Annotated in this window: 111 protein-coding genes, 1 tRNA gene and 1 other RNA gene (2 of these 113 running past the window's edge); 70 read left to right on the top strand and 43 right to left on the bottom strand. The window is 69.2% G+C overall.

Features of this window, described 5'->3' with window-relative positions; translation table 11 throughout:
- The 3 genes in view from M9917_RS11290 to M9917_RS11280 are tightly spaced (each overlapping or abutting the next) and all read left to right on the top strand, a layout consistent with a single transcriptional unit that may run on beyond the window.
- Positions 1-260, top strand: the 3' portion of a protein-coding gene (locus M9917_RS11290) for a 6-pyruvoyl trahydropterin synthase family protein (RefSeq protein ID WP_297253698.1). The gene continues 142 nt to the left of window position 1, outside the view; 260 of the gene's 402 nt are visible here — the last part of the coding sequence; its start codon lies beyond the left edge, outside the window; the stop codon is at positions 258-260.
- Complete coding sequence (locus M9917_RS11285; protein WP_297253696.1) at positions 257-1,318, top strand: glycosyltransferase family 4 protein; 1,062 nt, start codon at positions 257-259, stop codon at positions 1,316-1,318. The genes M9917_RS11290 and M9917_RS11285 overlap by 4 nt, the downstream gene beginning before the upstream one ends.
- A complete protein-coding gene (locus M9917_RS11280; protein WP_297253694.1) occupies positions 1,318-2,157 on the top strand; it encodes a small ribosomal subunit Rsm22 family protein in 840 nt (279 codons plus the stop codon). Before M9917_RS11285 ends, M9917_RS11280 begins: the two co-directional genes overlap by 1 nt.
- An 8-nt stretch (positions 2,158-2,165) precedes the next feature.
- On the opposite strand, the gene M9917_RS11275 is transcribed toward M9917_RS11280, so the two are convergent.
- Positions 2,166-2,729: a cytochrome b gene (locus M9917_RS11275; RefSeq protein WP_297253692.1), complete on the bottom strand. Its 564-nt coding sequence runs from the start codon at positions 2,727-2,729 to the stop codon at positions 2,166-2,168.
- 253 nt (positions 2,730-2,982) lie between these two features.
- On the opposite strand from M9917_RS11275, the gene ribA reads away from it, so the two are divergent.
- Entirely contained in the window at positions 2,983-4,110 is a 1,128-nt protein-coding gene (ribA, locus tag M9917_RS11270) for a GTP cyclohydrolase II RibA (protein WP_297253690.1), read from the top strand.
- A 4-nt stretch (positions 4,111-4,114) separates the two neighbouring features.
- Here the strand turns inward: ribA and M9917_RS11265 are convergent, their stop codons facing one another.
- The 4 genes from M9917_RS11265 to M9917_RS11250 all read right to left on the bottom strand — a co-directional run bounded on the left by M9917_RS11265 (position 4,115) and on the right by M9917_RS11250 (position 7,923).
- Positions 4,115-4,975 (bottom strand): TIGR01459 family HAD-type hydrolase, encoded by an 861-nt coding sequence (locus M9917_RS11265; protein ID WP_297253688.1) that lies wholly within the window; start codon positions 4,973-4,975, stop codon positions 4,115-4,117.
- On the bottom strand, positions 4,972-5,913 hold the full coding sequence (locus M9917_RS11260) for a sugar kinase (RefSeq protein ID WP_297253686.1): 942 nt from the start codon (positions 5,911-5,913) through the stop codon (positions 4,972-4,974). The genes M9917_RS11265 and M9917_RS11260 overlap by 4 nt, the downstream gene beginning before the upstream one ends.
- Positions 5,914-6,017: 104 nt before the next feature.
- The gene (locus M9917_RS11255) at positions 6,018-7,262 is read right to left on the bottom strand and encodes a coiled-coil domain-containing protein (RefSeq protein WP_297253684.1); all 1,245 of its coding nucleotides are present in this window, start codon (positions 7,260-7,262) and stop codon (positions 6,018-6,020) included.
- A 64-nt stretch (positions 7,263-7,326) separates the two neighbouring features.
- Positions 7,327-7,923: a DUF1134 domain-containing protein gene (locus tag M9917_RS11250; RefSeq protein ID WP_297253683.1), complete on the bottom strand. Its 597-nt coding sequence runs from the start codon at positions 7,921-7,923 to the stop codon at positions 7,327-7,329.
- Between the two features lie 287 nt (positions 7,924-8,210).
- On the opposite strand from M9917_RS11250, the gene M9917_RS11245 reads away from it, so the two are divergent.
- Positions 8,211-8,765 (top strand): YHS domain-containing (seleno)protein, encoded by a 555-nt coding sequence (locus M9917_RS11245; RefSeq protein ID WP_297253681.1) that lies wholly within the window; start codon positions 8,211-8,213, stop codon positions 8,763-8,765.
- Here M9917_RS11245 and M9917_RS11240 read toward each other — a convergent pair.
- Positions 8,762-9,598, bottom strand: a complete 837-nt coding sequence (locus tag M9917_RS11240; protein ID WP_297253680.1) for a 3'(2'),5'-bisphosphate nucleotidase CysQ family protein — start codon at positions 9,596-9,598, stop codon at positions 8,762-8,764. The two genes, M9917_RS11245 and M9917_RS11240, sit on opposite strands and share 4 nt — an antisense overlap.
- A 128-nt stretch (positions 9,599-9,726) precedes the next feature.
- Here M9917_RS11240 and chpT point away from each other — a divergent pair, with 128 nt between their 5' ends.
- The 6 genes from chpT to M9917_RS11210 all read left to right on the top strand — a co-directional run bounded on the left by chpT (position 9,727) and on the right by M9917_RS11210 (position 15,989).
- Positions 9,727-10,368 carry a histidine phosphotransferase ChpT gene (gene chpT, locus M9917_RS11235; protein WP_297253679.1) on the top strand — a complete coding sequence of 214 codons (642 nt, stop codon included), beginning with the start codon at positions 9,727-9,729 and terminating at the stop codon, positions 10,366-10,368.
- Positions 10,369-10,455: 87 nt separating this feature from the next.
- Complete coding sequence (locus M9917_RS11230) at positions 10,456-13,089, top strand: chemotaxis protein CheW (RefSeq protein ID WP_297253677.1); 2,634 nt, start codon at positions 10,456-10,458, stop codon at positions 13,087-13,089.
- A complete protein-coding gene (locus M9917_RS11225; RefSeq protein WP_297253676.1) occupies positions 13,086-13,580 on the top strand; it encodes a chemotaxis protein CheW in 495 nt (164 codons plus the stop codon). The genes M9917_RS11230 and M9917_RS11225 overlap by 4 nt, the downstream gene beginning before the upstream one ends.
- Before the next feature lie 30 nt (positions 13,581-13,610).
- Positions 13,611-13,976: a response regulator gene (locus M9917_RS11220; RefSeq protein ID WP_038359309.1), complete on the top strand. Its 366-nt coding sequence runs from the start codon at positions 13,611-13,613 to the stop codon at positions 13,974-13,976.
- 34 nt (positions 13,977-14,010) lie between these two features.
- Positions 14,011-15,126, top strand: a complete 1,116-nt coding sequence (cheB, locus tag M9917_RS11215) for a chemotaxis-specific protein-glutamate methyltransferase CheB (RefSeq protein ID WP_297253673.1) — start codon at positions 14,011-14,013, stop codon at positions 15,124-15,126.
- Positions 15,123-15,989 carry a CheR family methyltransferase gene (locus M9917_RS11210; RefSeq protein WP_297253671.1) on the top strand — a complete coding sequence of 289 codons (867 nt, stop codon included), beginning with the start codon at positions 15,123-15,125 and terminating at the stop codon, positions 15,987-15,989. Before cheB ends, M9917_RS11210 begins: the two co-directional genes overlap by 4 nt.
- 125 nt (positions 15,990-16,114) lie before the next feature.
- Here M9917_RS11210 and ctrA read toward each other — a convergent pair whose 3' ends face one another.
- On the bottom strand, positions 16,115-16,816 hold the full coding sequence (gene ctrA / locus M9917_RS11205; RefSeq protein ID WP_089174306.1) for a response regulator transcription factor CtrA: 702 nt from the start codon (positions 16,814-16,816) through the stop codon (positions 16,115-16,117).
- Positions 16,817-17,207: 391 nt separating this feature from the next.
- On the opposite strand from ctrA, the gene fliI reads away from it, so the two are divergent.
- On the top strand, positions 17,208-18,551 hold the full coding sequence (gene fliI, locus M9917_RS11200) for a flagellar protein export ATPase FliI (RefSeq protein WP_297253668.1): 1,344 nt from the start codon (positions 17,208-17,210) through the stop codon (positions 18,549-18,551).
- A 96-nt stretch (positions 18,552-18,647) separates the two neighbouring features.
- Here the strand turns inward: fliI and M9917_RS11195 are convergent, their stop codons facing one another.
- Positions 18,648-19,853 carry an MFS transporter gene (locus M9917_RS11195; RefSeq protein ID WP_297253666.1) on the bottom strand — a complete coding sequence of 402 codons (1,206 nt, stop codon included), beginning with the start codon at positions 19,851-19,853 and terminating at the stop codon, positions 18,648-18,650.
- Between the two features lie 236 nt (positions 19,854-20,089).
- On the opposite strand from M9917_RS11195, the gene fliJ reads away from it, so the two are divergent.
- Positions 20,090-20,494: a flagellar export protein FliJ gene (gene fliJ / locus M9917_RS11190; protein ID WP_297253663.1), complete on the top strand. Its 405-nt coding sequence runs from the start codon at positions 20,090-20,092 to the stop codon at positions 20,492-20,494.
- Positions 20,495-20,650: 156 nt separating this feature from the next.
- Complete coding sequence (locus M9917_RS11185; RefSeq protein ID WP_297253662.1) at positions 20,651-21,688, top strand: lysylphosphatidylglycerol synthase transmembrane domain-containing protein; 1,038 nt, start codon at positions 20,651-20,653, stop codon at positions 21,686-21,688.
- Between the two features lie 119 nt (positions 21,689-21,807).
- On the opposite strand, the gene M9917_RS11180 is transcribed toward M9917_RS11185, so the two are convergent.
- A complete protein-coding gene (locus tag M9917_RS11180) occupies positions 21,808-22,695 on the bottom strand; it encodes a DMT family transporter (protein ID WP_297253659.1) in 888 nt (295 codons plus the stop codon).
- Between the two features lie 186 nt (positions 22,696-22,881).
- The gene (gene flhA, locus M9917_RS11175) at positions 22,882-24,951 is read right to left on the bottom strand and encodes a flagellar biosynthesis protein FlhA (RefSeq protein ID WP_465246376.1); all 2,070 of its coding nucleotides are present in this window, start codon (positions 24,949-24,951) and stop codon (positions 22,882-22,884) included.
- A 328-nt stretch (positions 24,952-25,279) separates the two neighbouring features.
- Between flhA and M9917_RS11170 the strand changes: the two genes are divergently transcribed.
- A complete protein-coding gene (locus tag M9917_RS11170; protein WP_297253656.1) occupies positions 25,280-25,603 on the top strand; it encodes a hypothetical protein in 324 nt (107 codons plus the stop codon).
- 12 nt (positions 25,604-25,615) lie between these two features.
- Here M9917_RS11170 and flbD read toward each other — a convergent pair whose 3' ends face one another.
- The 8 genes from flbD to M9917_RS11130 form a co-directional block, all read right to left on the bottom strand.
- The gene (gene flbD, locus M9917_RS11165) at positions 25,616-26,980 is read right to left on the bottom strand and encodes a sigma-54-dependent transcriptional regulator FlbD (RefSeq protein WP_297253654.1); all 1,365 of its coding nucleotides are present in this window, start codon (positions 26,978-26,980) and stop codon (positions 25,616-25,618) included.
- A gap of 44 nt (positions 26,981-27,024) precedes the next feature.
- Positions 27,025-27,375: a flagellar motor switch protein FliN gene (gene fliN / locus M9917_RS11160; RefSeq protein ID WP_297253652.1), complete on the bottom strand. Its 351-nt coding sequence runs from the start codon at positions 27,373-27,375 to the stop codon at positions 27,025-27,027.
- Positions 27,372-27,974 carry a FliH/SctL family protein gene (locus M9917_RS11155; protein ID WP_297253650.1) on the bottom strand — a complete coding sequence of 201 codons (603 nt, stop codon included), beginning with the start codon at positions 27,972-27,974 and terminating at the stop codon, positions 27,372-27,374. Before M9917_RS11155 ends, fliN begins: the two co-directional genes overlap by 4 nt.
- A 1-nt stretch (position 27,975) precedes the next feature.
- Positions 27,976-29,055 (bottom strand): flagellar motor switch protein FliG, encoded by a 1,080-nt coding sequence (gene fliG, locus M9917_RS11150; RefSeq protein ID WP_297253648.1) that lies wholly within the window; start codon positions 29,053-29,055, stop codon positions 27,976-27,978.
- Positions 29,056-29,069: 14 nt separating this feature from the next.
- Entirely contained in the window at positions 29,070-30,761 is a 1,692-nt protein-coding gene (gene fliF / locus M9917_RS11145; protein ID WP_297253647.1) for a flagellar basal-body MS-ring/collar protein FliF, read from the bottom strand.
- 203 nt (positions 30,762-30,964) lie between these two features.
- On the bottom strand, positions 30,965-31,240 hold the full coding sequence (gene sciP, locus M9917_RS11140) for a CtrA inhibitor SciP (RefSeq protein ID WP_038359348.1): 276 nt from the start codon (positions 31,238-31,240) through the stop codon (positions 30,965-30,967).
- 107 nt (positions 31,241-31,347) lie between these two features.
- Positions 31,348-32,013 (bottom strand): flagellar hook assembly protein FlgD, encoded by a 666-nt coding sequence (locus M9917_RS11135; protein WP_297253640.1) that lies wholly within the window; start codon positions 32,011-32,013, stop codon positions 31,348-31,350.
- A gap of 15 nt (positions 32,014-32,028) precedes the next feature.
- Positions 32,029-33,255, bottom strand: a complete 1,227-nt coding sequence (locus tag M9917_RS11130) for a flagellar hook-length control protein FliK (RefSeq protein WP_297253638.1) — start codon at positions 33,253-33,255, stop codon at positions 32,029-32,031.
- A 250-nt stretch (positions 33,256-33,505) separates the two neighbouring features.
- Between M9917_RS11130 and mnmA the strand changes: the two genes are divergently transcribed.
- The 4 genes from mnmA (at position 33,506) to M9917_RS11110 (ending at position 36,390) form a co-directional block, all read left to right on the top strand.
- Positions 33,506-34,678 carry a tRNA 2-thiouridine(34) synthase MnmA gene (gene mnmA, locus M9917_RS11125; protein WP_297254830.1) on the top strand — a complete coding sequence of 391 codons (1,173 nt, stop codon included), beginning with the start codon at positions 33,506-33,508 and terminating at the stop codon, positions 34,676-34,678.
- A gap of 38 nt (positions 34,679-34,716) precedes the next feature.
- The gene (locus tag M9917_RS11120) at positions 34,717-35,361 is read left to right on the top strand and encodes a class I SAM-dependent methyltransferase (RefSeq protein WP_297253636.1); all 645 of its coding nucleotides are present in this window, start codon (positions 34,717-34,719) and stop codon (positions 35,359-35,361) included.
- A gap of 183 nt (positions 35,362-35,544) precedes the next feature.
- Positions 35,545-35,621, top strand: a tRNA-Met gene (locus tag M9917_RS11115).
- Between the two features lie 388 nt (positions 35,622-36,009).
- Positions 36,010-36,390 carry a hypothetical protein gene (locus tag M9917_RS11110; RefSeq protein WP_297253634.1) on the top strand — a complete coding sequence of 127 codons (381 nt, stop codon included), beginning with the start codon at positions 36,010-36,012 and terminating at the stop codon, positions 36,388-36,390.
- Positions 36,391-36,530: 140 nt separating this feature from the next.
- Here the strand turns inward: M9917_RS11110 and M9917_RS11105 are convergent, their stop codons facing one another.
- Entirely contained in the window at positions 36,531-37,193 is a 663-nt protein-coding gene (locus M9917_RS11105) for a 3-oxoacid CoA-transferase subunit B (RefSeq protein ID WP_297253633.1), read from the bottom strand.
- Positions 37,193-37,903 carry a CoA transferase subunit A gene (locus M9917_RS11100; RefSeq protein ID WP_297253631.1) on the bottom strand — a complete coding sequence of 237 codons (711 nt, stop codon included), beginning with the start codon at positions 37,901-37,903 and terminating at the stop codon, positions 37,193-37,195. Before M9917_RS11100 ends, M9917_RS11105 begins: the two co-directional genes overlap by 1 nt.
- 199 nt (positions 37,904-38,102) lie before the next feature.
- Here M9917_RS11100 and M9917_RS11095 point away from each other — a divergent pair, with 199 nt between their 5' ends.
- A complete protein-coding gene (locus tag M9917_RS11095) occupies positions 38,103-39,191 on the top strand; it encodes a DUF2793 domain-containing protein (RefSeq protein ID WP_297253629.1) in 1,089 nt (362 codons plus the stop codon).
- An 18-nt stretch (positions 39,192-39,209) separates the two neighbouring features.
- On the opposite strand, the gene M9917_RS11090 is transcribed toward M9917_RS11095, so the two are convergent.
- The 6 genes from M9917_RS11090 to M9917_RS11065 all read right to left on the bottom strand — a co-directional run bounded on the left by M9917_RS11090 (position 39,210) and on the right by M9917_RS11065 (position 46,311).
- Positions 39,210-40,166 (bottom strand): carbohydrate kinase family protein, encoded by a 957-nt coding sequence (locus M9917_RS11090; RefSeq protein WP_297253627.1) that lies wholly within the window; start codon positions 40,164-40,166, stop codon positions 39,210-39,212.
- A gap of 136 nt (positions 40,167-40,302) precedes the next feature.
- Complete coding sequence (locus M9917_RS11085; RefSeq protein ID WP_297253625.1) at positions 40,303-41,502, bottom strand: NnrS family protein; 1,200 nt, start codon at positions 41,500-41,502, stop codon at positions 40,303-40,305.
- A gap of 1 nt (position 41,503) precedes the next feature.
- Positions 41,504-42,238: an ABC transporter ATP-binding protein gene (locus M9917_RS11080; protein WP_297253624.1), complete on the bottom strand. Its 735-nt coding sequence runs from the start codon at positions 42,236-42,238 to the stop codon at positions 41,504-41,506.
- A complete protein-coding gene (locus tag M9917_RS11075) occupies positions 42,235-43,044 on the bottom strand; it encodes an ABC transporter permease (protein ID WP_297253623.1) in 810 nt (269 codons plus the stop codon). The genes M9917_RS11080 and M9917_RS11075 overlap by 4 nt, the downstream gene beginning before the upstream one ends.
- Positions 43,045-43,048: 4 nt before the next feature.
- On the bottom strand, positions 43,049-44,014 hold the full coding sequence (locus M9917_RS11070; RefSeq protein WP_297253621.1) for an ABC transporter substrate-binding protein: 966 nt from the start codon (positions 44,012-44,014) through the stop codon (positions 43,049-43,051).
- A gap of 23 nt (positions 44,015-44,037) precedes the next feature.
- Positions 44,038-46,311 carry a TonB-dependent receptor family protein gene (locus M9917_RS11065; protein ID WP_297253619.1) on the bottom strand — a complete coding sequence of 758 codons (2,274 nt, stop codon included), beginning with the start codon at positions 46,309-46,311 and terminating at the stop codon, positions 44,038-44,040.
- A 247-nt stretch (positions 46,312-46,558) separates the two neighbouring features.
- Here M9917_RS11065 and M9917_RS11060 point away from each other — a divergent pair, with 247 nt between their 5' ends.
- Positions 46,559-46,990: an RrF2 family transcriptional regulator gene (locus tag M9917_RS11060; RefSeq protein ID WP_297253617.1), complete on the top strand. Its 432-nt coding sequence runs from the start codon at positions 46,559-46,561 to the stop codon at positions 46,988-46,990.
- Positions 46,991-47,159: 169 nt separating this feature from the next.
- Here M9917_RS11060 and pgm read toward each other — a convergent pair whose 3' ends face one another.
- Positions 47,160-48,818, bottom strand: coding sequence for a phosphoglucomutase (alpha-D-glucose-1,6-bisphosphate-dependent) (gene pgm / locus M9917_RS11055; protein WP_297253615.1), 1,659 nt, complete (start codon positions 48,816-48,818; stop codon positions 47,160-47,162).
- A gap of 180 nt (positions 48,819-48,998) precedes the next feature.
- Between pgm and ygfZ the strand changes: the two genes are divergently transcribed.
- The 3 genes from ygfZ to M9917_RS11040 are packed head-to-tail and all read left to right on the top strand — an operon-like array spanning position 48,999 to position 51,180.
- Complete coding sequence (gene ygfZ, locus M9917_RS11050; protein ID WP_297253614.1) at positions 48,999-49,886, top strand: CAF17-like 4Fe-4S cluster assembly/insertion protein YgfZ; 888 nt, start codon at positions 48,999-49,001, stop codon at positions 49,884-49,886.
- A 35-nt stretch (positions 49,887-49,921) separates the two neighbouring features.
- Complete coding sequence (locus M9917_RS11045; protein WP_465246375.1) at positions 49,922-50,542, top strand: DNA-3-methyladenine glycosylase I; 621 nt, start codon at positions 49,922-49,924, stop codon at positions 50,540-50,542.
- 17 nt (positions 50,543-50,559) lie between these two features.
- Entirely contained in the window at positions 50,560-51,180 is a 621-nt protein-coding gene (locus M9917_RS11040; protein ID WP_297253611.1) for a YfbR-like 5'-deoxynucleotidase, read from the top strand.
- On the opposite strand, the gene M9917_RS11035 is transcribed toward M9917_RS11040, so the two are convergent.
- Positions 51,164-52,522, bottom strand: coding sequence for a TadE/TadG family type IV pilus assembly protein (locus tag M9917_RS11035; protein ID WP_297253609.1), 1,359 nt, complete (start codon positions 52,520-52,522; stop codon positions 51,164-51,166). The two genes, M9917_RS11040 and M9917_RS11035, sit on opposite strands and share 17 nt — an antisense overlap.
- A gap of 301 nt (positions 52,523-52,823) precedes the next feature.
- Between M9917_RS11035 and aceB the strand changes: the two genes are divergently transcribed.
- The 6 genes from aceB to M9917_RS11005 all read left to right on the top strand — a co-directional run bounded on the left by aceB (position 52,824) and on the right by M9917_RS11005 (position 58,460).
- Positions 52,824-54,431, top strand: a complete 1,608-nt coding sequence (gene aceB, locus M9917_RS11030; RefSeq protein ID WP_297253607.1) for a malate synthase A — start codon at positions 52,824-52,826, stop codon at positions 54,429-54,431.
- A 142-nt stretch (positions 54,432-54,573) separates the two neighbouring features.
- Complete coding sequence (locus M9917_RS11025; protein WP_297253605.1) at positions 54,574-54,843, top strand: metal-sensing transcriptional repressor; 270 nt, start codon at positions 54,574-54,576, stop codon at positions 54,841-54,843.
- A 27-nt stretch (positions 54,844-54,870) separates the two neighbouring features.
- Positions 54,871-55,983, top strand: a complete 1,113-nt coding sequence (locus M9917_RS11020) for an S-(hydroxymethyl)glutathione dehydrogenase/class III alcohol dehydrogenase (protein ID WP_297253603.1) — start codon at positions 54,871-54,873, stop codon at positions 55,981-55,983.
- Between the two features lie 115 nt (positions 55,984-56,098).
- Positions 56,099-56,935 (top strand): S-formylglutathione hydrolase, encoded by an 837-nt coding sequence (gene fghA, locus M9917_RS11015; RefSeq protein ID WP_297253601.1) that lies wholly within the window; start codon positions 56,099-56,101, stop codon positions 56,933-56,935.
- 80 nt (positions 56,936-57,015) lie between these two features.
- The gene (locus M9917_RS11010) at positions 57,016-57,444 is read left to right on the top strand and encodes a low affinity iron permease family protein (protein ID WP_297253599.1); all 429 of its coding nucleotides are present in this window, start codon (positions 57,016-57,018) and stop codon (positions 57,442-57,444) included.
- A gap of 152 nt (positions 57,445-57,596) precedes the next feature.
- On the top strand, positions 57,597-58,460 hold the full coding sequence (locus tag M9917_RS11005; RefSeq protein WP_297253598.1) for an outer membrane protein: 864 nt from the start codon (positions 57,597-57,599) through the stop codon (positions 58,458-58,460).
- A 59-nt stretch (positions 58,461-58,519) separates the two neighbouring features.
- Here M9917_RS11005 and gpmI read toward each other — a convergent pair whose 3' ends face one another.
- Complete coding sequence (gene gpmI, locus M9917_RS11000; RefSeq protein ID WP_297253597.1) at positions 58,520-60,034, bottom strand: 2,3-bisphosphoglycerate-independent phosphoglycerate mutase; 1,515 nt, start codon at positions 60,032-60,034, stop codon at positions 58,520-58,522.
- A 167-nt stretch (positions 60,035-60,201) separates the two neighbouring features.
- Between gpmI and M9917_RS10995 the strand changes: the two genes are divergently transcribed.
- A complete protein-coding gene (locus M9917_RS10995) occupies positions 60,202-61,875 on the top strand; it encodes a formate--tetrahydrofolate ligase (RefSeq protein WP_297253596.1) in 1,674 nt (557 codons plus the stop codon).
- A 122-nt stretch (positions 61,876-61,997) separates the two neighbouring features.
- The gene (locus M9917_RS10990) at positions 61,998-63,746 is read left to right on the top strand and encodes a sensor domain-containing diguanylate cyclase (protein ID WP_297253595.1); all 1,749 of its coding nucleotides are present in this window, start codon (positions 61,998-62,000) and stop codon (positions 63,744-63,746) included.
- A 12-nt stretch (positions 63,747-63,758) separates the two neighbouring features.
- Here the strand turns inward: M9917_RS10990 and glmM are convergent, their stop codons facing one another.
- The 4 genes from glmM to ybgF all read right to left on the bottom strand — a co-directional run bounded on the left by glmM (position 63,759) and on the right by ybgF (position 69,254).
- Positions 63,759-65,102 (bottom strand): phosphoglucosamine mutase, encoded by a 1,344-nt coding sequence (gene glmM / locus M9917_RS10985; RefSeq protein ID WP_297253594.1) that lies wholly within the window; start codon positions 65,100-65,102, stop codon positions 63,759-63,761.
- 173 nt (positions 65,103-65,275) lie between these two features.
- Positions 65,276-67,201, bottom strand: a complete 1,926-nt coding sequence (gene ftsH / locus M9917_RS10980) for an ATP-dependent zinc metalloprotease FtsH (RefSeq protein ID WP_297253593.1) — start codon at positions 67,199-67,201, stop codon at positions 65,276-65,278.
- Between the two features lie 110 nt (positions 67,202-67,311).
- The gene (gene tilS / locus M9917_RS10975) at positions 67,312-68,340 is read right to left on the bottom strand and encodes a tRNA lysidine(34) synthetase TilS (RefSeq protein WP_297253592.1); all 1,029 of its coding nucleotides are present in this window, start codon (positions 68,338-68,340) and stop codon (positions 67,312-67,314) included.
- Entirely contained in the window at positions 68,337-69,254 is a 918-nt protein-coding gene (gene ybgF, locus M9917_RS10970; RefSeq protein ID WP_297253591.1) for a tol-pal system protein YbgF, read from the bottom strand. The genes tilS and ybgF overlap by 4 nt, the downstream gene beginning before the upstream one ends.
- 140 nt (positions 69,255-69,394) lie before the next feature.
- Between ybgF and ssrS the strand changes: the two genes are divergently transcribed.
- From ssrS to M9917_RS10950, 4 genes are all read left to right on the top strand, one after another.
- Positions 69,395-69,552: non-coding RNA, 6S RNA (gene ssrS / locus M9917_RS10965), on the top strand.
- A 6-nt stretch (positions 69,553-69,558) separates the two neighbouring features.
- Positions 69,559-70,122, top strand: coding sequence for a 5-formyltetrahydrofolate cyclo-ligase (locus M9917_RS10960; RefSeq protein ID WP_297253590.1), 564 nt, complete (start codon positions 69,559-69,561; stop codon positions 70,120-70,122).
- Between the two features lie 54 nt (positions 70,123-70,176).
- Positions 70,177-71,001, top strand: a complete 825-nt coding sequence (locus tag M9917_RS10955; RefSeq protein WP_297253589.1) for a TIGR00282 family metallophosphoesterase — start codon at positions 70,177-70,179, stop codon at positions 70,999-71,001.
- Positions 71,002-71,096: 95 nt separating this feature from the next.
- Positions 71,097-71,843, top strand: coding sequence for a YebC/PmpR family DNA-binding transcriptional regulator (locus M9917_RS10950; protein WP_297253588.1), 747 nt, complete (start codon positions 71,097-71,099; stop codon positions 71,841-71,843).
- 6 nt (positions 71,844-71,849) lie between these two features.
- Here M9917_RS10950 and M9917_RS10945 read toward each other — a convergent pair whose 3' ends face one another.
- Entirely contained in the window at positions 71,850-72,629 is a 780-nt protein-coding gene (locus M9917_RS10945; protein WP_297253587.1) for a sulfite exporter TauE/SafE family protein, read from the bottom strand.
- Positions 72,630-72,780: 151 nt separating this feature from the next.
- Between M9917_RS10945 and ruvC the strand changes: the two genes are divergently transcribed.
- From ruvC to M9917_RS10910, 7 genes are all read left to right on the top strand, one after another.
- Positions 72,781-73,296 carry a crossover junction endodeoxyribonuclease RuvC gene (gene ruvC, locus M9917_RS10940; protein WP_297253586.1) on the top strand — a complete coding sequence of 172 codons (516 nt, stop codon included), beginning with the start codon at positions 72,781-72,783 and terminating at the stop codon, positions 73,294-73,296.
- 25 nt (positions 73,297-73,321) lie between these two features.
- Positions 73,322-73,939, top strand: coding sequence for a Holliday junction branch migration protein RuvA (ruvA, locus tag M9917_RS10935; RefSeq protein WP_297253585.1), 618 nt, complete (start codon positions 73,322-73,324; stop codon positions 73,937-73,939).
- A complete protein-coding gene (locus M9917_RS10930; RefSeq protein WP_297253584.1) occupies positions 73,936-74,427 on the top strand; it encodes a GNAT family N-acetyltransferase in 492 nt (163 codons plus the stop codon). The genes ruvA and M9917_RS10930 overlap by 4 nt, the downstream gene beginning before the upstream one ends.
- A gap of 23 nt (positions 74,428-74,450) precedes the next feature.
- On the top strand, positions 74,451-75,473 hold the full coding sequence (gene ruvB / locus M9917_RS10925) for a Holliday junction branch migration DNA helicase RuvB (RefSeq protein ID WP_297254828.1): 1,023 nt from the start codon (positions 74,451-74,453) through the stop codon (positions 75,471-75,473).
- A gap of 83 nt (positions 75,474-75,556) precedes the next feature.
- The gene (gene ybgC, locus M9917_RS10920) at positions 75,557-75,958 is read left to right on the top strand and encodes a tol-pal system-associated acyl-CoA thioesterase (protein ID WP_297253583.1); all 402 of its coding nucleotides are present in this window, start codon (positions 75,557-75,559) and stop codon (positions 75,956-75,958) included.
- A 55-nt stretch (positions 75,959-76,013) separates the two neighbouring features.
- Entirely contained in the window at positions 76,014-76,673 is a 660-nt protein-coding gene (locus tag M9917_RS10915) for a TetR/AcrR family transcriptional regulator (protein WP_297253582.1), read from the top strand.
- A 96-nt stretch (positions 76,674-76,769) separates the two neighbouring features.
- A complete protein-coding gene (locus M9917_RS10910; RefSeq protein ID WP_297253581.1) occupies positions 76,770-77,207 on the top strand; it encodes a DUF2852 domain-containing protein in 438 nt (145 codons plus the stop codon).
- Between the two features lie 77 nt (positions 77,208-77,284).
- Here M9917_RS10910 and M9917_RS10905 read toward each other — a convergent pair whose 3' ends face one another.
- The gene (locus M9917_RS10905; protein WP_297253580.1) at positions 77,285-77,530 is read right to left on the bottom strand and encodes a hypothetical protein; all 246 of its coding nucleotides are present in this window, start codon (positions 77,528-77,530) and stop codon (positions 77,285-77,287) included.
- Positions 77,531-78,100: 570 nt separating this feature from the next.
- Here M9917_RS10905 and tolQ point away from each other — a divergent pair.
- From tolQ to tolB, 4 genes are read left to right on the top strand one after another with little or no spacing between them, the layout of a single operon-like run.
- Positions 78,101-78,811, top strand: a complete 711-nt coding sequence (tolQ, locus tag M9917_RS10900) for a protein TolQ (protein WP_297253579.1) — start codon at positions 78,101-78,103, stop codon at positions 78,809-78,811.
- Positions 78,812-78,823: 12 nt separating this feature from the next.
- Positions 78,824-79,273, top strand: a complete 450-nt coding sequence (locus M9917_RS10895; RefSeq protein ID WP_297253578.1) for an ExbD/TolR family protein — start codon at positions 78,824-78,826, stop codon at positions 79,271-79,273.
- Between the two features lie 29 nt (positions 79,274-79,302).
- Entirely contained in the window at positions 79,303-80,508 is a 1,206-nt protein-coding gene (gene tolA / locus M9917_RS10890) for a cell envelope integrity protein TolA (protein ID WP_297253577.1), read from the top strand.
- A 5-nt stretch (positions 80,509-80,513) separates the two neighbouring features.
- Positions 80,514-81,851, top strand: coding sequence for a Tol-Pal system beta propeller repeat protein TolB (gene tolB, locus M9917_RS10885; protein WP_465246350.1), 1,338 nt, complete (start codon positions 80,514-80,516; stop codon positions 81,849-81,851).
- 46 nt (positions 81,852-81,897) lie between these two features.
- Here the strand turns inward: tolB and M9917_RS10880 are convergent, their stop codons facing one another.
- Positions 81,898-82,383 carry a hypothetical protein gene (locus tag M9917_RS10880; protein ID WP_297253576.1) on the bottom strand — a complete coding sequence of 162 codons (486 nt, stop codon included), beginning with the start codon at positions 82,381-82,383 and terminating at the stop codon, positions 81,898-81,900.
- Between the two features lie 137 nt (positions 82,384-82,520).
- On the opposite strand from M9917_RS10880, the gene pal reads away from it, so the two are divergent.
- Positions 82,521-83,030: a peptidoglycan-associated lipoprotein Pal gene (gene pal, locus M9917_RS10875; protein WP_297253575.1), complete on the top strand. Its 510-nt coding sequence runs from the start codon at positions 82,521-82,523 to the stop codon at positions 83,028-83,030.
- A gap of 80 nt (positions 83,031-83,110) precedes the next feature.
- Here the strand turns inward: pal and M9917_RS10870 are convergent, their stop codons facing one another.
- Both M9917_RS10870 and M9917_RS10865 read right to left on the bottom strand, forming a co-directional pair.
- A complete protein-coding gene (locus tag M9917_RS10870) occupies positions 83,111-83,479 on the bottom strand; it encodes a cell division protein ZapA (RefSeq protein ID WP_297253574.1) in 369 nt (122 codons plus the stop codon).
- A 20-nt stretch (positions 83,480-83,499) separates the two neighbouring features.
- Positions 83,500-83,802 (bottom strand): DUF4164 family protein, encoded by a 303-nt coding sequence (locus M9917_RS10865; RefSeq protein WP_367273918.1) that lies wholly within the window; start codon positions 83,800-83,802, stop codon positions 83,500-83,502.
- A 227-nt stretch (positions 83,803-84,029) separates the two neighbouring features.
- Between M9917_RS10865 and tkt the strand changes: the two genes are divergently transcribed.
- The 13 genes from tkt (at position 84,030) to M9917_RS10800 (ending at position 96,642) form a co-directional block, all read left to right on the top strand.
- On the top strand, positions 84,030-86,027 hold the full coding sequence (gene tkt, locus M9917_RS10860) for a transketolase (RefSeq protein WP_297253572.1): 1,998 nt from the start codon (positions 84,030-84,032) through the stop codon (positions 86,025-86,027).
- Positions 86,028-86,119: 92 nt separating this feature from the next.
- On the top strand, positions 86,120-87,130 hold the full coding sequence (gene gap, locus M9917_RS10855) for a type I glyceraldehyde-3-phosphate dehydrogenase (protein ID WP_297253570.1): 1,011 nt from the start codon (positions 86,120-86,122) through the stop codon (positions 87,128-87,130).
- Between the two features lie 71 nt (positions 87,131-87,201).
- Complete coding sequence (locus tag M9917_RS10850) at positions 87,202-87,636, top strand: hypothetical protein (protein WP_297253567.1); 435 nt, start codon at positions 87,202-87,204, stop codon at positions 87,634-87,636.
- Positions 87,633-88,826, top strand: coding sequence for a phosphoglycerate kinase (locus tag M9917_RS10845; protein ID WP_297253565.1), 1,194 nt, complete (start codon positions 87,633-87,635; stop codon positions 88,824-88,826). The genes M9917_RS10850 and M9917_RS10845 overlap by 4 nt, the downstream gene beginning before the upstream one ends.
- Positions 88,827-88,884: 58 nt before the next feature.
- Positions 88,885-89,148 carry a hypothetical protein gene (locus M9917_RS10840; RefSeq protein WP_297253564.1) on the top strand — a complete coding sequence of 88 codons (264 nt, stop codon included), beginning with the start codon at positions 88,885-88,887 and terminating at the stop codon, positions 89,146-89,148.
- An 84-nt stretch (positions 89,149-89,232) separates the two neighbouring features.
- A complete protein-coding gene (gene fba, locus M9917_RS10835) occupies positions 89,233-90,315 on the top strand; it encodes a class II fructose-bisphosphate aldolase (RefSeq protein WP_297253562.1) in 1,083 nt (360 codons plus the stop codon).
- Positions 90,316-90,582: 267 nt separating this feature from the next.
- On the top strand, positions 90,583-91,737 hold the full coding sequence (locus tag M9917_RS10830) for a benzoate/H(+) symporter BenE family transporter (protein ID WP_297253561.1): 1,155 nt from the start codon (positions 90,583-90,585) through the stop codon (positions 91,735-91,737).
- Positions 91,734-92,387 (top strand): thiamine phosphate synthase, encoded by a 654-nt coding sequence (locus M9917_RS10825; protein WP_297253559.1) that lies wholly within the window; start codon positions 91,734-91,736, stop codon positions 92,385-92,387. The genes M9917_RS10830 and M9917_RS10825 overlap by 4 nt, the downstream gene beginning before the upstream one ends.
- Positions 92,384-93,304 carry a tetratricopeptide repeat protein gene (locus tag M9917_RS10820; protein ID WP_297253557.1) on the top strand — a complete coding sequence of 307 codons (921 nt, stop codon included), beginning with the start codon at positions 92,384-92,386 and terminating at the stop codon, positions 93,302-93,304. Before M9917_RS10825 ends, M9917_RS10820 begins: the two co-directional genes overlap by 4 nt.
- Before the next feature lie 91 nt (positions 93,305-93,395).
- Positions 93,396-94,187, top strand: coding sequence for an inositol monophosphatase family protein (locus M9917_RS10815; RefSeq protein WP_297253555.1), 792 nt, complete (start codon positions 93,396-93,398; stop codon positions 94,185-94,187).
- 88 nt (positions 94,188-94,275) lie between these two features.
- Complete coding sequence (locus tag M9917_RS10810) at positions 94,276-95,286, top strand: flagellar motor protein MotA (protein WP_297253553.1); 1,011 nt, start codon at positions 94,276-94,278, stop codon at positions 95,284-95,286.
- A 29-nt stretch (positions 95,287-95,315) separates the two neighbouring features.
- On the top strand, positions 95,316-96,335 hold the full coding sequence (locus M9917_RS10805) for a peptidoglycan -binding protein (RefSeq protein ID WP_297253551.1): 1,020 nt from the start codon (positions 95,316-95,318) through the stop codon (positions 96,333-96,335).
- Positions 96,336-96,339: 4 nt separating this feature from the next.
- Complete coding sequence (locus tag M9917_RS10800; RefSeq protein ID WP_297253549.1) at positions 96,340-96,642, top strand: c-type cytochrome; 303 nt, start codon at positions 96,340-96,342, stop codon at positions 96,640-96,642.
- A 9-nt stretch (positions 96,643-96,651) separates the two neighbouring features.
- On the opposite strand, the gene M9917_RS10795 is transcribed toward M9917_RS10800, so the two are convergent.
- Positions 96,652-98,448: an ABC transporter transmembrane domain-containing protein gene (locus M9917_RS10795; protein ID WP_465246374.1), complete on the bottom strand. Its 1,797-nt coding sequence runs from the start codon at positions 98,446-98,448 to the stop codon at positions 96,652-96,654.
- Between the two features lie 221 nt (positions 98,449-98,669).
- On the opposite strand from M9917_RS10795, the gene rpmE reads away from it, so the two are divergent.
- Positions 98,670-98,906, top strand: coding sequence for a 50S ribosomal protein L31 (gene rpmE / locus M9917_RS10790; RefSeq protein ID WP_297253547.1), 237 nt, complete (start codon positions 98,670-98,672; stop codon positions 98,904-98,906).
- A 92-nt stretch (positions 98,907-98,998) separates the two neighbouring features.
- Here the strand turns inward: rpmE and rcdA are convergent, their stop codons facing one another.
- Together rcdA and M9917_RS10780 are read right to left on the bottom strand one after the other, a co-directional pair.
- A complete protein-coding gene (gene rcdA, locus M9917_RS10785) occupies positions 98,999-99,517 on the bottom strand; it encodes a protease adaptor protein RcdA (protein ID WP_297253545.1) in 519 nt (172 codons plus the stop codon).
- Between the two features lie 316 nt (positions 99,518-99,833).
- On the bottom strand, positions 99,834-100,034 hold the full coding sequence (locus tag M9917_RS10780; protein ID WP_297253543.1) for a DUF1192 domain-containing protein: 201 nt from the start codon (positions 100,032-100,034) through the stop codon (positions 99,834-99,836).
- Between the two features lie 96 nt (positions 100,035-100,130).
- On the opposite strand from M9917_RS10780, the gene M9917_RS10775 reads away from it, so the two are divergent.
- Both M9917_RS10775 and M9917_RS10770 read left to right on the top strand, forming a co-directional pair.
- Positions 100,131-101,129, top strand: coding sequence for an NAD(P)H-quinone oxidoreductase (locus M9917_RS10775; protein ID WP_297253541.1), 999 nt, complete (start codon positions 100,131-100,133; stop codon positions 101,127-101,129).
- 195 nt (positions 101,130-101,324) lie between these two features.
- A complete protein-coding gene (locus M9917_RS10770; protein WP_297253539.1) occupies positions 101,325-102,056 on the top strand; it encodes a DUF1013 domain-containing protein in 732 nt (243 codons plus the stop codon).
- 43 nt (positions 102,057-102,099) lie between these two features.
- On the opposite strand, the gene M9917_RS10765 is transcribed toward M9917_RS10770, so the two are convergent.
- Positions 102,100-104,034: a propionyl-CoA synthetase gene (locus M9917_RS10765; RefSeq protein WP_297253537.1), complete on the bottom strand. Its 1,935-nt coding sequence runs from the start codon at positions 104,032-104,034 to the stop codon at positions 102,100-102,102.
- A 175-nt stretch (positions 104,035-104,209) separates the two neighbouring features.
- On the opposite strand from M9917_RS10765, the gene M9917_RS10760 reads away from it, so the two are divergent.
- Both M9917_RS10760 and M9917_RS10755 read left to right on the top strand, forming a co-directional pair.
- Positions 104,210-104,974, top strand: coding sequence for a sulfite exporter TauE/SafE family protein (locus M9917_RS10760; RefSeq protein WP_297253535.1), 765 nt, complete (start codon positions 104,210-104,212; stop codon positions 104,972-104,974).
- Positions 104,975-105,078: 104 nt separating this feature from the next.
- Positions 105,079-106,707, top strand: a complete 1,629-nt coding sequence (locus M9917_RS10755; protein ID WP_297253533.1) for an acyl-CoA synthetase — start codon at positions 105,079-105,081, stop codon at positions 106,705-106,707.
- Between the two features lie 83 nt (positions 106,708-106,790).
- Here the strand turns inward: M9917_RS10755 and M9917_RS10750 are convergent, their stop codons facing one another.
- Entirely contained in the window at positions 106,791-106,979 is a 189-nt protein-coding gene (locus M9917_RS10750) for a YdcH family protein (RefSeq protein ID WP_297253531.1), read from the bottom strand.
- A 230-nt stretch (positions 106,980-107,209) separates the two neighbouring features.
- On the opposite strand from M9917_RS10750, the gene M9917_RS10745 reads away from it, so the two are divergent.
- From M9917_RS10745 to rpsU, 4 genes are all read left to right on the top strand, one after another.
- Positions 107,210-107,428: a YdcH family protein gene (locus M9917_RS10745; protein WP_297253529.1), complete on the top strand. Its 219-nt coding sequence runs from the start codon at positions 107,210-107,212 to the stop codon at positions 107,426-107,428.
- Between the two features lie 102 nt (positions 107,429-107,530).
- Positions 107,531-108,031: a 5-(carboxyamino)imidazole ribonucleotide mutase gene (gene purE, locus M9917_RS10740; RefSeq protein WP_297253527.1), complete on the top strand. Its 501-nt coding sequence runs from the start codon at positions 107,531-107,533 to the stop codon at positions 108,029-108,031.
- Complete coding sequence (locus tag M9917_RS10735) at positions 108,028-109,134, top strand: 5-(carboxyamino)imidazole ribonucleotide synthase (protein ID WP_297253525.1); 1,107 nt, start codon at positions 108,028-108,030, stop codon at positions 109,132-109,134. The genes purE and M9917_RS10735 overlap by 4 nt, the downstream gene beginning before the upstream one ends.
- A 239-nt stretch (positions 109,135-109,373) precedes the next feature.
- Positions 109,374-109,422, top strand: partial view of a 30S ribosomal protein S21 gene (rpsU, locus tag M9917_RS10730; protein WP_038359685.1) — the 5' end (the start) only. Its footprint extends 185 nt past the window's final position; 49 of the gene's 234 nt are visible here — the first part of the coding sequence; its start codon is at positions 109,374-109,376; its stop codon lies beyond the right edge, outside the window.

Below are 109,422 nucleotides of genomic sequence, written 5' to 3'. Positions count from 1 at the left end.
TCGTCGTCGACATCGGCGCCGCGCTCGACATTCTCGGCCGGACGCTGAAGCCGCTAAACTATCAGGACCTCGATGCCCTGCCGCAATTCGCCGGCGTGCTGACCACCACCGAATTCCTCTGCAAGCACATCTTCGACGCGATGGCGGCAGCTGCGAAATCCGGCGCGCTCGGCGCCGACGGCGCAAGCCTCGCCCGCATCCGCGTCACCCTCCACGAGACCGATCTCGCCCGTGCCAGCTACGAGGGCGCCCCGGCGTGAGCGGCATCGTCTTCGCCATCCCCGGCGATATCGACGCGCCGACCGGCGGCTATGCCTACGACCGGCACCTGCTGCGCGAATGGCGCAAGGCCGGTGTCGCGGCCCGGCATCTCGCCTTGCCCGGCTCCTTCCCCGCCCCGACGCCGCAGGACCTGGCGAGGACGCAGCAGCTTCTCGCCGGGATCGCCGGGGACGAGATGCTGCTGGTCGACGGCCTCGCCTTCGGCGCCTTCCCCGAAGCGCTCGCCGTGCGGTTCTCCGCACGCCTCGTCGCGCTCGTCCACCATCCGCTGGCGCTGGAGACCGGGCTCGGCCCCGACCAGGCCGCCCTCCTGCGCCGGACCGAGAGGCTGGCGCTGAAGCATGCGCGCGCCGTTATCGTCACCGGTCCGGCCACGCGCGACGTTCTCGTGGCGGAGTATGGCGTCGCGTCGGGCGCCGTCATCGTGGCCGTTCCCGGCACCGAGCCGGCGAGCCGCGCGACGCCGGCCGGCGACGGCCCTGCGCGCCTGCTCGCCGTCGGCGCGCTCATTCCCCGCAAGGGCTACGACATCCTCGTCACGGCGCTTTCCGCCATCCGGGACCGGCCATGGACCCTGACCATCGCCGGTTCGCCCGATCATGATCCACAGGCGGCCGGGGACCTCGATCGCCGGATCGCCGCTGCCGGGCTGGCCGAGCGCATCCGGCTCGCCGGCAGCGTCGGCGCCGATACGCTCCGGCGTTTTTATGCCGAGGCCGATGTTTTCGTGATGCCCTCGCTCTATGAAGGCTACGGCATGGTGCTGACGGAGGCGCTGGCGCGCGGCCTGCCGGTCGTCACGACGCTGAGCGGGGCCGGCGCAGAAGCCCTGCCCGATGCCGCCGCCCTCAAGGTTCCGCCCGGTGACGCAGCGGCACTTGCCAAGGCGCTCGCAAGCCTGATTGATGCGCCGGCTGAGCGTCGGCAGCGTGCCGATGCCGCATGGGCCGCGGCCGGCGCTCTGCCGCGCTGGGACGAGACCGCGCGCATCGTCGCCGCGGCCTGTCTGTGCGACGGCGGCCGAAAGGTAGGATGATGGCTGGTTTCTCTCCGGAATGGCTCGCCTTGCGCGAGCCGGCCGACCACGCGGCGCGCAACCCGCAGGTCCTCGCCGCCGTCGGCGGCTATTTCGCGGGCAGTGCCTCGCTCTCGGTGCTGGATCTCGGCTGCGGCGCCGGCTCCAACCTGCGCGCGGCCTGCGCCGCCCTGCCCGACCGCCAGCACTGGACGCTGGTCGACCACGATGCCGGGCTCCTGGCTCTCGCCCGCACGCGTCTTGAGGCCTGGGCCGACGAGGCGCGCGAGCAGGGCGAGGAACTGGTGCTCGCCAAGGGCGACAAGACGATCACGGTCGACACCCGCAAGGTCGATCTGGACAAGGATCTCGACTGGGTGCTGGGCTGGCGGCCCGATCTGGTCACGGCCGCCGCCCTCTTCGATCTCGCCTCGAAGCGCTGGATCGAGCGCTTCGTCGCGGCGCTGACGAGCCAGTGCCTGCCGCTCTACGCCGCGCTCACCTATGACGGCCGCGAGAGCTGGCAGCCGGAGCATTCGGCCGATGCCGGCATCCATGCCGCCTTCGACGACCATCAGCACGGCGACAAGGGTTTTGGCCCCGCCGCCGGCCCGGAGGCTCACGAGATCATGGCGGAAGCCTTCCGCAAATCCGGCTTCGCCGTCTCGAGCGGCGACAGCGCCTGGCTGCTCGATGCCTTTCGCCGGCCCCTGCTGGAGGCGCTGGCGCAAGGCATCGCCGCGGCGGCCGGCGAAACCGGGCGCCTCGACGCGGACACGGTCTCAGGCTGGCTCGCCGCGCGCCGCAAGGCGCAATCGGCACTGATCGGCCATCAGGATCTCTGGGCGCGGCCGGTCTGAGCGAGTGCCTATTTCGATCCGGGCCACATCCGCCGCATCACCCCGTCCCTGAGGACGAGGCGATGATGCAGCGCGGCGGCGATATGCAGCAGAGTGAGCGCGCCCAGCGCCAGCGCGAGCTTGCCATGCCGGCCGAGCACGCGTTTGGCGGCCTCCTCATCGGGCTTCGCCAGCGCCGGCAGGTCGAACAGATCGAAGACCGTCAGCGCCGGAAACAGCGAAACCCCGATCCAGCCCGACAGCGGCACGACGATGAGCAGCCCGTAGAGCAGCCAGTGCACCAGATGCGCGGCCGCCTTCTGCCACCAGGGCAGCGTCGGCTCGTCCGGCGGCGCGCCGTGCAGCAGGCGATAGACGAGCCGCCCGGCCGTCAGCCACAGCAGCAGGAAGCCGAGGAGCTTGTGCAGGCTGTAGAGCCCGTTCGTCAGCCCGTCCCAGATATCCAGCACATTGCCGCGATAGCTCATGGTGAGCCCGGCCGGGATCATCACGAAGACCGCGACGACCGTGATCCAGTGCAGCGCGCGGGCGAGCGGGCTGTAGACACGGGTTGCAGTGGTCCCCTGTTCCACCGGAAAGCCTCCTGGTCCCGTCGCTGGAGCGGTATTCATCTCACGTTCAAGCATCCGCGCCCATAGGGCTTGCGTCACGCTTCGCGGCTTTTCTCCCCGCGCCCCGCCGGCCGCTGCGTCCTGACGTGGTTTTGATCATGGAACCTGCGCCATGCCGGCCACGTTGCTGGCAGAGCGGGCCGCAAGGCTCTATATCCATAAGCGGTGGTGCCCTGAATGCCCCGGCCACCAGCCCAATCTGACGGACCTTTCAATGCCTGAGTCGCGTACGCTCTTCGGCGCTTCCCTCCAGACGGATCTCGTGAAGGTCGAGCGGGCGATCGCCGAGTTTCGGGCCGGTCGGCCGGTTCTGCTGCGCGATGGGGAGCGGCTCGCGCTCGCGCTCTCCGCCGAGCTCGCCGGGGACGATCTCGGTAGGCGCTTCGATGCTCTGGCCAAGGGCCGGGGGCATCTGGTGCTCAGCGCCGCGCGCCTGCGCCGTCTCGGCGCCAAAGGACGCCTGGAAACCGGCGTCTTCGCGCTTCCCGCAATCGACCCCGCCCGCATCGAGGCGCTCGCCTTCAAGCTCGACGGCCGCATGGACGCACCCGTCGCGCCGGCCCGCCCCCTCGACGAGGCGGCGCTCGAGCTGGCGCGGCTGTCGCTCGTGCTGCCGGCCGTGATCCTCGTGCCGGTGAGCGCTGAGGCCGTCGCCGCCGAGCCTCTCGTCGAGGTCGGGATCGCGGCCATCGGCGGCTACCGCGCCGAGCAGGCCGCGACGCTGAAGATCGTCGGCCGCGCGCCGGTGCCGCTGGACGGCGCGCCCGAGACCGAATTCGTCGTCTTCCGCGGCGGCGAGGGCTTGCGCGACCAGGTCGCGATCGTCGTCGGCAAGCCCGATCTGACGGCGCCGGTACCGGTGCGCCTGCACTCGGCCTGCCTGACCGGGGACCTCTTCGGCTCGCTGAAATGCGATTGCGGCGACCAGCTGCGCGAGACCGTGCGCTGGATGGCGGAGAACGGCGGCGGCATCCTGCTCTATCTCGACCAGGAAGGCCGCGGCAACGGCATCTCCAACAAGATGCGCGCCTACAGGCTGCAGAGCCAGGGCTGGGACACCTATGACGCCGACGAGGTGCTGGGCTTCGACCTCGACCAGCGCCATTTCGATTTCGCCGCGACCATGCTGAAGGAGCTCGGCGTGTCGCGCGTCGTGGCGCTGACCAACAACCCGCAGAAGATCGGCGCGATCGAGGCGGCCGGGCTCGAGGTGGCGGCGAGCCGGCGCGTGCTCGGCCGTCCGACCGCCCATAATATCCGCTATCTCGCCGCCAAACGCGACCGCGCCGGCCATTTCATCGACATGGACGCGCTGATGGCGCGCGCCGCGCCGACGGATTGACCCGTCAGGCCAGCGCGGCCATCGCCGCGACCGGCTGCACCGGCAGGCCGTCCAGCACGCGCCGGAGGCCGGCCGGGTCGACCTTGCCGCCCCGCATCGTCTCGTCGCGATGGATGCCGCCGGCGACGAACAGGCTGTCGAAGCCCATCAGCCGCGCCCCGGCGAGGTCGGTGCGCACGGCGTCCCCGATCACCAGCACCCTGGCCGCCTCGGCCGGCCGGCCGCCGCGGACTTCCGCCGCCGCCGCGAGCGCGAGATCATAGGCCGGCCGATAGGGTTTCCCGGCCCAGGCGACGGCGCCGCCGAGCTCCTCGTAGATCGCGGCCAGCGCCCCGGCACAGGGCAGAAGATCCTCGCCGACATGCACGACGAGATCGGGATTGCCGCAGATGAAGGGCAGGCCGCGCCGGGCGAAGCGTGTCAGCAGCGGCCGGTACTGCTCGGGCGTCTCGGTGCGGTAGTCGTTGAGCTCGGTCGCGACGACGATCTCGGCCCGCTCCTCGTCGACGAGCGCGACGTTAAGCCCGGCGAAGACCTCCCGGTCGCTCGGCCGGCCGATATGATAGGCATCGCCGTGATGGCTCTGCGCGATCAGCGCGCGGGTGACGTCGCCGGAGGTGACGAGCCGGTCCCAGGCCCGGCGCGGCACGCGCTTGGCGTCGAGGAGCTCGGCGACCTGCTGCGACGGCCCCGGCGCGTTCGAGAGCAGCACGACCGCGCCGCCACCCTCCCGGAAGGCCGTCAGCGCCTCGCAGGCCGGCTCCAGCGCCCAGAGCCCGTCATGCACCACGCCCCAGACGTCGCTGATCAGCACATCGTAGCGGGCGAGGAGATCGCCCGCCCGCTCCAGAACCGCAACGCTCATCGCGCGCGCGCCTCGGCGGCGATGCGGGCCTCGACATCGGCACGGCGCGGCAGCGGCGCCACCGCGCCGTAGCCTTGCGTCGATAGCGCCGCCGCGACATTGGCATAGGCCCCGGCGGCGAAGGCGTCGCCCCCGCGCAGATATTCCGCGAGGAAGGCGCCGTCATAGCAATCGCCCGCGCCGGTGGCGTCGATCGCATCGACCTTGACCGGCCGGAAGCGCTCGCGCCGGTCGGGCGTCGCGACCAGCGAGCCGGCGCTGCCCAGCGTCAGCGCGACGACCCGCGCGCCAAACCCGAGATAGAAATCCGCGATGGCGTCGGGGTCGCCGAGCCCGGTGAGCTTAGCGGCGTCGTCGAGCCCCGGCAGGATGATGTCGGCGAGGGCGCAGGCGGCGTGGATGATCGCCCTGGCGCGGGTCAGCGGCCACAGCTTCAGGCGCAGGTTCGTGTCGTAGGCGGTCAGCACCCCGGCGCCACGGGCGGTCTCCAGCGCCTCGAACACGGCATCGCACGCGCTCGCCGAGATCGCCTGGCTGATGCCGGACGCCTGCACGATCCGGGCGGAGCGGATCAGGCCGTGCGGCAGGTCGCGCGGGCCGTAGAGGCTCGCGGCGGAGCCGGCGCGCAGATAGGAGAAGACATGGCCGGACGGCCCGTGATCGACGAAATAGAGGCCGGTCGGCGCGCTCGGATGGGTCGCGACATGGCTGTCGTCGATGCCCTCGCGCTGCCACAGGGCCCGGATCGAGCGGCCGGCGCTGTCGTCGCCGAGCGCGCCGAGATAGCCGACCGACAGGCCCTGGCGCGCCGCAGCGACCGCGCAGTTCGAGGTGTCGCCGCCATGGCCGAACAGGAAGGCCCCGCTCTCGGCGCGGGTGGCGTTGAACTCGCCGAGCGGTTCGCCGAGGCAGAGGAGATCGAAACGGCTGTCGGTCACACTTCAAAACCACGCAGATGGCGCCGGAACGCCGGAAAAGCCCTGCCTTCCTAGAGCATCGAACGACAAAGTGAAATCCGGTGCCGGCAAGAATGCGGCGGCGCCTATTCCGCCGCCTCGCGTTTCGGCGTAAGCGTCATCAGCCGGTCCGCCAGCGCGACGATCTCCTGGCGCAGCGCCGCGTTCTGCCCGCCCTCGCCGGCCGCCTTGCGCAGCGCCGCGTTCTCCTCCTTGAGCCGGCCGCGCTCGGCCCGCGCCTGGCTCAGCGCGCCCTGGAGCGTCTGCAGCTCGGCCCGCAGCATCTCGATGCGGCTTTCGCGCTCGCGCGCGGCCTCCTGCGAGGCAAGGATCTCCTCCCGGTCTTTCCGCATGGCTGCCTCCCGCTCCTCGGCCGCAGCGGCCAGCGCCCGCTCCAGCGCTTCCCGTTCCGCCTGCATCTCGGCGCGCTTCACCTCGTCCTGCCGAAGCCGCGCCTCGAGCGCCTGCGCCGCCACGCCGGCGGCCCCGGCACGGGCATCGGCCGCGGCGAGCCCGGCCTCGGCCTCGGCGGCGCGCGCGCTGAACGCATCGGCCCTGACCCGCTCGCCGTCACGCTCGACCGTCATCGCGGCAAACGCCGCCTCGCTGCCGGCGAGGCGCTCCTCGGTCGCGGCGAGCCTTTGGGCGAGCTCGTCGCTCTTGCCTTGCAGCACCATGATGCGGGTGCCGTCCTCGACCTGCGCCACGCGCAGCTTCTCGCCGGCGCTGCGGCTCTCGGCCAATTCCTCCTCCCGCCCGGCCAGCAGCGCCTCGATCCGCCGGAGGCTCTCGCGCTCCCTGGCCAGCTCCTCGTTGCGGGCCTTCAGGTCCGCGCCGGTGCCGGTCAGCGCCGTGCGAACCTCCGCCAGATCACGTTCGAGGCTCGCCAGATCCGCGATCCGCTTCTCCAGCGTCGCCGCGGTCTCGCCATGGGCGGCTCGCTCGCCCGCAAGCGCGGCCTGCGTATCGGCAAGCTCACCGCGGGTCCTGGCCAGATCGTCCTCGAGCCCGCCGATCCGGATGTCGCGCCCGGCAAGCTCGCGCTCCAGCCGCCCGATCGTCATGTCGCGCCGGCCGAGCTCGCGCATCGCCTCGGCCTTGGCCGCGAAGCCCCGCTCCGCCTCCTGCTCGGCACCGCGCATCTTGACCGCGAGCCCGGCGCGCAGATGGTCGCGATCGGCGGCGATCTCGGCAAGCGACAGCGGGAACGCGGCTTCGGCCCGCTTGCGCGCCAGCCTGTCGGCGCGGCGCGCCAGCGCCGGCACGGCTGCGAGCGCCATGAGGGCAGCGCAGAGGAAGCCGAGCGCGAACAGCATGGCGGCTTCGATCACGTCTCGATGGCTCCCGGATGAGGCTTGAGGAGCAAGCCTGCCATGGCAGGCGCGTCATGGCCAGCTAGAACGGATTCCACGTCGCCTGCGGCGTGAACTTGAGATAGCCGAGATTGACGCCGAGCCGCCAGCCGACGCCGGTGCGGATCGGAACGATCGTGATCCCCTCCGCCGTCAGCGCGGTGAAGCCGAAGCCGCCGATGAAATAGGCCGAGCCGTCGACACCCGCGAAGCGCTGGTAGAGCGCGTCGACCGCCGGCAGGTTGTAGACCAGCATCATCGTGCGCGCGCCCTCGCCGCCGAAATCGAAGCCGATCGAGGGCCCCTGCCAGAACACCCGGCGGTCGCCGGCGTTGCGGGTATAGAGCTGGCCCTCGCCGTAGCGCAGCCCGCCGACGAAGGCGCCCGACGCTTCCTGGCCGAGCACGTAGCCGTTCGGCTCGCCCCAGCGGCGCACCGCTTCCTCGATGGTCAGCGCGAGCCCGCGCGAGACGTTTCCGAAGAACTTGTGCCCGGACGAGACGAGCTCGTTCTGGCTGAAGGAGCGCTGCCCGTCATAATTCTGGGCGAGCGCGGGAAGCGCCAGCCCGCTCAGGCTGGCACCGGCCACGGAAAGACCGCCCGTGATCAGATTGCGGCGGGTCTGGGTCATGATCGACATCTCCAGGCAGGGCGCCAGGCAAGGCTGGAGCGCCGGGGCGGTTTGATCGCCCGTCCGCCCGGCTCCGGCGGCGGCGCTGCGGCAGCCGGCTCGGGATGGATGCGAAACGGGCCGGAGGGCGGGCCGATCCTGGGCTGTCCGCCGCCCGACCGGACGACGACAGGCGACGTCCGGCGAATGCGAATCGATTTCGTAACGGATTTGATACGCCGCAAATCTATCCAAGGCGTGAAGATTCCGCAGAGCCGCTCGGCCCGGGACAGGACGTGTGCTGAGGATTTGACGCGATGAAGGCCGCAACAAGGCAATGCCGGATCCGGTTCGCCGCCGGCCTCGTCGCCTTCGCCATCGGCCTGCCGGCTGCGCTCGCCAGCACGCCGGCGCCGCAGACGGCAGCGCCCGCCGGGGCTCTGCGGACCCTGCCCGCCGGCCTGCCGGCCCTGCCCTCGCTCGGCGAGGTGATGCAGCGCGACCTGAACACCGGCCTCGCCATCAACGGCTTCGACCCGGTCTCCTACCGCCTAGGCGAGAAGCCCGTGGCCGGGCGGCCCGAATATGAGCTGATCCGGGAGGGAAGCGTCTGGCGCTTCGCCTCTCAGGCCAATCTGGAAGCCTTCCGCGACGCGCCGGAGATCTACATGCCCGCCTTCGGCGGCTTCGATCCGACCGGTGTCGCCAAGGGCGCCGCCGTCGACAGCGATCCGGGCCAGTTCGCGCTCGTCGGATCGCGCCTGTTCCTGTTCCGCACCGCCGAGAACCGCCGGCGCTTCCTCCGCAATGCCGGGCTGCTGGCCGAGGCCGAAAGCCGCTGGGACACCGTGCTCAGCGGCGTCGCGCGTTAGCGGCGCCTCGGGTCCGCGGCGATCGCCCGCCGCGCCAACGCCTCGCTCGATGCCGCCACGAAGGGCGGGTTGCGGAACCCGCGCCCCGCGCGGCCGTAGACCGGCCGGGTTCCCTCCAGCGTCAGGACGATCCCGCCCGCCGCCGAGAGGATGGCGTCCCCGGCCGCGATGTCCCACTCCATCGTCTGGCCGCAGCGCACATTGAGGTCGGCCTCGCCCGAGGCGATCATCGCGAATTTCACCGCCGACGACACCGGGATCTCCCGGCTGGAAGACAGCGCCGCCACGATGCTCTCGCTGCGGCCATCGCCGTGGAACCGGCTGACGAGCGCGACCGGCCCCTCCTTCGGCACGGCCCGGACCGAAATCCGCCGCGCCGCGCCCGGAAGGCTCCCGTCGGCGGCGAGATCCTGCATATGGGCCTGCGTGCCGGAAAACCAGAGCCGCCCCGTCGCCGGCTGGGCGATCGCACCCGCGACCGGCCTGCCCCCGCTCACCAGCGCGATCGCGACGCAGTAACTGTCGCCGCCGGCGAGGAACTCGCGCGTGCCGTCGAGCGGATCGAGCAGGATGAAGACCTCGCCGGGCGCCGCGTCCCCGGCCGTCTCCTCGCTGACCACCGGGAAACCGGGCAAAAGCCGCGCCAGCGCCTCCTTGGCGGCCCGGTCGGCCGCCAGATCGGCGGAACACACCGGCGAGCCGTCGCGCTTGAGCGTGACGTCGCGCGCCGTCCGCTGCGCCAGGAGGGCGGCAGCGCTCGCTCCAGCGGCTTCTGCGAGCTTGCGCGCGAGCCCGTCGGGGTCGCTGAGACGGGGGTCGTCACGGCCGATCATCGCGGCTCGTCCTTCCAGACCTCGCTCTGGCGAGGGCGATTAACCACATGAAAACCAAGATAGCAGCATATCAGATGACGACGGCGCCCCGCTTCCGGCGCATTTCCCGCTTCCAGGATCCCGCTCCCATGACCGCCATCTCGCTCGATCCGCTCGATCTGGCCGCGCTTCTGTGCAGCCGCGTCTGCCATGACGTGATCAGCCCGGTCGGCGCGATTGTCAACGCTCTCGAAGTGCTGGAAGAGGACGATCCCTCGATGCGCGATTTCGCGCTCGAGCTGATCAAGAAGAGCGCGCGCGCCGCCTCCGCCCGGCTGCAGTTCGCCCGCCTCGCCTTCGGCGCGGCCGGTTCCGCCGGCGCGATGATCGACCTCGGCGATGCCGGCAACGTCGCCAACGGCTTCCTCAACGACGAGAAACTCTCGCTCGACTGGGAGGCGCCGCGCGCGCTTTTGCCGAAGAATCAGGTCAAGCTCCTGCTCAACCTTCTGATGATCGCGACCCAGGCCGTGCCGCGCGGCGGCAAGCTCGTCTCGCGCGCCAGCGTCGAGGGCGAGCAGGGCACGTTCGAGATCACCGCGACCGGCTCGCATGCCCGCATTCCCGCCCATGTCGAGGAACTCCTGGCCGGGCGTTCCGAAAGCGGCACGATCGACGCCCACGCTGTCCAGCCGCTCTATGCCGGCATGGTCGCCCGCTCGGCCGGGATGGCGATTACCTTCGCCATCGACGGCGACACGGTGACGATTAGGGCCGCCAAGGCGCCCTGAGGCGAAACGCCGGCACGATCTCAACCGATCTTAAACCGTTCTGCCGCTTTAGTTCGAGCAGCGTTCCGCGTCGAGTGAAGTTCCCGCATGGACGAGCTGCTGCAAGAATTCCTGACGGAGACCGGCGAGAATCTCGACACGGTCGACCGGGAACTCGTGCGCTTCGAGCAGGATCCTAACGACCGCGACATCCTGCGCAACATCTTCAGGCTGGTCCACACGGTCAAGGGCACCTGCGGCTTCATCGGCCTGCCGCGGCTGGAGGCGCTGACGCACGCCGCCGAATCGGTGATGGGGCAGTTGCGCGACGGCGCCACCGTCAAGCCCATCGCCGTCACCGCGATCCTGGAGACCATCGACCGGATCAAGGACATCCTGGCCGAGCTCGCCGAGAAGGCGCAGGAGCCCCAGGGCAACGACGAGACGCTGATCGCAGAATTGCTGGCGCTCGCCGAGGATGCCAGGAGCGAGGTGGCGGAGCAGGCGCCGCCCGAGCCGCAAGCAGAACTCCCCGCCGATCCGCTCGACCCCGTCGCCGCCTATCTCGCCCGCCATGGCCAGGCTCCCACGGCGCCCTCCGGCGGCGAGGACATCGTCTTCCGCAACGCGCCCGGCCCGCAGCGCGGGCGCGACGGGCGCATCGAAGGCGGCGAGGCGGCCGAGGATCCCCAGGTTCCCGCGCGCAGCGGCGGCCCGGCCACGCTGCGCGTCAACGTCGATACGATCGAGCATCTGATGACGATGGTCTCGGAGCTCGTCCTGACCCGCAACCAGCTCCTCGAGGTGGCGCGGCGGCAGGAGGATGCCGGGCTCAAGGCCCCGCTCCAGCGCCTGTCGCTGATCACCGCCGAGTTGCAGGACGGCGTGATGAAGACGCGCATGCAGCCGATCGGCAACGCCTGGTCGAGGCTGCCGCGCATCGTGCGCGACCTGAGCGCCGAGCTCGGCAAGCGCATCGAGCTCGTCACCGACGGCGCCGAGACCGAGCTCGACCGCCAGATCCTCGACCTGATCAAGGACCCGCTGATCCACATGGTCCGCAACTGCGCCGACCATGCGATCGAGACGCCGGCCGGGCGGCGCGAGGCCGGCAAGCCCGAGCACGGCACGATCCGGCTTTGCGCCTATCACGAGGGCGGCTCGGTCACCATCGCGGTCGCCGATGACGGGCGCGGCCTCGACATCGCGCGCATCCGCGCCAAGGCGCTCGCCAACGGGCTTGCGAGCGAGGCCGAGCTCGACAAGCTCGGCGAAGCCCAGATCGGCCGCTTCATCTTCCATCCCGGCTTCTCCACCGCCGAGAACGTGACGGCGGTCTCGGGGCGCGGCGTCGGCATGGACGTCGTCAAGTCGAACGTCGATTCGATCGGCGGCACCATCGACATCACGAGCCGCCCCGGCCTCGGCACCACCATCACCATCAAGATCCCGCTGACGCTCGCGATCATCTCCGCCCTCATCGTGGTCGCGGGCCAGGACCGCTACGCCATCCCGCAGATCGCGGTGCGCGAGCTCGTCCGGGTCAAGCCCGGCGACGGCAACCGCATCGAGGAGATCAACGGGGCGCCGGTCCTGCGGCTGCGCGGGCGGCTGTTGCCGATCGTGTCGCTGCCGGGGCTGATGCGGGCAAAGGCCGGGGAGCCGGCGCAGCGGGCGGACGGCGAGGGCTTCATCGTCGTCACCCAGATCGGCGAACGGCAGTTCGGCATCCTGGTCGACAGCGTCTTCCACACCGAGGAAATCGTGGTGAAGCCGATGTCGAGCAAGCTGCGCCACATCCAGCTCTTCTCCGGCAACACCATTCTCGGCGACGGCACCGTGGTCCTGATCGTCGACCCCAACGGCATCGCCCGGCTGGTCGCGGCGGAGGCCTCCGCGGAGGTGCAGGGGGAACCGCGCCAGGCCGCCGCGGAGCCGCAGCGCGGCGAACGCGCCACGATGCTGGTCTTCCGGGCCGGCACCGGCGGCCTCCAGGCCCTGCCGCTCACGCTGGTGACGCGGCTCGAGGAGATCGAGGCCGGCGCGTTCCAGCACGCCGGCGGCCGCACGCTGCTGCATTATCGCGGGCGCCTCGTGCCGGTGACGCCGGTCGCGGACACCGAGCTGCGCGCCAAGGGCATCCAGCCGCTGGTCATCGTCTCGAACGGCGACCTGACCGCCGCGCTCGCCGTCGAGGCGATCGTCGACATCGTCGAGGAGACCTTCGAGATCGAGATGGCGGCGGCCGGGATGCACGGCATCATCGGCTCGGCGATGATCCGCGGCCGGGCGACCGACATCCTCGACCTCGCTCACTACCTGCCGCTGAACGAGCCGGGCTGGTTCAGCCGGGGCGGCACCGAGCGCCCGGGCCGGATCCTGCTGGTCGAGCCCTCCGACTTCCTGCGCGAGATGCTGACCCCGGTGCTGAAGGCCACGGGGCGCAGCGTCGCCGCGCTGCCGGATTTCGGCGAGGCGGGGCTTGGCGCCGCCGGGCCGGTCGCGGCGGCGCTCATCGACCTCGACGGCGACAGCGACGCCGCCTTCGCCTTCGCGGCGGCGCTGCGCGAGCGGGCCGGGGCCGAGCGCCTGCGCATCCTCGGCCTCACCGCCTGCACCACGCCCGACCTGCACATGCTGGCGGTCCAGGCCGGTCTCGACGACGTCGTGGCGAAGTTCGACCGCCGCGCCCTGATCGGCGAGCTGAACGCGACGGGCACCGATCCGAGGCTGGCGGCATGACGCAGAGCGAAGTCCGCACCCCCGTCGCCCCCGGCTTCGGCGATTCGCTCGACTACGTGACCATCCGCGTCGGCGAGCAGCTTCTGGGCCTGCCGATCGGCCGCGTGCAGGATGTCTTCATGGTCGACCGCATCACCGTCGTGCCGCACGCGCCCGAGGAGGTCGTCGGCCTGCTCAACCTGCGCGGGCGCATCGTCACCGCGATCTGCCTGCAGAGGCGGCTGGGAAGGCCCGCCGCCCGGCTCGACGGCCGCAGGCGCGGCGAGCTGACGGCGATCGGGATCGACCATGACGGCGAGGCCTATGCCCTCATCGTCGATTCGGTCGGCGAGGTCATCCGGCTCGACCGCTCGACCTTCGAACCGCTGCCCGTCCATCTCGATCGCCTCTGGGCGGCGCTGGCGACGGGCGTTCATCGCCTCGACGACGAGTTGCTCGTCGTCCTCGACCTCGATGCCGTCCTTGATCTCGACCTTCGCCGCGCAGCCTGACGGCGGCGCCCCAGCTCCGGAGAAGCAATCATGAAATACTGCCTCGTCGTCGATGACTCCGCGGTGATCCGCAAGGTGGCCCGCCGCATCCTGGAGGGATTGCAGTTCCGCATCGCCGAGGCCGAGGACGGCGCGCGCGCCATCGACGCCTGCAAGGGCGAGATGCCGGACGCGGTCCTGCTCGACTGGAACATGCCGATCATGGACGGCTACGAATTCCTGCGCACGCTGCGCCAGATGCCCGGGGGAAAGCGACCCAAGGTCGTCTTCTGCACCACCGAGAACGACATCGCCCATATCGCGCGCGCCATGCATGCCGGCGCCGACGAATACATCATGAAGCCTTTCGACAAGGAGATCGTCGCCTCGAAGTTCCATCAGGTCGGGCTGCTCTGAGCCGGAGCGCTCCGGCGCCCCGGGAAGGATTTGCATGGTCTTCCCCTCCTCCCTGCCCGCAGCGCCGGCCTTGCGGCACAAGACGGTCGTCATCGCCGACGATTCCGTCCTCGTGCGCGGCCTCTTCGCGCGCTGGCTCGGCGAGGCGGGCCATTTCCATGTCGTCGCCGTCGCCGGCGACGGCGAGACCGCGCTCGCCCATGCCAGCCGCTTCAAGCCCGACGTGATGGTGCTCGATCTCGACATGCCCGGCATCGATCCCGCCGCGGCGCTGCCCAGGATCCTGAAGGAAAGCCCCCATACCGGCATCCTGCTCGCCGCGACGCTGAACGAGCGCAACACCCGCCTCGCGCTGGAATGCATGACCCAGGGCGCGATGGACGTGGTCTCCAAGCCCGACAGCCGCAGCGGCATGACGCTCTCGCTGGATTTCCGCAGCGAGTTCCTGCTGAAGCTCGGCAACATCCTGCAGACGCCGGTCAAGCCCGGCTCGCTGCCGCCGGAGATCGACACCGAGCTGGCGCAGGTCGGCCCGGTCAATCTGCGCCCGCTCGTCTCGATGATGCCGCGCTATCTGGTGATCGGCGCCTCGACCGGCGGGCCGCGCGCCGTCGCCAAGGTGCTTTTCGACATCGGCGAGGGCCTCACCGACCTGACGACCGTCGTCGTCCAGCACATGCCGCCGCTGTTCACCGCCTCCTTCGCCGAGCAGGTCTCGGCCCAGATCGGCATCCCCGCCCGCGAGCCCTTCGACGGCGAGCGGCTGGTGCGCGGCACCGTCTATATCGCGCCCGGCGGGCGCCATCTCGGCATCGACCGCCGCCTCGGCCACATCGTCGCGCGCATCGGCGACGAGGCGCCCGTCAATTTCTGCCGGCCGGCGGTCGACGTGCTGTTCAGCGACGCCGCCCGCCATCTCGGCGCCGCCGCGCTCGGCCTCGTGCTCACCGGCATGGGTAGCGACGGCACCGACGGCGCCGGCGCGCTGCGCCAGGCGGGCGCCGCCGTCATCGCCCAGGACGAGCCGAGCAGCACGATCTGGGGCATGCCGGGCTCGGTCGTGCGCGCCCGCCACGCCAGCGCGGTGATCGCGCTCGACGAGATCGGCGCCTCGATCCGCTGCCTCGTGCGCGGAGCCCGATCCGCATGACCGAAACCGATTTCGCCTTCCTGCGCCTGCTGCTGCAACAGCGCTCCGGCCTGTCGCTCACCGCCGACAAGCGCTATCTGGTCGAGAGCCGGCTCGGCATCCTCTGCCGCCGGCACGGCCTTGCCGATATCGGGACGCTCGTCCACCGGCTGCGTGCCGCGCCGGATCCGGACCTCGAAGGCGCCGTGGTCGACGCGATGACCACAAACGAGACGCTGTTCTTCCGCGACCAGACGCCCTTCACCCTGTTCCAGGACGTCGTCCTGCCCGAGCGGCTCGCCGCCAATGCCGCCAGCCGCTCGCTGCGGATCTGGTGCGCGGCCGTCTCCAGCGGCCAGGAAGCCTATTCGCTCGCCATGCTCGTCGACGAGATGGCGGAACGCCTCGCCGGCTGGAAGATCGATATCCTGGGAACGGATATCTCCGCCGAGATCCTGGAGAAGGCCCGCGCCGGGCTCTACAGCCAGCACGAGATCCAGCGCGGCCTGCCGATCCGGATGCTGCTGAAGCATTTCCGGCAGGAGGGCGACAGATGGCAGCTCTCGCAGCGCATCCGCGCGATGGTCACGTTCAGGCAGCACAACCTGCTGGAGCGCAACGACCAGTTCGGCCGCTTCGACGTGATCTTCTGCCGCAATGTCCTGATCTATTTCGACCTGCAGACCAAGATGAAGGTGCTGGAGCGCCTCAGCCCCCGCCTCGTGCCGGACGGCGCCTTCATCCTCGGCGCCACCGAAACCGTGCTCGGCCTGACGAGCATGCTCACCGCCGATCCGCGGCACCGGGGCCTCTACCGGCACGTCTCGATGGCTGCGGCCGCCGAAGCGGGCCGTGGCGAAAACGCGCCGCCGTTGCGGGCGTAGGCGCACCCCCCCAAACAAAAACCCCGCCTCTCGGCGGGGTCCCCGTCGACCTGTCGTGTACATCCGACGATCAGGTCAAGAACCGGTATGGCGTCGCTTCGTGACGGCCCGATGACAGGCGGGCCTCAGGCCGGGATGCGCTCGTCGGCCTCGGAGGGCTCGCGCAGCACATAGCCGCGGCCCCAGACGGTCTCGATGTAGTTCTTGCCGTCCGACGCGTTGGCGAGCTTCTTGCGCAGCTTGCAGATGAAGACGTCGATGATCTTGAGCTCGGGCTCGTCCATGCCGCCATAGAGATGGTTGAGGAACATCTCCTTGGTCAGCGTCGTGCCCTTGCGCAGCGAGAGCAGCTCCAGCATCTGGTATTCCTTGCCGGTCAGGTGCACGCGGGCGGCATCGACCTCGACCGTCTTGGTGTCGAGGTTGACGACCAGGTCGCCGGTGGTGATGACCGACTGGGCATGGCCCTTCGAGCGGCGCACGATCGCATGGATGCGGGCGACGAGCTCGTCTTTATGGAACGGCTTGGTGAGGTAGTCGTCGGCGCCGAAGCCCAGCCCCTTCACCTTGTCCTCGATGCCGGCGAGGCCGGACAGGATCAGGATCGGCGTCTTGACCTTGGCGACGCGCAAGCTGCGCAGCACCTCGTAGCCCGACATGTCGGGCAGGTTCAGGTCGAGCAGGATGATGTCGTAGTCGTAGAGCTTGCCGAGATCGACACCCTCTTCGCCGAGATCCGTCGTATAGACGTTGAAGCTCTCCGATTTGAGCATGAGCTCGATGCTTTGAGCGGTCGCGCTATCGTCCTCGATCAGCAGAACCCGCATGTCCACGTCCCCAATTTCGCCCGCAGGGCAGGAATGACCGTTGCTTCCGCCCGGACCGTTCGGTCCTCGGCGACGACGCACTTGCCCAATGAAACGCCACGCGACACGCTATGGGAAACTGGTTAACAAACCGTGATTCCCGAGCGCAAGCGCTTCCTCGGAGAAAAACGGCGATCCTTGTCGAGGTGAGTCGCATTTGACACGGATCGTCGAAAATCTCGTCCGCGAAAGCGCGCTCGCGGAGGGTCGCTGCGTGAAACAGGGCGATAACGGCCCTGTTTCACGCAGCAGCCTCGATCCGCAGTCTTAACCACAGAGCTTAATGGACGGTAAATAAGCGCAATTTGTTAGGAACCCTTACCAGATTCTCCACAAGGCTGACCTGCTCCCGATGAATTCCCCCCCGCACGGCCACGACCGCCTCGCCACGCTCGCTTCCGCCATCGGGCGGATCGAGGCCGTGAGCATCTATGGCCGCGTCATCGGCGTGCGCGGCCTGCTCGTCGAGGTCGCAGGCCCGATCGGCGCGATGAGCCTCGGCGGGCGCGTCGGCATCGAGATCGCGGCCGGCACCAGGGTCCCCTGCGAGGTCGTCGGCTTCTCCGGCGAGAGGGCGCTGGTCATGCCCTTCGGCGGGCTTACCGGCGTGCGCCGCGGCTGCCCCGTCCATGTCGACCGGGCGCAACCCGGCCTCAAGCCCACGCCCGCCTGGCTCGGCCGCGTCGTCGACGCGCTCGGCCGGCCCGTCGACGGCGGCCCGCCGCTGCCCGAGGGCGACACGCTCTTCGCCTTCCGCAACGATCCCCCGCCCGCCCATGCGCGCCGCCGCGTCGGCGCCCCGCTCGACCTCGGCGTGCGCGCGCTCAACACCTTCCTGACCTGCTGCGTCGGCCAGCGCATGGGCATCTTCGCCGGCTCCGGCGTCGGCAAGTCGGTGCTGCTCTCGATGCTCGCCCGCTATGCCCGGGCCGACGTCAACATCATCGGTCTCGTCGGCGAGCGCGGCCGCGAGGTGCAGGAATTCCTCCAGGAGGATCTGGGGCCTGAGGGCCTCGCCCGCTCGATCGTCGTCGTCGCCACCTCCGACGAGCCCGCTTTGATGCGCAAGCAGGCGGCGCTGACCACGCTGACGCTCGCCGAATATTTCCGCGACCGTGGCCTGCAGGTGATGTGCCTGATGGATTCGGTGACGCGCTTCGCCATGGCGATGCGCGAGATCGGGCTTGCCGCCGGCGAGCCGCCGACCACCAAGGGCTATACGCCGACCGTCTTCGCCGAGCTGCCGCGCCTGCTCGAGCGTGCCGGCCCGGGCACGGGCGAAGGCGCCATCACCGGCCTCTTCACCGTGCTGGTCGATGGCGGCGACCATGACGAGCCGGTCGCCGACGCGGTGCGCGGCATCCTCGACGGCCATATCGTGATGGAGCGCTCGATCGCCGAGCGCGGACGCTATCCCGCGATCAACATCCTGAAATCGGTCTCGCGGACCATGCCGCGCGCCTGCGACCCGGCCTATTACCCGGTGGTGCAGAAGGCCCGCGCCACGCTTGCGACCTATGCCGACATGGAGGAGCTGATCCGGCTCGGCGCCTATCGCCAGGGGGCTTCCGCCGAGGTCGACGAGGCGATCCGGCTCAATCCGGCGCTGGAGGCGTTCCTCAAGCAGGCGAAGGACGAGGCGACCCCGCTGCCGGAATGCTACGCCCGCCTCGCCGCGATCATCGGCGGCGCCTGACCGCGGCGTCCTATCGGACGCGGTAACGATGATCTATCTCATTGTTGGAGCATCGGATTCTTCCGAAAAGTGGATTCCACTTTTCGGTCCGATGCTCTAGCGCCGCGGCACCATCTGCACCAGCGCGAGCATCGCGGCGAAGCCGACCGCCTGGATCGCCGCCGAAACGATCAGCGTCACATTCGCGCCGAGCCGCTCGACCATCACCGCAAACAGCAGCGGCGCGGCGGCGAAGGCGATGTTCTGCGGCACGGTGAGCTTGCCGAGAACGACAGCGAAGCCGTTGCGGCCGAACAGCGCCAGCGGCAGCGTCGCCCGCGCGATCGAGATCACGCCGAGCACCGCGCTGAACAGCACGACGAAGATCGCCGCGGTGGTGATCGTCATCGGCACGACGGGCAAAGCGAGGCACAGGACCGGCCCCAGCAGCAGGCCCCACAGCGCGACCCTTTCCACCGGCAGCCGCTCGCCGAGCGTGGCGTCGATGGCGCGCGCGGCGATCGTCGCGGGCCCGCTCAGCGTCGCGACCCAGACGGCTTCGGCCTGCGTCAGCCCCCACTCCTGGAACAGCCTGATCAGGTGCAGCGGCAGCCCCCAGGAGGCGAGCCCGCTCGCCGAGAAGGCGAGCGCCACCAGCCAGAAGGCCGCCCTGCGGGAAGCCGGCGCCACGCTGCCGTATTCGCCCGCCGGGTGGACATCCGGCAGGGCGGCGGGCGGCGGCGCCGGCCGGTAGCGCGGCACGCAAGCAAAGATCGGCAGGACGATGACGATCTGCATCGCGGCGAAGACGAGAAGCGCCACGCGCCAGCCGAACGCGTCGGTCAGCACGGCGGTCAAGGGCCAGAACACGCTGGAGGACAGCCCCGTCACCAGCATCATCAGCCCGATGGCGCGGCGCGTCCGCTCGCCCATGAGCTGGGCGATGGTGACGTTGGCGGAATTGGCGAGCGACAGCGCATGGCCGAGCCCGATCACGAACCAGCTCGCAAGATAGCTTACCGGCCCCTGCGCCAGCGAAAGCACGGCAAGCCCGAGCGCGCAGATCACGGCACCGACGCACATCGCGCGGCGCGTACCCTCGCGGTCGAGCATGCGCCCGATCGCGGGCGCGATCAGCGCGCCGGTGACCAGCAGGATGGTGATGCCGGCGAAGACGACCTCGGCATTGAGACCGATCTCCCGCTCGAGCGGGCCGACCAGCACCGATGGCGCATAGAAGGTCGAGCCCCAACCGATGACGCGGGTCACCGCGAGGCCGAAGAGCAGGGGGCCGTGCCCGCCGAAACGAGAAGAGACAGCCAAGACAGGATATCCGCGGGGCAGAAGACCGGACGGCCGGACGCCTCTCGTCACTAGAGCATCCCGGCCGCCGGCGGCAGCAGCCGGCGCGCGGCCCGCGCATGCGTAAAAGGCCGCCCGTCCCGGTAAGGAAAGGTCAACCTCCTTGCGCCATGCTGGTCTTCGTCTCGCGGATGGAGTTGGGGCGCATGTCGAGGGGTCGGCAGGGCGCCAATGCGTAATCAGGAGTTGAAAACCACATGAAGTCGCGAGAGACGCTTCTTCGCCTCAAGCGCTTCCAGGTCGACGAGAAGCGTCGCCGGGTAAGCCAGATCGAGATGATGATCGCCGATTTTCACCGGATGGCGGGCGATCTCGATCGCGAGATCCAGGCAGAGGAAACCCGCGCCGGCATCACCGATCCAGCCCATTTCGCCTATCCGACCTATGCCAAGGCGGCGCTCGGGCGCCGCGACAACCTGCTCCAGTCGGCCGACAACCTGAAGGGCCAGCTCGACGAGGCCAAGGCCGAATTGCAGGAAGCCTTCGAGGACATGAAGAAGGTCGAGATCCTCGACGACCGCGAGCGCGCCTCCGAGCGCGCGGCGGAAGCCGCCCGCGACCAGACCACCATGGACGCCATCGGCCTGCGCTCGCGCGCCTGAGGGCCAGGCCGGCGCGGATGCCGGCCTTCCGACCTTGGGCGCATCCGCGAACGCTTGCCCTCGCCCCGTCCGGCTGGCACAGAGAGGACGAGGTTCGCGCCGCGGCGGTGACGACGTGGGCCACCCGTCGCCATGTCGTCCCAGCCCCCGGCCTCCATGAAACGCTATCTCGATTATCTCTGGCCGGTCATCGGGCTCGTCGCCGTCGTCTGGTCGGTCGAGCTGCTCTGGGACAAGCTCAAGGCCGAGGCCGGCTCCGACGCGACGATCGAGGCGCTCCTGGAGAATGCCGGCCTCTGGCAGAGCATCAGGATCATCGCCCACCGCATCGGCCACAAGATCGCGGTGATCCCGCCGGAAGCCTTCTTCCACGCGGCGCTGGCGACGCTGGTCGCCTATGCCGCGCTCGCCTGGTACGACCGCATCGCGCTGATCCATCTCGGCAAGGAGAAGGGCATCTCCTGGCCCTATATCGCGCTCTGCTCCTTCGTGACCTATGCGCTCTCGCACAATATCGGCGCCTCGGTCTTTTCCGGCGGCATGGTGCGCTACCGGGCCTATACCGCCAGGGGCCTGACGGCGGCCGAGGTCGCGGTCCTGGTTGCGCTCTGCTCCTTCACCTTCGCCTTCGGGACGATCTTCCTGATGGGCCTCGTGCTGCTCTACGAGCCGCAGATCCTGCATCCGCTGGAGCGGATGTCGCGCTGGTTCGCGATCAGCGACGGCACCGCCCGGCTGATCGGCGCCGGCATGCTCGCCTTCGTCGCGCTCTACACGCTCGGCTCCTGGCTGAGATTCAAGCCTTTGCGGATCGGCAAGCTCGAGATCATCTATCCGCGGCTGCCGATCGTGGCGCGGCAGTATCTGGCGGCTCCGCTGGAGCTCGCCGGCGCGGCGGGCATCATCTATTTCGCGCTGCCCGCGCAGGGCAATCCCGGCTTCCTGATCGTGCTCGGCGCCTTCCTGCTCTCCTTCTCGGCCGGGTTGCTCAGCCAGGTCCCCGGCGGCGTCGGCGTGATGGAGGCGGTCTTCCTGGCGGTGATGCCCGGCGTCCCGGCGCCCGCCGTCTTCGCCGCCCTGCTGATCTGGCGGCTGTTCTATCTCATCCTGCCGCTGGTGATCTCGCTGCCGGTGGTGCTCGCCTTCGAGCGCACCCAGCTCAAGCGCAGCACGCGCATCGCCCCGCCGCCCTAGATCGTCGCGCGTCCTGCCGGACGCGGTAACGATGATCTATCTCATTGTTGGAGCATCGGATTTTTCCGAAAAGTGGATTCCGCTTTTCGCATCCGATGCTCTAGCCTCGAACAGGCCCGTCAGCGCCTGAGCGCGATGGCCGCCGCGCCGAACATCAGGAGGGCGCCGGCGGCTTCCGACCAGCCGAACGGCTCGCCGAGCGCCGCGACGCCGACCGTGACCGCGATGGCGGGGCTGACGAAGGCATAGAGCCCGGCGCGAAAAGCCCCCCAGTCGCGCAGGAGCCGCATATAGATGGTGAAGCCCATCAGCGAGCCGCAGACGATCAGGAACAGCAGCGCAGGCAGCGCCGGCCAGCGCAGGAGGGCCCTGAGATCGGCGAGGCCGACCGGCTCCAGCGCAAGCGAGACCGCGGTGAGGCCGATGCCGCCGATCAGCGTCTGCCAGCCGGCGAGGGTCAGCGTCGGCATCGCGCCCGCGATCGGGCGGGAGAGCACGGCGCCGAGGCAGTAGAACAGCGTGCCGCTCGCCACGGCGGCGAGCCCCAGCATCTCCATCGGCTCGCCCTGCGCCGCCGAGAGGCCCCCCAGCGCCCGCGTCGCGAACAGGAAGCCGAGGCCGAGCGTGCCGAGCGCGATCGCCGCGACCTTGCGGCGGTCGATCCGCACGCCCTCGATCGCCCGGCTCGCCAGCATCGTATAGATCGGGATCGTCGCGAAATTGACGATCGCCGCGAGCCCGGTCGGCGCATGGGCCGTGCCCCAGAACAGCAGGGCGTAATGGACGGTGTTGAGCAGCAGCGCCGTGGCGATGAGCCGGGGCCAGGCGCCGCGCGGCACCTTCGGCAGATCGCGCCCGGCCCAGAGCAGCATCAGGAAGCCGGCGATCGAGAAGCGCACCGCCGCCAGGAAGACCGGCGGGACATGCATCGCCCCGACCTTGACCGGCAGCCAGGTCAAGCCCCAGACGAGGCACATCACGACGAAGAGGGCGGCATTGCGCGACATGGCTTCCGCTTAACCGCGGCCAGTGGCGCTGACCATTGCGCCGCGGGCATCGGGGGGCCGCCGAAACCGGAGGTAGCGAGCCGCTAGATCATCACGCGTCCTGTCGGACGCGGTAACGATGATCTATCTCATTGTCGGAGCATCGGATCTTTCCGAAAAGTGGAATCCACTTTTCGGTCCGATGCTCTAGACGCTGCCGACCGTCTTCAGCCGCACGCGCGGATGGATCTCGGCTTGCGACAACACCGGCGTCTCGCGGCGGAAGCGCTCGATGATCTGGCGGGCGAAGGGCCGCGCCAGCGCCGAGGTGACCAGCGCCGGCATCTCGCCGATGCGCGCCGCATCCTCGAACTTGTCGCGCACGTGATGCACGAACTCCTGAAGCCGCGAGGGCTGCATGGCCAGATGCCGCTCCTCGCCCTGGCCGATGATCGATTCGGCGAAGACGCTTTCCCAGGCCGGCGAGAGCGTGATGATCGGCAAGACGCCCTGCATGTTGGCAAACTGCGCGCAGATCTGGCGGGCCAGCCGCACGCGGACATGCTCGGCGATATCGCGCGGGTTGCGCATGTTCGCCGAGACCTCCGCGATGCCCTCGATGATCGTCGCCAGGTCGCGGATCGAGATGCGCTCGGCGAGCAGCAATTGCAGCACGCGCTGGATGCCGGTGGTCGAGATCTGGCTCGGCACGATCTCCTTGACGAGGTCGGCATGGTCCTTCGGCAGCTCGCGCAGGAGCTTCTGCACCTCGGCATGCGAGAGCAGCTCCGGCATGTTCGACTTCAGCACCTCGGTCAGATGCGTCGAGATCACCGTCGCGGCGTCGACCACGGTGTAGCCGCGCAGTTGCGCCTCGTCCTGCAAGGCGGCGTCGATCCAGGTCGCCGGCAGGCCGAAGGTCGGCTCCAGCACGTTGTGGCCGGGCAGGTTCACCGCCCCGCCCATCGGGTCCATCGCCATGTACTGGCCGGCGTAGACGACGCCCTGCCCGGCATCGATCTCCTTGATCTTGATGAAGTAGTGGTTCGCCTCGAGCTGGACGTTGTCGACGATGCGCACGGCCGGCATGACGAAGCCGAGCTCGGCCGCGAGCTGCCGGCGCAGCGCCTTGACCTGGTCGGTCAGCCGGTCCTGCCCGCCCGTGGCGTTGACCAGCGGCAGGAGCCCGTAGCCGATCTCGATCTTGAGCTCGTCCATCTTGAGCAGGTCGCTCAGCGTCTCCTCGCGCGGCGTGCCGTCCGCCGCCGCCCCGCCCGCCTGGGCGGCGCCCGCACCCGCCTTTTCAGCCTCGCGCGCCTTGGCGATCCGGCCGAAATGGCGGGCGAGGAAGCCCGCCCCGCCGGCGAGCAGCAGGAAGGGCAGCATCGGGATGCCGGGCAAGAGCGCGATCAGCAGCATCACCGCCGCCGACATGCCGAGCGCCTTGGGATAGCCCGAGAGCTGCCGGCCGAGCGCCTTGTCGGCCGCGCCGCGCACGCCCGCCTTCGAGACCAGCAGGCCGGCTGCGGTCGAGACGATCAGCGCCGGGATCTGGCTGACGAGGCCGTCGCCGACCGTCAGCTGCGTATAGTTATGCGCCGCCTGGCCGAAGCTCAGGCCCTGCTGCGCCACGCCGATGATGATGCCGCCGAGCACGTTGATGAAGGTGATCAGCAGGCCGGCGATGGCGTCGCCGCGCACGAATTTCGAGGCGCCGTCCATCGAGCCGAAGAAGGAGGATTCGTCCTCCAGCGCCTTGCGGCGGGCCTTGGCGGTGTCCTGGTCGATCAGCCCGGCGGAGAGATCGGCGTCGATCGCCATCTGCTTGCCGGGCATGGCGTCGAGGGTGAAGCGGGCAGCGACCTCGGCGATGCGGCCCGAGCCCTTGGTGATGACCACGAAGTTGACGATGATCAGGATGGTGAAGACGATCACCCCGATCACGAAATTGCCGCTCATCACGAAGCCGGCGAAGGCTTCGATGACGTGCCCCGCCGCCGCCGTCCCCTCGTGGCCATGCGCCAAAATGAGGCGGGTCGAGGCGAGGTTCAGCGCCAGCCGGAACATGGTGACGATCAGGAGCGCCGTCGGGAAGGCGGAGAATTCCAGCGGCTCCTCGATGAAGAGCGCCGTCATCAAGACCAGCACAGAGAGGATGATCGAGAGCGCCAGCAGGATGTCGAGCAGAATCGCCGGCATCGGGAAGATGAGCACCACGAGGATGCCCATGACGCCGATGGCGAGGAACAGATCCGGCCGGTTGAGGAGCTTGCCCATCGCCCCGCGATCGGGGATGGAAAAGCCTCTGCCCTGCCCTGCCGTCACATCGGTCATCGACCGCTCCGCCCAACGCCCGCGCGCGCCCCGAAGCGGAGCGCGACCCGGCAATTCTTGCCGGGCTCATGGTGAATGAACGGTTAAGACCCCGGCCGGAACAGTCCGGCCGGATCGCCCGATCCCGCGCATCGGTCCTCGGATAGCCGTAACCATGGCGCGCAAAAATCGAACCGGCGGAACAAACATCCTCTGAATGCATTATTTCTGACCGGCATTCTGCCTCTAAGAATGCCGTCGGAGATATGCTCACAACAGCCTGGAGGTCGTCATGGACAGACGCTCATTCCTGATGACGCTGGTCGGAGGTTTCGCCGCGGCCGGCATGGGCGGCATCGCCGCGGCGCAGGCGGCCCAGCCGAAGCCGGCGCCCGAGCCGGACCTCGAGCCCGCCAGGGGCGAGGAGGCCGTGCCGGCCGAGATGAAGCAGGCGCTGGACAAGGCCGACGCCGAATTCAGCCAGTATTACTATTACCGCAGGCCGCGCTACTATGCCCGCCCGCGTTATTATACCCGACCGCGCTATTATGCCCGGCCGCGCTATTATACCCGCCCGTACTATCGCCCGCGCTATTACGGCAGGCGCTATTATTAGGCCTTTCGCGGGTCAGGCCGCGCCGATGCGCGTCTGGCCGGGCTCCGCGACACTGATGCCGGCGGCGGTGTACTCGCCGAGCTTGTTGCGCAGCGTGCGGATCGAGATTCCCAGGATCTTGGCCGCATGCGTCCGGTTGCCGAGGCAGTGATCCAGCGTATCGAGGATCAGCTCGCGCTCGACATCGGCGACGGTATGCCCGACGAGCGAGCGCGTCATCGCCTCCGCCGTCTGGGCCGCCCGCGCCGCCGGATCGCGGGACGGGGCGCAAGGCAGCGCCTCCCCTTCCGGGCTGAGGACGGCCGTGGCCGCGATCTCCGGCCCGCTCGCCAGCAGCACCGCCCGGTGCATCGTGTTCTCCAGCTCGCGCACATTGCCGCGCCAGGCGCCTGCGAGCAGGGTCTTGCGCGCATCGGCCGCGATCGGGCGCAGCGGCAGCCCGTTGAGCTCCGCGTATTTCTTGGCGAAATGCTCGGCCAGCGCCAGGATGTCGCCCGGCCGCTCGCGCAGCGGCGGCAGGCGCAGATGCACGACGTTGAGCCGGTAGAGCAGGTCCTCGCGGAAGGAGCCCTCGCGCACCGCCTCCGCGAGGTTGCGGTTCGAGGTCGCGATGATGCGGATATCGACCTTGACCGGCTGCGTGCCGCCGACGCGGTCGATCATGCGCTCCTGCAAGGCGCGCAGGAGCTTGGCCTGGAGACGGACGTCCATCTCCGAAATCTCGTCGAGCAGGAGCGTGCCGCCATTGGCCTCCTCGAACTTGCCGATGCGCCGCGCGATCGCGCCGGTGAAGGCCCCCTTCTCATGGCCGAACAATTCGGATTCGAGCAGGTTGTCGGGGATCGCCGCGCAGTTCACCGCGACGAAGGGCTTGTCCTTGCGCCCGGATTTCTGGTGCAGATGACGCGCGATCACCTCCTTGCCGGTGCCGCTCTCGCCGGTGACCAGCACCGGCGCCTCCGAGCGCGCGATCTGCGAGGCGAGCTGCACGACGCGCTCCATCGCGGGATCGCGCCAGATCAGGCTCGACTGGTCGGCCGCGACCGCCTCCAGCACCGCCGCGATCAGCTCCGGGTCGGGCGGCAGCGGCACGTATTCGCGCGCGCCCGCCTGGATCGCGGCGACGGCGGCGCGCGCATCGGTCGAGGTGCCGCAGGCGACGATCGGCGTGCGGATGCGCTCCCCCTCCAGCGCCGCGACATAAGCCGCGATCGGCTGAGCGACATCGACCATCAGGAGATCGGCGCCCTTGGCGCGCAGCACGGCGAGCGTCTGCTCGAGCCCTTCGGTATGGGTGACGGCCGCGCCGTGCGACATGGCGATCCTGGCGGCCGCGATGATCTGTCCCTTGAGACCGCCGACGATGACGAGGCGCATGGCTCAGGTCCTTTTGCTTGACGTACTGAACAGGGGGCGGGCCGTCACCGGTCCGCCTTGATGATTTCGGTCATGGTCACGCCGAGCCGGTCCTCGACGACGACGACCTCGCCGCGCGCGACCAGCCGCTCGTTGACGAAGATGTCGATCGCCTCGCCGACGCGCCGGTCGAGCTCGAGCACGGCGCCCGGCACGATCTGGAGCAGGTCACCGACCGCGACCTTCGAGGAGCCGAGCACGGCCGAGACCGTGACCGGCACGTCGAAGACCTGTTCGAGATCCTCCGCCGTCTTGACCGGAACCGGGCCGGAGCGCGCGACGGACGTGTCGTTATGGTCGAAGGACAGGTCGGCCTGGTTCAGCGGCGGCAGGTTGAGATCGTTGTCCTGGCTCATGGCGTGAGACCTTCATGATGCGCATGGTCATGGCCGAACACGCGCGCGAGCGCCTCTTCGGCCAGGGCCACGATCTGCCTGCTGTCGAGGACGAAGCCGCCCTCGGCCCATTCGATGCGCCCGTCGCCGGGCGCGATGTCGGATTGCCCGAGCACGATCGCCTTGCCCGCGAAGCCGTGCTCGGCCGCAAGCGTCCGGGTGAGCTCCTCTGCGGCATCGACCAGGCTGTCATGGACGCGCAGCACCAGATGCGGCGCGCTCCTGGCATGGCTGAGCGCTTCGCGCATCGCTTCCGCCAGCGCCGCCAGCGGCATCTGCGCGAGCGCAGCCCCGGCGAGCGCCCTGGCGGCCGCGATCGCGACATTGGCCGCCTGCTCCTCGATCGTCGCGCCGCGCGCCGCCTCCTGCGCGACGAGCCGCTCGGCCGAACGCGCAAGCTGCGCCGTCAGCCCGGCGAGCTGGCCTTGCGCCTCGCGCCGCGCCTCGTCCTGACCGGCGCGAAAGCCTTCGGCGCGGGCCGCGGCGAGGTCGGCTTCGCCGGCGGCCTTGCGGCCGCCTTCGCGGAAATCCGTGCCGAACATGAACTTGGTCGCGGCCATCTCAGTACACCAGTTCGTCGTCGGCGCTGCCCTTGGACAGCACGATCTCGCCCTTGTCGGCCAGGTCCTTGGTCATCTGGACGAGCTTGGTCTGCGCCTCGTCGACTTCCTTCAGGCGCAATGGACCCAGGCCCTCCATGTCGTCCTGCATGTTCTTGGCGGCGCGCTGCGACATGGCGCCGAAGAAGAAATCGCGCATCGACTGGCTGGCACCCTTCAGCGCGCGCGCCAGCGTGTCCTTGTCGGCCTGGCGCATCAGCGTCTGGAGGCCCGCCGGATCGAGCTTGGAGAGATCGTCGAAGGTGAACATCAAGGCGCGGATGCGCTCCGCCGATTCCTGGTTGGAGGCGTCGAGCGCCGAGAGGAAGCGCATCTCGGTCTGCCGGTCGAAGCCGTTGAAGATCTCGGCCATCATCTCGTGCGGGTCGCGCCGGCGGGTCTGCGTCAGGGTCGAGACGAATTCGGTGCGCAGCGTGTTCTCGATATGGTCGAGCGCTTCCTTCTGCACCGATTCCAGTCTGAGCATCCGCCCGACGACCTCGATCGAGAGATCGTTGGGCAGGTTGCGCAGCACATTGGCCGCGTGCTCGGGCCTGATCTTCGACAGGATCACGGCGATGGTCTGCGGATATTCGTTCTTGAGGAAATTCGCCAGCACCACCGCGTCGATATTGCCGAGCTTCTGCCACATGTTGCGGCCGGCCGGCCCGCGGATCTCCTCCATCAAGAGCGCGACCTGCTCGGTCGGCAGGATCTTCTCGAGCAGCGAGATCGTGCGGTCGAAGGAGCCGGTGACCGCGCCCGCGCTGGAGAGCTTGCCGACGAAGTCGAGCATCAGCCGCTCGACCTCGTCGGAATCGACCGTGCCGAGCTCGGCCATGGCGCGGGTGATGATCCGGATCTCGTCGTCGTCGAACTCCTGCCAGATGGAACGGCCATGCTCCTCGCCGAGCACGAGCAGGATGACGGCCGCGCGCTGCGCGCCGCTCATCTCGGCGATCGTGGTCGCGCCGAAGCCGTCGCCTTCGACGGGCTCCTGGAAGCCGGTGTTGCGCGTCGCGATGGATCGGGTTTCGGCCATGCTTCAGCGCCCCGTCACGCTGGGGACTTCTCGTGGATCCAGCTGCGCAGCACCGCGACCGAATCGGTCGGATTCTGCGCGACCAGAGCCCCGATCTTTTCGACGGACTGCGCCTTGAGCTGGCCCTTGATCTGGGCGATCGCCAGCATCCGCTCGGAGGGCGCCGCCTGCGCCTCCATGGCAAGCGCCTCGCCCTCCGTTCCGGCCGCGGCCCGCCCGCCGCCCGCGGGGTCGCCCGTCGCGCCGGCAGGCCCCGCCAGGACCGCGCCATTGCGCATGAAGGAGGGAACCGCCCGGACATGGCCGTTGTCGGAGGCCAGCACCTGCTTCAGGAGCGGGCGCACCACCGTCATCAGCACGATGAGCGTGAGCAGCGCGATGACGCCGAGCTCGGCAACGCGCAGGAGGTCTTCCCGGGTGAAGGAGGTGAGCTGCTGCATCAGCGTCTGCTCGGCAAGCTCGACCGGCGGCGGCGGCGCCTCGGCGAAGCGCAGGTTGACGACCTCGACCTTGTCGCCGCGGCCCTGGTCGAAGCCGACCGCCGTGCGCACCAGCTCGCCGATCCGCTCCAGCTCCTCGGCGTTGCGCGGCTGATAGGTCTGCTCGCCCGCCGGGCTGCGGCTGTAGTTGCCGTCGACGAGGACGGCGACGGAGAGCTTCTTGATCCGCCCGCCTTCCATCACCTCGGTGCGCGTCGTGCGCGAGATCTCGTAATTGGAGACTTCCTCGTTCTTCGAGGAGGTCTCGCGCTGGTTCTGCTGCGCCCCTTGCGTCTGCTGGGCGCCCGGCAGCTCGTTGCCGACCGTCACCGCCCCGTTGCCGCCCTCGTTCGTCGTCGAGGCTTCGGTGCGGTTCTGGCTGGAGCGCAGGACCCGGCTTTCCGGATCGAAATTCTCCGAGCGGCTCTCGATCCGGTTGGTGTCGAGCGCGGCCGAGACCTGCACCCGCGCCCGGCCATGGCCGACGACGCTGGCGACGATATCCTCGACCTGCGCCTTGAGGCGCTTCTCGATCGCTGTCTGCCGTTCCTCGATGCCGAGCCCGATCAGCCCCTGGTCGGTCTGGGCGCCGTCGGCCAGGAGCCGGCCGCGCTCGTCGACGATCGAGACCCGCTCGGGCTTGAGGCCGTCGACGGCCGAGGCGACGAGATGGCGCACCGCCCTGACCTGGGCTGCGTCGAGATCGCCGGCGAGCTTGAGCGCGATCGAGGCGCGCGGCGGCTCGCGGTCGCGCTCGAACAGCCGCCGCTCCGGGATGACGAGATGAACGCGCGCCGCCTGCACTCGCCCGATCGAGCGGATGGTGCGCGAAAGCTCGCCTTCGAGCGCGCGCAGATGGTTGATGTTCTGGACGAAGCTGGTCGAGGAGAAGGCATCGCCCTTGTCGAAGATCTCGTAGCCGACGCCGCCGCCGGCCGGGATGCCCTTGCCGGCGAGGTCGAGGCGAAGCCGCGGCACGTCCGCCTTCGGCACGAGCACGGTCTGACCGTCGCCGCGCAGCTCGTATTTGATGCCGCGCGCGTCGAGATCCTTGAGGATCGCGCTGACGTCCTGGCTCGACAATTCCGAGAACAGCACGCTCATCGCCGGCTGGGACATCCTGAGCATGACGAAGCCGAAGAAGCCGACGAGCGCGAGCGTGACGGCGAACATCGCCGCCAGACGCGCCGCCCCGAATTTGGCAAACTGCTCGACCAGGCCGTTCACGCCGTCATCCGTCCCACAGAATCGCAAGGAGCGGCGCACCTGCCCCGACCCGCTAGGCAAGTTTTTCCCGGTCCATGGTTAGCGGCCGGTTAATTTTTGCCGAGCGGCGTCGAACTTTGCCGGCCGCAAGCCCACGCAAGCGCGAAAGGCGCCGCCCCGAGCCGGGGCGGCGCCTTTGCGGAAAACAGGGAGAATGCGGCCGTCTACTGGCGGTAATGCTGGATCCGCGTCGTCCTGAGCCCGGCGAGGCCGTGCTGGTCGATCGACATCTGCCAGCTCAGGAATTCGTCGACGGTCAGCGTATAGCGCTGGCAGGCCTCCTCGAGGCTGAGCAGCCCGCCGCGCACGGCAGCCACCACCTCGGCCTTCCGCCGGATGACCCAGCGCCTCGTGTTCATCGGTGGAAGATCCGCGATCGTCAGCGGACTGCCGTCCGGTCCGATCACGTACTTCACCCGCGGTCGCAATGGCTCGGTCATGGTACTCTCACACAACTCAACAGAGCTACTGAGGGCAGCATAGGAGGCCGGCTTTAAAAATTGGCTAAAGCGATCGCCTCGGATGTCCACGACTGATTCGCGCGGGCTCACTCGCCGCGGACCACGCTCTTGACCTTGTCGATCGGCACGCTGATCGAGCCGATCTTGAGCATCGGGATCGACGAGGTGAAATCGACGCCGTCGACCAGCCCGCTGATCTGCGTCTTCGCCGTGATGCTCTCGCCCGCGATGTTCTTGGCGTCGATCGTGATGGTGTATTCGCCGTCCGGCGCCTGGACGCCGATCGAGGTGGAGCCGTCCCAGGCATAGCTCTGGTCGCCGGCGGAAAACGTCCGGGTCTGCGTCTGGACGACGCTTCCCTTGGCATCCTTGATCGTGATCGTCGCCGTGCCGGCGGCCGGCATGGTGACGTTCCATTCGGCCTTGCCGTTGGCGAGCCGGGTCGTGGCGCCGTCGGTCGTGACGACGGCACCGATGAAGCCGACCGCATTCGTCGCCGTGCCGGCGGCGCTGAGGCTCAGCAGCGAAGCCAGCGTCTCGTTGGTTCTGAGCTGCTGCTCGACGCCGGCGAACTGCACGAGCTGGGCGGTGAACTGGTTGGTGTCGAGCGGGTCCAGCGGCGACTGGTTCTTGAGCTGCGTCGTCAGCAGCGACAGGAACTGGTCGAAATTGTTCGCGATGCCGCTCGCCGCGCCGGTCACGGTGCTGGCGCTCGAGGTGCTGGACGTGCCGCTCGTTCCGGAAACCGCCATGGTGCTCGTCCTCGTTCAGATGCTGAGATCGACGCCGCCGAGCCGGATGAGACGGCGCTGCGGGACGGGATCGATCGAAGGGGAAGCGTCTTCGGTGTGTTCGCCGCCATCGGCCGGCCGCGAGCGCTGCCGCGCTTCGTCCTGCTCCCGGTGCTGGCGGAAGCCCGGCTGGCCTGAAGGGTCGCGCAGGCTGATATCGACGCCGCCGTCCGAGGGCTTCAGGCCCGCCTGCTCGAAGGCGCGCTCCAGCGTGCGCGCGTCGCGCTGTAGGAGATGCAGGGTCTCGACCCGATCGACCACCAGCCGCGCGCTGACCTCGCCCTTCTCGGAGATCGACAGGGCGACGTCGACGCGGCCGAGCTCGTCCGGATCGAGCCGGATGTCGAACTGCCGCACGCCCGCCATGGCGCGAAGCCCGATCTCGATCGGAACGACATGGACCGGCGTCGGTTGGCCGCCCGCCGCGCCCTGCCCCGCGCCGGCGGGCGCCGCATCGGCAGCCAGCGCCTGGGTAAGCCGCTCCGGCCCGGCCGCTGCATGTGCCTGCGGCAACAGGCTCGACGGATCGAACGGCGGCGGTTGAGGAGCGTCAGGCGCCCTCGCCTCGCCGGCGGGCTGCGCGGCCCTGGCCGCTCCCGGCTCTCCGGCCTTGCCCGGGATCTCCGGTCCGGAGACCCCGGCCGCATGAACGCCGCCTTGTTCCGCCTTGCCCTCCACGGTCGCGGCCGGCGCCTGCTCCGCCGCCTCGACCGGCAGGCCGATGGCGAGAGCCGGCTTCGCCGCATGTTTCGCAAGCTGCGCCCCGGCTTCCACCGAGGCCGTATCGCCGCCGACGAGCGGCCCCGGCGGCAGCGCAGGCAGGACGACGACCGGAACCGCGACGGATGCCGCCACGGCAGCCTCGCCTTCGGCGGCCTCGGCCTTCTCATGCGCCGGGCCGGTGGGCTCCTCGTCGGTGGTGGTGGCGCCTGCGGTGGTGGTGGCGCCTGCGGCGGCGATCGCGATCAGGACCGCGATCCCGTCCGCATCGGCTTTCGCCTCCTGCGGCGCCGCAGCCTCCGGCTGCTCCCGCGTCTCCGGCTCGGCGGCCTTGTCGGCAGCCACGGGCTCCCGCGCCGTGCCGCCGGCCCTGGGCAGCACGAACGCCCCGTCGCCTTCGCCCCGACGCGCTTCGCCGGCGCGCGACCGGGCGGGCGGCGCTTCGACGGGGGCCTGGCTGGTGAACACGGACTGGATCGGCATGAACGGTCTCGTAAACCCGGGCAAGAACGCACCCGACCCCGCCCAGCAAGTTGCGAGCCAGCGGCAGCCCCTTCCGAATCAAAGGCTTAGCGCCGGGCGCGGCCCCGAGCAGGCAAGATGAGCCCGGCTGTGGCGGCCCGGCCGGCAGGATTTGCCGATCCTGCTGGCGGCGCCCGGCCAAAGCCGGTATAGAGCCGGCAGATGCACCGATGCCGCGCCACCCCCGAGCCAGCCGAGAATGACCGCGCCCCTGAATTCCCTCGACATCGCCAAGCCGCCCGCGGCGACGCGCGTCGTCGCGGCGATGTCGGGCGGCGTCGATTCCTCGGTGGTCGCGGCCCTGCTCAGGCGCGAAGGCTATGACGTCGTCGGCGTCACGCTGCAGCTCTACGATCACGGCGCGGCCGTCCATCGCGCCGGCGCCTGCTGCGCCGGGCAGGACATCCACGACGCCCGCCGCGTGGCGGAGGCGATCGGCATCCCCCATTACGTCCTCGACTACGAGAGCCGCTTCCGCGATGCGGTGATCGAGCGCTTCGCCGAGAGCTACCTCGCCGGCGAGACGCCGATCCCCTGCGTCGAGTGCAACCGGACGGTGAAGTTCCGCGACCTGCTCGATCTGGCGAAGGAGCTCGGCGCCGACGCGCTGGCGACCGGCCACTACGTCGTCAGCCGCGCTCTCGGCAACGGCCATCGCGGCCTCTACCGCGCCGCCGACGCAAGCCGCGACCAGAGCTATTTCCTCTATGCCACGACGCAGGAGCAGCTCGACCTGCTGCGCTTCCCGCTCGGCCAGATCGAGAAGGCCGAGACCCGCGCGCTCGCGGCCGAGCTGGGCCTTTCCATCGCCGACAAGCCCGACAGCCAGGACATCTGCTTCGTGCCCAACGGCCGCTACGCCGAGGTGATCGAGCGGCTGAAGCCCGGCGCCGCCCGCCCCGGCGAGATCGTCCATCTCGACGGCCGCGTGCTGGGCCGGCATGACGGCGTGCTGCATTACACGGTCGGCCAGCGCAAGGGGCTCGGCATCAGTGCCGGCGAACCGCTCTACGTGCTGCGGCTCGACGCCGACGCCGCCCGCGTCGTCGTTGGCCCGCGCGAGGCGCTGAGCGTGCGTGAGATCCGCCTGCGCGACCTCAACTGGCTGGCAGAAACCCCGCTCGACGCCCTGCCGCGCGAAGGGCTCGATGTCGCCGTGCGCGTCCGCTCGACCCGCGCCCCGCGCGAGGCCAGGCTGTTCAGCGATGCAGAGGGCCTGCGCGTCACGCTCGCCGGCGACGAGGAAGGGGTCTCGCCCGGCCAGGCTTGCGTGATCTACGCCGATGCCGGCCCTGGCGCCCGCGTCCTCGGCGGCGGCACCATCGAGCGGCGACCGCTCGCCCTGCCGGCAGCCTCGACGCCAGCCGCGCTCGCCCTGTCCTGACCGTTCAGGCCCGCCCTTCACGCCCGGACCCCAGACCCATGCCGGTAACCTACGATCTCGACGGCCAGAAGCGCGTCTACGCCACCTGGGCCAGGTTCTACGACCGGATCTACCAGCGCTTGCTGGCGCGCCCGCAGCGCGAGGCGGTGGCGGCGGCCTGCGCCTGCGGGCCGGACATCCTCGAGATCGGCGTCGGCACCGGGCTCACCCTGCCCTATTTCACGCCCGGCTCGCGGGTGTTCGGCGCGGATCTGTCGCTCGACATGCTCAAGGTCGCCGCCCGCAAGGTCGTCGGCCAGAAGCTCAGCCATGTCCACGGGCTGATGGTGATGGATGCCTGCCGGCTCGGCTTCGGCGCCGAGCGTTTCGATGCGGTGACGGCGCAGTTCGTCATCACGCTGGTACCCGATCCCGAGCAGGCGCTCGCCGAGATGGACCGGGTCCTGAAGCCCGGCGGCGAGATCGTCATATCGAGCCGCCTCGTCGACGATGGCGGCTTTCTGGCGCCGTTCTGGAGCGCGCTCGCGCCTTTGTCGAAAGCGGTCGGCTGGAGCTCGGATTTCAAGGTCAGCCGGCTGACCGGCTGGGCGAAGGCAACGGGCCGCTACGAGACGGTTCATGTCGGGCGCGGCTATTTCAAGGTCGTCCGGCTGCGCAAGCTCACCTCCGTCGGCAAGAGCTGAGGGCCAGGGCACCGGACTGGAAAGTGGAATGCGCTTTTCGGACGGATCAGATGCTGAAACAAAAGCTTAGATCGCCAGTTTGCGCCGGTGGGACGCGCAGCGATCTAAGGCTTGACGAGGCCGGGGCACGGCGCCTATATCGCGCCTCGACGACGAGCCGGCCATGCCGGCTTTGATCCCTGTGGCGGGGTAGCTCAGCTGGTTAGAGCAGCGGAATCATAATCCGCGTGTCGGGGGTTCAAGTCCCTCTCCCGCTACCACAACTTTCTCAAATGAAATCAAACGCACAGCCTCTGCGGAGGCTGAGGACGGAGCGTGATTTCGGGTTGAGTCAGCTCGCAACACGTTTCGTTTGATTTCAACGGGCTACAGCGGGGTCGCGGCGCCTCTACGCAACACCGCCGGCAGTCGAACACAATTCGTTCCTGTTAGGGGGTGGAGGTGAAGCGCGCTCCTGCCATTCCCCTCTCTGCGCCGCCCGAGGCGGCCGGCAGCTCGTCGGATATCCCCTGGCCCGCGCGGGCCCCTAGACTGAAGCGAGGCTTCCGGTCGCGGCATCGACGCCGTCGCGGGCTTCTTCGCCTGAGCGTCGCCGCAGCAGCCGGGCCAGCCGCCGTCTTCGCACCGCCATAACCTCGGAGCACATCCATGAACCGCCTTCTCGCGGCGTCCGCTCTCGCCTGCGCGCTCGCCGCCTCCGCCTGCATCCCCAAGGACGACGCCGGTCCTAAAACCTCCGCCGAGGGCTGGCGCCAGGTCGCGGCCGGGGCCGGTCAGATCATCGGCAAGACGAAGGCCGACGCCACGGTCGCCAGGGCATCGGCCACGCTCGACGAGACCTGCACGGCGCTGCGCGTCATCGCGGTCGGCGCGACGCTGTTCTCGCCGGAGCGGTACCGCATCGCAGCCCGGCAAGCCGCCGCGGCCGTCGACACGATCTGCGACAGCCCGCCGGCCGATGTCGCCTCCGCCCTGACGCTGGCCGCCGACGCCTATGCGGCCGTGGTCGCCGTTCGCGACGGCGCCTGACGCCCGGCAGCGACCCGCTCGACGTGATGATGCGGTCATGAACGAAAATCCGCAGCGATCGGATGATCGCTGCGGGTTCCGATTTCAGGCCGGGCCGCCCTGCCCGGCGTTTCGCGCAGGGCCCGGCCGGTTCCTGCGGCTCACGCGGCCTTGGCGAGGCCGGGCGCGACGGTGAAGGGCGCCGCCGTCTTGGCCTTGACCTCGTCGAGGCTGACGCCCGGCGCGAGCTCGATCAGGGTCAAGCCCCCGCCATTGGCCTTGTCGCAGGTCATCACGCACAGGTCGGTGATGACAAGGTCGACCACGCCCGCGCCGGTCAGCGGCAGGGTGCAGCGCTCCAGCACCTTGGATTCGCCATGCTTGTTGGCGTGGTCCATCACCACGATGATCTTCTTGACGCCGGCGACGAGGTCCATCGCGCCGCCCATGCCCTTCACCATCTTGCCCGGAATCGTCCAGTTGGCGATGTCGCCATTGGCCGACACCTCCATCGCACCCAGGATGGTCAGGTCGATATGGCCGCCGCGGATCATCGCGAAACTGTCCGCCGAGGAGAAGAAGCTCGAGCTCGGCAGGATCGTGACCGTCTGCTTGCCGGCATTGATCAGGTCGGGATCGGCCTCGCCCTCATAGGGGAATGGGCCGATGCCGAGCAGGCCGTTCTCCGATTGCAGCGTGACGTTGACGCCGTCGGGAATGTAGTTCGCCACCAGCGTCGGGATGCCGATGCCGAGATTGACGTAATAGCCGTCCTTCAGTTCCCTGGCCGCTCGCGCGGCCATCTCGTCGCGGGTCCAAGCCATCAGGCGGCCTCCCTCTTGCGCTCGGTCAGCTTCTCGATCTTCTTCTCGTTGATCGTGCTCTTGATGATGCGGTCGACATAGATGCCGGGGGTGTGGATCGCTTCGGGATCGAGCGATCCGACCGGCACGATCTCCTCGACCTCGGCCACCGTCACCTTGCCGGCGGTCGCCATGTTCGGGTTGAAGTTGCGCGCCGTCTTTCGGTAGACGAGGTTGCCGGCGGCATCGCCCTTCCAGGCCTTGACGATGGCGAGGTCGGCCTTGAGCCAGGTCTCGCGGACATAGAGCGCGCCCTCGAACTCCTCGACCGGCTTGCCCTCGGCGACGACGGTGCCGACGCCGGTGCGGGTGTAGAAGGCGGGGATGCCGGCGCCGCCGGCGCGGATGCGCTCGGCCAGCGTGCCCTGCGGGTTGAGCTCGAGCTCCAGCTCGCCGGAGAGGTATTGCTGCTCGAACAGCTTGTTCTCGCCGACATAGGACGAGATCATCTTCCTGACCTGCCGGCTCTCCAGCAGCATCCACAGGCCGAAGCCATCGGCCCCGGCATTGTTCGAGATCAAGGTGATGCTCTTCACCCCGGAATCGCGCACCTGCGGGATCAGGCTCTCGGGATTGCCCGACAGCCCGAAGCCGCCCGACATGATCGTCATCCCATCGAACAGCAGCCCGTCCAGCGCCGCCTTCGGGCCGTCATAGATCTTGTTCGTCATTCTCACCTCTCGTCTGGCGCAGCGATCCTAGAACATCGGACCGAAAAGTGGAGTCCGCCCGGCACCGCTCGCTCCACCGTGTAGTTCCCCTTGCGTCGATACCTTCACGGCAGGCTTGTCAACAGCGTCCCCTTGACAAAACGAGTCATAGCATATAGGAATAATAACCTATATATGATCGAAATCATATGGATCGCCCATGTCAGACACATCCCGTCTCAATCTCCCGCTCCTCGCCGCCGGACAGGCCCAGAAGCACGTCACCCATAACGACGCGCTGACGGATCTCGACGCGCTCGTCCAGCTCAGTGTCGTCGCCCGCGACATGCTTTCGCCTCCCCCGAGCCCGGCCGAGGGCGGAATCTGGCTTCTCGGCGCCACGCCGCTGGACGAATGGGCGGGGCGGGGCGGAAAGCTCGCCGAGCGGCGCGACGGCGGCTGGATCTTCCATGCGCCGCGTGCCGGCTGGATCGTCTGGGTCGAGGACGAACAGGTGCTCCTCGTCCATGACGGCGCCGATTGGCGCGGCGTCCTCGACGGCGGGGCCCCCGCCCAGCTGACGCGTTTAGGGCTCGCCACCACGGCCGATGCCGCCAATCCTTTCGCGGCCAAGCTGAACAAAGCTCTGTGGACCGCGCTCACCACCGGCGAGGGCGGCGACGGCGACCTGCGCTTCACCCTGGACAAGGAGGCCACCGGCAACGTGCTCTCCCTGCTCTTCCAGTCGGGTTATTCCGGGCGGGCCGAGATCGGCCTGGTCGGCGACGACGATCTTGGGTTTCGCGTCTCCTCCGACGGCTCGCTCTGGCAGGAGGCGCTGCGGATCGCCGCCGGCGGAGCCGTGAGCTTCCCCTCGGTGGGGACCACGGCCGCGGCGGCCAACGCCGTGCTCGACAGCGGCACCGGCAACGCCCTGCTGCGCTCGACCTCATCGCGCCGCTACAAGCGTGACATCCAGCCGCTCGCCCCGGAGGTGGCCGACCGGGTTCTCGCGCTGTCTCCCGTCCGCTACCGCTCCGCGGCGGTACGCGACCGTGCCGAATGGAGCTGGTACGGGCTCCTGGCCGAGGATGTGGCGGCGGTCGACCCCCGCCTCGTCCACTGGACCGACGAGGACGAGCCGTCGGAGGGGGAAGACGGCGCGCGGCGCCTGCGGCCCGACGCCGTCCAGTACGACCGGTTGAGCGTGCTGCTGATCGACGTGGTCCGGCGCCAGCGCGCGGCGATCGACGGGCTGACGGCGCGCATCGCGGCGCTGGAGGGCCGCTTCGGCAGCCTGGCAGGTTGACGGCGGGATCGAGGGCGGTCAGGCGCCCGGCGCGGCCATGGCGGCCTCGACCTCGGCGGCGGTGGGCAGGTCCGCGCCCCGGCGCGTCACGGTGATCGCGGCGGCGGCGGCGGCATAGGCGATGAGGTCGGCGATGGCGTCCCGGTCGAGCGCGGCGATCGCTTCGGGGCTGAGCCGGCCGGTCCGGCTGAGCCGCGCGAGCAGCGCGGCGTGGAAGGTGTCGCCCGCCCCGACCGTATCGCGGACAGAAACGCGCCGGCCCGGCACGCTGACCCGGCCGGCGGCGGAGAAGGCCGTGGCGCCCCGCTCGCCCTGCGTGACGACGACGAGCTTTGCGCCCAGATCGAGCCAGTGGGCCGCGGCCTCGGCTTCGCCGAGCGCGCCGTCCCAGGCGATGCGGATATCCTCGTCGCTCGCCTTGATCAGCGTCGCCGCGCGGTAGAAGCGCTCGGCCGCCCGATGCCAGCCGGCGAGCCCCCCGAGCGCCGTCGGGCGCAGATTGGGGTCGACGCTGACGACGCGCCGGCCGCCTTCGCGCTCGGCCAGCGCCGCGAAGGCCGAGCCGGCGGGTTCCACCGCCATGGTGTAGGAGCCGAAGGTCAGGGCCCGGATCGCATCGGGCAGGGCCGGCGGCAGATCGGCCGGCAGGAGCGAGCGGTCGGCCGCGCCTTCGCCATGGAAGGAATAGCTCGCATGGCCGTCCCGGCCGGTGGCCACGACGGAGATGGTGGTGAGCCGGTCGCTCCGCACGAGATAGCGGCCGTCGACCCCCTCCCGCGCCAGCACCTCGGCGAGCATGCCGCCGAAGCCGTCGCGCGAGACGCCGCCGAGGAAGCCCGCCGCGACGCCGAGCCGCGCCAGGCCGATCGCGACATTGAAGGGCGAGCCGCCGGCCACGATCCGCGCCGGCATCTCGCTGCCCTCGGCCGCGCCGGCGAACAGATCGACCAGCGCTTCGCCACAGACCAGGATCATCACGGTCGACCTTCGCTATCCGTCATTGCGGAAGCGCCGACGACGACCGGTCGGAAGACGCATCCTCGATCACAAGGAAGCAGGCGAGCGGGCAAGTAAAGCTGGATCGCCGTTTTGTATCCGGTAGGACGGCGATCTAGTCGCAACCCTCCCCGCCCTTCGGGCTGGTGAGGATCGGCCAGAAGCCGATCAGCCAGACGGCGAAGGCCGCCGACCAGAGCCCGGCCGCGAGCTGATAGTGCAGGCCGATGAGGCTCTCGCCGATGCCGATCTCGGGCAGGATGCGCATCAGGCCCGCCGCCGCCATCAGCGCGAGCGCGAGCTTCGCAGCGCCCGGCAGCACGAGGTCGCGCCCGCTATGACGCAGGCCCGCGATCACGAAGACCGCCATCACCGCAAGCCCGAGCGCCCCGACCGAAAGCAGGTGCTGCCCCGTCACCGGCGAAACCGGCGCGCCGAGCCCGGCGAGGCCGAGCACCAGGAAGCCGAGGCCGCCGCAGGCATTGGCCGCGGCGAGCGCCAGAACCTCGGCGCGCAGCACGGCCCGGCCGATGAACCATTCGGCCAGACGGTCGAGGAAGGCCGCCGCCGCCGCGAGCGCGAGCCAGGCCGGCACGGCCGAATCGGGCGCGACGAGCGCAGCGGAGAGCTGCAAGCCGACGAGCCCGGCAGCGAGGTTCTGGCGGCCGGGATGGGGCCGGTAGGGCGTGGTCTCGCCAGTGGGATCGAGCGCGTGATTGACGACGACGACGTTGATCCGCGCGATGGCGAGCGAAAGGAAGACCAGGAAGACCGCGAGCGCCGCCTGCAACAGCCTGGCCGACCAGACCGTCTCGCCCAGGAACCAGGCCGCGCGGATCGCAAGCTCGATCAGGGCGAACAGCGAGATCCAGAGCAGGAAGGAGCCGTGGCGCGTGCTGCGCCGCTCGATCAGCGGGCGGGCGATATAGATCAGCAGCAGCATGAGGAAGGCGAAATCGGTCGCCGCTGCCGGCAGGATCAGCGCATCGGCGCCGACGAAGCCGATCAGCCGGCCGGGCAGCCAGAACGCCAGCAGGAGCAGGAGCGCGCGCCCCCGCCTGGCCCGCGTATCGGTCCATTCCGGCATGGCCGAGCCGAGGAAGCCGGCGAGCGCCGCGCCATAGGTGCCGAAGATCATCTCATGGGCGTGCCATTGGCCGGGCGGCACCTGCCGGGCGAAAGGCAGGTCGAAGGACAAAAGCGTCACCCAGATAAGCGGCAGCAGCACGGCATGGACCGCGGCCACGGGAAAGAACAGCTTCAGCGCCTCGGCGAGCAGCGGATGGGGAAGCCTCACTGGCGTGGGGTCGCTCATGCTACTGCCTGTCGCCGTCGAACAGATCGGCGAAGGCTACGTCCTGCGCCCAGGCCTGCACGGTTTCGAAGACGCTGCGGTCGTCGCGCTCGCCGGGTGCGCCTTCCGGCACGCGCTCGGCGACGATGCCCTCCTGCCGGCCGGACAGCACGACGATGCGATGCGCCAGCCTGATCGCCTCGGAAAGATCGTGGGTGATGAAGAGGGCCGAGAATTTCTCCCGGACGCAAGCGGCGATGACGAGGTTCTGCAGCACGCGGCGCAGGCCGATATCGACCGCGGTGAAAGGCTCGTCGAAATAGACGACCTCGGGATCGATCGCCAGCGCCCGCGCGACCGCCGTGCGCTGGCGCATGCCGCCGGAAAGCTCCGCCGGGTATTTGTCGAGGTCCCGCTCGAACAGCCCGACCTCGGCGGCCCGCCGCTCAGCCACCGCGCGGCGCTCAGGCCTGCCCATGCCGTGCGCCTTGAGCCCATAGGCGATGTTGTCGCGCGCCGTCATCCAGGGCAGCAGGCGCGGCTCCTGGAAAACCACGGCGTGGCGCCGGTAATGCCGCCGCACCCGCCCGCGCAGCGGATCGATCAGCCCGGCGGCGATCTGGAGCACCGTGGTCTTGCCGCAGCCGGAGGGGCCGACCAGAGCCACGACCTCGCCTTCGCCGAGCGTCAACGAGAGATCCTCGAAGACGGCCCGGCCGAGGAAGGCGTGGCCGATGCGGTCGAGCGCAAGCCTCATCGCTTCACGCCCCAGGGCAACCCGGCCTCGCGCCATTGCTCCAGCCGGTCGCGGACGGGCTGGATCAGGGCATATTCGGTGAACAGCGCGAAGCCGACGGTGACGAGCACGATCGCGGTGACGCGCGGGATGTCGAAGAGCGCCCGCGCGCTGGCGAGGTCGCCGCCGAGCCCGCCGGCGTTCGACAGAAGCTCCGCCATCACCGTGACCTTCCAGGCCGAGCCGGCCGTCGTCGTCCAGGCCGGAAAGAGATAGGAGACCATGTGCGGTATGGTGACGGTGTTGAGCCGCATCAAGGGCCCCGCGCCGAAGGAGCGCGCCATGGCGTCGAGCCCGCGGTCGCGCGTGGCGGCGCCTTCGAGCCCGCCGGCGAAGGAGATCGGCAGCGAGGCGACGACGACGGTCATCACGGCGGTGCCGCCGCCGGCGCCGAACCAGATCAGCGCCAGCACGATCCAGGCGATCGGCGGCACGCCGAGGATGACGGTGACGACCGGGCGCATCAGCCGCATCGCCGCGAAGGAATAGCCGGCGGCGATCCCGGCCGCCGTGCCGATCAGGACGGAGAGCGTGAAGCCGAGCGCCGCCCGCTCGGCCGTCTCGCGGGCGGCGCGGCGGAAGGCCTCGTCCTGCGCGAGCTTGACGACCTCGTGGGCGGTCTCGAGCGGGGCGGGCAGGATGAAGGAGCCGTAGAGCTCGTGACCCGCCTGCCAGGCGGCGGCGATGCAGAACAGCCCGGCCGCGCCGGCCCAGCCGGACCAGAGATAGCGGCCGGCCCAGCCGAGGAAGGCGAGCCCGTGGCGCATCCCGTCACAAGGCGTAGAAGGCGTCGCCCGGCAGCTTGCCCCCGATGATGCGGGAATCGTCCGTTGCGAGCGCCGTGAACAGCGCCTCGAGATCCGGCCGCGCGGCGGAAGCCGTCTCGGCCGCGAGGTTGCTCACCGGCACGGCGCCGGCGAGCACCGGCGCCGGCAGCTGGAACAGCCCCGCCGCCTCGCCGGCGACGCCAGCCGGGTCGGCCAGGACAGTGGCGAGCGCCGTCTCGATCGCGCGCTGGAGCGCGGCGATGCCCTCCGCCCCGATCTGCTGCGTCAGCGCATCGGTGACGGCAAGCCCCGCCTGCGGGATGTTCGGGCGCCCGGTCGCGGCGGCCCAGAGCTTGCGCAGGTCGACGGCGCGCTCGAGCGGCTTGGCACGCAGGCCCGACAGCAGGATCGCGGCCGAGGTCGCGGGCTCCGACAGAAGCGCGGCATCGACGCGCCCGCCGAGCAGGAGCTGCACCGCCTCCGGCGGCGTGCCCGAATAGTCGATATTGAGCTCGTCGGGCTTGAGCCCCTGCGCCGCGAGCATCCGGCGGAACAGGAAGTCGGGCATGTCGTTCTTGAACGGCACCGCGACGCGCTTGCCCTTCAGATCGGCGAGCGTCGCGACCGTGTCGGCCGGCGCCACCACCTGGAGCAGGCCATGGGTGAGGATATTGGCCAGCCGGATGCCGAGGCCGCGATTATGCAGGTTCGCCGCGACATATGTCGGCACCACCACCGCCTTCATCCCGCCAGACGAGACGCCGGCGCGCATCTCGTCGGGCGTGCGCCAGATCCTGACCTCGACGTTGTCCGCGAAGCGCTTGAGCGAAGGGTCCTTCGCCGCCGCGACGAGCAGGAGCCCCGGCGTCGCCGGCGGCCCCCAGAGCACGAGCGGCTCGGCCGCGCTGGCAAGCCCCGGCATGGCGAGCGCGGTCGCGGAGGCGGCGAGGAAGCGGCGGCGGTCGAACATGGCAATCCCCTGTTGCGCCCGCCTCAGAAGCGGGCCTTGAGCCCGGCGAAGAAGGCGCGTCCCGTGCCTGGCTGGAAGGCCGCCTGGTCGGGCCGGGCCTGATCGACGATCAGGGTCGCGGCGGCATAGGTCTTGTCGAAGACGTTGCTGACCTCGCCGAAGACGGTGACGCTGTCGTTGACGCGGTATTCGGTGCGCAGGTCGACGAGCGCGTAAGGCGCGGCATAGAGCGTGTTCATGTTGTCGACCGGCGTCTTCTCCGGGCTCCAGCGCAGCGAGGCCTGCAGCATCCAGGCCTGCGTCGCCTGATATTGCAGCGTCGCGTTGATGAGGTGGCGCGGCGTGCCGGCGAGGCGGTTGTTGCCGCGCAGCGGGTCGTTGTCGAAGCGGAAATCCTGATAGGTATAGGCGAGGCGCCCGGTCAGCCCGTCGAGGAGCTTCGCGCCGAGGCCGAGCTCGACCCCGAAATGCGTGGTCTTGTCGGCATTGACCGCGCCCAGCGAGGCGCCGGTGGCGTCGCGCAGGCTGAGCAGTTCCTTGTCGATCCAGGAATAATAGACGACGCCGTCCCAGGAGAAGTCGCCCTGCCGGCCGCGCCAGCCGCCTTCCAGCGTCGTGCCGGTCTGCGCCTTCAGTGCCGGGGTGGAGAAGGCGGCGGCAGCCGCCATCGGCGCGCCCGGATTGGGGCGGCCGGGGCTGCTGTTGGGCGTGCCGTTGATCGTCGCCAGCAGGTCCTCATGGGTCGGCGGCTCGAAATTGCGCGACAGCGCGGCGAAGACGATCTGGTCGGCGCTCGGCCGCCAGCTCAGGCCGAGGCTCGGGCTCCAGCCGTCATAGGTGCGCTTGTAGCTCGAATCCTGCCGCGGGACCGCGCCGTTGGGCAGGAGCGCATAGGGCGAGGCGGGGTTGTAGGCGTTGGTCGGCCGGCGCGCGAAGGCATAGGTATCGGTGTTGTCGCGCGTCGCATGGGCGTAGTTGATCGCCGGCGACAGCGTCACCCCCTGCCAGAGCGGGATGTTGGCGCCGGCATGGAGCGAGAGCGTGCTGGCATCGAGATCGCTCTCGCCGAACAGCGCGCCTTTCATGCCGCCCTGGTTGAGGTAGTTCTCGCGCTTGGCCGAGCCGATGACGTATTGCGCCGTGGTCTCGAACAGCGGCAGGGCGGCGGCCTGGTCGGGCTTGTAGGCATAGCGCGCGACCGCCGTGAAATCGCCGCCCTTGGTGACCCTGACGCCCGACGACATCGGGAAGCGGAACATGTCGTCGGTGTAGGTGTAGCCGAGGCCGAGATCGACGAGATGCGGCCCGAATTCCGCCGTGGTCCGGTTGCCGATGAAGAACTGCTGCGTCTCCCGCCTCGGCCGGTCGCGCAGGACATTGGGGCCGGGATCGACCGCGACGCCGGCGACGACGCGCGGGCCGCCATGCACCTGCCTCGGATTGGCGCGCAGGCCCTGTCTGGTCAGCGGGCCGGAGACGTCGAAGCTGAGATCGGTATAGCCCATGAAGAAGCGGGTCTTGATGTTTTCGGTCAGGGCGATGCCGACATTGGCGCTGACGCTGGCGCGCTGCGACTCGTTATGGGCGCGATAGCCGTCGCGGCGGCCGAAATCGCCCTGGATCAGCGCGTCGAACCCCTCGCCGCGATAGCCCGTCTGCCCGGAGAGGTTGAGCTGCCCGAAGCTGCCGCCCGAGACCCGGACCTCGGTCCCCGGCGCGCTGTTGCCGGTCGGCGAGACGAAGTTGAGCGCCCCGCCCAGCACGGTGGCTCCCAGCCGATGCGCGCTCGCGCCGCGATAGACCTCGATCGCCTCCGCCTGGAGCGGATTGGCGAGCCCGACGATATAGGAGCCGTCGGCCCGGTTGAGCGGAAGCCCGTCGCGCAGCACGAGGATGCCGCGCTCGACCGGGTTCTGCTGCAGGCCGGAGCCGCGGATCTGGATGCGCGGCTGGTCGTTGCCGCCGAAGAACTCCTGCACGACGACGCCCGGCGCGTTCTGCAGGGCCTGCGCCAGCGTCGGATTGCCGCCGCGCGGAATGTCGTCGGCGGTAAGCAGCGTCGCGGCCCCCGCCGTGGCGAAGAAGCGCTCGCGCACGAAGGCCGGCACCCCGGCGGGAGCGCCCTCGACCACGATGGTGTCGAGCACGATCGCAGAGCCCGGAGAGGCCGACTGCGCCAGGCACGCCTGCGCCGACACGGTCGTGAGCAGGGCCGCCAGCGTCAATCGTCCGAGAAGACGGGAGGAATCGGCGCGTGCCGAGGGAAAATCCGCGCGATGCAGGTTGGATTGCAGCATGGAGACGATCTAAAATAGGAATGTCAGATGGCACTTTTCATACAGCGCCGTAACCGAGACTGTAAACATCTGTTTACAGGGTGCGACATGTTGTTTCATGTCGACCTTGAGTCTTACAAAGAAAGAGTTCTTGTTTCAAAAATTAAAAACTGGAATTATTCCAGATAAAATCTGATATCGTGACTTCCACACGCCCTTGCCATTGTCTCGCTTTTTTGAACGGACATCGATGATGAAGGAACCCACCATGCGATTGACCCAGTTCAGCGAATACGCATTGCGCCTCCTGGCCTTCGCCGCCGTGCATCCGGGTCGCCTCGTCACCGTCGAGGAGGCGGCCGTGTCCTGCGACATCTCGCGCACGCATCTGATGAAGGTGGCCAATCTGCTGGTTCGCCAGAACTTCCTCAAAAGCGTTCGCGGTCGCTCCGGCGGGCTGATGCTGGCGCGCCCGCCGCAGGAGATCGCGCTCGGCGCGCTCATCCGCGTGACCGAGCCGGCCTTCTCCGTCGTCGAATGCTTCGGCGAGGCGCAGGGGCGCTCGCCGCTGGATCTCGCCCGTTGGCGGGGGATCCTGTCCGGCGCGATGGAGCAGTTCCTGGGCGAGCTCGACCGCTATACGCTCGGCGATCTCGCCGCCGATCCGCAGCGCTTCGGCATCGGCATGCCGGCGGCCTGAGCGTGCCGGAACCCGGCCTCTTGTCGTCGCGATACCCTCGGCTATGCTGCAAAAAACATAAGATTCGGGAGGGGTAATGCTGATCTGGTGGTCGATCGCCTGGCTGGCCTGCGCCGCGATATTCCTGGAGCTGGTGGAGCGGGCTCCCGCCATCGACAACTGAGCGCCCTCAGGCGGCTCCGGCCGCCGCGAAAGCCTGACCGACGATGCGCCGCGCATCCTCCTGGATGGCGGCAAGATGCGCCTCGTCCCGGAAGCTTTCCGCGTAGATCTTGTAGACCTCCTCGGTACCGGAGGGGCGCGCCGCGAACCAGCCATCCGCCGCCGTGACCTTGACGCCGCCGAGCGCCGCGCCGTTGCCCGGCGCATGGCTCAGGATCGCCGTGATCGGCTGGCCCGCGAGCTCCTTCGTCGCGATCTGCTCTGCCGAGAGGTTCTTGAGCACCGCCTTCTGGCTCGCGCTCGCGGGCGCATCGACGCGCGCGTAGCGGGGCTCGCCGAGCTCGGCCGTCAGCTTGCCGTAGAGCACGCCGGGATCGGCCCCGGTCTTCGCCGTGATCTCGGCGGCGAGCAGGCCCAGGATGATGCCGTCCTTGTCGGTGGTCCAGGCCGTGCCGTCCATGCGCAGGAAGGAGGCGCCGGCGCTCTCCTCCCCGGCGAAGCCGAAGCCGCCCGAGATCAGCCCCTCGACGAACCATTTGAAGCCGACCGGAACCTCGACCAGCCGCCGCCCGAGCCTGGCGGCCACGCGGTCGATGATCGCGCTCGACACCGCGGTCTTGCCGATCGCGGCATCCGCGCGCCAGCCCGGCCGGTTGGCGAAGAGATAGGCGCTCGCCGCCGCGAGGTAGTGGTTCGGGTTCATCAGCCCGCTGCTGCGCGTGACGATGCCGTGCCGGTCGGCGTCGGTATCGTTGGCGAAGGCGACGTCGAAGCGCTCGCGCGTGCCGATCAGCCCGGCCATCGCATAGGGCGACGAGCAGTCCATCCGGATCTTGCCGTCCCAGTCGGCGGTCATGAAGCCGAAGGCCGGGTCGATCTCCCGGCTGACGATGGTGGCGTCGAGCCCGTAGCGGTCGATGATCGGCTGGTAATAGTCGAGCCCGGCCCCGCCGAGCGGATCGATGCCGATCGCGACGCCGGCCTCGCGGATCGCCGCCATGTCCACGACAGTGGCGAGGTCCGCGACGTAAGCCGTGACATAGTCCCGGCGCCGGACATGCCCGCTCTTCAGCGCCTTCTCAAAAGGCATCCGCGCGATGCCGGCGAGGTTGTCTGCGAGGAAGGCGTTGGCCTGCTTCTCGATCCAGCCGGTCGCGTCGGTATCGGCCGGCCCGCCATGGGGCGGGTTGTATTTCAGCCCGCCATCGGCCGGCGGGTTGTGCGAGGGCGAGATCACGACGCCGTCGGCGAGCCCGCTGGTGCGGCCGCGGTTATGGCCGATGATCGCGTGCGAGATCACCGGGGTCGGGGTGAAGCCGAACTTTTCGTCGACGATGGTGGCGACGCCGTTGGCGGCGAAGACCTCCAGCACCGTCTCGAAGGCGTTGCGCGAAAGCGCATGGCTGTCGATGCCCAGGAAAAGCGGCCCGTCGATCCCCTGCCCGCGGCGGTAGAGGCAGATCGCCTGCGCGATGGCGAGGATATGTGCCTCGTTGAACGAGCGCAGCAGGGCCGAGCCGCGATGCCCCGAGGTACCGAAGGCGACCTGCTGCGAGCGCTGCGTGGGGTCCGGCCGGTCGAAATAAGCTTTTGTCAGGGCCGCGACATCGACCAGTTGGCCGGGCTCGAGCCGCTTGCCGGCCAGGGGGCTGACGGAATCGCTCATGAAGGGGGTCTCGGTTGCAGGCGGGCGGAACGTGCGTCTCTTATAGACGCGCGCCTGAACAGAGTCGCAACGGAATGCGGCCGGGTCGCGGCGCGGGCGCGGGCGGTTGAGCTCGCGGCGGATGCAGCCTACCTATCGGCCAGCCCGCGACGTGAAACCGCGCGCCCGGAGACCGAACCCATGCCCGCCACCCGATTGATCGACCGCGGCGTCATCCGCGTCAGCGGCGAGGAGGCGCGCGGCTTCCTCCAGAACCTCGTGACCAACGACATGGACGAGGTCACGCCGGAGCGGGCCGGCTACGGCGCGCTGCTGACACCGCAGGGCAAGATCATCTGCGATTTCCTGATCGTCGCGCTGCCGGCCGAAGACGGCGGCGGCTTCCTCATCGATTGCCCCCTGCTCCAGAGCGCGGATCTGATGAAACGCCTGAAGCTCTACAAGCTGCGCGCCAAGGTCACGCTGGAGGATCTGACGGAAGCATGCGCCGTCATCGCCGCGACCGACGGCGCCGCCCTGCCGCGCGACGCCGGCCTCGTCTATGACGACCCGCGCCTGCCGGCGCTCGGCCAGCGCGCCGTGACCGACAGAGAGCGCGGCGAGGCGCTCGCCACCGGCGAGCCGGAGGCCTATCACGCCCGCCGCGTCGGGCTCGGCATTCCCGCCGGCGGGCGCGACTTCGCCTATGGCGACGCCTTCCCGCACGAGGCCCTGCTCGACCAGCTCGGCGGCGTCTCCTTCAGGAAGGGCTGCTATATCGGGCAGGAGGTGGTCTCGCGCATGCAGCATCGCGGCACGGCCCGCTCGCGCGTCGTGCCGATCGTCTTCGACGACGGCGTCGCTGCCGAGACCGGCGCGGAAGCGAGCGCGGGCGGCAAGCCGATCGGCACGATCGGCTCGGGCGCGGACGGCCGGGCGCTGGCCTTGCTCAGGCTCGACCGGCTGGCCGATGCGCTCGCCGCCGGCACGGCGCCGCTCGGCGGCGGGCTTGCCTTCCATCTCGCGGAGAAGCCCGGCTTCATCCGCTTTCCCTTCCCCGGCGAGCCGGGCTTCGGAGCCGCGCCATGACCGAGGCAAATATCTTGACGGAGGCAAATATCTTGATCGAGGAGCGCATCGCCATCGAAGGGCCGGACGGCCGCTTCCGCTGCCGCTGGCCGGGCAGCGACCCGCTCTACCTCGCCTATCACGACAGCGAATGGGGCGTGCCGGAATACGATTCCCGCGCGCTCTGGGAGAAGCTGATCCTCGACGGCTTCCAGGCGGGCCTCTCCTGGATCACCATCCTGAGGAAGCGCGACGCCTTCCGCGCCGGCTTTGCCGGCTTCGAGCCGGACAAGGTCGCCCGTTTCACGGAGGTCGACGTGCAGCGCCTGCTCGCCGATCCCGGCATCATCCGCCATCGCGGCAAGATCGAGGGCGCGATCAGGAGTGCACAAGCCTATCTGAGGCTGAGCGAACGCGAGCCCTTCGCCGATTTCCTCTGGAGGCATCTCGACGGCCGCGCGCTGCAGAACGCCTTCCGCACCCAGGACGCAGTACCGGCGCAGACCGCGCTGTCGGAAGCGATGTCGAAGGAATTGAAGAAGGCCGGCTTCACCTTCTGCGGCCCGACCATCGTCTATGCCTTCATGCAGGCCTGCGGGCTGGTCAACGACCACCTGACCGGCTGCTTCCGCTGGAGCGAATGCGCCGCGCTCGCCCGCGACAGCCGCGCGGCATGACGGCGAGAGCCTGAGCCATGGCCCGCAAGTCCGAACCGCCCCGCGCCTGGCAGCGCATGCTCTCCGGGCGCCGGCTCGACCTGCTCGACCCCTCGCCGCTCGACATCGAGATCGAGGACATCGCCCACGGCCTCGCCCGCGTCGCCCGCTGGAACGGCCAGACGCGCGGCGCCCATTCCTTCTCGGTGGCGCAGCATTCCCTGCTGGTCGAGGCGATCGCCGCCCATCTCGATCCGGGCCTGAGCCGCGAGGCGGGCCTGATGGCGCTGCTGCACGACGCGCCCGAATACGTCATCGGCGACATGATCTCGCCGTTCAAGGTCGTGATGGGCGATGCCTACAAGAGCGTGGAGGGGCGCCTGCTGGCGGCGATACACCTGCGCTTCGGCCTGCCTCCGGCGGCGCCGGCCGCCCTGAAGCGGACGATCAAGCAGGCCGACACCGTCGCCGCCTTCTTCGAGGCGACGCGTCTGGCCGGCTTCGGCAGGCAGGAGGCCCTCACATTCTTCGGCCGGCCGCGGGCGCTGCCGGCCGAGGTTCTGGCTCTGCTCTCTCCGCTCGACACCGAGGCGGCTCAGGCGCGCTTCCTGGCGCGCTTTACCGCACTCGGCGGGGGCGGGCTTACAGCGTCAGCCTGACCGCGCTGATCTCGTTGGCGATCGCCTGGAAGACCGGCCCGAGTTCAGAGGCTTTCTTGACGTCGTAGTACATCTCCGGCGCCGAGGCGCAGTCCTTCAGCAGGGTCGCGTTGCCGTCGATGACGCGGATCGTATAGAGGCTGATCCCGTCCGCCTTGATGTTCGTGCAGGCGAGCTTCGTGCGTTTGTCGATCTCGCTGCCGCTGCTGGTGAAGCGGTTCTCGGTGTTTTCGCCGTCGGTCAGCAGGATCATGTATTTCTTGAGCCGCGGCTCGGTCTTCGGCTTCGCGCTCGTGAACGGAGCCTGCGGCGTCAGCGTCGCCCAGCCCCAGACGGCGCCGATCGTGACGTTGGTGTTGCCGACCGGGGTCATCGTGTCGATATGCGTGTTCAGCGCGTCCCAGTCGTTGGTCAGCGGCTTGATTTCCGCCAGCGAAGACTGGCTGCACCAGAACGCCGGATACTGCTGATCGATCGACGAATACGCGCCTCCGTCGGTCGTATCGTAATTCTTCTCGCGATCCATGAAGCAGCCCTGAGCGGCAGACGACCAGACCGCCTTGGTCATCGTCTCAGTGCATGTCTTTCCGTTGTTGGTGCAAACGAGGTTGCTCGTATCAGTGATACTGACATCCTTATTCGTTGCCGGGTTGCGCCATTTGCAATTCTTCGTATCCTTGTCGCAAGTGACATTGCGGCTCACGGCATAGTTGATCCACGACTCGTTCTTGAGGCCGCGGTCGGCCCGGACCTGCGTATTGAACGGCACGATCGAGATCTTGATCTGGTCGGGGTCGATCGAGGCATCCTTCATGATCTTGACCAGATCCTTGGAAGCCTGCTTCAGCGCCGTCATCTTGCCCGACGAGGACATCGAGCCCGTATTGTCGAGCACGAGCGCGAGCTCGATCTTGTTGGTGCCCCAGGTCGCCTGGCTGGTGCTGCCCACGGCGAGCTCGGAGGTGCCGATCACGCGGGAGATCGTCGTCTGCACCTCGGCGTTGGCGGCGATCTGGATCGTGCGCGCCGTCCGGTCGATCGTCACGACCGCGCCCTTGTATTCCTCTTTCGCCTCGCGGGGCAGATTGTCGCGGATCCACTTGTCGATACGGTCCCTGATCTGCGCGTCCGTCAGCTTCTGGGCATCCCGCGCCGCCATCAGCGCCGCGGTGTCGATCGCGGAGTTGAGCGCCTGGCGGGTATTGGTGGCACGGGAGTAATCGATGGCGACACCGACGACGCCCATCATCGGAATGAGCGCGATGCCGAACAGCATCAACACGTTGCCGCGCTGATCCCGGCAGAAGCGCCGCATCGTCTCAGGCAGGAAACCGGTCTTCATCTTGTGCCTCTTCCAGGGCCGAGTTGCCGCAGTCGATCCTGCAAACCTTGGCCGCGGGAGCTTACGAATTGCTGAAACCGATTTGTGGAAATCACACCTATCTGCTGATTTTGCAGCAGAAAGCGCTCCTTTGCGTCATCCGGCCTGCACGATCACCGCATGGCGGCCGCGCGCGCCGTCCTCAGCCCCGGCCTGAGGCCGGAATCATTTCCAAAAAAGAATAAGTGATCGTCATTTTTTCCAGATTTCATAAGGAAGGTTTTCGCGGAATGGTGGCGGCAACCTGATCGGAGGACCATTCATGTCGGACACCCCCACCCTCGCCCTGCCGGCCGGCGTCGTCGTCAAGGGCGCGCTGCAGCCCCGTTTCGACGAGATCCTCACCACGGAGGCGCTCGCCTTCGTCGCCGACCTGCACCGCCGCTTCGACGAGACGCGCAAGCGCCTGCTCGCGCTGCGCACCGAGCGCCAGAAGCGCTTCGATGCCGGCGAGACCCCGGATTTCCTGGCCGAGACCAGGCCCGTGCGCGAGGGCGACTGGCGCGTCGCGCCGATCCCCGCCGATCTCCTCGACCGCCGTGTCGAGATCACCGGCCCGGTCGACCGCAAGATGATCGTCAACGCGCTGAACTCCGGCGCCAAGGTCTTCATGGCCGATTTCGAGGACGCCTCCTCGCCGGTCTGGGCCAACATGGTCGAGGGCCAGCTCAACCTGAAGGATCGCTGGGCCGGCAAGATCGACTTCACCGACCCGACGACTGGCAAGGACTACAAGCTCAAGGACAAGCCGGCGGTCCTGATCATCCGCCCGCGCGGCTGGCACCTGCCCGAGCGCCATATCGAGATCGACGGCAAGAAAGCCTCGGGCTCGCTGGTCGATTTCGGGCTTTATGTCTTCCACAACGCCAAGGCGGCGCTGGCGGCGGGCTCCGGCCCCTATTTCTACCTGCCGAAGCTGGAGAGCCATCTCGAGGCGAGGCTGTGGAACGACGTCTTCGTCGCGGCTCAAAGCGCGCTCGGCCTGAAGAACGGCACGATCAAGGCGACCGTGCTGATCGAGACCCTGCCCGCCGCCTTCGAGATGGACGAGATCCTCTACGAACTGCGCGAGCACATGGCCGGCCTCAACTGCGGCCGCTGGGACTACATCTTCTCCTTCATCAAGAAGCTCGCCCGCAACAAGGCCTATGTCCTGCCGGACCGCTCGCAGGTCGTGATGTCGAAGGCGTTCCTGCGCGCCTATTCGCTGCTGCTGATCAAGACCTGCCACAGGCGCGGCGCCTTCGCGATGGGCGGCATGGCGGCGCAGATCCCGGTCAAGAACAACCCCGAGGCCAACGCCGCCGCCTTCGCCAAGGTCAAGGCCGACAAGGAGCGCGAGGCCGGCGACGGGCATGACGGCACCTGGGTCGCCCATCCCGACCTCGTCCCCGTCGCGATGGAGGTGTTCGACCGGCTGATGCCGCAGGCCAACCAGCTCGACAAGAAGCGCGACGACGTCGACATCGGCACGAAGGACCTGCTGGAGGTCCACCAGGGCACGCGCACCGAGGAAGGCTTCCGCGAGAACATCCGCATCGGCGTGCAGTATATCGAAGCCTGGCTGCGCGGCCGCGGCGCGGTGCCGATCTACAACATGATGGAGGACGCCGCGACCGCCGAGATCAGCCGCGCCCAGATCTGGCAGTTCGTCCAGTACGGCGTCGAGCTCGACGGCAGGACCAAGGCCGACGCCGCGCTGTTCAAGCGCTGCCTGCCGGAGGAGATGGAGCGCGTGAAGGGCGAGCTCGGGCCTGAGAACTATGCCAAGGGCCGCTTCCCGGAGGCGATCGCCCTGTTCGAGACGCTGTCGCTGGCGCCGAACTTCGAGGACTTCCTCACCGTGCCGGCCTACGCCAAGCTCGGCTGAGCCGGCGCTTCACGCCGATGCGGAAAGGGCGCCGTCTCCGGACGGCGCCCTTCTGCTTTGTGGCGTGCCGCATCCGCCGCGCATTGACATACTCCCCCTCAGTACCATAGCGTGCGGCGGATCACGGGTCGACCTCTGGGCCATGCCGCACACAGCCGAGGAGAAGAAGCGTGCCGTCACGCGGCTGCGCCGGATCAGGGGGCAGGCCGACGCCCTGATCGCCGCCGTCGAGCGCGGCGACGAATGCGGCGCGCTGCTCCAGCAACTCGCGGCGCTGCGCGGCGCCGCCACCGGCCTGATGGCGGAGGTGCTCGAAAGCCATCTGCGCGAGACCACGCGGACCGACGCCACCGACAATACCAACGACGAGATCGCCGCGATCATGCGCGTGATCCGCCCCTATCTGAAATGAACGCATCCCGAAGGAAGGAACCGCCCGATGAAGACCCGTGCCGCCGTCGCCTGGGAAGCGGGCAAGCCGCTCACCATCGAAACCGTCGAGATCGGCGGGCCCAAGGCCGGCGAGGTCCTGGTCGAGGTGATGGCGACCGGCATCTGCCACACCGACGCCTACACCCTCTCGGGGCTGGATTCGGAGGGCAAGTTCCCGGCGATCCTCGGCCATGAGGGCGCCGGCATCGTGCGCGAGATCGGCGCCGGCGTGACGACGCTCAAGGTCGGCGACCACGTCATCCCGCTCTACACGCCCGAATGCCGGCAGTGCAAAAGCTGCCTGTCGCGCCGCACCAACCTCTGTACCGCGATCCGCGCGACGCAGGGGCAAGGCGTCATGCCCGACGGCACGAGCCGTTTCTCCTGCGATAGCGGCGAGGTCTTCCACTATATGGGCTGCTCGACCTTCGCGAACTTCACCGTGCTGCCCGAGATCGCGCTCGCCAAGGTCCGCGAGGACGCCCCCTTCGACAAGATCTGCTATATCGGCTGCGGGGTGACGACCGGCATCGGCGCGGTGATCTACACGGCCAAGGTCTGGCCGGGGGCGAATGTCGTGGTCTTCGGGCTCGGCGGCATCGGGCTCAACGTCATCCAGGGCGCGCGCATGGTCGGCGCCGACAAGATCATCGGCGTCGACATCAACCCGGCCAAGCAGGAAATGGCGCGCAAGTTCGGCATGACCGACTTCATCAACCCGAAGGAGGTCGGCAACGACAAGGTCGTGCAGGCGATCGTCGACCTGACCGGCGGCGGCGCCGATTTCTCCTTCGACGCCACCGGCAACACCAATGTCATGCGCCAGGCGCTGGAGTGCTGCCATCGCGGCTGGGGCGAGTCGATCATCATCGGCGTGGCCGAAGCCGGCAAGGAGATCGCGACACGCCCCTTCCAGCTCGTCACCGGCCGCGTCTGGAAGGGCACCGCCTTCGGCGGCGCGCGCGGGCGCACCGACGTGCCGAAGATCGTCGACTGGTACATGGAGGGCAAGATCAACATCGACGACCTGATCACCCACAAGCTGAAGCTGGAGGAGATCAACCACGGCTTCGACCTGATGCACGATGGCAAGTCGATCAGGAGCGTGGTGGTCTACTGAGGCGCCGTTCCAGCGCCTCATTCGGCAGGCACCACCTTTGTCATTCCGGGGCTTCGCGGCGCGCCGAACCCGGAATGACAGGCGTTCCGCCAAGACCGTTAAAAGGACCCCACCCATGGAACTGATCTCCGCCTCGAAGGCCTTCGGCGGCTCGCAGCGCGTCTATCGGCACGACAGCGCGGCTTGCGCCTGCCCGATGACCTTCGCGATCTACCTGCCGCCGCAGAGCGAGGCGGGGCCGGTTCCGCTCTTGTGGTATCTCTCGGGCCTGACCTGCAGCCACCAGAACGTCATGGACAAGGGCGAGTACCGCGCCGCGGCCGCCGCCAACGGCATCGCCATCGTCTGCCCGGATACGAGCCCACGCGGCGACGGCGTTCCCGACGAGCCCGACAACTGGCAGTTCGGCTCCGGCGCCGGCTTCTATCTCGACGCCACGCAAGCCCCCTATGCGAAGAACTACCGCATGGAGACATATGTCCGCGACGAGCTGCCGGAGCTGATCGGCCGGCATTTCCCGCTCGACATGACGCGGCAGGGCATCTTCGGCCATTCCATGGGCGGCCATGGCGCGATCACGCTCGCCCTGAAGAACCCTGAGCGCTACCGGTCCGTCTCCGCCTTCGCGCCGATCGCCCAGCCCTCGACGGCCGGCTGGTCGCAGCCCGCCTTCGAGAAATATCTCGGCCCGGACGAGGCGGCCTGGCGCGCCTATGATTCGACCCTGCTGATCGCCGACGGCCACCGTCTGCGCGACCTCCTGGTCGACCAGGGCACGGCCGACGGCTTCCTCGAGGAGGGCCTGCGCCCGCAGCTTCTCGAGGTCGCCTGCGCCGCGGCCGGCATCCCGCTCGAGCTGACGATGCGCGACGGCTACGACCACTCCTACAATTTCGTCTCGACCTTCATGGCCCAGCACATCGCCTGGCATGCCGAGCGCCTGACGGCGTAACGCCTTCCGCGGGAACGCCTACTCCTCCGGCCGCGTTGAGAGCATCATGAGCCTCGACCGGCCCGCAGAGGATGCAAGCCATGGCCAAGCGCCGCCTGCCGCACAGCGACCGCTCCTTGTTCACCCGCCTGTCGCAATGGGTCGCGCATTGGGCAGGCCGGCCGCAGACCTTCGTCGCGGCCGCGGGGCTGATCGTGCTGTGGGCGCTGTCCGGCCCGTTCTTCGGCTATGACGATAGCTGGCAGCTCGTGGTGAATACCTCGACGACCATCGTCACCTTCCTGATGGTCTTCATCATCCAGAACAGCCAGAACCGCGACACCGCGGCGATGCAGATCAAGCTCGACGAGCTGATCTGCCGGCTGGAAGGCGCCCGCGAGGAATTGCTCGACCTCGAGGAGCTCGACGAGGACAAGCTCGAGGCGATCCGCGACGAATTCGAGATGATGGCGGCCAGGGCCCGCAAGATCGCGGCCTCTGCCACGGGCGACGGCCGCCCCTCCGCCTGAACGGCGCGAAAGCGGGCTCGCCGGTTCAGTCCCCGGTAAGGTTATCTTTTAGGGTTAAGTGTCGTTTAAGAAATCGCTGGCATGGTCCTCGCCATTGGTAACACGCGCGGGCTGCGTCCTTTGAGCGCCGCGCAAACGCGAAGGACACTGCCATGGGCAGCCTGAAAACTCTCGCGCTGGCGGGCGGCCTGGCCCTCGGCGTCTCCGCCGCGGCGCAGGCAGCCGATCTCGCCTATGCCCCCCCGCCCCCGCCGCCTGAGCCGCTCGGCCTCAAGGGCACGATCTCGAGCGGCGTCTATCTGCGCGGCGATATCGGCGTGGGCGTCCAGAGCATCGGCAAATACCATCAGGACGACGTCGTGGGGTTCGGCGGCTCCTTCTTCGGCAAGAGCGACAACGCGGCCTTCTTCGCCGGGCTCGGCATCGGCTACCGCTTCAACAACTGGCTGCGCTTCGACGTCACCGGCGAATATCGCGGCGCCGGCCAGATCGGGGTGAACGACATCGTCTTCAACCCCTTCAACAACGGCTTTCAGACCAACACCTACAAGGGCAACCTGACCTCGCTGGTCACGCTGTTCAACGGCTATTTCGACCTCGGCACCTGGAACTGCCTGACGCCCTATATCGGCGCCGGCATCGGCTTCTCGCAGAACCGCATCAGCGGTCTGACCGACCAGGGCGCGCTCACCGGAAACTGGACCGGCCCGACGCTCGGCTATGCCAACAGCGGCAGCAAGACCGATCTCGCCTGGGCCCTGATGGCCGGCGTCGGCTACGAGGTGAACAAGAACCTGACGCTGGAAGCCGGCTATCGCTACCTGAACCTCGGCGACGCCCAGTCGGGCCGGCTGGTCAACGCCTTCAACGGCCAGATCCAGGCCCCGCTCAAGGCCAAGGACATCGAGAGCCACGACTTCCGCATCGGCATGCGCTGGAACTTCGGCGATCCGAACTGCTGCGGCCCGGCCGAGCCGGTCGCCTACGCCCCGCCGCCGGTCGTGCGGAAGTACTGACCGCCCGGACACCATCGAGCGACGAGACGGCGCGGGCCATCCCCGCGCCGTTTCCCGTTTCAGCGCAGCAGCGAACGCCCGGTCATCTCGGCCGGCTGCGCGAGCCCCATCAGCGCCAGCAGCGTCGGCGCGATGTCGGCGAGACGCCCGTCGGCGAGTCCCCTGGCCTCTCCGCCGATCAGCATCACCGGCACCGGATTGGTGGTGTGCGCCGTATGCGGCTTGCCCGTCTCAGGATCGACCATCAGCTCGCAATTGCCGTGATCGGCGGTGACGAGCAGTGCGCCCCCCTGCCGCCGCACGGCATCGGCGATGGCGCCGAGCCCCGCATCGACCGTCTCGACTGCCTTGATCGCGGCCGAAAGCACGCCGGTGTGCCCGACCATGTCGGGATTGGCGAAGTTGAGCACGACGAGATCGTAGCGGCCTGACCCGATCGCCTCGACCGCCTTGGCGGTAAGCTCCGGCGCCGACATCTGCGGCTGCAAATCGTAGGTCGCGACCTTGGGCGAGGGCACCATCACTCGGTCCTCGCCCGGATAAGGCGTCTCCTCGCCGCCGTTGAAGAAATAGGTGACGTGCGGGTATTTCTCGGTCTCGGCCATGCGGATCTGGCTCAGCCCCGCCTTGGCGACGGTCTCGCCCAGCCCGTTGGCGAGGGTCTGGGCTGCGAACAGCATCGGCATCACCTTGTCGAGCTCGGCGCTGTAGGAGGTCATGCTGACCGCCTTGCTAAGCTGCGGCCGCCGCGGCCGGGCGAAGCCGGCGAAATCCGGCTCCAGCACCGCCGCCAGTATCTCGCGGATGCGGTCCGAGCGGAAATTGAAGCTGAGCAGCCCGTCGCCGTCCGCCATGCCGCCATAGCCGCCGATGACGGCGGGAACGATGAACTCGTCGCCGACGCCCTGCGCATAGGCGGCGGCGATGGCGGCCTCAGCATCCGGGAAGGGGTTCCCCTGCCCGATCACCATCGCGTTCCACGCCTTCTCGACCCGCTCCCAGCGATTGTCGCGGTCCATCGCGTAGTAGCGGCCGCAGACGCTGGCGATGGTCGCGCCCGCCGGCAGCGCCGCCTCGAAGGCTTTTACGTAAGCCGCGGCCGATTGCGGCGGGGTGTCGCGCCCGTCGGTGAAGACATGCACCTTCACCGGCACGCCCTGCCCGGTCAGCAGGCGCGCCAGCGCCACCGCATGGTCCTGATGGGCATGGACGCCACCGGGCGAGACGAGGCCGAGGAGATGGCAGGCGCCGCCGCCGGCTTTGAGCCCAGCGACGAGGCCGCTCGCCTCGAGCGCCCCGGCGATCGAGCCGTCGGCGATCGCCTGGTTGATGCGCGGCAGGTCCTGCATCACCACGCGGCCCGCGCCGAGATTGAGATGGCCGACCTCGGAATTGCCCATCTGCCCCTCGGGCAGCCCGACATCGAGCCCCGAGGTGCGCAGGAAGGCGTGCGGATTCTGTGCCCAGAGCCGGTCGAAATGCGGGGTCCTCGCCAGCCTGACGGCGTTGTTCGCGCTGTCCTCGCGCCAGCCCCAGCCATCGAGGATCATCAGCATCACGGGACGAGGCGGCATCGGCTTGACCTTCGGCTTGCGTCAGGGAAAGGACGGCAGTGCCGATACCACGCACCGCGCCGCCTAGGCGAGTGCCGAGACGGCGAACGTGGCCAGGCGAGCAAAAACGCTGGCGAGCTCTGGTGTTTCGCGCCAGTCTCGCCGCGGGGTAGCCTCCGGGGGGACGAATGCCGACCGATATCGAGATCGCGCGCGACGCGACGCTTCAGCCGATTGCCGCGATCGCCGCGAAGGCGGGCATCCCCGACGAGGCTCTCCACCCCTACGGCCGCTTCATCGCCAAGGTCGACACGAAAGCCATCCCCGGCTTCCAGTCCCGACAGGACGGCAGGCTGATCCTCGTGACCGCGATCAGCCCGACGCCGGCCGGCGAAGGCAAGACCACCACGACCGTCGGCCTCGGCGACGGGCTTACCCGCATCGGCAAGCGCGCGATGATCGCGCTGCGCGAGCCTTCGCTGGGGCCGAGCTTCGGCATGAAGGGCGGCGCCGCCGGCGGCGGCTATGCCCAGGTCGTGCCGATGGAGCAGATCAATCTGCACTTCACCGGCGATTTCCACGCCATCACCAGCGCCCACAACCTGCTGGCGGCGCTGATCGACAACCATGTCTACTGGGGCAACGGGCTGAACCTCGACACCCGCACCATCGCCTGGCGGCGCGTCATGGACATGAACGACCGGGCGCTGCGCCAGATCGTCTCCTCGCTCGGCGGCCCCGCCAACGGCTTCCCGCGCGAGGACGGCTTCGACATCACCGTCGCCTCGGAGGTGATGGCGATCTTCTGCCTCGCCCGCGACGCCGAAGACCTCGCCGCGCGCCTCGGGCGCGTCGTCATCGGCCGCACGCGCGACAAGCGCCTCGTCACCGCCGCCGACCTGAAGACCACCGGCGCGATGAGCGTGCTGCTCAAGGACGCGCTGATGCCGAACCTGGTGCAGACGCTGGAGGGCACGCCGGCCTTCGTCCATGGCGGCCCCTTCGCCAACATCGCCCATGGCTGCAACTCGGTGATCGCGACGAAGGCTGCGCTGAAGCTCGCCGACTACGTCGTGACCGAGGCCGGCTTCGGGGCCGATCTCGGCGCCGAGAAGTTCTTCGACATCAAATGCCGCAAGGCCGGGCTGAAGCCCGCCGCCGCCGTTGTCGTCGCCACCGTGCGCGCCCTCAAGATGCATGGCGGCGTGCCCAAGAACGCGCTCGGCCGCGAGGATCTGAAGGCGCTGGAGGCAGGGCTTGCCAACCTCGCCCGCCATGTCGGCAACCTGCGCAAGTTCGGCGTGCCGCCGATCGTGGCGATCAACCATTTCGCGACCGACACCGAAGCCGAGCACGAGCTCATCCGCAATCATTGCCGCAACCATCTCGGCGTCGAGGCGGTGATCTGCCGGCATTGGGCTGAAGGCGGCGCCGGCACGCAGGAGCTCGCCGGCAAGGTCGCAGGCCTGGCCGACGAAGGCGAGGCCGATTTCACCCCGCTCTATCCCGATTCCATGCCGCTGCGGGAAAAATTGGAGACGATCGCGCGCGAGATCTACGGCGCCGCCGGCATCGGGGTCGATGCCCGGCTCGAGGCCCGTTTCGCCGAGCTGGAGGAGGCCGGCTTCGGCGATCTGCCGGTCTGCGTCGCCAAGACCCAGTATTCCTTCTCGGCCGATCCGGCGCTGCGCGGCGCGCCGTCGGGCCACGTCGTGCCGCTGCGCGAGCTCAGGCTCTCGGCCGGCGCCGGCTTCGTCGTCGCGATCTGCGGGGAGATCATGACCATGCCCGGCCTGCCGCGCGAGCCCGCGGCCCAGCGCATCCATATCGATGCGCGCGGACGCATCGAAGGGTTGTCCTGAGGCGATTCTCCGCCGATTCCGTTAGAGGCGTTTAAAGCTTATGCAACGGATGGCTCCCTAACCTCTCCCCGCTGCCGATTCCGGCCCGGAAACGGCTCCCACCCGCGAGGAAGGCGTTTCCGATGAGCCAGGCCGAAGCCGGTCTGCCCCGCGCGCGCAGCCTGAAGGCCAGGGTCATGGGCTGGACGCTCGCGATCCTGGTCGCGATCGCCATCCCCGCCGGCACCGCCTTCCTCTGGCTGGTCGATACCACGGTGCTGAAGCTCGGCACGCTCGTCGCGGAGAAGCAGATCCTGTTCGACCGCTATCGCGGCCTCGAGGCGCTGATGCGCGAGGTCTCGCTGGCCGAGACCGTCGCCCGCGCGCCTGCGATCGTCGACTGGGCGCAGAACGAGGCCGATCCCGAGAAGGCACGGCGCGGCCTCGCCGAGCTCGAGCACTACCGCCTCTCTTTCCGCGACCGCAGCTATTTCGCCGTCCTCGCCGGGTCCGGCAACTACTACTTCAACGACAGGGACAACAGCTACGAGCACGACCGCAAGCGCTACGCGCTCTCGCCCGACAACCCGCGCGACGGCTGGTACTACAAGACCGCGGCGCTGGGCTCCGGCTGCCATCTCAATGTCGACCACGACGACCATCTGCGCGTCACCAAGGTCTGGATCAACTGCGTCATCCGCAAGGAGGCCCGCGTCCTCGGCATTATCGGCACCGGGCTCGACCTGACGCAGTTCATCCGGGAGGTCGTCGACATCCCGCAGAACGGCGTCCAGAGCATGTTCGTCGACCGCAGCGGCGCCGTGCAGGCCCATCGCGACGCCAGCCTCGTCGATTTCCACAGCCTGACCAAGGACATCGCCGCCAAGAAGACGATCTACCAGCTCGTCGACGGCGACGCCGACCGCCGCCTGCTCGGCGAGATGTTCGCCCGCATCGGCGCCGGCGACGGCCTCGTGCAGTCGCGCTTCATGCATGTCGAGGGCAAGCGCGTGCTCGTCGGCATCGGCTATCTCGATCGCCTCGGCTGGTTCAACGTCACGGTGATGGATATCGACCGCATCATCGACCGGCGGCTGTTCTGGCCGCTCGCCCTGCTGTTCGGCGCGGTGCTGCTGGCGGCGGCGGCCTTGCTGACGATGCTGTTCAAGCGCGCGGTGCTCGACCGGCTCGCCCGTGTCGAGCAGGCGGCCCAGCGCCTGCGCGCCAACGAGTTCGGCGCCGTCCCGATCGATCCCGGCCGCGACGAGATCGGCCGGCTGTCGCAGGCCTTCGGCGAAATGGAGCACTCGATCGAGGCCAACACCGCCCGGCTCGAGGAGGCCGTGCGCGAACGCACCGAGCAGCTCGAACGGCTCGCCCATGCCGATCCGCTGACCGGCGTGTTCAACCGGCGCGGCTTCGAACGCGCCTTCGCGGCGAACCGGGCGCGGGCGCGCCGGGGCGGGCTGCTCCTGGTCGATCTCGACAATCTCAAGCCGATCAACGACCGCCACGGCCACCAGACCGGCGACGCCGTGATCGTCGCGCTCGCCCGGCGCATGACGGCGCTGCTCTGCGACGGCGACATCTGCGCCCGCTGGGGCGGCGACGAGTTCATCCTGCTCCTGGACGATATCGGGCCCGACGAATTGCCGGCGGTTTCCGCCAGGATCGTCGCCGCCGCCGCGCAATCCCCCGTCGCGCTCGACGACGGCGCATCCGTCGCGATCGGCATCAGCGTCGGCGCGACGCTGCTCGAGCCGCAGGACACGCTGGCCGCCGCGACCAGGCGCGCGGACGAAGCGCTCTATGCCGCCAAGCGCGCCGGCCGCAACGGCTTTTACGTCAGCCCGCCGGCGGATATCCCGATGCTGCGGCGCAGCCGCGCCTGACTGGCGGCGGCCTCAGGCCGCGGCCTTCGTCACCGCCTCGACGACATCGTCGACCGCGCGCGCGACCAGGTCGCGGTCGTCGCCCTCGGCCATGACGCGGATCACCGGCTCGGTGCCGGAGGGGCGGATGACGAGGCGCCCGCCCTCGCCGAGGAGCTGCTTGGCCGCCTCGATCGCGCTGACCACCGGCTTCTCCTCGAGCGGGCGGCCCTTCCTGTAGCGCACGTTCTTCAGGATCTGCGGCAGCGGCTCGAAGCAGTGGCAGACCTCGGAGACCGGCTTGTCCATCCGCTTCACCACGGCAAGCAGCTGCAGCGCCGCGACGAGCCCGTCGCCGGTCGTGCCGAAATCCGACAGGATGATGTGGCCGGACTGCTCCCCGCCCAGGTTGAAGCCGTGGTTGCGCATGTGCTCCAGCACATAGCGGTCGCCGACAGCGGTGCGCGCCAGCGTGAGGCCAAGGCCCGCCAGATAGCGCTCCAGCCCGAGATTGGACATGATCGTCGCGACGATGCCCGGCGCCGAGAGCCGGCCGTCCTCCAGCCAGGAGCGCGCGATCACCGCCATGAGCTGGTCGCCATCGACGATCTGCCCGTGCTCGTCGACCACCAGCACGCGGTCGGCATCGCCGTCGAGCGCGATGCCGATATCGGCGCGCAGCTCCCTGACCTTCGCCACCAGCGTGGAAGGATGGGTCGAGCCGACATCGCGGTTGATGTTGAAGCCGTCCGGCTCGTCGCCGATGGTGATGACCTCCGCCCCCAGCTCCCACAGCGCCTGCGGCGCCACCTTGTAGGCGGCGCCGTTGGCGCAATCGAGCACGATGCGCAGGCCTTCCAGGCTCATGTTGCGCGGCATGGTGCGCTTGGCGAACTCGACATAGCGCGCATCGGCGCTGTCGATGCGCTTGGCCCGGCCGAGCTTCGGCGCGCCCGAGAGGCGCGACGTCAGGTCGGCGTCGATCAGAGCCTCGATCTCGCGCTCGACCTCGTCGTTGAGCTTGTAGCCGTCCGGCCCGAACAGCTTGATGCCGTTGTCCTCATAGGCGTTGTGCGAGGCGGAGATCATCACGCCGAGATCGGCGCGCATCGAGCGCGTCAGCATGGCGACCGCCGGCGTCGGCATCGGGCCGAGCAGCATCACGTCCATGCCGACCGCGGTGAAGCCCGCGACCATGGCGTACTCGATCATGTAGCCGGAAAGCCGCGTATCCTTGCCGATCACCACGCGGTGGCGGTGCTCGCCGCGGCGGAAGGCGAGGCCTGTCGCCTGCCCGACCTTCAAGGCGAGGTCGGGCGTGATGACGCCGTTCGCCCGCCCGCGAATGCCGTCCGTTCCGAAATATTTGCGCGTCATCGTGATGGGGTTCCAAGCGCCGGGCCGCGCCCGGTTTCGGGCGTTCTATAACCAAAAAACCTTTCCGCCTTCTCACGAATTATGACGGAGCGTGAAAACGGGAGCAGGTGAGCCGCCGAACCAACGAAAAAGGGCGGCCTCGCGGCCGCCCTTCGTCATTCCATCCGCCGGGCTCACGCCTGCGGCTGCGGCTCCATGCCGGCATCCGGCTCACCGCGCTTGCGGCCCTTGCCGGCGCTGGGCACGGCCGAGCCGCGCGGGGCGTGCGGCATGTCGTCGAGATCGCGCGAGGGGCGCTTGCCCGCGATCAGGTCGCGGATCTCCTCGCCCGTCAGCGTCTCGAACTCGAGCAGCGCCTCGGCCACCTGCACGAACTCCTCATGGTGCTCGGTCAGGATCGTCTTGGCCGCGGCATAGCCCTCGTCGACGAGGCGCTTGACCTCGGCGTCGATCTTCTGCGCGGTCGCCTCGGAAAGCGACTGGCTGCGGCCCATCGACATGCCGAGGAAGACCTCCTCCTGGTTGTCGCCATAGGCGACCATGCCGAGCTCGTCCGAATAGCCCATCTGGGTGACCATGGCCTTGGCCATCTTGGTCGCCTGCTGGATGTCGCCGGTGGCGCCGGAGGTGATGTTCTCCTTGCCGAAGGTGATCTCCTCCGCCACGCGCCCGCCCATGGCGACCGCGAGCTGCGAGGTGAACTCCTTGTACTTCATCGAGTAGCGGTCGCCCTCCGGCAGGAACTTGACCATGCCGAGCGCGCGCCCGCGCGGGATGATCGTCGCCTTGTGCACCGGCACGCCGGCCGGAACATACAGGCCGACGATGGCATGGCCCGCCTCGTGATAGGCGGTGAGCTTCTTCTCCTCCTCGGACATCGCCATCGACTTGCGCTCGGCGCCCATCATGACCTTGTCCTTGGCGTCCTCGAACTCGGCATGGGTGACCATGCGCTTGCCGCGCCGGGCCGCCAGAAGCGCCGCCTCGTTGACGAGGTTCATCAGGTCGGCGCCGGAGAAGCCGGGCGTGCCGCGGGCGAGGATCTTGAGGTCGACGTCCGGCGCCATCGGCACCTTGCGGACATGGACCTTGAGGATCTTCTCGCGCCCGGCGACATCCGGGTTCGGCACGACGATCTGGCGGTCGAAGCGGCCCGGCCGCAGCAATGCCGGGTCGAGCACGTCGGGCCGGTTGGTCGCGGCGATGATGATCACGCCCTCGTTCGGCTCGAAGCCGTCCATCTCGACCAGAAGCTGGTTCAGCGTCTGCTCGCGCTCGTCGTTGCCGCCGCCGAGGCCGGCGCCGCGATGGCGGCCGACCGCGTCGATCTCGTCGATGAAGATGATGCAGGGCGCGTTCTTCTTGGCCTGCTCGAACATGTCGCGGACGCGGCTCGCGCCGACGCCGACGAACATCTCGACGAAGTCGGAGCCGGAGATGGTGAAGAACGGCACGTTCGCCTCGCCTGCGACGGCGCGCGCGGTGAGCGTCTTGCCGGTGCCGGGCGGGCCGACCAGCAGCACGCCGCGCGGGATGCGCCCGCCGAGCCGCTGGAACTTCTGCGGATCGCGCAGGAACTCGACGATCTCCTGCAGGTCTTCCTTGGCCTCGTCGATGCCGGCGACGTCCTCGAAAGTGACGCGGCCATGCGCCTCGGTCAAAAGCTTGGCCTTGGACTTTCCGAAGCCCATGGCCCGCCCGGCGCCGTTCTGCATCTGGCGGGACATGAAGATCCACAGCCCGATGAAGATGACGAAGGGCAGCGAATTGACCAGGAGCGCCATGAACCAGGGCGTGCCCTCGGAAGGCGCCCGCGCCGAGACCTGCACGCCCTTCTGGGCCATGGTCTTCAGCAGGCTCGGATCGCCATAGGGCGCATAGGTCACGAAGCTGCGACCGTCCGAGAAGGAGCCGGAGATTTCCTGGCCCGACACGACGACGTTGGAGACGCGCCCGGCCTCGGCCTCGTTGATCAGCTGGCTATAGGGGATTTCATTGCTGCTCTGGCGTTGGCTCGGGCTCTGGAACAGAGTGACGAGCGCGAGCACCAGCAGGAAGATCACCACCCAGAGGGCGAAATTGCGAAAATTCGGATTCATTCCCAGTCCGATCGGGCCCGCCGGACCAACCGGATGAGCCTAGAGTTTCCCGACTACCAATTTAGGTGGCGCCTGCGCCCTTGCCAAGGGAAACCGGTGACGCGGCGGCACTATGGCGGAGAAGAGTGAACGCCGCGTCTGCGCCGCCCCTCGCCGGCGAGCACCAGGACGCCGTCGCGGCCGAGCGACAGGAGGCAGCCGGAGAGCGTCCGCCGCAGGGAAAGCCCGGCGCGCGCCGCCGCCAGCAGGGCCTCCCCGCAATCCTCCAGCCGCTCGAGCCGGCCATGGCTCCCGCCACCCGGCACGGCCGCATCGAGCGCCAGCGCCAGAACCCTGAGCACGATCTCCTCCGGCTCCTTGGCCAGCGCGGAAAAGCGCAGGCGCAAGCGCCCGTCCGCGGCACCTTCCGCCACCTCGGCCAGAATCTCGCGCGCCCGCCGTGCGGCAGCCTCGTCCAGCCGCGCCAGCCGCCCGGCCAGCCGCCCGAGCCGTTCCGCCGTCAGCCCCTGCTCCGCCAGAACCGGCATCGCCTCGCGCCAGCGCACCCGTTCGAAGCGCCGGTCGCTGTTGCTCGGATCGGCGACGAAGGGCAATCGCCACGCCTGCGCCGTCGCGACGAGCCGCGCCTTCGAGAACCCGATGAGCGGCCGCGCCAGCGCGACGCCCCCGACTTCGCCGCGCCGGCGCATACCGGCGAGGCCGGACGGGCCCGAGCCGTGGCTGAGCCGCATCAGCAGGGTCTCGGCCTGGTCGTCCAGCGTATGCGCCGTCACCAGCGTGGCGCCGCCGAGCCGCCTCGCCTCGTCCGCGAGCAGCGCGTAACGGGCGCCGCGCGCCCGCGCCTGCACGCCGCTCACCGGCTTCGTCCCTTCCCAGCGCAGGATCGCATGGCCGACGCCGAGCCGCGCGCAGAGCGCCGCGACCGCAGCAGCCTCCCCGGCCGATTCGGGCCGCAAGCCGTGATCGACCGTCGCGGCATGGAGCGGCGGCCGGCCCGACCCTTGCGCCCACTCGGCCAGAAGCGCGAGCAGCGCCACCGAATCGGGGCCGCCGGACACCGCGGCGAGCAGGGCCGCCTCATCGGCCAGCACCGCGAAGGCGGCAGCGGCCTCCTCGGGCGTGACCGCAGCCGCGCTCAAGCGCAGCCGGAGCGGCGGCGTTCGCGCGCCATCCCCTGGCGCACGGCGTTGGAGGCGGCAGGGTAGTCGACGCCGAGCTTGGCATAGGTGGCGCAGGCCTGCTCCTTGGCGCCGAGCCCGTTGAGGGACATGCCGAGCTTGAGCAGGCTGTCGGGCGCCTTGGCCGCCTTCGGCGAGCCTTGCGTGATCTTCAGGAACTGCTCGGCCGCCTCGCGATAGCGCTGGCGCTGGAGATAGCTCTCGCCGAGCCAATAGGTCGCGTCGACCGCCTGCCGGTCGCGCGGATAGCTCTGCAGGAACTGGCGGAAGCCCATCTCGGCCTGCTCGTATTCCTTGCGCTGGAGCGAAGCCAGGGCGAGGTCATAGGCTTCCTTGGCGCCCTGCGGGCCGCTGGCGGCGGCGACGCTCGGGCCGCGCGGCGCGCCCGGCGGCAAGCCGCCCTGCGGCACCGGGCGCCCGACGCCCTGCAGGTCGAGGGGCTGGCCCGTGGCGGGGCCGCCGGCATCCTCCTCGTCGATGATCCCGGCGATGCCGCCGCCAAGCGGCTGGGGCGCGCCGGCCGCGCCGTGCTGCATCGTCGGATCGAAGGCATCGCCGCGCCGCTGCCGCTGCTGCGGCGGGACGCCGGCGGGCGGCGTGGCCGTGCCGGCGCGCCCGCCCTTCTCGTTCAGGCGGAAATCGACATCCTCCTGGAACTTGCGGAGCTGCTCGGTAAGGCGCCGGTTCTCGAACTGGAGCTGCTCGATCTGGCCGGACAACTGGCGCAGCTGGTTCTCGAGCCGGGTCGTGCGGACGAGCAGGTCGGCGGGATCCTGCGCCCGGACGGGCGCTGTGCCGCCGGCGAGCGCGGCGGCCAGGACGAGCGCGGCCAGCCCCGGACGGGAGAGATGGCGGGCCAGGAGAGAACGAAGCATCGCTGAAACCGGTTTCCTTAGCCTATCGTGCGCCCGTGTATAACACCTGCTCACCACGGCCAAAATATGAACGCCCTCATGGCCGGCCCGCACGCAAAACACCACTGGCGCTTTGGCGGCGGCTTCCCTACATTGGCGATGCGGGGCTGCCTGGTGCGTGAGAGACAGCATTCCCCGGGCCCATACGACTCCCAAGGGAGCTGTCCCTGACCGGATCCATCGGAACCGGACACACGGCGCCCACCTACTTCAGTAGGTGTCCCGGGATTCGAAACTCCACGGCCGAGGTGGCTCCGCAGCCCTCATGACGACGACACCCGCTCCAGACAAGGCGATGCTCCGCGCCGGGGCGCTCGCCCGCCGCGATGCGCTCGACCGAGACAGCCGCCTCGCCTGGGATCGCGACATCGCCGCGCGCGTGCTCGCCCTGCCGGTCTGGGCCGGCGCGGCCGGCCCGGTCTCGGCCTATTGGCCGATGCGCTCCGAGGCCGATCCCCGTCCGATCCTCGAAGCCCTGGACGGCCTGCCGCTCTGCCTGCCCGCGATCACCGGCGGGCGCATGGTCTTCCGGCGCTGGGCGCCGGGCCGGCCGCTGGTGCCGGGCGGCTTCGGCACGTCCGTCCCCGCCCACGACGAGCCGGAGCTCGCACCGGCGATCCTGATCGTCCCGCTCGCCGCCTTCGACCGGCGCGGCTACCGCATCGGCTACGGCCGCGGCTATTACGATCGGGCGCTCACCGAACTCGGCCCGACGCTAAGCATCGGCATCGGCTATGCGGCGCAGGAGGTCGACGCCGTGCCCGAAGAGCCGCACGACCGGCCCCTCGACTGGATCGCGACCGAGCGCGAGGCGATTCCATGCGGTTGATTCGCGCCGGTTTTCGCGTCACGGAGAAGGCAAGCCAGCCTCCGGATTCCCTCCATGCGTCTTCTCTTCCTCGGTGACATCGTCGGCCGCCCCGGCCGGATCGCGGTTCAGGAGCGCCTGCCCGCGCTGCGCGAGGCGTGGCGGCTCGACTGCGTCGTCATCAACGGCGAGAATTCCGCCGGCGGCTTCGGCATCACCGAGGCGATCTGCGACGAGATCCTTGCCGCCGGGGCCGATGTCGTGACGCTCGGCAACCATTCCTGGGACCAGCGCGAGGCGCTCGTCTTCATCGAGCGGCAGGACCGGCTGATCCGCCCCGCCAATTACCCGCCCGGCACGCCCGGCCGCGGCGCCGCCGTGATCGAGGCCAGGAACGGCGCCCGCGTCCTCGTCGTCAACGTCATGGGCCGGCTGTTCATGGACCCGCTCGACGACCCCTTCGCGGCGATCGAGCGCGAGCTTGCCGCCTGCCCGCTCGGCGCGGTGGCCGACGCCGTCATCGTCGACGTCCATGCCGAGGCGACCAGCGAGAAGCAGGCCATGGCCTATTTCCTCGACGGCCGCGCGAGCCTCGTCGTCGGCACCCACACCCATGCGCCGACCGCCGACACCCGCATCCTGCCGGCCGGCACCGCCTACCAGTCCGATGCCGGCATGTGCGGCGACTATGATTCCGTGCTCGGCATGCAGAAGGACGAGCCGGTGCGCCGCTTCCTCCAGAAGGTGCCGGGCGTCAGGCTCGAACCGGCGACGGGCGAAGGCACGCTGTCGGGCGTGGCGGTCGAGATCGACGATGCGACCGGGCTCGCGAGCGCGGTCTGGGCCGTGCGCATCGGCCCGCATCTGAGCGAGGCGCTGCCGACGGGCTGGATTTCCTGACGAAGCCCTGCCCCGGCTTGCGCGTGCGCGGCGCCGGCGCCTATAAGGCCGCCTTCCAGCAGTTTTGCCGCAACCTTCGAAGGTAACGAGCTCCCATGGCCGGCCATTCCCAGTTCAAGAACATCATGCACCGCAAGGGCAAGCAGGATGCGGTGCGCTCCAAGCTGTTCTCGAAACTGGCCCGTGAAATCACCGTCGCCGCCAAGATGGGCATGCCCGATCCCAACATGAATCCGCGCCTGCGCATGGCGGTTATCGCCGCCCGCGCCGAGAACATGCCGAAGGACAATATCGAGCGCGCCATCAAGAAGGCGATGGGCGGCGAGGGCGAGAACTACGACGAGGTCCGCTACGAGGGCTACGGCCCCGGCGGCGCCGCCGTCATCGTCGAGGCGCTGACCGACAACCGCAACCGCACCGCTTCCGCCGTACGCTCCTACTTCACCAAGGCGGGCGGGGCGCTGGGCGAGAGCAACTCCGTCTCCTTCATGTTCAACCGCGTCGGCGAGATCGGCTATCCGCCCGAGGCCGGCGACGCCGACACGGTGATGGAGGCGGCGATCGAGGCCGGTGCCGACGACGTGATCTCCGACGAGAACGGCCACGTCATCCTGTGCGCCTTCGATGCCCTGAACGAAGTCTCCAAGGCGCTGGAAGCGGCGCTGGGCGCTCCGGCCTCGGCCAAGCCGGTCTGGCGGCCGACGACGGCGGCCCCGCTCGACGAGGACAAGGCCGCCTCGATGATGAAGCTGATGGAAGCGCTCGACAATGACGACGACGTCCAGAACGTCTTCGCCAATTTCGAGATCGCCGACGAGATCATGGCCAAGCTCGGCGTCTGACCGTCGTCACCGCCCGATCAGCCTGTCCCATAGCGGCAGGCTGACGAACGCGCTCAGGAAGATCACCAGATAGGCCACGCGCCGGAAGCCCGCCTCCGAGGCGCGGCGGAAGCCGTGCGTGCCGGCCCACAGCCCGGCGCCGTAGATGAGGGAGAGCGGCAGCGCCATCATCAGCGCGCCACCGGTGAGGATGCCCTTCCACCACAGGATCACGCCGGCGATCACGGTCGAGGCGCCGAAGAAGGTCTGCAGATTGGCGCGGGCCATGTGCCGGTCGTTGCGCTGCGCGCCGAGCCAGAACACCGCCAGCGGAACGCCGCCGATCGAGGCCATGCCGTTGCACAGGCCCGACAGCGCGCCGACGCCCAGCGAAAGCGGAACCGTCGGCCGCCCGTGATAGCGCCAGCCGGAGGCGATCAAGGCCACCGCCAGGAGCACGAGCAGGGCGAGCACCCAGCGCATCGTCTCGCGGTCGAGCCAGATCAGGAGCCAGATTCCCACCGGCAGCGCCAGCGTCGCGGTCAGGAGCAGCGGCAGGATCTCGCGCCATTCGGCCCGCCTTGCGCTATAGGCCGCGATCGGCAGCGCGAAGGGCAGATCGACGAACCAGATCAGTCCCAGCGCCGCCACCGGCCCCAGCACGATCGAGGCCAGCGGCATGAACACCATGGCGAAACCAAAGCCGGTGAAGCCGCGCACCAGCCCGCCGAGCAGGGTCGCCGCCACAAGGGCGGCGATGCCGCCGGCCGCCAGCCCCGGCATGAAGAAAGACAGATCGAAGGACATGAAGCCGGCGCGAGGAGGGACGATGCGGCAGGCGCTGCCGCCGGGCCGCAGGAAGAACAGTTTTCCCTTTCGATGGCAAGGACGAGAAGAATTCATCTGCGTATGCGTTCGCACGGGACAAAGACGAAACATCCGCTAGTTTGAGCGCGTCATGGCATCCGCGATTCGCATCCTCGGCATCGACCCCGGCCTGCGCAGGACCGGCTGGGGCGTCATCGTCTCGGAAGGCAGCAAGCTTTCCTTCGTCGCCTGCGGCTGCGTCGAGAGCGAAGGGGCGCTGCCGCTCGGCCGGCGGCTGCGGCAATTGCACGAGGGGTTGCACGCGGTCATCGCCGCGCATCGCCCGCTGGAGGTCGCCGTCGAGGAGACCTTCGTCAACCGCGACCCGCAATCGGCGCTGAAGCTCGGCCAGGCGCGGGGCATCGCGCTGGTCGTGCCCGCGCTCGCCGGGCTCGATGTCGCCGAATATGCCGCCAACCTCGTCAAGAAGACCGTGGTCGGCGTCGGCCATGCCGACAAGAAGCAGGTACAGGCGATGATCAAGGTGCTGCTGCCCCGGGCCGAGACCGGCTCGGCCGATGCGGCGGACGCGCTCGCCGTCGCGATCTGCCACGCCCAGCATCGCGGCATGAAGGCGCTGGTCGCCGGGATGCGGGCGGCGGAATGAGCGAGACGACGGAGAGAAACGGACGATGATCGGCAAGCTCAAGGGCCTGATCGATTCCTATGGCGAGGACCATGTGATCGTCGACGTGCAGGGCGTCGGCTATGTCGTGCAATGCTCGGCGCGCACGCTCCAGCGCCTGCCCAAGCCCGGCGAGGCGGCGGCGCTCTCGATCGAGACCCATGTCCGCGAGGATGCGATCCGCCTCTACGGCTTCCTCTCCGATGTCGAGCGCGACTGGTTCCGGCTGATGCAGGTGGTGCAGGGCGTCGGCGCCAAGGTCGCGCTCGCCATCCTCTCGACATTCGATCCGGGCGCGCTCGCCACCGCCATCGCCACCGGCGACAAGGCGGCGATCGCGCGCGCGCCCGGCGTCGGCCCGAAGCTCGCCCAGCGCCTCTGCGCCGAGCTGAAGGACAAGGCCCCCGCCTTCGGCCATATCGACCCCGGCGTGGCCCAGCTCTCCGGCGCGCTGGAGGATCGCAAGCTCCCGCAGCCCGTCGCCGACGCCGTCTCGGCGCTCGCCAATCTCGGCTATCCGCAGGCGCAGGCGGTGGTCGCCGTGGCCGCCGCCGCCCGCATCGCCGGCGACGGCGCCGGCACGGCCCAGCTCATCAAGCTCGGCCTGAAGGAGCTCGCCAAGTGAGCGCAGCGCTCGACGGGCTCGAACTGCGCGTCGTCGCCGACAAGACCGAGCTCTGCCGCCTCATGCTGGCGAACTGGGGCTCGCAGCGCATGATGATCGACCTGCACGTCTATGACGTCGCCGAGATCGACGCGCTCGGTCTCTACGAGCCGGACGGGCGCACCGCCGCGCTGGCGAGCTGGACGATGCGGGGCGGGAACGCCTATCTGTGCGCGCTGCATTCGCTGAAGCCCGGCGAAGGCGTCGCCATCCGCATGCTGGATGCAGTCGTCACAACGGCGCGGGCGGCCGGCGCAAGGAAGCTCAAGGCGATGCTGACCAACGACAACATGCCCGGCCTCACCTTCTACCAGCGTCAGGGCTTCCGCCTCTCGGGGCTTTATATCGAGGCGATCGACGCCTATCGCTCGGTCGTTCCGGGCATCATCCGGACGGGATACCGCGACATCCCGGTCCGCGACGCCATCGAGCTGGAGATCGCGCTGTGAGCGAGGCCAAGCGCTCCGGATTGATGACGGGCGAACGCCGCGAGGACGACGCCGACACCTCGCTGCGGCCGCTCTCGCTCGCCGATTTCACCGGCCAGGCGGCGGCGCGGGCTAATCTCCAGGTCTTCATCAATGCTGCCAGGACCCGCGGCGACGCGCTCGACCATGTCCTCTTCGTCGGCCCGCCGGGGCTCGGCAAGACGACGCTGGCGCAGATCGTCGCCCGCGAGCTCGGCGTCAACTTCCGCTCGACCTCCGGCCCCGTGATCGCCAAGGCCGGCGACCTCGCCGCCCAGCTCACCAACCTGGAAGAGCGCGACGTGCTCTTCATCGACGAGATCCACCGCCTCAACCCGGCGGTGGAGGAAATCCTCTATCCGGCGATGGAGGACTACCAGCTCGACCTGATCATCGGCGAGGGGCCGGCCGCGCGCTCGGTCAAGATCGACCTGCCGAAATTCACCCTCGTCGGCGCCACCACCCGCGCCGGCCTCCTGACCACACCCTTGCGCGACCGCTTCGGCATCCCGATCCGGCTGCAATTCTACACGGTCGAGGAGCTCACGGGCATCGTCGCGCGCGGCGCCCGCGTGCTCGGCGTGCCGATGGCACAGGACGGCGCCGACGAGATCGCCCGTCGCTCGCGCGGGACGCCGCGCATCGCCGGGCGCCTGCTCAGGCGCGTGCGCGACTTCGCCATCGTCGACGGCGACCCGGTCGTCACCCGCAAGGTCGCCGACAAGGCGCTCTCGCTGCTCGACGTCGACGCCATCGGCCTCGACCAGATGGACCGGCGCTATCTCACCACCGTCGCGGTCAATTTCGGCGGCGGGCCGGTCGGGATCGAGACCATCGCCGCCTCGCTCTCCGAGCCGCGCGACGCGATCGAGGAGATCATCGAGCCCTTCCTGCTCCAGCAGGGCTTCATCCAGCGCACCCCGCGCGGGCGCCTGCTCACCCCGCACGCCTTCCGCCATCTCGGCATGCCGGAACCCTCGCGCGAGAGCGCCCAGTTCGGGCTGTTCGGCGAAGCCGAGGACGATTGATTGGCGGCCGGATTGCTGGAGGCGATGCGCCGCAATCCGGCCGGTGATTGGAAGGTCGCCGGCATCGAAAGGCTCTGCGCGACATGACGACCCACCGCCTCGAGATCCGCGTCTATTACGAGGACACCGATTTTTCCGGCGTGGTCTATCACGCCTCCTATCTGCGCTTCATGGAGCGCGGCCGCACCGAGATGATCCGCGCGCTCGGCATCGGGCAGCGCGAGCTCTTCGACGGCGAGACGGCGCTCGGCTTCGCCGTCCGCCGGATGCTGATCGACTTCCTCAGGCCCGCCGTGATGGACGACCTGCTGACGATCGAGACGGCTTGCGTCGAGGCGCGCGGCGCCACCATGGACCTCGAGCAGCGCGTGCTGCGCGGCGCGGAGGTCCTGGTCACGGCCCAGGTCAAGGTCGCCTGCATCGGCGCCGGCCGGGCGCGCCGCATTCCCGATGTCTTGCGCAAGCGGCTGATGCTCGACGATTGACGATGCTGCCCACACCCATCGACGCAAGCCCCGCCCGCATGTTAGCGCTCTTAACATGAGCTGGAAGCGCGACCGCCCCGAACATCCCCGCGGCTACCATCACGGCAACCTCAAGGAGGAGCTGGTGCGCGCCGCGCTCGGGCTGATCGGCGAGAAGGGGCCGAGCGGCTTCACCTTCGCCGAGGCCGCGCGGATGGCCGGCGTCAGCCCCGCCGCCCCCTATCGCCATTTCCGCGACCGCGACGACCTGCTCGCCGACGTCGCCGCGCGCGGCTTCCAGGCCTTCGAGGCGGCGCTGTCGCGCGCCTGGGATCAGGGCCGGCCCGACCCCGAGAGCGCCTTCCACCGGCTCGGCCGCGCCTATCTCGCCTTCGCCCATGACGAGCCGGCCTATTACACCGCGATGTTCGAGGCCGGCGTGCCGCTCGACGCCAATCCGGGCTTACGCGCCGCCGCCGACCAGGCTTTCGCCATCCTCAGGCAGGCCGCCGAGGCGCTGATCGCGCGGCTGCCGCAGGGCAAGCGCCCGCCCGCGCTGATGATGGCGCTGCACATCTGGGCGATGTCGCACGGCATCGCCGCCCTGTTCGGCCGCGCCGACGGCGGCCGGCGCCCGCTGCCGATGTCGGCGGCGGAACTCCTCGAAGCCGGCATGCTGATCTACCTCCAGGGCCTCGGGATCGAGCGGGAAACCGCCTCCACGCCCCCCGCCTGACGATTTTCCGAAGGCTTCATCCTTGACAAGCCGGCTTCCCGCACGCATCTATGTAAATGTGATTTACATTCACGTCTTTTGACCCGGAGGAGGACAATGCCGCTCGTCGCCAAGCTTGACGAATATGGAAAGGGAGCCTGGATCGCCTTCGCGGTGCTCGGCTTCGTCGTGTGGTGGCCTCTGGGTCTGGCGACCCTGGCCTTTTTGTTCGGGAGTGGACGCATGGGTTGTGGCTCGCATTGGGATCGCTACGAGCACCGGATGAGCCGCCTGCAGGGCAAGATGGACCGGATGCGCGAGCGCATGTCCGGCCGCGGCTTCGGCGGCTGGGGCCGCGAGCCTTCGAGCGGCAACCGCGCCTTCGACGAGTATCGCATGGAGACGCTGCGCCGGCTCGAGGAGGAGCAGCGCGAGTTCCATGATTTCCTGGGCCGCCTGCGCATGGCCCGCGACAAGGCCGAGTTCGACCAGTTCATGGCCGATCGCCGCAACGGCCCGCCGGCCGATCCCCCGGCCCGGCCCGACGCCGCCTGAGGCGATCCGACCCGAATACCAGCCCGTCCCGGATTTCCGGGGCGGGTTTTTGTTTGGCTCGGCCCGCCTCGCGGAGCCTATCGCTCCAGCCAGGAGGGCGCGACGTAACCCACGCAGCGTGCCTCTCCCTGCCGCGGGTTGACGATCTCGAAGGAGGGAATGGGACAGTTGTTGCCGGGAGCTCCGTCCTGGAGCTGCGTGACATGGCCTGTTCCGCGAAGCCTCTGAAGAACGGTGGTCGAGCCGCCGGCATAATACTGCCTGGTGATGACGAGGCCCTGGGCGTTCGCATCCTGGCTCGCCATGAGCACCGACAGGGCCACCACGCTCGCTCCGCAGAGGAACGCCCCGGCGGCCCTCCTCGAAATCGGCCGGTCGTGTCGAACATCGCCGTTAGCGTTCGATTTCAGGTCATTCTGTCTCATGGCGAGGCACCCAGCATTGCACTGCGCCTCGCCACGCAAGCGACGCGCCAGCATCGGTCCGCGCCATACCGCCGTCTTTTCATCCCGGGATGAAGCACCGCCGGACCGGGAACTCCGCCGGGAACGCCGACGCCTTGAGGCTGAAGCGCTGCACGCCGTCCGAGGGCCCGGTCCCGCCGGTCGAGCCGCGCCTGCGGCGCAGCTGAGGCGCTGCGCCGCCTGCCCGTATACCGGACATTAACCTTGCCGGGAGCTTAACTCGCTCCGCAGCATGCGTTTCCTGGGAAACCCCGTTTCGGCCCATCTTTCGCCGGATTCACGCGCGATTGACGGGATACGGCATTTCCCCGGATCGCGGATCGGGCGGCGGCGTGGGTCTCCCGCGGCGCGAGCGGCGGGTTTGGACCGATGATGGAGCCTTACGGCATCCGGCATCGGCGTACCGCCTGGGTTGAGAAGGATGACTGGATGAACCCCGCCGACGTCGCGCAGGCCGCGCCACAGATCGACATGTCGTTCTGGACGCTGTTCTGGCACGCCCATATCGTCGTCAAGCTGGTGATGCTCGGGCTCATGGGCGCCTCGGTCTGGTGCTGGTCGATCATCGTCGACAAGACGCTGCTCTACCGGCGCACGCGGCGCGACATGGACGCCTTCGAGGAGGTGTTCTGGTCCGGCCGCTCGCTGGAGGAGCTCTATCGCGAGCTCGCCGGCAAGCAGGTCAACGACATGGCCGCCGTCTTCGTCGCGGCGATGCGCGAGTGGAAGCGCTCCTTCGAAAATGGCGGGCGCTCGGTCGCCAGCCTCTCGCAGCGCATCGACAAGGTGCTCGACGTCACCATCCAGCGCGAGACCGAGCGGCTCGAATCGAAGCTCCTGGTGCTTTCCACCATCGCCTCGGCCGCTCCCTTCATCGGCCTGTTCGGCACGGTCTGGGGCATCATGACCTCGTTCACCGCGATCGCGGTCTCCAAGAATTCCTCGCTCGCGGTCGTGGCGCCGGGCATCGCGGAGGCGCTTTTCGCCACCGCGATCGGCCTCTTCGCCGCGATCCCCGCGCTGATGGCCTACAACAAGCTCCAGGCCGAGGTCGCCAAGGCGCAAGGCCGGCTCGAAGCCTTCGCCGACGAGTTCTCCGCGATCCTGTCGCGGCAGATCGACGAGCGCATGGCCGCGTGAGGAGCTGAAGCAATGGGCATGTCCGCCGCCACCGCCGCCAAGGGATCCGGCCGCCGGGGCCGCCGCGGGCGCCGCCACGGCGCCATCGCCGAGATCAACATGACGCCGTTCATCGACGTCATGCTGGTGCTGCTGATCATCTTCATGGTCGCGGCCCCGCTGATCGCGACCGGCGTCCCGCTCGACCTGCCGCAGACCGGCGCCAAGCCGATCAATGTCGACCAGAAGCCCCTGACCATCGCCATCGACGGCAAGGGCCAGATCTTCCTCCAGGACGAGCCGACGCTCGAGCCCGATCTCGTCGCCAAGCTCCAGGGCCTGGCCCGGCAGGGCTTCGACGAGCGCATCTATGTACGCGGCGACCGGCAGGTCGATTACGGCCGCGTCGCCTCGGTGATGTCGACCATCACCGCCGCCGGCTTCAAGCGGGTCGCCCTCGTCACCGAGCCGGCGAGCCGCTGAGGATTTGAAGAGTTGAGGATGTTCAGGGCGTGAAGCTTTCGACCTCCGAACCTGGCATGCTGGTGTCGGCGCTCGGCCACGCGACGTTCCTCGTCGCGGGGCTCTTGGCGTTCTCGTCGCCCGCGCCGCTGCCGGAGCACGAGGAAGCCATCGCCGTCGAGCTCGTCGACCCGAGCGCGCTGAACCAGGTGACGCGCGGCGAGCGCAGCGCCGAGAAGGTGCAGGCCCAACCCACCCCGCGCGCCGAGCGCCAGTCCGAGGCCGTCGAGCGCAAGGAAGCGGGTGAGGCCAGGGCCGATACGCCCGCCCCGCCCTCGCGCCCGCCCGAATTGAAGACCGCCGAGAACAACGCCGCGGCCGCCCCGCCGCCGACGCGCGCGGTCGAACCGCCAAAGCCCGAGCCCAAGCCGCCCGAGCCCGCTAGGCAGCCGCCGCAGAAGAGCGAGGCCGCCGCCCGCGAGGCCGAGCAGAAGCGCGAGGAGCTCGCCCGCCTCGCCGAGGAGGCCGAGCTCGCCTCCAAGGCGAAGAAGGCCGATGAGGAGGCGAAGGCCGCCGCCACGGCCAAGGCGGAAGCCGAGGCCCAGGCCGCCAAGCGCGCCGCCGAGGCGAAGGCCAAGGCCGAGGCGCTCGCCAAGGCGCAGGCCGAGAAGGAAGCGAAGGAACAGGCCGAAGCTGCGGCGAAGGCCAAGGCGGAAGCCGAGCAGAAGGCGAAGCTCGCCGCCGAGGCCAAAGCGAAGCGGGAGGCTGAAGCCAAGGCGAAGAAGGAGGCGGAGATCGCCAAGAACTTCAACGCCAGCGACATCGCCCGCCTGCTCCAGTCGAAGGAGAAGGCGCAGTCCTCCGGCTCCGCCGCGCCGCAGATCAACCGCACCGCCTCGCTCGGCACCGAGCGCGGGACGTCGCAGAAGCTCAGCCCCTCGCTGCGCGCGCAGCTCATCGGCATCATCCAGGACCAGCTCCTGAAGTGCTGGAACGTGCCGATCGCGCTGGCGAACGCCCACGGCAACGGCAATGTCGTTCCCTCCGTCAGGATGAGGCTCAACACCGACGGCTCGCTTTCCGGCCAGCCCGGCGTGATCAACTCCTCCTCCGATCCGCTCTTCCGGGTCGCCGCCGATTCGGCGCTGACCGCCACCCGCCGCTGCGCGCCCTTGCGCATCCCGGCGCAATTCGCCGCCTATTACGACGACTGGCGCGACGTCGTCGTCAATTTCGACGCCAGGGACGTTCTGTGACCCCGATGATCGACCGCACCCCCCTTCCCCTCCTCGCGGCCGCGCCGACGCGCCGCCGCCTGCTGATGACCGCCGGCGCCGCGCTGATGATGCCAGGCCTCGCCAGGGCCGAGCTCGTCATCGACCTGCGCGGCGGCACCTTCCAGCCGATGCCGATCGCCATCGCCGATTTCGGCGGCGAGGGCGGCGTGCTGGTCTCCGGCGTGATCGCCAACAACCTGAAGCGCTGCGGCTACTTCCTCCCGGTCGACAAGAGCCGCCACCCCGAGAAGAACCCGCCCTTCGATGCCGCCCCGCAGTTCCAGGCCTGGCAGGCGGCGGGCGTGCAGGCGCTGGTCACCGGCCGCGTCTCGCGCGAGGCGGGCCGCATCCGGGCCGAGTTCCGGCTCTGGGACGTCGCCAGCGGCACCCAGACCGACGGCCAGCAATATTTCACCGATCCGAGCAACAACCGCCGCGTCGGCCACATCATCTCGGACGCGATCTTCTCGAAGATCACCGGGCTCGGCGGCTTCTTCGACACCCGCGTCGTCTTCGTCGACGAATCCGGCCCGAAGGAGAACCGCCGCAAGCGCCTCGCGATCATGGACCAGGACGGCGCCAATGTGCGCTTCCTCACCAATGGCGACGTCTCGGTGGTGACGCCGCGCTATTCGCCGGTCTCGCAGGACGTGACCTTCATGTCGCAGCGCCAGGGCGAGCAGCCGCGCGTGCAGGTGCTCAACATCGAGACCGGCCAGCGCCAGATCGTCGGCAACTTCCCCGACATGAGCTCGAGCCCGCGCTTCGCGCCCAACGGCCAGCGCGTCGTGCTCTCGCTCCAGCAGGGCGGCAACGCCAATCTCTACGCCATCGACATCGGCTCGCGCACGACGCAGCGCCTGACCTCGACGGCGGCGATCGACACCTCGCCCTCCTTCGCGCCCGACGGCTCGCGCATCGTCTTCGAGAGCGACCGCGGCGGCCAGCAGCAGCTCTACGTGATGCCGGCCGGCGGCGGCGAGGGCCAGCGCATCTCCTTCGGCCAGGGCCGCTATTCGCAGCCCTCCTGGTCGCCGCGCGGCGACCTGATCGCCTTCACCCGCCAGGGCAGCGGCGGCTTCGCCATCGGCGTGATGCGCCCCGACGGCTCGGGCGAGCGCATCCTGACCGAGGGCTTCCACAACGAGGCGCCGAACTGGGCGCCGAACGGCCAGTTCATCATGTTCTTCCGCGATCCGGGCGGCCAGTCCGGCGGCAAATTGTACATGGTGGACATCACCGGCCGCGTCGAGGTGCCGGTGCCGACCCCGGCCTACGCCTCCGACCCGACCTGGTCGCCGCTGCTCAGCGCCCAGCGCTGAAGCGGGAACGGTTATCGCTTTCGTTGGGAGCCTGCTGATCAGGGGATCATTGCGGCTCTTCCCAAAAAGTTGCGTTGATCGAGACGCCCTCGCGATAGTTCTCGAGATCCTGTCGGTTCGCAAACTTCATGATCTCGTAGGTGATCTCCGTCTCGTGCCGCGGAGGCGCATCCGCGCCCAGGTCGGGATTTGATATCACCACCACCCGACGCACTCCCATGCTCTCGACCTTGCTGGGGCGTGGATCGAGATAACTTATCTTCGTTTGAGCATATCGCTCCGCGATTTCTGCCCCGAGCCGTTCAGCCTCGGCGGCTGTATCGCAGTCTACGACGCAAACACTCTCCTCGACGACGATCTCGCCAGAAGTGCTCTCTGCGTCGGAATGACCTATCAGAACGTGAACCGCAAACCACATGATGGCAAAGCTATCACCGTTCGGAGGACCGGCAACCGGCGAGGGTCCCACGAAAGCCGCACCGACGCCCTGTGTCCCCCGCGCCACAGCGAGCCCGGGAACCTCCTTCGCCATGATTGGTTAACCATGTGCCCTAATGCCGCCACTTCGCCTTGTTCTGGCAAGGTCTCGTTTAGGTTGACGCTTCATTGATGGAGCAACGCGAAAGCCGTTCCAGAAGCGCGCCGCCACAAATTTCCCGGAGTTCAGCCATGTCGATCTCTCTCCTGCCCGGCGGCCGTGCCGTCCGTTTCGCCGCCGCGATCGCCGCCACGCTCGCGCTCGGCGCCTGCGCCAAGGACCAGAACGCCGACGCCTCGGGCTTCGGTGCCGGCGGCGCCGCCACGCCCGGCAGCGCCCAGGACTTCGTCGTCAATGTCGGCGACCGCGTCTTCTTCGAGACCGACTCGACCGACCTGACCTCGACCGCCACCTCGACCCTCGACAAGCAGGCCGGCTGGCTCCAGCGCTATCCGCGCTACTCCTTCACCGTCGAGGGCCATGCCGACGAGCGCGGCACCCGCGAATACAACTATTCGCTCGGCGCCCGCCGCGCCCAGACGGTGCGCGACTACCTCGCCTCGCGCGGCATCGACGCCAGCCGCATGCGCACCATCTCCTACGGCAAGGAGCGCCCGGTCGCGGTCTGCAACGACATCTCCTGCTGGTCGCAGAACCGCCGCGCCGTCACCGTGCTCGACGGCGGCGCGCCGGGCGTCTGATCGCTGCGCAGCTACGACAGCGAAGGCCCCGGATGGGAACATCCGGGGCCTTCGGTTTTTTGCGCGGATGATACGCAAGCCTATCCCGGCGGCGCCGGGATCAGGCTCCTCGCCACGCCTTCGATCCGCTCCGCTGCGGCGGCGAGCGCTTCCGCCGCCCGGTCCTCGACCTCGCCCAGGCGCCGGTCGGCGGCGCCGGCATCGCCCTGCGTCGCCATGAGGTCCGCTTCGAGCTTCATCAGCCGCTGCTTCAGCTCATGCACCTCGTCGGCCACCATCAGCGCCGCCATGACGTGCAGCCGCATGTCGCCGATCTCGCCGAAAGCCTGCCGCATCTCGCCGATCTTGCCGTCATAGAACCGGGCGAGCCCCTCGAGATGGCTCTCCTCGCCCTCCCCGCAGGCCATGCGGTAGGCTTTCCCGGCGATCATGACGTTGACTTGCGGCATCCGGCCTCCGGTTCTTCGTTCTAACCCGCCTCGGGCTCCGGCGGCGCCACCTGCGCCCGCGCGATCACCGCGCCGACGACGTTCATCGCCCGCTCCAGCCGCTGGTCGACATCGGCGGCGGCCGTCTCGACCTCGCTAAGCCGCGCCATCGCGCCGTCGAGCTCGGCCGCCAGCCGCGCCCGGTCGTCCTGCATCAGGGCAAGCTCGGTCTCGAGATTGCCGCGCCCGCGCTCCGCCTCGACGCGCCGCCGCGCCGCCGCCTCCAATTGCCCCAGCGCGGCATCCAGACGCGCCAGCGCATTGTCCAGCATCAGGCTCGCCACCCTCGCTCTCCTTTCAGATCGAAGCGGCTCCCGCGATTCGTCTGCAGGAATCTACATGAGAACGCCGGAAAACAGGAATCGCCGCCATCGGAACACCCCCAAAACCGGCTTCGCGCGAATTGACTCGCGGCAAGCGCAGGGCCTAATCCACCCGTCCTTTTCCAAAGCCTGCCCGCCGGGCCGGATCGGCCTTAAGCCCGCCAGACCTAAAAGCCCGCGAGATCATCATGACCAGCATCGACCGCGCCCAGCACGACAAGCTCGCCAACGCCATCCGCGGCCTGGCGATGGACGGTGTCGAAAAGGCCAAGTCCGGCCATCCCGGCCTGCCGATGGGCGCCGCCGACATCGCCGCCGTGCTGTTCACCCGCGTGATGACCTACGACGCCGCCGATCCGCGCTGGCCCGATCGCGACCGCTTCGTGCTCTCCGCCGGCCATGGCTCGATGCTGCTCTACGCGCTGCTCTATCTCACCGGCGCGCCGGGCATGGCGCTCGACGATCTGAAGAACTTCCGCCAGCTCGAATCGAAGACGCCGGGACACCCCGAGAACTTCATGACCGCCGGCGTCGAGACCACCACCGGCCCGCTCGGCCAGGGGCTCGCCACCTCCGTCGGCATGGCGATGGCCGAGCGCATGCTCGCCGCCGAGTTCGGCCGGAAGATCGTCGACCATCACACCTATGTGCTGGCCTCCGACGGCGACCTGATGGAGGGCATCAGCCAGGAGGCGATCGCGCTCGCCGGCCACCAGAAGCTCAGCAAGCTGATCGTGCTCTGGGACGACAACGGCATCTCGATCGACGGCCCGCTCTCGATCACCGACAATGTCGACCAGGTCGCGCGCTTCAAGGCCTGCGGCTGGCGCTCCGAGCGCGTCGACGGCCATGACCCCGACGCGATCGAGGCCGCGATCCGCCGGGCGCAGAAATCGAGCAAGCCGACGATGATCGCCTGCAGGACGGTGATCGGCTTCGGCGCACCGAAGAAGGCAGGCACCTCCAAGGCCCATGGCGAGCCGCTGGGCGCGGAGGAGCTCGCCGCCGCCAAGAAGAAGCTCGGCATCACCGGCGGCGCCTTCGAGGTCGCGGCCGATGTGCTGAAGGCCTGGCGCGGCTTCGGCGCGGCAGGCAGCACCGCGCACAAGGCCTGGAAGGAGCGCTTCGCCGCGCTTTCCGAGCGCAAGCGCGCCGATTTCGACCGCCGCCTTGGCCATGCCGTCCCGGCAAGGCTCGACCGGGCGATCCTCGCCCACAAGAAGGCGCTGATCGCCGTGCCGCAGGCGGTCGCGACCCGCAAGGCCTCGGAGCTGGCGCTGGAAGCGATCACCCCGGTCATGCCGGAGCTGGTGATGGGTTCGGCCGACCTCACCCCCTCCAACAACACCCGCACCAGGGCGGCCGAGGACTTCACGCCCAGGACCCCGAAGGGCCGCTATGTCCGCTACGGCATCCGCGAGCACGGCATGGCGGCAGCGATGAACGGCATCACGCTGCATGGCGGCTTCCGCACCGGCGGCGGCACCTTCCTGGTCTTCGCCGACTATGCCCGTCCCTCGATGCGGCTCGCCGCGCTGATGGGCCTGCCCGTCGTCTACGTCATGACCCATGATTCGATCGGGCTCGGCGAGGACGGCCCGACCCACCAGCCGGTCGAGCAGATCGCCTCGCTTCGCGCCATGCCGAACATGCGCGTCTTCCGCCCGGCCGACGCGGTCGAGACGGCGGAAGCCTGGCAGGCTGCGCTGGAGCGCACCGACGGACCGACCGTGCTGGCGCTGTCGCGCCAGAACCTGCCGCAGCTGCGCACCGACGCCACGGCGAAGAACCGCTCGGCGGCGGGCGCCTACGAGCTCTTGCCGGCAGAGGGCGGCAAGGCGCAGGTCTCGCTCTTCGCCTCGGGCTCCGAGGTCGAGCTCGCCGTCGCCGCCCGCAAGCTGCTCGCCGAGAAGGGCGTGCGGGCGCGGGTCGTCTCGGTGCCCTCGCTCGAACTCCTGCTCGCACAGGATCAGGCGACGCAAGCGGCGATCATCGGCCAGGCTCCGGTCAAGGTCGCGGTCGAGGCCGGGGTGCGTTTCGGCTGGGATGCGGTGATCGGTCCTGACGGCGGCTTCGTCGGCATGCACTCCTTCGGGGCGAGCGGCCCCTACAAGGAGGTCTACAGGCATTTCGGCATCACGGCCGAGGCGATCGCCGACGCCGCGATGAAGCGGCACAACGGCTAACGGTTTTATCTTGCGTTCGGCCATGCTTTGGCCGAATTGCCCGCGTGGATAGCGACGGCATCGCCGGTTCGCTCGGCGAAGGAGAGGAAGACATGACGGTCAAGGTGGCGATCAACGGCTTCGGCCGCATCGGGCGCAACGTTCTGCGCGCGATCATCGAGTCGAAGCGCAAGGACATCGAGGTCGTGGCGATCAACGATCTCGGTCCGGTCGAGACCAACGCCCATCTCTTCCGCTACGACTCCGTCCATGGCCGCTTCCCCGGCACGGTGACGGTCTCCGGCGACACGATCGACGTCGGCCGCGGCCCGATCAAGGTCACCGCGATCCGCGACCCGAAGGAGCTGCCGCACAAGGCGCTCGGCGTCGACATCGCGCTGGAATGCACCGGCATCTTCACCACGCGCGACAAGGCGGCCGCCCATCTCGCCGCCGGCGCCAGGCGCGTGCTGGTCTCCGCCCCCTGCGACGGCGCCGATCTCACCGTCGTCTACGGCGTCAACAACGCGGCCCTGACGAAGGACCACGTCGTCGTCTCGAATGCCTCCTGCACGACGAACTGCCTCGCCCCGGTCGTGCGCGTGCTGCATGACGCGGTCGGCATCGACAAGGGCTTCATGACCACGATCCACGCCTACACCAGCGACCAGCCGACGCTCGACACGATGCACAAGGATCTCTACCGGGCGCGCGCCGCCGCGCTCTCGATGATCCCGACCTCGACCGGCGCCGCCAAGGCGATCGGCCTCGTCATCCCCGAGCTCAAGGGCCGGCTCGACGGCACCTCGGTGCGCGTGCCGACGCCGAACGTCTCGGTCGTCGACTTCAAGTTCCTCTCAAAGCGCAAGACCTCGGTCGAGAAGATCAACGAGGCGATCGTCAAGGCCTCGAAGCGCGGGCCGCTGAAGGGCATCCTCGCCGTCACCGACCAGCCCAACGTCTCGATCGACTTCAACCACGACCCGGCCTCCTCGACCTTCGCGCTCGACCAGACCAAGGTCATGGACGACAAGTTCGTGCGCATCCTGACCTGGTACGACAACGAATGGGGCTTCTCGAACCGCATGAGCGACACCGCCGTCGCCATGGGCGCCCTCATCTGATGCATGAATGCGAGGCCGCGCCGCCTTGAAGCGCGCGGCCTCGCCCGACACCTCCCAGCTACGGAGAGACCATGGCCAAGATCGAGCCGACCGTCGTGACCCCGGCGAGCACCGAGCCGCCCGTCTCGACGCCGCCCCCCGCATCCGGCCCTGCTCCCGAGGCGATGGCGCCCGCCGCCGAGCCGCGAAAGCTCGACCAGCTCTCCCGCATCGAGGAGAAGGCGGCGCGCATCGAGGAGAAATTCGCCCGCTACGAGGCCGTGCTGACCCGCGCCGAAGCCTCGCTGGAGCGCAGCGCCCAGAAGGTCGACGCCGCAGCCGGCACGATGGACTTCGCCGCGATCCGTGGCGAGATCGCCGCCCTGCGCAGCCGCATCGACGCGACCCCGCGCGCCGGAACGCTGTTCGTGACGGCGCTCGTCACGGCCGTGCTGACCGTCATTCTCACCATCCTGGTGCTGAAGTTCGGCGTGCCCGGCCTGTTCGGGGGGCTGTTGCCGCGATGAGCGCCTTCCGCACCCTCGACGACGCCGATCTCGCCGGAAAGCGCGTCCTCGTCCGCGTCGATCTCAACGTCCCGATGGAGGACGGCAAGGTCAGCGACACCACCCGCATCGACCGCGTGCTGCCGACCATCCGCGAGATCGCCGACAAGGGCGGCAAGGTCGTGCTGCTCGCCCATTTCGGCCGCCCCAAGGGCCGCGACGACAAGAACAGCCTGAGGCAGGTCGCCCCCGCGCTGACGCAGGCGCTCGGCCGGCCCGTCGCCTTCGTCGCTGACTGCATCGGCGCCCCCGTCGCGAACGCGCTTACCGCCGCGAAGAACGGCGATGTCTTCCTGCTGGAGAACACCCGCTTCCACGCCGGCGACGAGAAGAACGACGCCGAGTTCGGCAAGGCGCTCGCCGCCAATGGCGATCTCTATGTCAACGACGCATTCTCGGCCGCGCACCGGGCGCATGCCTCGACGGAAGGGCTCGCCCATGTGCTGCCGGCCTTCGCCGGGCGCGCCATGCAGGCGGAGCTGGAAGCCCTCTCGGCCGGCCTCGACAACCCCGCCCGCCCGGTGATGGCGATCGTCGGCGGTGCCAAGGTCTCGACCAAGCTCGACCTGCTCGGCAACCTGGTGAAGAAGGTTGACGTGCTCGCCATCGGCGGCGGCATGGCCAACACCTTCCTCGCCGCGCGCGGCATCGGCGTCGGCAAGTCGCTCTGCGAGCACGACCTGACCGGCACCGCCCGCGAGATCGAGGGGAAGGCGAAGGCCGCCGGCTGCGAAATCCTGCTGCCGGTCGATGCGCTGGTGGCGCGCGAGTTCAAGGCCCACCCGGCCTACCGGATCGTGCCGGTCGGCGAGGTCGAGGCCGATGAGATGATCCTCGACGCCGGCCCGCTCTCGATCGCCGAGGTGGTGCTGCGCCTCGACAAGGTCAGGACGCTGGTCTGGAACGGCCCCTTCGGCGCCTTCGAGCTGCCGCCCTTCGACACCGCGACCGTCGCGGTCGCCAAGGCGGCGGCGAAGCGCGTCGAGGCCGGCACGCTCGTCGCGGTCGCCGGCGGCGGCGACACCGTCGCGGCGATGAACCATGCCGGCGTCGCCGACGCGCTTTCCTACGTCTCGACGGCGGGCGGCGCCTTCCTCGAATGGATGGAAGGCAAGGCCCTGCCGGGCGTCGAGGCGCTGCGGAAGGACTGAAGTCGCCCTTGCGACGGCTCGTGTTTATGCTATGTTCTCATAGCAGCGGGAGCCGACCATGAGCGAGAACGTACAGAGCGCTATGTTCGAGATCCTGAAGAAGATTCAGGCCGATCTGGCTTTCTTCCGGGCCGAGGTGAACACGCGCTTCGAGCAGGTCGAGCAGCGCTTCGGCCCGCTCGAGGACCTCGTCCGCAAGCAGCGCCGCGACACCGCCGGGCTGCTGGTCATGGCGAAGTCGATCACCGGCAATTTCGCCGAGGAGCTCGCCGCCGTCGAGGAGCGCGTCGCGGCGCTCGAAGCGCGCGGGCGCGGATTTTAAGCCCATATTCCGCTTTCGCTTTACCTTCGTCGCGGTTGCCCGCTAAACCCTCCCCAGATCCGTTTGCCAAAGGGGAGTGCCATCGTGGCCCGTATCACGCTTCGCCAGTTGCTCGATCATGCCGCCGAGAACGACTATGGCGTGCCCGCCTTCAACATCAACAACATGGAGCAGGCGCTCGCGATCATGGCGGCGGCGGACGCGACCGACGCGCCCGTCATCATCCAGGCTTCGCGCGGCGCCCGTTCCTACGCCAACGACATCATGCTCAAGCACATGATGGACGCCGTCACCGAGATCTATCCGCACATCCCGGTCTGCGTGCATCTCGACCACGGCAACGAGCCGGCGACCTGCATGACCGCGATCCAGGCCGGCTTCACCTCGGTTATGATGGACGGTTCCCTCAAGGCCGACGGCAAGACCCCGGGCGACTGGGACTACAATGTCGGCGTGACGAAGACGGTCACCGACATGGCCCATCTCGGCGGCATCTCGGTCGAGGGCGAGCTCGGCGTGCTCGGCTCGCTCGAATCCGGCGAGGGCGAGAAGGAGGACGGCCACGGCGCCGAGGGCAAGCTCTCCCACGACCAGCTCCTGACCAACCCGGACGAGGCGGTGAAGTTCGTCGCCGAGACCAAGGTCGACGCGCTCGCCATCGCCATGGGCACCTCGCACGGCGCCTACAAGTTCACCCGCAAGCCCGACGGCGCGATCCTGGCGATGCACGTCATCGAGGAGATCCACAAGAAGCTGCCGAACATGCATCTCGTCATGCACGGCTCATCCAGCGTTCCGCAGGACCTCCAGGACGTCATCAACCAGTACGGCGGCAAGATGCCGCAGACCTGGGGCGTGCCGGTCGAGGAGATCCAGCGCGGCATCAGGCACGGCGTGCGCAAGATCAACATCGACACCGACAACCGCATGGCGATGACCGGCCAGATCCGCAAGATCCTGTCGGAGCATCCCGGCGAGTTCGATCCGCGCAAATACCTGAAGCCCGCCATGGAGGCGATGACGGCGCTCTGCAGGAAGCGGCTCGAGGAGTTCAACACCGCCGGCCAGGCCTCGAAGATCAAGCGCGTGATCACGCTGGCCGAGATGGCCAGGCGCTACGCCAAGGGCGAACTCGACCCGACCTTCGGCGCGAAGAAGGCGGCGTAAGCGCCTCAGAAAAGGCGCGGGGTCCCCTCTCCTGCATCGAAGCCGGCTGTTGCCGACTTCGACACTTTGAGTGCTGATCTCGGGCAAGCCCGAGATCAGTGAGAGGGGCAGGGGTAGGTGTCGGCCCTTCGACCAGCGAGACGAAACCTCACCGCCGCGCAGCGACCACCTCACGGCAATCCGTCCAACGGCCTTCCCCTCACCCTGCCCTCTCCCTCCGCGAGAGGGTTCCCCGCGCTCTTTCCGGCGACGTCACCCCTCCCCGCCATGTCGATCGTCTTCTCAGCCCTGGTCGCGGTCTTCGTCGGCTTCACCGCCTCGGTCGCCGTCATCCTCCAGGCCGCGCAGGCGCTTGGCGCCACGCCCGGCCAGACGATCTCCTGGATCGCGGCGCTGTGCCTCGCCACGGGCGCCTCCAGCATCTGGCTCTCCTGGCGCCACCGCCTGCCGATGATCTGCGCCTGGTCGACGCCGGGCGCGGCCCTGATCGCCGCCGTGACCGGCTTCGACATGGCCTCGGCCGTCGGCGCATTCCTCCTCGCCGCCGGGCTGATCATGCTGACCGCCGCCTTCCGCCCGCTCGGCCGGCTGATCGAGCGCATTCCGATGCCGGTCGCCTCGGCGATGCTCGCGGGCATCATCTTCCGCTTCGTCGCGGCGGTGTTCGACGAGATGCGCGTCTCGCCGCTGCTGGTGCTTACCCTGCTCGCGGTCTTCCTGCTGGCGCGGCTCGTCAGCCCCTTCCTCGGCGTCATCGCGGCGCTCGTCGCCGGCATCGCGATCAGCTTCGCCGGGGGGCTCGCTCATTGGCCCGCCGGCGCGATGACGCTGACCGGCCTCGAATTGGTCACGCCGCGCTTCGATATTGCCGCCATGCTCGGCATCGGCGTCCCGCTCTATCTCGTCACCATGGCCGCCCAGAACCTGCCGGGCTTCGCCGTGCTGCGCGCCGCCGGCTACAGGCCGCCGACGGCACCCGCCCTCTTCGTCACCGGGGCGGCCTCGCTGCTCACCGCCCCCTTCGGCGCGCATATGACCAATATGGCGGCGATCAGCGCCTCGATCTGCACCGGCGGCGATACCCATCCCGATCCGGCCGAGCGCTGGAAGGCGGGCATCGTCTACGGCTTCGCCTATCTCGGCGTCGCGGCCTGCACCGGCCTCCTGATCGCGGTGCTGCTGGCGCTGCCCAAGGCGCTGATCGTCGCGGTGGCGGGGCTTGGCCTCGTCGGCTCGCTGACGGGCGCGCTGGCGCAGGCGATGGCCTCCGACAGGGAGCGCTTCGCGGCGGTCGTCACCTTCACCGTGGCCGCCTCCAGCCTCTCGCTGTTCGGCATCGGCTCGGCCTTCTGGAGCCTCGTCGCGGGACTTGCGGTCTTGACATTGGACCTCGCCGCGGGCCGTTTGCGCAGCCGATCATGACGACGCAAGCCCCCCCCACCCGCCTGATGCTCGTCACCCCGCCTGTGGCGGACGCTGAGGCCATGGCCTTTCGCCTGATGCAGGCCATGGCCGGCGGCGATATCGCCGCCGTGCTGCTGCGGCTGGCCCCCGGCGACGAGCGCAGCCGGATCGAGCGCGTCAAGCGCCTCGCCGGCCCGGTCCAGGCCAACGACGTCGCCCTCGTCGTCGAGGACAGCGCGCTCGTCGCATCGCGCGGCGGTGCCGACGGCGTCCATCTCACCGGCGGCCCGGCGGCGGTCGCCGAGGCCCGCTCCAGCCTGAAGGGCGAGCGCATCATCGGCATCGGGGCGTTGCGCGCCCGCCACGACGCCATGGATGCGGGCGAGGCCGGCGTCGATTACGTGATGTTCGGCGAGCCGCGGCCCGATGGCTCTATGCCGCCGCTCGCGGCCGTGCTCGAGCGCGCCGGCTGGTGGGCCGAGATCTTCCAGACGCCCTGCGTCGCCTATGCGCCGGATGCCGGGGCCGTGCCGGCGCTGGCCGAGACCGGCGCGGAATTCGTCGCGCTCGGCGCCTGGGCCTTCGACGAGGGGCAGGACATCCGCGCCCTGGTCGAGGAGGCCAATCGGGCGCTCGCCGCCTGCGCGGCGCGCAAGAGCGCACGATGAGGCGGCTTTCCGGCCTCGTCCTGCTGGCGGGCGCCCTGCTCGCAGCTCCGGCCGGGGCGGCAGCGCCCACGCCTGATCTGGCCTATGGCGCCTATCAGACCGGGCATTACCGCCGCGCGCTCGGCGAAGCGCTGAAGCGCATCGAGGCCGACAATCAGGACGCCGCAGCGATGACCCTGATCGGCGAGCTCTATCGTCAGGGGCTCGGCGTCGCGCCCGACCGGAAGGTCGCGAGCGAGTGGTACGAGCGCGCCGAGGCCCGCGGCGACATCAACGCCGCCTTCGCGCTGGCGATGCAGCTCCTCGACGATAAGGGCGACAAGCGCGACGCAGGCCGCGCCGGCGCGCTGCTGGAGAAGGCGGCCGCCGCCGGCCACCCCGCGGCCAACTACAACCTCGCTTTGGCGCTGCTCGCCACCAACCGCGAGGCCGACGACAAGCGCGCCGTCGCCCATCTCGAAGTTGCGGCGAAGGCCGGGGTCGGCGACGCGATGCATGCGCTCGGCGTGCTGGCGAAGCAGGGGCGCGGCATGCCCGCAAGCGAGGAGGCCGCCGCCCGCTGGATGAAGCAGGCGGCCGAGGCCGGCAACATCCCCGGCGAGGTCGAATACGCCATCATGCTGTTCAACGGCGCCGGCGTCGCGAAGGACGAGGCCGCGGCCGCCGCCCTGTTCCGGCGCGCCGCCTGGCAGGGCAACCCGATCGCACAGAACCGCCTCGCCAAGCTCTACCAGTTCGGGCTGGGCATCGCCCCGGACTCGATCGAAGCCGCCGCCTGGCATCTCGCCGCCCGCGCGCAGGGGCTCAAGGACCCCGCGCTCGACGAGCAGTTCGAGCGGCTCAACCCCGAGCAGCAGGCCCGCGCCGCCCGCATGGCCGCCGGCCGGATCGCGAGCGCCGTCTTGACGGCGCCCTGAGAGCCGCGCAAGGGACGGCTCAACCAATTTCCGCCGGGCGCGCTTGAGGCCGCCGGCTCATCGCGCCGTGATGGCGCGCAAGAGGCTTGCGATGATCCGCTCCCCCCTGATGACCGTGATGACCGACGCCGTGATGAAGGCGTCCCGCTCGCTCAAGCGCGATTTCGGCGAGGTCGAGAATCTGCAGGTTCTGGCCAAGGGTCCGGGCGACTTCGTCTCCAAGGCCGACCACAAGGCCGAGGCCATCCTGCGCGAGGCGCTGGAGAAGGCCCGCCCCGGCTACGGCTTCGTCATGGAGGAGAGCGGCGTCGTCCAGGGCAGCGACGAGAGCAACCGCTGGCATATCGACCCGCTCGACGGCACCCACAACTTCCTGCGCGGCATCCCGCACTGGAACATCTCGGTGGCGCTGGAGCGCGACAACCAGTTCATCGCCGGCGTGGTCTACGACGCCGCCAAGGACGAGATGTTCATGGCGGAGAAGGGCAAGGGCGCCTTCGTCAACAACCGACGCCTGCGCGTCTCCGGCCAGACCGAGCCGGCGCAGATGCTGATCGGCACCGGCATCCCGCATATCGGCAAGGGCGGCCACGGCCTCTTCCTGCGCGAGCTCGCGGCGGTGATGCCGCGCTTCGCCAATGTCCGCCGCATGGGCTCGGCCGCGCTCGACATCGCCTATGTCGCCGCCGGGCGCATGGACGCCTATTGGGAGCGCGGCCTCAACACCTGGGATTTCGCGGCGGGCGCCGTGCTGATCCGCGAGGCCGGCGGCACGTTCGGCACGCTCGACGGCAAGCCCGTGACCAGCGCGAAGGACATCATCTGCGGCAACGAGGCGGGCGAGCGCGCGCTCGGCCAGGCGCTCAAAACCGCGGCCGGCTGAGGCGGACCTGTTGCTCTTTCGCCCTTGATCCCGGCGGCGCGGGAGGCGACAGTCCCTCCCGCACTCCGAGGCGAACGGAACACGACGCATGGCGATTGAGGATTTCGCGGCCGAGACGGCACCGGCCGCACCGATGCGGACGCCGGTCCGCTTCTCGCGGCCGCTGCGCTACGTCGTCCGCGCGGTTCTGTTCCTCGCCCTGATCGGCTTCCTCGGCTACATCCTGCAAGCCGGCCTGATCCAGGCTTTCATGACCAATCCGGGGCTCAACGGCCTGATCCTCGGAGCCCTGCTCGTCGGTTGCCTGATCGCGCTGCGCGAGCTCTGGCGCCTCCACAGCGAGGCGCGCGCCGCGACCGGGCTCGCCGCCGCGCCGGCCGCCGCCGTGGTCCGCCGCGGCCAGGTCATCGCCCCGCTGGGCTCGGTGCTGCCGGCCCTGGAAAGCGGCACGCTTCTCCCGGCGCAGGCCGTCTCGACGCTGGAATCGATCGCGGTCAGGCTCGACGACGGGCGCGAGGTGCTGCGCTATCTCGCCGGTCTGCTCGTCTTCCTCGGCCTGCTCGGCACCTTCTGGGGCCTGCTCGACACGGTCGGCTCGGTCGGCACCGTCATCAAGTCGCTGCGCACCGGGGCCGAGGCCGGCGTCCTCTTCGACGAGCTGAAGGCCGGCCTCTCGGCCCCGCTCGCCGGCATGGGCCTGTCCTTCTCGTCCTCGCTGTTCGGCATCGCAGGCTCGCTCATCCTCGGCTTCCTCGACCTTCAGGTCGGGCAGGCGCAGCGCCGCTTCCGCAACGAGGTCGAGGGCTGGCTCGGCAGCCGCACCGCCCAGCCGGGCGCGTCCGCAGCCCTGCTGGCGGCCGGCAATCCGCTCGCCGACCGCTTCGAGCAGCTCAGCGCCGCCATGGCCGACGGCGCCTCGAACAACCGCGCCGCGACCCAGGCGCTCGCCAATCTCGCCGAGGGCATCCAGGGCCTCGTCCAGCACATGCGCTCCGAGCAGCAGATGATCCGCGACTGGGTCGAGGCGCAGGCCGCCCGCGAGAAGGACCTGAAACGCCTGATCGACCGCCTTACCGCCGACCAGATCACCGAGCCATGATGCCGGCGAGCACCACGGGAGCTTGACCGATGGCCCTTTCCCGCGCCCATCGCCGCGAGGACGTGAATTTCTGGCCCGGCTTCGTCGACGCGCTCTCGACGATGCTGATCGGCATCGTCTTCCTGCTCACCGTCTTCGTGCTCGGCCAGTTCTTCCTCTCGCAGGAACTGACCGGCAAGGACACCGCGCTCGAACGGCTGAACAAGCAGATCTCCGAGCTGACCGACCTCCTGGCGCTCGAGCGCTCGTCGAACCGGCAGGCGCAGGAGAGCCTCCAGCTCATGCAGTCGACCCTGGCGCAGGCGCAGGGCGAGCGCAGCCGCCTGCAAGGGCTGATCGAGACGCAAGCCGGCAGCGACGCCGGCGCCCGGCTCGCCGAATCGCAGAAGGAGCTCGACGCCGAGAAACAGCTCTCCGCCCGCGCCCAGGCGACGGTCGAGCTCGTCAACCAGCAGATCCTCGCCATGCGCCGCCAGCTCGCGGCGCTGGAGGAGGCGCTCTCCGCCTCCGAGGCCAAGGACAAGGAATCGCAGGCGCGCATCTCCGAGCTCGGCTCGCGGCTCAACGTCGCGCTCGCCCAGCGCGTGCAGGAACTGGCGCGCTACCGCTCCGACTTCTTCGGGCGGCTGCGGCAGGTGCTCGGCATGCGGCCCGACATCCGCGTCGTCGGCGACCGCTTCGTCTTCCAGTCGGAGGTCTTCTTCGATGCCGGCCAGGCCGTGCTGAAGCCCGACGGCAAGGTCGAGCTCGACAAGCTCGCAGCCATCCTGCTCGATCTCGGCAACGAGATGCCGCCCGACCTGCCCTGGATCCTGCGCGTCGACGGCCATACCGACAACCGCCCGATCAAGACCGCGCAGTTCCCCTCGAACTGGCATCTCTCCTCGGCCCGCGCCATCGCCGTCGTCGAATACCTGATCTCGCGCGGCCTGCCGTCCGACAGGGTCGCCGCGACCGGCTTCGGCGAGTTCCAGCCGCTCGACCTCGCCAACACCGACGAGGCGCATCGCCGCAACCGCCGCATCGAGTTCAAGATCACGGAGCGCTGACCCGATGCCGCATCGGCCGATTCTCGCCGCCATCGCAGCGGCCCTGCTGCTCTGCGGGCCGGCGGCGGCGGAACCGCGCGTCGGCATCATCGCGGAATGCGCGGCCTGCCACGGCATCGACGGCATCGCGCGCGATACCGAGGTGCCGCATATCGCCGGCCAGAACGAGCGCTATCTCTACAACCAGATGATGGCCTTCCGCTCGGGCAAGCGCGCGCACAAGGAGATGCGCTACATGGCGCGCGCGATGTCGGTCGCCGAGATCGCGGCGCTCGCCGCCTATTACGCCGCGCTGCCGCCGCGCTGAAGCGGCGCCTCAGGCCGTCTCCAGCCCGAATTGCAGCGCCGCCAGCCGCGCATAGAGCCCGCCGCGCGCCTTGAGCTCGGCATGGCTGCCCTCCTCGACAATGCGCCCGTCCTCCATCACCAGGATGCGGTCGGCCGAGAGGATGGTCGCGAGCCTGTGCGCCACCACCAGCGTCGTGCGCCCCTGCATCAGCCGGTCGAGCGCGTCCTGCACCGCCCGCTCGCTTTCGGAATCGAGCGCCGAGGTCGCCTCGTCGAGCAGGAGGATCGGCGCGTCCTTCAGGATCGCGCGTGCGATGGCGAGCCGCTGCCGCTGCCCGCCCGAGAGCGTGACGCCGCGCTCGCCGACGACCGTGTCGTAGCCCTGCGGCAGGGCGCGGATGAACGCGTCCGCCGCCGCCAGCCGCGCCGCCGCCTCGACCTCCTCGCGCGTGGCGCCGGGGCGGCCATAGGCGATGTTGTCGCTGATCGAGACGCCGAACACCGTCGGCTCCTGCGGCACCAGCGCGAAGCGCTCGCGCCAGGCTTCCGGATCGGCCTCCGGCCCCGCGATGCCGTCGACGACGACGCGCCCGTCCTGCGGGTCGTAGAAGCGCAGCGCCAATTGCAGCACCGTGCTCTTGCCCGCCCCCGAGGGGCCCACCAGCGCGATCCGCTCGCCGGGCCTGACCGAGAAGGAAAGGTCCGACAGCGCCGGCCCGACGCGGCCGGGATAGCTGAAGGAGACGGCCTCGAAGGAAAGCTCGCCCAGCGGCGGCTGCGGCATCGGCCTGGGGTGCGGCGGCGCCGCGATCGCCGGCTTCATCGCCAAGATCTCGCCGAGCCGGCCCGAGGCGCCCGCCGCCGCGCTGATGTCGCCATAGACCTCGGAGAGCTGGCCGAGCGAGCTTGCCGCCAGCACCGCATAGAGGATGAACTGCGACAGCCGCCCGCCGCTCATCCGCCCGTCGAAGACCTCGGTCGCCCCGACCCAGAGCACGCAGACCACGCTGGCGCTGACCAGGAAGATCGCGACGCCGGACAAAAGCGCGCGCGAGGCCGTCGCCGCCCGCGAGGCCGCGTAAGCCTCGTCGGAGGCCGCCTCGAAGCGGGCCGAGGTCTGGCGCGCCGCACCGAAGGACTGCATCGTGCGGATCGCGCCGACCGCCTCGGCCGCGAAGGCGGAGGCGTCCGCAAGCCTGTCCTGCGCCGCCCGCGAGCGCCGCCTGACCGAGCGGCCGGAGACGACCAGCGGGATCACGATCAGCGGGATCACGCCGATGACGATCGCCGAAAGCCGCGGGCTCGTCGCCACCATCATCGCGAGCGCGCCGAGCGTCATGATGGCGTTGCGCAGCGCGATCGAGGCGGTCGAGGCGAAGGTCGATTTGATCTGCGTCGTGTCGGCGGTGAGCCGCGAGACGAGGTCGCCCGCCTTGCTCGAATCGAAGAAGGCGGGCTCCAGCCGCGTGAGATGCCGGAAGACGTCGGCGCGCAAGGAGGCGACGATGCGCTCGCCCACCGTCATGACGAGGTAGAACCGCGCCGACGAGGCCAGCGCCAGCACGCCGACGACGCCGATCAGCAGGATGAAATAGCTGTCGGCGAGCTGCCGCTCGCCCCCCGCGAAGCCGGCATCGATGACACGCCGGACCGCCAGCGGCAGGGCGAGCGTCGCCAGCGACGCGACGACGAGCGCGGCGAGGGCGAAGGAGATCCTCCGCTTCTGCGCCCGCGCATAGGGCCAGAAGGTCATCAGCGAGCGGAAATCGGGCCGCGCTTTCGTCTCGTTCTTCTCAGCTTCGGCCACGCGCCGGGCCTCCTGCATCTTCCGCACGCACCAAGCGCGCTCTTTCAATCGATCTCGTCAAGCCGATCGCGGCGGGCTTGGCAAACGACGCAACGCCGCAGGGCAGCGCTTGCGCTGCAGCGCCGGCTGCGATATGTGCACGCGACTTCACGACAGGCTCATCCGAATTCTTTCGACGGGCCGGGCAGGCTCGCCTGCTTGTCGACATGCCCGTTTTTGTAAGTTTTGAGGATATCGCCATGGCCAAGACCGGCATCCACCCCGATTACCACACCATCAAGGTCGTCATGACCGATGGTACCGAATACGTCACCCGCTCGACCTTCGGCAAGGAAGGCGACACGCTCAACCTCGACATCGACCCCAAGACGCATCCGGCTTGGACCGGCGGCACCCAGCAGCTGATGGATCGCGGCGGGCGCGTCTCGCGCTTCAACTCGCGCTTCGGCGGCCTGGGCGCGATCGGCAAGAAGTGATCTGCGGCACCCAGGCGCCCTTGTCCTTGACCTCAGACAAAGAAACCCGGCCTTAAGGCCGGGTTTTCCGTTTTTGCGCGCGGATTGCCTCGTCAGCGCCCGAGCCGTGCCTCGAGGCTCGCGAGCTGGTCCAGAACCGGGTTGGCGCGCGCGGAAGGCGTGCCTGACATCTGCCGCTCGAGATGGTGGATGCGCTCCTGGAGCCTGAGCGCATGCATCACCAGCGCGCCGAGCCGCTCCGGCAGCTGCGCCAGGACGGACTCGGCCGGCGCGGCCATCGGCTCACCGGTCTTGACCTTGGCGTGCTCGCTGCGGGCCTGCTCGGCGGTGAGTTCGCCTTCCGCGACCGCGCGCTGCACCAGGAGCCAGGAGGCGATCTGCATCAGCCGGGTCGTCAGGCGCATGCTTTCGGTGGCATAGGTCAAGGCCGCCTCGCGCGGCAGGGCGGCGGCGTCCTTGCGCCCGTCGCCGTCGAGATAGGCGGCCGTCTGCTCGACCAGCCCCATGCCCTCGCGGAACAGCAGCATGAAGGCTTCGGAGCGCACGAAGCCGCGCGCAAACGAGATCGCCTCGCCTTGCGTCCGGGAATCGAGCAGTTGGGCGTCGTACATGCGGTGTCCCCCATCGGCACAACCCCGTGCGCCTTTGAGGAACACGTCACGGGTCAGCAGCCGAGGTCGCAAGGATAGCGCCGATCGCGCGCTCCGGCGCCGGTAAGGTCCGGTTAACCTTAACGAGGCTAAACCCTGTGGCGGCAGCAAGGCGCGCGGACAAAAAAAGAGCCGCCTGGAGGCGGCTCGAAGGTCAACAGGGAGGCGTCAAACAGAGTGGGCAGGAGCCACTCGACATCCAGACAAACTGGATGTTGCGATTCATACTTTGGAATCATTAACGCTCCCTTAACGGCCGTTTCTTTTTGGCGCTTTTTCAGGCGGGCTTGCGGAAGAACGCATCCGCCGCCGAGCGCGAGGCGTCCTTGCGTGCCCGCGTCTCGACGAGGCGCTCGATCTCGGCCTCGAGCGCTGCGATGCGCTCGTCGATCTCGGCCAGGGACAGCATCGACAGATCCTGCCCGATCTCGTGAACGCCCTTCGGCTTGGAGCGGTCGTCCTCCGGGAATATCGACATGGCGGCCTCGCATCTGCTCAAACTGCGCGCGGCAAGCTAGACGAGTTTGCACCGCAGTCACGCTGCGACGCACCAATCCGAAAGGACACCGCACCCATGACCAGCATCCCTGAGACGATGACGGCGATCGGCATGGCGGCGCCGGGCGGCCCCGAAGTGCTGCGGCCGGAAACGCGCCCGGTCCCGCAGCCCGGCCCGGGCCAGATCCTGGTCGCCGTCGCCGCGGCCGGCATCAACCGCCCCGACGTCCTCCAGCGTCAGGGCGGCTACAATCCGCCACCCGGCGCCTCCGACATCCCCGGCCTCGAATTCGCCGGCACGGTGGTGGCGCAGGGCGCGGGCGCCCGGCGCTTCGCCATCGGCGCCGGCGTCTGCGCCCTCGTCGCCGGCGGCGGCTATGCGCAATATGCCGTGGTCGACGAGACGAACGCCCTGCCCGTCCCCGGCGGCCTCACCCTCACCGAGGCGGGGGCGATCCCGGAGACCTTCTTCACGGTGTGGAGCAATGTCTTCCAGCGCGGGGGCTTGCAGGCCGGCGAGAGCTTTCTCGTCCATGGCGGCTCGTCGGGCATCGGCACCACGGCGATCCAGCTCGCCAAGGCGTTCGACGCGACGGTCCTGGCAACCGCCGGTTCCGAGGACAAATGCGCCGCCTGCCGCGCGCTCGGCGCCGACCACGCGATCAACTACCGGACCGAGGATTTCGTAGCGGTGGCGAAGGCCGCGACCGGCAGGCGCGGCGTCGACCTGATCCTCGACATGGTCGGTGGCGACTATATCGACCGCAACTACGAGGCCGCCGCCGATCAGGGCCGCATCGTCCAGATCGCCTTCCTCAGCGGCCCGAAGGCGACGGTCAATTTCGGCCGGCTGATGCTGAAGCGGCTGACCCATACCGGCTCGACGCTGCGCCCGCGCAGCGTGGCCGAGAAGGCGACGATCGCCGCCGCGCTCTCCGAAAAGGTCTGGCCGCTGCTGGAAGCGGGGCGCTGCAAGCCGCCGATCCATGCGACCTTCCCGCTGGCTGAGGCGGCGGACGCACACCGCCTGATGGAGTCCAGCGCCCATATCGGCAAGATCGTGCTGACGGTGTGAGCCGCGACCTCTCATATCACACGCTTTTCATGGACACCCGCCCCGCCCTCGCCTATAAGGCGCGCCATCCTGCTCATCGTCGATGATTTGGATGGCCGGCCGGGGAGGCCGGTCGGCGCATGAGAGCTTTTGTCCGCGACCCTGCCTTTGCGTGCCCCGGGCGGCTGCGCGCAGGCGAAGAGGAGACCGTCCCCCGTGTCACAAACCCCGCTGATGCCCAAGGCCACCGCGGTCTGGCTGGTCGAGAACACCTCGCTGACCTTCGAGCAGATCGCCGAGTTCTGCAAGCTCCACCCGCTCGAGGTGCGCGGCATCGCGGATGGCGAGGTCGCCGCCGGCATCAAGGGCCTCGACCCGATCACCTCCGGCCAGCTTACCCGCGAGGAGCTGGAGCGCGCCGCCAAGAATCCGGCCCACCAGCTGCACCTGGCCGAGCGCAAGGTGAAGGTGCCGGAGGTCAAGCGCGCCAAGGGTCCGCGCTACACCCCCGTCTCGAAGCGCCAGGACCGGCCGAACGCCATCCTCTGGCTCTTGCGCAACCACCCCGAGCTCAAGGACGCGCAGATCATCCGCCTGATCGGCACGACCAAGTCGACCATCGCGCAGATCCGCGACCGGACCCACTGGAACGCCCAGTCGCTGACGCCGATCGACCCGGTCAGCCTCGGCCTGTGCTCGCAGATCGACCTCGACTTCGAGGTCGGCCGCGCCGCCAAGGACCGCCCGGCGGCGCTCGCCGAGACCGGCTCGACGCTGCTGCCGGCCGAGGAGACCACCGCGCCGGAGCCCGCGCGCAGCGAGAGCCAGCCCTTCGCCGACATGAGCCGGCCGAAGCGCGAGGAGGAAGCGGCGATCGACGTCGATTCCGTCTTCGCCAAGCTGAAGCAGCTCAAGCGCCCGGCCGAGGACGAGGACGACGAGGGCTGATTCAGGCCCCGGTTTCCGGAAGATCGGCGTCGCGGTGGGTCGCCTACCCGATCCCCCTGCCCTTCAGCGCGATGCCGATCTCGCCCAGCACCGTGATGTCCTCGATCGTCGCCGGCACCGTGTAATCCTCGCCGTCGGCGATCTTCTTCATCGTCGCGCGCAGGATCTTGCCGGAGCGGGTCTTCGGCAGCCGGGCAACCGTCAGCGCCAGCTTGAACGCGGCCACCGGCCCGATCCGCTCGCGCACAAGCACGATGAGCTCGCGCTCGACCTCTTCCGGCGAGTGCGTCGCCCCCGCCTTGAGCACGACGAAGCCGCAGGGCTGCTCGCCCTTGAGCGCATCGCGGATGCCGACGACCGCGCATTCCGCCACGGCCGGATGCGCCGCCAGCACCTCCTCCATCCCGCCGGTCGAGAGCCGGTGGCCGGCGACGTTGATGATGTCGTCGGTGCGGCCCATGATGAAGACATAGCCGTCCTCATCGATGAAGCCGGCATCCGAAGTGTTGTAGTAGCCCGGATAGGTCGCGAGATAGCCTTCCCGGAAACGGGCATCGTCCTGCCAGAGCGTCGTCAGGGCTCCGGGCGGCAGCGGCAGCTTCAGCACGATCGCGCCCATATGACCGGGCTCGACCGCCCGCCCGCCCTCGTCCAGGCACTGCACGTCCCAGCCCGGCAGCGGCACGGTCGGCGAGCCGTGCTTGACCGGCAGCAGCCCCAGTCCCATCGGATCGCCGACGATCGGCGAGCCGCTCTCGGTCTGCCACCAATGGTCGATCACCGGCACCTCGAGCAGCGCCTCGGCCCATTTCAGCGTCTCGGGATCGGCCCGCTCGCCGGCGAGGAACAGCGCCTTGAAGCCCGACAGGTCGTGGCCTGCGAGATATCGGCCCTCCGGGTCCTCCTTGCGGATGGCCCGGAAGGCGGTCGGCGCCGTGAACAGCACCTTGACGCCGTGCTCGGCGATGACCCGCCAGAAGGCGCTCGGATCGGGCGTGCCGACCGGCTTGCCCTCGTAGAGCACGGTGGTCGCGCCCTGGATCAGCGGCGCATAGACGATGTAGCTGTGGCCGACCACCCAGCCGACATCGGAGGCGGTGAACATCACCTCGCCCGGCCCGACGCCGTAGAGCTGGTCCATCGTCGCCTTGAGCACGACCATATGGCCGCCATTGTCGCGCACCACGCCTTTCGGCCGGCCGGTCGTGCCGGAGGTATAGAGGATGTAGAGCGGGTCCGTCGCCTTGAGCTCGACGCAATCCGCCTTGCGCCCGGCGGCCCTGGCGGCATCGGTGAGCGCGCGCCAGTCCTGGTCGCGCCCGGCTTGCATCGCGGCTTGCGCCTGCGGCCGCGCCAGCACGACGCAAGCCTGCGGCTTGTGCCCGGCCATCGCGATCGCGCCGTCGAGCAGGGGCTTGTATTCGACCACGCGCGCAGGCTCGATGCCGCAGCTCGCGGTCAGGATGACTTTTGGCGCGGCGTCGTCGATGCGCGTCGCCAGCTCCTTGGCGGCGAAGCCGCCGAAGACGACCGAATGCACGGCGCCGATGCGCGCCGAGGCGAGCATGGCGAAGACCGCCTCCGGCACCATCGGCATGTAGATGATGACGCGGTCGCCCTTGGCCACGCCGAGATCCTGCAAGACGGCTGCGAGCGTCGCGACCTCGTCCAGCATCTCGGCGTAGGAATAGCGTGCCTTCGTCCCGGTGACGGGGCTGTCGTAGATCAGCGCGGCCTGCTCGCCACGCCCGTCGCGGACATGGCGGTCGAGCGCGTTGAACGCGGTGTTGCAGGTCGCGTCGGGAAACCAGCGGCCATAGACGCCCGCGGCCGGATCGAAAGCCCGCTCCGGCGGCCTGATCCAGTCGATGCCTTTGGCCAGTTCGAGCCAGTAGCCGTCCGGATCGTCCCGCCAGCGCGCATAGGTTTCGGCATAGCCTGGCGCCGGACGGGCGGGCGCCGCATGGGGGCCATTCATCGCAAGCGTTCCTCTGCGCCGGGTTTCGTCCTAAAGCCCCGTGGCGAGCCGGCGACGGCGGGGCTGGTTGCGCGCGAAATCCTGTGCATTCCCCCTCGCTCGGCGCAAGCGCGGAGATTTAAGACTTTCGCCCATCCCGTTCTACACCTCCCGGCCCGGCGGCACAGCGTCCTCCATGTCCTTCGACCTCGCCTTCTTCGCCACCATGGTCCCGGCCGTCATCCTGTCGGGGCTCGCAAAGGGCGGCTTTGCCGGGCTCGGCCTGCTCGCCGTGCCGGTGATGGCGCTCGTCGTCTCACCGGTAACGGCCGCCGCGATCCTGCTGCCGCTGCTGATCGCGCAGGACGTGGTCTCGGTCTGGTCCTATCGCCGGGAGTTCGACCGCCGCAACCTCGCAATCCTGGCGCCGGGTGCGTCCGTCGGCATCCTGGCCGGCTATCTCCTGGCGGCGAAGGTTCCCGACGCGGCGGTCGGCCTCGTGGTCGGGCTGATCTCGATCGGCTTCGCGCTGCGCCGGCTCACGGGTGACGGCAAGCGCCCACCGGCGGCGACGCGCGCGGCCTGGGGCCCGGGCAGCCTCTGGGGCTTCATCACGGGCTTCACCAGCATGGTCGCCCATGCCGGCGGCCCGCCCTTCCAGATCTACGTCATGCCGCAGAAGCTGCCGCCGGCCGTCTTTGTCGGCACGGGCGCGATCTTCTTCGCCTCGATGAATCTGGTGAAGGTCGTCCCCTATCTCGCGCTCGGCCAGTTCAACCGGCAAAACCTCGCGGCCTCGGCCGCGCTCCTGCCCTTCGCCATCGCCGCGACCTTCGCCGGCGTCTGGCTGGTCCGGCGGATCCCGGCCGAGCGCTTCTACGGCCTGATCTACTGGCTCCTGCTGCTCGTCGGCGCGAAGCTCGTCTGGAGCGGGATACACGATCTCCACCTCCTGGGTTGAGGCCGTCCGGACCTCCCGCGATTGCGCCGCATCGGAAAAAGGGATGGATTACGCAAGCGTCAGCCGGCCGGTAGGCTCGCCTGCGCTTGTGAGGAACATTCCCGATGACCCGTTCGGCCTATGACACCGATCTCGACCGCAACCCGGCGAATTTCCAGCCGCTGACGCCGCTGCCCTTCCTCGAGCGCGCGGCCTCGGTCTTCCCCGACCGGACGGCGATCATCCACGGCAAGCTGCGCCGCTCCTACGCCGAATTCTACGCCCGCTCGCGCCGGCTCGCCTCGGCGCTGGCGCGCCACGGCATCGGCAGGAACGACACGGTGGCGGCGATGCTGCCCAACACGCCTGCCATGCTCGAATGCCATTACGGCGTGCCGATGGCCGGCGCCGTGCTGAACACGCTCAACACCCGCCTCGATGCGGCGATCATCGCCTTCTCGCTCGATCATGGCGGCGCCAGGGCCCTGATCGCCGACCGCGAATTCTCGAAGACGATCCGGGAGGCGCTCGCCCTGTGCAAGGTGAAGCCCCTGGTCATCGACTATGACGATCCGGTCTATGACGGGCCGGGCGAGCGCCTGGGCGAGGTCGAATACGAGGATTTCATCGCCGGCGGCGACCCGGATTTCGCCTGGGCGATGCCCGATGACGAATGGGACGCGATCACGCTCAACTACACCTCCGGCACCACCGGCGATCCCAAGGGCGTGGTCTACCACCATCGCGGCGCGAGCCTGCTCGCCACCTCCAACGTCATCACCGGCAATCTCGGCCGCCACCCGGTCTATCTCTGGACGCTGCCGATGTTCCACTGCAACGGCTGGTGCTTCCCCTGGACGCTCTCGATCGTCGCCGGCACCCATGTCTGCCTGCGCCAGGTCCGCGCCGGAGCGATGTACGATGCGCTCGCCGATCACGGCGTCACGCATCTGTGCGGCGCGCCGATCGTGATGTCGACGCTGCTCAACGCGTCGCCCGAGGAGCGCCGCGACTTTCCCCAGACGGTCTCCTTCTTCACCGCCGCCGCGCCGCCGCCCGAGGCGGTGCTCGCCGGCATGAAGCAGGCCGGCTTCGAGGTGACGCATCTCTACGGGCTGACCGAGTGCTACGGCCCCGCGGTCGTCAACGACTGGAACGACGACTGGAACGCGCTGACGCCCGCCGAGCAGGCCGCCCGCAAGGCCCGCCAGGGCGTGCGCTATCCGGCGCTCGAAGAACTCGACGTGCTCGATCCCGAGACGATGCGGCCCGTCCCGCGCGACGGTGAGACGCTCGGCGAAGTGATGATGCGCGGCAATGTCGTGATGAAGGGCTATCTCGGCAATCCGCGGGCGACCGGGACCGCCTTTGCCGGGGGCTGGTTCCACACCGGCGATCTCGGCGTGCGCTATCCCGACGGCTACATCCAGCTCAAGGACCGCTCGAAGGACATCATCATCTCCGGCGGCGAGAACATCTCCTCGATCGAGGTCGAGGACGCGCTCTACAAGCACCCGGCCGTGCAGACCGCCGCCGTGGTCGCCCGCCCCGACGAGAAATGGGGCGAGAGCCCCTGCGCCTTCGTCGAGCTGAAGCCGGGCAGGACCGTGACGGAGGCCGAGATCACCGCCTGGTGCCGCGAGCATCTGGCCGCGTTCAAATGCCCGCGCACCATCGTTTTCGCCGAGGTGCCCAAGACCTCGACCGGCAAGATCCAGAAATTCCGCCTGCGCGAGATGGCAAGAGCGCTCTGACGCGCCGCCAACGAAAAACCGGCCCTCTCGGGCCGGTTCATCGGTGCCTTCGTGATGATCCACGGGCCGCTTTGGCCCGCCGATCAATGCAAGGTCGGCTCCGGCATGGTCTGCCGGACACGCTCGATCTCATCCTTCAGTTGCAATTTCTTCCGCTTCAGCTCGGCGAGGCTGAGGTCGCTGGAAGACGGACTCGCCACGGCCTGGGCGATGGCGTCTTCGAGCTGACGATGCTTGCGCTCGAGTTCCGCAAGACGGGTCTGCAACGACATCTGGATCCTCCTGATGAACCATTGACACTGCCAATCTGGCATAGAGCCGGCTTCACGTCTGCCCCGTGCCGTCGCAGGGCACCCATGAGATTCTGTGATCGTCACCGGTCCGTTTCCGGAAAGCCGTGAATAGATGGCTTCGCCATGCCCGACGCCGCCACGCCCGCACTTGCGGGACATCGGGCGGCGCGCGCATAGTCGCCCGCGATCAAGGCGATGATGAGATGGCCATGGGATTCGAGCTCAGCCCGGAAGAGGTCGAGACCTTCACCAGCGAACTGGCGCGGCTGCGCGAGGAGCATCGCGATCTCGACAGCGCCATCGACGCGCTGGAGCGCGTCGGCTCGATCAACCAGATCCAGGTGCAGCGCCTGAAGAAGCGCAAGCTCTACCTGAAAGACCGCATCGCCCAGATCGAGGACGCGCTGACGCCCGACATCATCGCCTGAGCCCGCCCGTTTCGGCGGCCCGGCACCGATTCGCGCTTGCTTCCCCGGCCTCGACCGGTCTAGATCGCGCGCTTTACGCAAAGCCGAGCCCGAACGGATCTCATGGCCGCCTTGAGCCCCCCCGTCGCCATCATCATGGGCAGCCAGTCCGACTGGACGACGATGCGTCACGCCGCCGAGGCGCTCGACGCGCTCGCCATCCCCTACGACGCCCGCATCGTCTCGGCCCATCGCACCCCGGAACGGCTCTTCGCCTTCGCGAAAGGAGCCAGGGCCGAAGGCTTCAAGGTGGTGATCGCCGGCGCCGGCGGCGCCGCCCACCTGCCCGGCATGACCGCTTCGCTGACGCCGCTGCCGGTCTTCGGCGTGCCGGTCGAATCCAAGGCCCTGTCGGGCCAGGACAGCCTGCTCTCGATCGTGCAGATGCCGGCCGGCATCCCCGTCGGCACGCTGGCGATCGGCCGCGCCGGCGCGGTCAACGCCGCCCTCCTCGCCGCCGCCGTGCTCGCCCTCTCCGATGCGGCGCTGGCCGAGCGGCTCGACGCCTGGCGCGCCCGCCAGAGCGCCGGCATCGCCGAGCGCCCGAGCCGGGACGACGCATGAATCCCCCCGTCCCCACCGGCCTTGCGCCGGGCGCCATGCTCGGCATCCTCGGCGGTGGCCAGCTCGCCCGGATGATCGCGCTCGCCGCCGCCGATCTCGGCGTGCGCTGCCATATCCTCGCACCCGAGGCCGACAGCCCCGCCTTCGACGTCGCAGCGCGGCACACCGTCGCGGACTACGAGGACGAAGAGGCCCTCGCCCGCTTCGCCGGCGCCGTCGACGTCGTGACCTACGAGTTCGAGAACGTCCCGGCCGCCACCGCCGCCTTCCTCGCCGCGCGCGTGCCGCTCCACCCCGGTGCGCGGGCGCTGGCGGTGACGCAGGACCGCCTCAGCGAGAAGCGCTTCGTCGCCGGGCTGGGCCTGGCCGTCGCGCCGTTCCGGGCCGTCGATTCGCTCGCCGATCTCGATGCCGCCGCCGCCGAGCTCGGCCGCCCCTGCGTGCTGAAGACCCGCCGCTTCGGCTATGACGGCAAGGGCCAGGTCAAGATCGCGCCGGGCAGCGACCTTGCGCAGGCGCATGAGGCGATCGGCCGCTTCCCCGCGATCCTCGAAGGCTTCGTCGCCTTCGTGCGCGAGGTCTCGGTGGTCGCCGCGCGCGGGATCGACGGCGCCTTCGCCGCCTTCGACGTCTGCGAGAACGAGCACCGCGACCACATCCTCGCCTTCACCCGCGTCCCGGCGGCACTCTCGCAGGGCGCCGCGTTGCAGGCGATCGAGGCGGCCCGCCGCATCGGCGAAGCGCTGGGCTATGTCGGCGTCTTCGCCGTGGAGATGTTCGTGACCGAGGCCGAGGGCAGCCTCGGTGAGCGCGTCGTCGTCAACGAGATCGCCCCGCGCGTCCATAATTCCGGGCACTGGACCAGCGAAGGCGCGCAGACCTCGCAGTTCCACCAGCATGTGCGCGCCGTCTGCGGCTTCCCGCTCGGCGCCACGGCACGGCGCGGCCGCGTCGAGATGGAGAACCTGATCGGCGCAGGCGCCCTGCGCTGGCGCGAGATCCTGGCCGAGCCCGGCGCGCATCTGCATCTCTACGGCAAGCGCGACGCCCGCCCCGGCCGCAAGATGGGCCACGTCACCCGGGTGACGCAGGAGCGCGCCTAATCCTTGTCATTCCGGGGCGCGCCTATGGCGCGCCCCGGAATGACAGCAGCGGTGCCGACGGGGAACGGTCCAGCAATTCTCCACACCGCCCGGGCCTTCGGCGCAAAGCCCCCGATTTTCACGGCTCCACGGCGTGGACAGCCGAAATGAATTCTGCTATCGGCAGCCATCTTCCGCGGTGGGCAAGCCTCGCCGCTGGTCCCCATTTCTGGATCAACGCTCAAGGACGGACGTTTCACGTGCAGGTTCTCGTTCGCGACAACAATGTCGATCAGGCGCTCCGCGCCC

Origin of the sequence: Bosea sp. (in: a-proteobacteria) (assembly GCF_023953965.1) — a bacterium.
Lineage (GTDB): Bacteria > Pseudomonadota > Alphaproteobacteria > Rhizobiales > Beijerinckiaceae > Allobosea.
The sequence above is the reverse complement of the archived record's forward strand: the minus strand, read 5'-3'. Positions and strand labels throughout refer to the sequence as shown.

What these genes read in the sequence shown, in the direction of transcription:
- M9917_RS11245 (WP_297253681.1), top strand. Translation starts at nt 8,211, where the DNA reads ATGAAGGCCGCAACAAGGCAATGCCGGATCCGGTTCGCCGCCGGCCTC.
- ybgF (WP_297253591.1), bottom strand. Translation starts at nt 69,254, where the DNA reads ATGCTTCGTTCTCTCCTGGCCCGCCATCTCTCCCGTCCGGGGCTGGCC.
- M9917_RS11065 (WP_297253619.1), bottom strand. Translation starts at nt 46,311, where the DNA reads ATGCTGCAATCCAACCTGCATCGCGCGGATTTTCCCTCGGCACGCGCC.
- M9917_RS10810 (WP_297253553.1), top strand. Translation starts at nt 94,276, where the DNA reads ATGGCGATTGAGGATTTCGCGGCCGAGACGGCACCGGCCGCACCGATG.
- M9917_RS10840 (WP_297253564.1), top strand. Translation starts at nt 88,885, where the DNA reads ATGAGCGAGAACGTACAGAGCGCTATGTTCGAGATCCTGAAGAAGATT.
- M9917_RS10755 (WP_297253533.1), top strand. Translation starts at nt 105,079, where the DNA reads ATGACCCGTTCGGCCTATGACACCGATCTCGACCGCAACCCGGCGAAT.
- fghA (WP_297253601.1), top strand. Translation starts at nt 56,099, where the DNA reads ATGGAACTGATCTCCGCCTCGAAGGCCTTCGGCGGCTCGCAGCGCGTC.
- M9917_RS10815 (WP_297253555.1), top strand. Translation starts at nt 93,396, where the DNA reads ATGATCCGCTCCCCCCTGATGACCGTGATGACCGACGCCGTGATGAAG.
- M9917_RS11105 (WP_297253633.1), bottom strand. Translation starts at nt 37,193, where the DNA reads ATGGCTTGGACCCGCGACGAGATGGCCGCGCGAGCGGCCAGGGAACTG.
- M9917_RS10895 (WP_297253578.1), top strand. Translation starts at nt 78,824, where the DNA reads ATGGGCATGTCCGCCGCCACCGCCGCCAAGGGATCCGGCCGCCGGGGC.
- M9917_RS10830 (WP_297253561.1), top strand. Translation starts at nt 90,583, where the DNA reads ATGTCGATCGTCTTCTCAGCCCTGGTCGCGGTCTTCGTCGGCTTCACC.
- ruvC (WP_297253586.1), top strand. Translation starts at nt 72,781, where the DNA reads ATGGCATCCGCGATTCGCATCCTCGGCATCGACCCCGGCCTGCGCAGG.
- M9917_RS10805 (WP_297253551.1), top strand. Translation starts at nt 95,316, where the DNA reads ATGGCCCTTTCCCGCGCCCATCGCCGCGAGGACGTGAATTTCTGGCCC.
- pgm (WP_297253615.1), bottom strand. Translation starts at nt 48,818, where the DNA reads ATGAGCGATTCCGTCAGCCCCCTGGCCGGCAAGCGGCTCGAGCCCGGC.
- M9917_RS10820 (WP_297253557.1), top strand. Translation starts at nt 92,384, where the DNA reads ATGAGGCGGCTTTCCGGCCTCGTCCTGCTGGCGGGCGCCCTGCTCGCA.
- ygfZ (WP_297253614.1), top strand. Translation starts at nt 48,999, where the DNA reads ATGCCCGCCACCCGATTGATCGACCGCGGCGTCATCCGCGTCAGCGGC.
- M9917_RS10850 (WP_297253567.1), top strand. Translation starts at nt 87,202, where the DNA reads ATGGCCAAGATCGAGCCGACCGTCGTGACCCCGGCGAGCACCGAGCCG.
- M9917_RS11170 (WP_297253656.1), top strand. Translation starts at nt 25,280, where the DNA reads ATGGACAGACGCTCATTCCTGATGACGCTGGTCGGAGGTTTCGCCGCG.
- M9917_RS11085 (WP_297253625.1), bottom strand. Translation starts at nt 41,502, where the DNA reads ATGAGCGACCCCACGCCAGTGAGGCTTCCCCATCCGCTGCTCGCCGAG.
- gpmI (WP_297253597.1), bottom strand. Translation starts at nt 60,034, where the DNA reads ATGCCGCCTCGTCCCGTGATGCTGATGATCCTCGATGGCTGGGGCTGG.
- M9917_RS11095 (WP_297253629.1), top strand. Translation starts at nt 38,103, where the DNA reads ATGTCAGACACATCCCGTCTCAATCTCCCGCTCCTCGCCGCCGGACAG.
- M9917_RS11070 (WP_297253621.1), bottom strand. Translation starts at nt 44,014, where the DNA reads ATGTTCGACCGCCGCCGCTTCCTCGCCGCCTCCGCGACCGCGCTCGCC.
- ctrA (WP_089174306.1), bottom strand. Translation starts at nt 16,816, where the DNA reads ATGCGGGTTCTGCTGATCGAGGACGATAGCGCGACCGCTCAAAGCATC.
- M9917_RS10735 (WP_297253525.1), top strand. Translation starts at nt 108,028, where the DNA reads ATGAATCCCCCCGTCCCCACCGGCCTTGCGCCGGGCGCCATGCTCGGC.
- M9917_RS11040 (WP_297253611.1), top strand. Translation starts at nt 50,560, where the DNA reads ATGGCCCGCAAGTCCGAACCGCCCCGCGCCTGGCAGCGCATGCTCTCC.
- M9917_RS11080 (WP_297253624.1), bottom strand. Translation starts at nt 42,238, where the DNA reads ATGAGGCTTGCGCTCGACCGCATCGGCCACGCCTTCCTCGGCCGGGCC.
- M9917_RS10775 (WP_297253541.1), top strand. Translation starts at nt 100,131, where the DNA reads ATGACCAGCATCCCTGAGACGATGACGGCGATCGGCATGGCGGCGCCG.
- M9917_RS11220 (WP_038359309.1), top strand. Translation starts at nt 13,611, where the DNA reads ATGAAATACTGCCTCGTCGTCGATGACTCCGCGGTGATCCGCAAGGTG.
- M9917_RS10945 (WP_297253587.1), bottom strand. Translation starts at nt 72,629, where the DNA reads ATGTCCTTCGATCTGTCTTTCTTCATGCCGGGGCTGGCGGCCGGCGGC.
- M9917_RS10960 (WP_297253590.1), top strand. Translation starts at nt 69,559, where the DNA reads ATGACGACGACACCCGCTCCAGACAAGGCGATGCTCCGCGCCGGGGCG.
- M9917_RS11025 (WP_297253605.1), top strand. Translation starts at nt 54,574, where the DNA reads ATGCCGCACACAGCCGAGGAGAAGAAGCGTGCCGTCACGCGGCTGCGC.
- M9917_RS11210 (WP_297253671.1), top strand. Translation starts at nt 15,123, where the DNA reads ATGACCGAAACCGATTTCGCCTTCCTGCGCCTGCTGCTGCAACAGCGC.
- rcdA (WP_297253545.1), bottom strand. Translation starts at nt 99,517, where the DNA reads ATGTACGACGCCCAACTGCTCGATTCCCGGACGCAAGGCGAGGCGATC.
- chpT (WP_297253679.1), top strand. Translation starts at nt 9,727, where the DNA reads ATGACCGCCATCTCGCTCGATCCGCTCGATCTGGCCGCGCTTCTGTGC.
- M9917_RS10745 (WP_297253529.1), top strand. Translation starts at nt 107,210, where the DNA reads ATGGGATTCGAGCTCAGCCCGGAAGAGGTCGAGACCTTCACCAGCGAA.
- cheB (WP_297253673.1), top strand. Translation starts at nt 14,011, where the DNA reads ATGGTCTTCCCCTCCTCCCTGCCCGCAGCGCCGGCCTTGCGGCACAAG.
- M9917_RS11130 (WP_297253638.1), bottom strand. Translation starts at nt 33,255, where the DNA reads ATGCCGATCCAGTCCGTGTTCACCAGCCAGGCCCCCGTCGAAGCGCCG.
- M9917_RS11225 (WP_297253676.1), top strand. Translation starts at nt 13,086, where the DNA reads ATGACGCAGAGCGAAGTCCGCACCCCCGTCGCCCCCGGCTTCGGCGAT.
- M9917_RS10955 (WP_297253589.1), top strand. Translation starts at nt 70,177, where the DNA reads ATGCGTCTTCTCTTCCTCGGTGACATCGTCGGCCGCCCCGGCCGGATC.
- M9917_RS11230 (WP_297253677.1), top strand. Translation starts at nt 10,456, where the DNA reads ATGGACGAGCTGCTGCAAGAATTCCTGACGGAGACCGGCGAGAATCTC.
- M9917_RS11265 (WP_297253688.1), bottom strand. Translation starts at nt 4,975, where the DNA reads ATGAGCGTTGCGGTTCTGGAGCGGGCGGGCGATCTCCTCGCCCGCTAC.
- M9917_RS11185 (WP_297253662.1), top strand. Translation starts at nt 20,651, where the DNA reads ATGAAACGCTATCTCGATTATCTCTGGCCGGTCATCGGGCTCGTCGCC.
- M9917_RS11280 (WP_297253694.1), top strand. Translation starts at nt 1,318, where the DNA reads ATGGCTGGTTTCTCTCCGGAATGGCTCGCCTTGCGCGAGCCGGCCGAC.
- ruvA (WP_297253585.1), top strand. Translation starts at nt 73,322, where the DNA reads ATGATCGGCAAGCTCAAGGGCCTGATCGATTCCTATGGCGAGGACCAT.
- M9917_RS11090 (WP_297253627.1), bottom strand. Translation starts at nt 40,166, where the DNA reads ATGATCCTGGTCTGTGGCGAAGCGCTGGTCGATCTGTTCGCCGGCGCG.
- M9917_RS11240 (WP_297253680.1), bottom strand. Translation starts at nt 9,598, where the DNA reads ATGATCGGCCGTGACGACCCCCGTCTCAGCGACCCCGACGGGCTCGCG.
- tolQ (WP_297253579.1), top strand. Translation starts at nt 78,101, where the DNA reads ATGAACCCCGCCGACGTCGCGCAGGCCGCGCCACAGATCGACATGTCG.
- M9917_RS11060 (WP_297253617.1), top strand. Translation starts at nt 46,559, where the DNA reads ATGCGATTGACCCAGTTCAGCGAATACGCATTGCGCCTCCTGGCCTTC.
- M9917_RS11155 (WP_297253650.1), bottom strand. Translation starts at nt 27,974, where the DNA reads ATGGCCGCGACCAAGTTCATGTTCGGCACGGATTTCCGCGAAGGCGGC.
- M9917_RS11005 (WP_297253598.1), top strand. Translation starts at nt 57,597, where the DNA reads ATGGGCAGCCTGAAAACTCTCGCGCTGGCGGGCGGCCTGGCCCTCGGC.
- sciP (WP_038359348.1), bottom strand. Translation starts at nt 31,240, where the DNA reads ATGACCGAGCCATTGCGACCGCGGGTGAAGTACGTGATCGGACCGGAC.
- M9917_RS11110 (WP_297253634.1), top strand. Translation starts at nt 36,010, where the DNA reads ATGAACCGCCTTCTCGCGGCGTCCGCTCTCGCCTGCGCGCTCGCCGCC.
- M9917_RS10910 (WP_297253581.1), top strand. Translation starts at nt 76,770, where the DNA reads ATGCCGCTCGTCGCCAAGCTTGACGAATATGGAAAGGGAGCCTGGATC.
- M9917_RS11250 (WP_297253683.1), bottom strand. Translation starts at nt 7,923, where the DNA reads ATGTCGATCATGACCCAGACCCGCCGCAATCTGATCACGGGCGGTCTT.
- ybgC (WP_297253583.1), top strand. Translation starts at nt 75,557, where the DNA reads ATGACGACCCACCGCCTCGAGATCCGCGTCTATTACGAGGACACCGAT.
- M9917_RS11100 (WP_297253631.1), bottom strand. Translation starts at nt 37,903, where the DNA reads ATGACGAACAAGATCTATGACGGCCCGAAGGCGGCGCTGGACGGGCTG.
- M9917_RS10990 (WP_297253595.1), top strand. Translation starts at nt 61,998, where the DNA reads ATGAGCCAGGCCGAAGCCGGTCTGCCCCGCGCGCGCAGCCTGAAGGCC.
- gap (WP_297253570.1), top strand. Translation starts at nt 86,120, where the DNA reads ATGACGGTCAAGGTGGCGATCAACGGCTTCGGCCGCATCGGGCGCAAC.
- M9917_RS10765 (WP_297253537.1), bottom strand. Translation starts at nt 104,034, where the DNA reads ATGAATGGCCCCCATGCGGCGCCCGCCCGTCCGGCGCCAGGCTATGCC.
- fliN (WP_297253652.1), bottom strand. Translation starts at nt 27,375, where the DNA reads ATGAGCCAGGACAACGATCTCAACCTGCCGCCGCTGAACCAGGCCGAC.
- aceB (WP_297253607.1), top strand. Translation starts at nt 52,824, where the DNA reads ATGTCGGACACCCCCACCCTCGCCCTGCCGGCCGGCGTCGTCGTCAAG.
- ftsH (WP_297253593.1), bottom strand. Translation starts at nt 67,201, where the DNA reads ATGAATCCGAATTTTCGCAATTTCGCCCTCTGGGTGGTGATCTTCCTG.
- flbD (WP_297253654.1), bottom strand. Translation starts at nt 26,980, where the DNA reads ATGCGCCTCGTCATCGTCGGCGGTCTCAAGGGACAGATCATCGCGGCC.
- M9917_RS10750 (WP_297253531.1), bottom strand. Translation starts at nt 106,979, where the DNA reads ATGTCGTTGCAGACCCGTCTTGCGGAACTCGAGCGCAAGCATCGTCAG.
- M9917_RS11020 (WP_297253603.1), top strand. Translation starts at nt 54,871, where the DNA reads ATGAAGACCCGTGCCGCCGTCGCCTGGGAAGCGGGCAAGCCGCTCACC.
- pal (WP_297253575.1), top strand. Translation starts at nt 82,521, where the DNA reads ATGTCGATCTCTCTCCTGCCCGGCGGCCGTGCCGTCCGTTTCGCCGCC.
- M9917_RS10870 (WP_297253574.1), bottom strand. Translation starts at nt 83,479, where the DNA reads ATGCCGCAAGTCAACGTCATGATCGCCGGGAAAGCCTACCGCATGGCC.
- M9917_RS11120 (WP_297253636.1), top strand. Translation starts at nt 34,717, where the DNA reads ATGCCGGTAACCTACGATCTCGACGGCCAGAAGCGCGTCTACGCCACC.
- flhA (WP_465246376.1), bottom strand. Translation starts at nt 24,951, where the DNA reads ATGGGCAAGCTCCTCAACCGGCCGGATCTGTTCCTCGCCATCGGCGTC.
- M9917_RS11075 (WP_297253623.1), bottom strand. Translation starts at nt 43,044, where the DNA reads ATGCGCCACGGGCTCGCCTTCCTCGGCTGGGCCGGCCGCTATCTCTGG.
- M9917_RS11010 (WP_297253599.1), top strand. Translation starts at nt 57,016, where the DNA reads ATGGCCAAGCGCCGCCTGCCGCACAGCGACCGCTCCTTGTTCACCCGC.
- fliG (WP_297253648.1), bottom strand. Translation starts at nt 29,055, where the DNA reads ATGGCCGAAACCCGATCCATCGCGACGCGCAACACCGGCTTCCAGGAG.
- fliI (WP_297253668.1), top strand. Translation starts at nt 17,208, where the DNA reads ATGAATTCCCCCCCGCACGGCCACGACCGCCTCGCCACGCTCGCTTCC.
- M9917_RS10995 (WP_297253596.1), top strand. Translation starts at nt 60,202, where the DNA reads ATGCCGACCGATATCGAGATCGCGCGCGACGCGACGCTTCAGCCGATT.
- M9917_RS11035 (WP_297253609.1), bottom strand. Translation starts at nt 52,522, where the DNA reads ATGAAGACCGGTTTCCTGCCTGAGACGATGCGGCGCTTCTGCCGGGAT.
- fliJ (WP_297253663.1), top strand. Translation starts at nt 20,090, where the DNA reads ATGAAGTCGCGAGAGACGCTTCTTCGCCTCAAGCGCTTCCAGGTCGAC.
- M9917_RS10795 (WP_465246374.1), bottom strand. Translation starts at nt 98,448, where the DNA reads ATGCAGGAGGCCCGGCGCGTGGCCGAAGCTGAGAAGAACGAGACGAAA.
- tkt (WP_297253572.1), top strand. Translation starts at nt 84,030, where the DNA reads ATGACCAGCATCGACCGCGCCCAGCACGACAAGCTCGCCAACGCCATC.
- glmM (WP_297253594.1), bottom strand. Translation starts at nt 65,102, where the DNA reads ATGACGCGCAAATATTTCGGAACGGACGGCATTCGCGGGCGGGCGAAC.
- M9917_RS11180 (WP_297253659.1), bottom strand. Translation starts at nt 22,695, where the DNA reads ATGTCGCGCAATGCCGCCCTCTTCGTCGTGATGTGCCTCGTCTGGGGC.
- purE (WP_297253527.1), top strand. Translation starts at nt 107,531, where the DNA reads ATGGCCGCCTTGAGCCCCCCCGTCGCCATCATCATGGGCAGCCAGTCC.
- M9917_RS10780 (WP_297253543.1), bottom strand. Translation starts at nt 100,034, where the DNA reads ATGTCGATATTCCCGGAGGACGACCGCTCCAAGCCGAAGGGCGTTCAC.
- M9917_RS10760 (WP_297253535.1), top strand. Translation starts at nt 104,210, where the DNA reads ATGTCCTTCGACCTCGCCTTCTTCGCCACCATGGTCCCGGCCGTCATC.
- M9917_RS10950 (WP_297253588.1), top strand. Translation starts at nt 71,097, where the DNA reads ATGGCCGGCCATTCCCAGTTCAAGAACATCATGCACCGCAAGGGCAAG.
- ruvB (WP_297254828.1), top strand. Translation starts at nt 74,451, where the DNA reads ATGACGGGCGAACGCCGCGAGGACGACGCCGACACCTCGCTGCGGCCG.
- M9917_RS10800 (WP_297253549.1), top strand. Translation starts at nt 96,340, where the DNA reads ATGCCGCATCGGCCGATTCTCGCCGCCATCGCAGCGGCCCTGCTGCTC.
- rpmE (WP_297253547.1), top strand. Translation starts at nt 98,670, where the DNA reads ATGGCCAAGACCGGCATCCACCCCGATTACCACACCATCAAGGTCGTC.
- M9917_RS10845 (WP_297253565.1), top strand. Translation starts at nt 87,633, where the DNA reads ATGAGCGCCTTCCGCACCCTCGACGACGCCGATCTCGCCGGAAAGCGC.
- M9917_RS10880 (WP_297253576.1), bottom strand. Translation starts at nt 82,383, where the DNA reads ATGGCGAAGGAGGTTCCCGGGCTCGCTGTGGCGCGGGGGACACAGGGC.
- M9917_RS10915 (WP_297253582.1), top strand. Translation starts at nt 76,014, where the DNA reads ATGAGCTGGAAGCGCGACCGCCCCGAACATCCCCGCGGCTACCATCAC.
- M9917_RS11135 (WP_297253640.1), bottom strand. Translation starts at nt 32,013, where the DNA reads ATGGCGGTTTCCGGAACGAGCGGCACGTCCAGCACCTCGAGCGCCAGC.
- ribA (WP_297253690.1), top strand. Translation starts at nt 2,983, where the DNA reads ATGCCTGAGTCGCGTACGCTCTTCGGCGCTTCCCTCCAGACGGATCTC.
- M9917_RS10825 (WP_297253559.1), top strand. Translation starts at nt 91,734, where the DNA reads ATGACGACGCAAGCCCCCCCCACCCGCCTGATGCTCGTCACCCCGCCT.
- tolB (WP_465246350.1), top strand. Translation starts at nt 80,514, where the DNA reads ATGATCGACCGCACCCCCCTTCCCCTCCTCGCGGCCGCGCCGACGCGC.